The organism is Brevibacillus sp. HD3.3A (assembly GCF_013284375.2).
GTDB classification, from domain to species: domain Bacteria; phylum Bacillota; class Bacilli; order Brevibacillales; family Brevibacillaceae; genus Brevibacillus; species Brevibacillus parabrevis.
The window spans coordinates 412,501-527,843 of record NZ_CP085874.1 but is presented as its reverse complement, the minus strand read 5'-3'; the positions used below and the strand labels follow the sequence as shown (position 1 = coordinate 527,843).

Below are 115,343 nucleotides of genomic sequence, written 5' to 3'. Positions count from 1 at the left end.
TACGGTGCTACATACGCTTCCCCGACTCGCCCCCAGTACGAGCTGATGTTTACAATCACTCTGCCCTCCGGATCGGGTACCATTTTCGGCAAAAAAGCGCGACAGACGTAAAACACGCCGTTTACATTGACATTCATGACTGTCGTAAATTCTTCTGGCGACAGCTCCATCAGCAGGCTATTGCGATTGATCAGGGAGGCGTTGTTGAGGAGAAGATCCGGTACGCCAAGCTTGCTGCACACTTCCTCTGCCCAGCTTTCCACCCGCTTCCCGTCGGAAACGTCGATCGTCGAAAAATGATGCCTTTTTCCAAACTCGCGATTCAAGTTCCACACTTCTGCCATCGAGCGGCCGCATCCCGCGACGACCCAGCCCGCTTCATGAAACCGCTCCACCATCGCCCTGCCCAATCCCCGGGTCGCCCCTGTAATGACCACCAGCTTGCTTGCAGACACAACAATCACCGCCTTTTATAAACTTATTATATATAATAGTATAGTAAAAGGCGAAAAGGAATCCCCTTCCAGCAAATCAAATCCAGAAGAGGTTCCTTCTCTTTACGGCTCAATCAAAATGGCAATTCGGGCAGCTGATACCATTCGCCAGACATCCATTCGCGGGCTTTCCAGCGCAGGACATCCGGCCGCACGAGTGGCATGATTTGTTGGAAAAGCTCCACGCGTTCGATATCGGTCATCGGCACAAAAGCTTCTGCTGCGGCCAAATCCGCCTCCAGCTCGTCCATTTTGCTCACGCCCAAGATCGCTGTTGCGACAGGCAAACTCCATGTATAGCGCAGCGCCTGCTCCGTCCACGGAGCCAGCTTGCCCAGCCCCATCACCTTCATCCCGATGACGGCCACGCCTTTTTCGACTGCTTGCGGCACGAAATCATGGACAAAGCTGTAGATGAAATGATCCAGAGCAGACAAAGCCACGAGCGCACTGTCAAAAGGAAAACGGCGAATCGCTTCTGCCAGCAAGCGCGGGTCGGTATGTCCGCTAATGCTGATTTTGCGGATCAGTCCCTGCTCTTTGGCTTCCAGCAGAGCTTCCAGAGCGCCGCCTTTGGCAAAAATCGCTTCCAGATCGTGCGGCTGCATGATGTTGTGCATGCGCCACTCGTCGACGTAGTCCGTCTGGAGCCGCTTCAAGCTGCCCTCCAAATCTTTCAAAGCCAAATCGCGGGTGCGTCCTCCCGTCTTGGTCGCGATCCACACGCGGTCGCGCAAGCCTTTTAACCCCAAGCCCACCCGGGTCTCCGACTGCCCGTCGCTGTAGCTCGGAGCTGTATCGAAGTAGTTGACGCCCGCTTCTACTGCGCGGCGAATAATCGCGATTGCCTGCTCTTCGCTGCAATCGTGCTCGTCCACGATCCGCTGCGCACCGAATCCGAGCAAGGAAACTTGATGGGGATCTCGTCCAAATGATCGGGTCTGCATGCTGGTGGTTGCTCCTTTCGGATGTAAAACAAGACGCCCGATTCCGAGCGCCTTGTCATGGTCATTGTTGTTTATTTGTATGTCTCGTAAGCTGTGGTCAGCAGGTTGGAGATGGTTTGCAGATCGTTGTTCTCGATCTGATGGCGCTCGATCATCGTCATGATTTTGCCGTCCTTCATGATCGCAAAAGACGGAGACGACGGCGCATAGCCTTCAAAATACTCGCGGGCTTTTGCCGTAGCTTCTTTATCCTGACCTGCGAATACAGTATAGATGTTGTCTGGCTTGGTGGAATGGCCCAAGGAATGAACCACTGCCGGACGAGCGAGTCCTGCTGCGCAGCCGCATACGGAGTTAACGACTACGAGAGTCAAACCTTTTGCATTCGGCAATGTTTGTTCAACTTCCTCTGCCGTGCGCAGCTCTTGAAATCCGTTGCGGGTCAATTCATCGCGCATCGGTTGAATCACTTGGCTCATATACGCTTCATAAGACATCATGGGGCAACCTCTCCTTTGTATCACGTTTCCATTTACGTATTATTATAACCTGATCGAGCCCTCGCGAGAACGCAGAAGTGCTTTCGTTCTACACTTCCATCAAAATGGTGAGGATCATCGGATTGCGTCCGGTCTTTTCATAAATAAACGGCTTGATTACTTCATTGATCTGGGATTTCAGCTCAGACCATTCCTTGATCTTCTTGTCGAGCGCTTCCTGGAGGCGCTGGCGAACCAGAAGCGTCGCTTCCTGAATGAGCGACTCAGAACCGCGCACATAGACAAAACCGCGGCTGACGATGTCTGGTCCCGTGAGAATCTTGAAGTTTTTCATATCGAGGCTGACGACGACGACCATCAGGCCATCTTCCGCCAAATGCTTGCGGTCGCGCAGAACGATGTTGCCTACGTCTCCGATGCCGCTGCCGTCGATCAGCACGATTCCGGCGTGCACCTTGCTGAGCCATGCCTTTTCACGGTTGCAGTTCAGCACTTCCCCGTTGTCCATGAGGAAAATGTTGCTCTCGTCAATTCCTACTTGCTGCGCCAGCTTGGAGTGCGTCTTCAGCATCCGGTATTCACCGTGAATCGGAATGAAGTATTTCGGACGAATGAAGTTGAGCATGAGTTTCAGTTCTTCGCTGCTTCCGTGTCCAGACGCGTGAATGTCAAACACGTGACTGAGCACGACGTTTGCGCCTGCCCGGTACAGCTTGTCTATCGTCCGGCTGACATTGATCGTGTTGCCCGGAATCGGCGAAGCAGAGATGATCACCGTGTCTTCCGGATAGATCGACACAGTGCGGTGCGATCCGGAAGCAATCCGGGTCAGCGCCGCCATCGGCTCGCCTTGACTTCCCGTGCAAATAATCAGCACCTGATTGTCTGCGTAGTTGTCAATGTGCTTGATATCAATCAGCATACCCTCAGGCATCTGGATGTAGCCCAGTTCTTGTCCAATCAGGAACACTTTTTCCATGCTGCGGCCGATGACCGCGACTTTGCGGTTGCACTGTTCAGCGGCATCTACCACTTGTTGCAGACGATGCACGTTGGACGCGAATGTAGCCAGGATGATGCGACCGCGCGCTTTGCGCACCACATCGAGAATCCCCTCGCCAACTGTGCGCTCTGACATGGTGAAGCCGTAGCGCTCACTGTTTGTACTATCGGAAAGCAAAGCCAAAACGTCGCCACTCGCGCCGAGTTTGGCAATTTTGCCGTACTCTGTGGTCTGTCCGACTGGAGTCATATCAAATTTGAAGTCGCCTGTATGGATAACCATGCCTTCAGGCGTGTGGAGCACAACCCCGAGCGAATCCGGGATGCTGTGATTCGTACGGAAGAAAGTCGCTTTCAGTCGATTGAACGGAATTTCCGTATCTTCCGAGATCGGAATCATCTTCACGTCATTTTGCATGCGATGCTCTTCCAGCTTCGCCTTGACCAAGCCCAGGGTCAGACGACCACCGTAGATCGGCACGTTAATTTGTTTGAAAATATAAGGAATCGCTCCGATGTGATCCTCATGTCCGTGCGTTAACAAAAGTGCTTTAATCTTGTGCTGGTTGTCCACCAAATAGGAAATATCGGGGATGACCAAATCGATACCGAACATTTCATTTTCGGGGAACTTCACCCCGCAGTCAATGATGATAATTTCATCCTCATACTCGACGCAATACATATTTTTTCCGATCTCGCCGAGGCCGCCCATTGCGAAAATCTTAACGTCGCTCAAACTCTTTCCTCCTAACTTCATCGTGCATGATTTTGGGAACCCGAACCAAGCATGCCATTCTTATTGTAACACAACGCGAGGCGTTCGTTTCATCCTGTCTTGTTAATTCCACACATTCATCTTCGGTCAATATTAGAAAACTGATACGCGGTATCTCCAACTCGAGCAAAAGCTGGGCATCAAGCGACTGCTCCGGCCGCAAGCCCCCTTTTGCACGTGTAAGGATTTTCTACGAATGACCGCTTTAAAAAGACTTCAGACTACATGGCAAGCCCGTTTTCCAACACGAAAAAGGAGAGCCTCCGCCATGCACTCTTCCATGAACATGTTCCTCACGCGCAGCTTTCTCGCTACACTGGCCGCAAGTTTGCTGCTGTTCTTTTTCCAGTATGCCCCAGCAAATGCCCAGCCGCCATATGCCAAATGGGGCAGATTGGCGATGCAGGAAACGATGCAAAAATATCCGCACGCGCAAATCGTAGACTATTTGCATGTCGGGCGCATAGCAAAAACGCCCACCACGTCAGAGGAGACGTTCAAGCTCTTGCTCCAGCAGAGCAATCGCAGGTGGGCGCTTCTTGTGCATATTGAATTTGAAAACCAAACGGAACGAGTCGTGAACATCACGTACGAAGAAACCGTCTGAGTCTAGTCAGCGAGCTGTTCCATTTCTTTCATCATTTGCTCCATGTCCATGTCCGCCGCCATGCCGTAAGCACGGCGCATGTTGCCGTCACCGTCGACGAGGAACATGCGTGCGGTGTGGGCAAAAGAACCGTCAGGCTGCTTCAGTACCGCGATCCCGAAGTCTTTCGTTACTTTTTCCACCGCCTGGGCATCTCCGCGCAAAAACTTCCAGCCGCTTTGATCAGCCTTGAACTTCGCTGCATACTGCTGCAAAACCTCAGCCGTATCAAAGTCGGGGTCGAAGGTGATCGAGACAAACTCAACCTTGTCGCCGAACAGCTTTTTCTCCTTCAACTGATCCTGAAGCTTGGACATGTTGTACGTCGTTGCCGGGCAAATATCAGGGCAATTGGTAAACATGAACTCGACAAGGCGCACCTTGCCTTTGCCTTGCGAGAACGTATAGGAAGTTCCGTCACTGTTGTCCAACGAAAAGTCCGCGATCGGCTTCATCACCGGAATCGGATCTTTTGCCAAGTATTTGTAGCCGAACACACCTACAATCGCAAGGATAATCAAGCCTGCCAGCACCGTAAACCAATGGCGCTGCAACGCTGACCCTTGTTGCTGTGCTCCTTCACTCACGATTTCCTGCCTCCCCTGCACATCTCATGCGCCATCCCGCTTTGCTTGCAGCGGCGAGCAGCGCACATTTTCTCTGTCTTTCTAGACTTCTTTTTCCCCAGGCCATGCCAGCATTCCGCCTACCATATTGGCAGCGTCAAAGCCAAGCTCACACAAATATTCAGTTGCCCGGTGGCTGCGTGCGCCGCTTCGGCACACCATGATGACCGGAATGTCTTTGTCCAGCTCGTCGGTGCGATGCGGCAAAAAGCCGAGCGGAATCAGCTTGGCCTCTTTGATATGGCCTTCGTTCCACTCCTCCACCTCGCGTACATCAATCACCTGAAGCTGTTCTTTTGCCGCGAGCTTTTCCAGCAGCTCTTGTGGTGTAATTTCCTTCACGCCATGGCTCATCGCGTTTTTTCCTCCTATATGTACAATCGTTTAGTCGTTTTCTGCCATTTCCATCATATCATAGGCCCCAGGCGTTTTCTAACGGCGGGAGCTGCGAAAGCGCCGAGATATAGGGGCAATTTTGTGACAGCAAGGCTCGGTTGCTTGCAAGTTCAGATAATTTACAAAAATGACCATAAAAATATAAAATTACAAGTAAAAAAACATGTCTGCCAGTTCATGAAAAAAGAACGCTGATAATTGATGAAGCTTAGGGGACTGACCCCGTAATGTGAGACAAATCAAAACACCTTCAAGAGAACCTGACCATGTCGTAAGATATGGGGACAACCTTGGAGGTGTTTTTGCGTTGGCAACTAGAGTTAGTTATCCCGTAGAAATTAAAATGAAAGCAATTGAAATGCGTCTTGCAGGTGTCACCAAAAAGCAGATCATGCAGGAACTAAATATTAAAAATAAGACCCAAATTCAACAGTGGATGCGCTGGTATCAGAGCGGAGACATTCATCGTCTTCAACAGCCTGTAGGAAAGCAATATAGTTATGGAAAAGGGCCGATGTACGATTCTGAACTGGAACAAGTCAAAGCAGAGAATCGTTTTCTTAAACAACAACTGGACGTTCTAAAAAAGTTAGAGGAGTGGGAAAGGAGGTGTCACCAGAAGTAATCGTTCCTTGGATGGAGTCCATTCGTGGGCAAGTAAGCGTGAGCCAAGCTTGCGCGTGGCTTGGTATCCCTCGTTCTACCTACTACCGTTGGAAAGCTGCATACGCGAAAAGAAACGAGGATTTAGTTGTGGAAAAGATTCGGCAACTCTGTATTCAACATAAGTTCCGTTATGGGTACAGAAAGATTACAGCACTGATGCGAGCTGAGATGTCAATTAATCATAAACGAATACAACGTATCATGCAGCGTGAACAACTACAATGCCGAGTGAGGATGAAGAAACGAAAGACAACAGGACAACCTTCTTATGTAGCAGATCATCTCCTGCTGCGACAATTTCAAGCAAGTACCCCCATGCAGAAATTAGTGACCGACATTACTTATTTACCTTACGGAAGTAAACTTTTATATTTATCGAGCATCATGGACTTGTACAACGGTGAGATTGTGGCATACAGTATTTCTGACAAACAAGACACATCGCTTGTCCTCGATACGCTATATCAACTGCCAGACCAACCTGGAATGATGCTACATAGCGATCAGGGCAGCGTGTATACGTCTCAGGCGTATCAAGCAGCAGTTAAGGGAAAAGGCATTACCATGAGCATGTCCCGTAAGGGTACGCCCGCTGATAATGCCCCCATCGAGTCGTTTCATTCCACACTAAAGTCTGAAACGTTCTATCTCGATAATTTTATCTGTACGACGACGGCCATCGTTGTGCAGATTATCCAAAGCTACATTCATTACTATAACTCAATTCGCATTCAAACGAAACTAAACAACCAGTCACCGATTCAATTTCGGCAACTGGCTGCTTAAATAGCTAACGTGTTTTGATCCCTGTCCTACGGACGGGGGTCAGTCCCTAGCGTGAGGGGGAGTTATTTCTATGATGTATGTCCTTGGAATTTTGGCTGTTTGCACTCTGGCTGCGGTCCTCTTGTATGCCAAAAAAGGAAAACAATCTCGTAAGGCAACTCATTTGGTTTCAGATGAAGGAAACCCTCATACAAACCATGTAAACAGAGCTTACCAGACAGGCTCTCTGGATCTTATGGGCAACAGCATGAACGGGTAAATCTTTAAAATCCACAAAATCCACCCCGATAACTTAATCATTTGATATTGACAGCGAAGTACGGTTTTTCATACAATTATGACAACAACTGAAAGCTACATTTTCATCAAGAGCGGTGGAGGGACAGGCCCTATGAAACCCGGCAACCAGCAAGCGAGTCTTGCGCGGTGCTAATTCCTGCAGAATCCATAGATTCTGAGAGATGAACGCACACCCGTGCATAGCCGGAGCCTTCTTCTACTCAGGAGAACGCTCCGTTTTTTTATTTCCTTACCCCCATATAAAAAGGAGAGATGATCATGTCTGACCAACAACAATGGAAACCGGAAACGCTCGCCGTACACGGCGGACAGGAGGTAGACCCGGTAACAGGCTCGCGCGCGGTTCCGATCTACCAAACGACTTCCTACGTCTTCCGTGACACGGAGCATGCTGCCAACCTGTTTGCTTTGAAAGAGTTCGGCAACATTTATACGCGCATCATGAATCCGACCCAAGACGCATTTGAAAAGCGCGTCGCTCTGCTCGAAGGCGGCGTAGGTGCGCTGGCAACCTCCTCCGGTCAGGCAGCCATCACCTTCTCGATTTTGAATATTGCGCAAGCGGGCGACGAGATTGTCGCATCCAGCAGCTTGTATGGCGGGACGTACAACCTTTTTGCCCATACGCTGCCACGCCTGGGCATCAAAGTACACTTTGTGGATCAGTCCAATCCGGACAACTTCCGCGCGTTCATCAACGATAATACCAAGGCGCTCTTTTGCGAGACGATCGGCAACCCTCGCATCGACGTGGCCGACTTGCAGGCAATTGCGGACATCGCGCACGAAAACGGCGTGCCGCTGATTGTCGACAATACATTCGCTTCGCCAATCCTGACCCGTCCGTTCGAGCACGGAGCTGACATCGTCGTTCACTCCACGACCAAATTCATCGGCGGACACGGCACGGCGATTGGCGGCATTATCGTAGATTCCGGCAAATTCGACTGGAACAACGGCAAATTCCCTGGTCTGACGACGCCAGACCCAAGCTATCACGGAGTCGTTTATACAGAAGCAGTCGGCCCGCTCGCCTACATCATCAAAGCGCGCGTGCAACTGCAACGCGATATCGGCGCTGCCGTAGCTCCTATCAACTCTTTCCTGTTCCTGCAAGGTCTGGAGACACTCCACCTGCGCATGGAGCGCCACAGCCAAAACGCACTCGCGGTAGCGAAATTCCTCGCCGAGCATCCGGCAGTGGAATGGGTCAGCTACCCAGGTCTTGAAGGCGACGCCAACTACGCACTCGCGCAAAAATATTTGCCAAAAGGCGCTGGCGCCATCCTCACCTTCGGCATCCGCGGCGGCGTGCAAGCAGGCAAAACATTGATCGAATCCGTGAAACTCTTCTCTCATTTGGCAAACGTAGGCGACTCCAAGTCGCTCGTTATCCATCCGGCGAGCACGACACACCAGCAAATGAACGAAGCGGAGCAATTAACGGCAGGAGTAACTCCCGGATTGATCCGTCTGTCTGTCGGAACAGAGGCGATCGAAGACATCATCGGCGATTTGAAGCAAGCTTTGGAAGCAGCTGTTGCCGTGAGCAAGGTATAGGTTTTCCTACAACACCATACCTTTTCATTCAAGCGAAAACGAAAAAACTACTCTCGTCAGGGAAGTGGTTTTTTCGTTTTTTTGTGTCTTTCACTGGATAGTCTCAACTAAATAAGCAGAGAAAAAAGAACAGATGCGAAAATCATTGAACTGTTCATTCGAAATAATTTGAATTAACAGTTCGAATATTTTAGAATTTGATCTATGAAAAAAATGGGAAAAGGGTGATCCGCTTTGAAAATATGGAACATCGGCAGTGCACGCACCACCTACCAGCTCGACTTCGCTTGCTCACCGCTTTTTGAAGCCGCACTCGGAATCGCCGTCGCCACTTACGATCAAATTCACCACACGCTGGAGCATCCGCCTGAGCACTGGAGCAGCATGCTGAGCGCGCTTCCGCAATCCGTCCAGCTTGAGGTTGATTACGCCAAAAGGCACAACACTTGGAAGACGTTGCTGCAACTGCTCCACCACCAGCCTTTTGCCGATCTCGAATCGTTTTTGCGTGTTGTCAGCGAGCTGTCGGCAGAAGAGTTGCGCTACCACGCCCTGCCTTTTTTGGGCCAGGAACGACAGCAAGCACGCGAAAATGCCGCGCAGGGCAGCGCAGCAGACGCCGAGCTTTTGCAGGCAGCATGCCGGGACCACCTCTTTTTTGCAGCGTATATTGCCCATATCACCTCTGTCGACACAAATGAACTGCGCCAGCATCTGCTCACCTTGATGGAAGGCTGGTATCAGACACACATCAAGCCGCAAGAAGCCAGCATCCGGCGTATGCTGGAAAAGGATACGTCGCAAAAGCGCGCGATGCAGGACAAGCTCGATCCGGAAGCACTGGTGGAGTGGGCAACCGGAGCAAGCTATCCCCCTGAGCCTGCGGTCACTCGTGTGCTGCTAATCCCCCAAGCGATTTATCGGCCCTGGACGGTGCAGGCCGATGACGCGGGCACGAAAATTTTTTACTACCCGGTCGCCGATGAAAACATGAGCGAGCACATCGACCCGTACCAGCCGCCGCAGGCTCTGGTGCAAAGCTTCAAGGCGCTCGGAGACGAGCAGCGGCTCCGCATGGTCAAAATGCTGGCGGAAAAAGAGCTGAGCTTGCAGGAATTGACCGACGTCCTGCAAATGGCAAAATCGACGGTTCATCACCATTTGTCCATGCTTCGTGCCGCGCGTCTGGTAGAAGCTTCCGGCTCCCGGTTTCGCCTGCGCAGCCAGTCCGTATCCCAGCTTTCCCTCCTGCTCGATCAGTTTCTGGAAAGGGGATTTTGATGATTCCGCTCTGGAAAAACCGTTCCTACACCTGTATTTTGCTCGGTCAGCTGATCTCCGAGTTTGGCGCATCGCTTTCGACGCTGGCAAACAGCTGGTTGCTCTACCAAATCACCGGCTCCCAGACCGCTGTCGGACAAATGTGGCTACTCTACTTTTTGCCTTCGCTGCTGGTGCAGCTTGTGGCTGGCCCTTATCTTGACCGCTTTGACAAAAAGCGCGTCATGCTCTTTTCCCAGTGGATGCGCTGTGCGGCTTTCGGCTGTGCTTTTTTGGCGATTTCCTATGCGCCTGACGCTCTTTGGCCGCTCTATCTGACATCGCTGATCAACGGTCTTGTTCAACCGCTGTACGTGCCAGCGAGCCAATCGCTGCTCCCGACTCTTGTCAAACAAGAATCGCTGCTGCAAGCCAACTCTTATCTGGACAGTGCCATGCGCATCGCGATGATTGCAGGCCCGCCGCTGGGCGGGATTCTCGTCGCGAGCATCGGCGGCACACATGTGCTGGGCCTGGTCGCCATCGGGTATGCCGTCAGCGGAGTTTTTCTGCTTTTGTGCGAAAAGACTTCGGTCCCTCCTGCCAAAACAGCAGAATCATGGCTTTTCATGTTCAAGGCAGGGCTGTCCGTCTTTCGGGAAAAACCGGTTCTCTTCTATTTGAGCCTGTACTCCGCACTTGTGCAGTTCGCGGTCGGTGTGACTCTGGTGCTCAATCTGCCGTTTGTGGCGGGCGAGCTGCACGGAACGGCTCTGCATGCGGGATTGTTTTTGGCAGGCTATCCGTTAGGCTACCTCATCGGAACTTTTCTGGTGCCCAAGCTGTTTAATCATCTGGAGCCCTCTTTAGTCATGCTCGTCTCCTTGGTGGCAGGCGGGTTGAGCTTTGTCGCTTTAGGCTTCACTCCGTTCATCGAGCTGGCAATCGCCATCGAGCTGTTGGCGGGTGTTACTGCCCCCTTTTTTCAACTGCACAGCACGCGACTCTATCAACTGCACGTCCCAGCCGGGATGATGGGACGCGTATTCTCAGTGCGTCTGCTGATCGTTCGCACTACAATGCCTATAGGGATCTGGCTGGGAGGAACGCTCAGCGACAGCGTCGGCATTCGCCCGCTCTATTTCGCGATCGGTGCGCTGATCGTGGCCGTTTCCATCGGCGGGATTGCTTTGCAAAAATTTGTAAAATATAGGATATTCCATGTATAATGAAATGCGTGGAAATGACATCACCCCATACCCTATCTACATAAAGGAGAAATCTCATGACTCATCCTGCTCTGGATAGCCTGCTTGCCACCGTAAACCGAGTAATCGTGGGAAAAGAAGATCAGGTCCGCCTGCTGGTAACAGCTCTTTTGGCGCGTGGACATGTGTTGCTGGAGGACTTGCCTGGCATGGGCAAAACTGTACTCGCCAAAACTTTGGCCCAAGCGATCGGCGGAACGTACAACCGCCTTCAGTTTACTGCCGATCTGCTCCCGTCCGATGTAGTAGGTTTGCATGTTTTCAATCAGCGCACGAGCGAGTTTGAACTGCGCAAAGGGCCTGTTTTCGCTGACGTGCTGCTCGCTGATGAAATCAATCGCGCGACCCCGCGGACCCAATCCGGCTTGCTGGAATGCATGGAAGAACGCCAGGTAACGATTGAAGGCGTTACATTGGCACTGCCTTCGACCATGCTGGTAATCGCCACCCAGAACCCGATTGAATCAGAAGGCACTTATCCATTGCCAGAGGCTCAGCTGGACCGCTTCCTGTTCCGGTTGTCGCTTGGCTACGGCACACGCGAAGACGCCAAGGAGATTTTGCGCAGATTTCGCAGCAGCTCTCCTCTGGAGACGATTCAGCCCGTAATAACGGTGGAAAAGATTGCTGCCCTGCAAAAAGAAGTCGCCGCTGTCCACGTCAGCCAGGCGGTAGAAGACTATGTCATCGATTTGACCGAAGCTACCCGCAGCCATCGCTCTGTCGACGTCGGCATCAGCCCGCGCGCCATGCTTGCCCTGCTGCGCTCGGCACAGGCTTACGCTTTTGTATCCGGGCGCACTTACGTTTTGCCGGACGATGTCAAAGCCGTGTTCCCGAGCCTCGCTGCCCATCGAATCCGTCTGTCGATGGAAGCCGAGCTGCATGTGACGGAGCAGGAAGTGGTTATGCAAATCATGTCCAGCGTGCCGGCACCTGTTGAGGAAAGCGTGTAAGCCTGATGGATACGAAGCAAACCTTTCATGTGATCGGCTTTCTCCTCCTGCTTTTCGGACTTTTTTCGGGCAGCTGGTTTCTCTGGCTGCTTGGCGGATTTTTCTTTTTCATGCCTGCTGCCCAAGAGTGGTGGGCAAAATCGATAGTCAAATGGGTCAAGCTGGAGTGGACGAGCGACCAGACCCGCGTCATGCCTGGCACACCCGTGAACATCACCATTCGCCTGCACAACCGCTCCTGGCTTCCCCTGCCAGCTACGTGGCTGCGCTTTTCCTTGCCTGAGCATGTCACGGTGGACGGTGGAAACGAAGTCAAAACAAGCAATCAGCGCACCATCGTGCGACTGCGCTTTGATTTGCCCATCCGCCAGAGCGCAGCCAGAACGTTGACGCTGACCCCGCACAAGCGCGGTACGGTCTGGCTGACGGAAATTCAGTCAGAGACGATGCCGCTATTCGCAGACGAAGTAACTTTCTTGCCGATGCCGTTGTCTTTCTCCATGCTGGTTTACCCGTTGCCGCTGCCGCTTCCTCCGCTCGTCCTGGAAGAGACGCAGCCAGACGGCAGCAAGCTTTCGCGCCAGCGTCAGCAAGAGGATGTCACTTTTTTGCGCGGGACACGACCTTACATGCCAGGCGATCGGTTCAAGCATATTCATTGGAAAGCGACTGCGAAGACAGGCACGCTTGAAACAAGGCTTTTCGAACATACTGCCCATCCGAACTGGCGGATCATCGGCCACATTTTGCCGTCCTATGAACCGCTTGCGCAACGGCATAACGATGAAGCCAATGAACGCATCATTTCTTGCCTTGCCGCCTTGTCCATGCTTTGCCGCAAAAAGTCCATCGGCTTCGAGCTGTTCCTGACCGTCAAGCAGCGTGGACGCGAGCATTTTCACCTGCCTGCTGGCAGCGGTAAATCCCATCATTTGCACGTCATGACCCAACTGGCGCAATTGAACCATTACGTGACGACGCCTCTGCCCTCCCTGCTCCGGCGACTGGAAGAAAGCCCGGCAAAAGAAGCGGTGATTCTCGTAACCGCGCGTCCCGATGAGCTGCCTGTCGCCACCATGGAACAGCTGCTTCGCCGCGGTCACAAAATCGCCGTGCTGGATGTCTCGCAGGAACAGGTTGTATTCGTACGGCAAGAGCTGGCACAAGCCAGGAAAAGGAGTGTGATGGCGCGGTGACCTTTTCTCTTCTAAGCCGCTGGACGCTCATTTTCTGGCTGGAGGCGCTGCTGATCGGTGGGGCACTGATGCTGTTGGGCTGGATTACGGCAAGTTTTGGTCAGCTGCTCTTCTTTTGCCTGGCCGCCTCCCTGCTGTTGCTCGCCGGAAGCTGGCTGTACCATCACGGTGGTCGGCACTCTCTTCTCCATCTGCTGCTCTATCCAGTCGTACTGGGGGTTGGCGTACTCAGCTATTACTTGTACGGCTCCTGGCTGATTGCGCTCGCTTTGACAGGCATTTTTTATTGGCGCGTGCAAACGGCAGTAGCCAATGGCCTTGGGCATAGCAGTATGCAACGCCGTTTCGTGCTGGCATTTATGGTCTGCCTGATTCAACTCGTCGTGGCCGCCTTGTACGGAACGATGGTTCATCCGGAAACGTTTACGCCTGCCCCGTACTTCGGCATGCTGGCCCTGGTTACGGGCAGCTACGTGTTGATTTCTCTCGCCGTTTTCCTGCTGCGGGAAGAGTCTCTGCCTGTCCGTCTGCCCGGCTCTTTGGGCGCTAAACTGGCTGCGCAGGTTGTCGGGACGCGGCTGGTGTTGACGGTTGGCTATATAGCGGCTGCCTCTGTCGTGCTCGGCCTTGTGGGATTTGTCTGGTCGTGGGTAAAAGGGCCGCTTGGCGCAGGGCTTTACATGCTCATCGAACCAGTCCTGCTCAAGCTTGCGGATTGGATCGGCGGCTTGTCGCAAGTGCTGAACAAAGACCAGCGTGTCCATAACGCCCTGGATGGTCAAGGTCAAAGCGAAAATCTCCCACTGGACCCGGTTCAGCAAGGTGAACCACTGTTTTCCGTGTTGGAGCCGTATTTGATTGCGCTCGTCATTCTCGCATCGCTCATTCTTTTGGGCTGGTACATGTGGAAGCGCCGCCGTCGCGCCGAACCCACAGCGGCACCCGCAGACAATACGGATTACGCGACAAATTTGTCTGCGCTTCCGCCGACTGTTGACGGTGACGCGGCAGCATGGGATGTCTCCCAATGGTTTAAAAAGCCGATTGGCCCGGAAGACGATCCCACTCGTTACGCCTACTATCAGTTTTTGCAGGCAATGGCGAAGCGCGGGGCCACCGTCCAGCCATATGAGACAACGCAGGAATTTTTCAAGCGATTGCAGTATCACCCGGTTATGACGGCACCAGCGCTGGAGCTGGCCGCCAAAATCACTGGTTTCTACGAACAGTATCGCTATCAGGAGCATTCGCTGTCGCCTGAGGAGCTTGCGGACATGCAGCAAGCTGTCCAGGCGCTGGCTGCCCACGCGGAAAATGACAGCCAGAGCCAGAACCCGAATCAGAGTCAGGCGCAAAACCAGTGACCAAACCAAAGAGCAACCACCCGCCATCGGCGTTCGTGGTTGCTTCTTTTTTTCTCTTGACATCCTCCCCTCTCTCCTCCATAATTTCCTCACTTTTGCCCGCTTCCAAATTGGATTCACCAAATAGTTAATCAAACGAAAAGGAGGGGGAACCATGCAAGATTTGCCGCTCTGGCTGCGCAAACACTTGTCGATTGCCTACGTGCCCGGCTTTGAGTTTTTTCTCAGATTGCACGTCCTGGCAAGACCCGATCACCACACGTCCCGGTTGGGCTGGGCACAGGAAACACTCCAGGCGCTTCCGGCATCGCTCGTCAAGCAACTGCATCAGTTCAGCAGCATGTCCAACCAGTTTCTTGACGCCATGGACTTTCTTGTACCGTGGGAAGAAGGCTATGAGCATTCCGTAGAGGCCAGTCTGGAGCGGGTGCAGGCGCTGGACGCGGCACAGTTTGTCCAATTGATGATGGGGCCTGTCTATCATCCCCGGCAAATACATAAGTGGCTGCAAGGCTACACGGATGACGCATTCGAACAGCTTAAACCGGAGCATCGGGACTTGCTGCGGCATCCGTTGTCCGCCAAGCGCAGCTTTCTGGAATTTTGCTACGCCTATCTGCCGTTTTTTCGCGCAGAAGAAAGGCGCATTGAGCCGTGGCTGGTGCGCGCCGTTCATGAAGGCCAGGAGCAGATTGCCACAGATCCGGTCGGGTTTTTGTCGCAGGTGCATCCCCGGCTGAAAGTACATGAGAAATTTTTGCAATTTCACAAGGCACAAACGTATACATTCGCCTATTCCGAGCTGGCCCGCATCCATTTGCGCGTCTCCACGTTTGTCTCGCCGCATTTGCTGCTTGGCATATACGGGGAGCACATCTCGGTAGGTTATTGCGTCGATGTGCCGGGGAGCGCGGCCACCTCAGCGATTCCGGCAGATTTTACGCTGAAAATGAAAGTGTTCAGCGATCCGACGCGGACGGCTATTCTCAAGTCGCTGCTCGCTCACCCTTATTGCACGCAGCAGCTCGCCGACCTGCACGGCGTCAGCGAACCGGCGATCAACAAGCATCTGAAGCTTTTGGTAGACGCTGGCTTCGTCTGGAGCGAGCGGCGCGGTCGATACGTGTTTTACCGCGGGATTACCTCCCGCCTGGAGCAGTTGGCTGTCGATCTGCACGAGTTCATCGACATGCCGACACCCGCACTGCCCATCTCTCCCCCGCAAAACGAAAGGAGGAATTGACTTGTTTCGAGTCGCCAAAGCAACCTTTGTCCGCAACACGCTTGTCATGCTCCGGGCTTATCCGTGGTCGTTTGTCATCGGTCATATTTTGGCTGGCGTGTACACGGTGCTGTTCGCCTACTTTGCCTATCATTATGTATTTGCCGGGCAGCTGGACAGCCGCTTCCAGCACTTGGCTGGCACAGCCGATTATTTGTCCTATGCGATTTTGGGCGGCGCTTTTTACGCTTTTGCCGTCTCCACCTTGATGAACGTAAGCCGTTCGCTCATTACCGAGCTGCGGGAAGGCACGCTGGAAGCGGTGCTGCTCACCCCGTCTTTGCGCCGAGGGTACTTTTTGGGCAATGTCGCCCAGCAAGTCATGCGCACGGTGTTTGAATTTTCCATCATCGTGCTGATCGGAGCGCTGTTCGGGCTGAATCTCGTTCATACACACCTGTGGAGCGCGATTGCCGTCTGGATTTTGTCTACAGGTGCGTTTTTCTGCCAGGCTCTCGTGCTCGGCTCGCTGATGCTGCGTTTTCGTGATACATACATCACGCAAAACACGCTGTTTGTCATCATGGCGTTCGTCTCTGGCGTCACGTTTCCCACTCCGTACTTGCCGGAATGGCTGCAGCCGCTCGGGGCGATCATGCCGCTGTCGCCTGCGCTGGACGCTTTTCGCCAATGCGTGATTCAGGGCAAGCCGCTGGTCGCTGTTGCTCCCCAACTGCTCCATATGGCCGTTTTGTCGCTTGCGTACCTCGTCATCGGCATGTGGGGCATGCGGCGAATGGAGAAGCGCGTCGTCGAATCGATATTTGCATAAAAGGAGGTCTTTTCCCGTGCTGATTGTGGAAAATGTGCGAAAAGTATATCGCGTGAAGGAAAAAGGAAGCTGGCTTCGCCAACAATGGAAGGAAGTAGAGGCCGTATCGGATGTGTCGTTTCGGATGGTGCCCGGAAAAATCATCGGGCTGTTGGGAATCAACGGAGCGGGGAAAACCACGACGATCAAAATGTGCTCGACCTTGCTCACTCCTACCAGCGGAACGATTACGGTAGACGGGTATGACGCGGTCAAGGAGGATCGGTTCGTAAAAGCCAAAGTCAACATGATCGCAGGCGGCGAGCGGATGCTGTACTGGCGCTTGACCGGGCGGGAAAACTTGCACTATTTCGGCAGCCTGTACGGACTGCACGGCGGAGCGTTGCGCAGCAGAATCGATTCGCTGCTCTTGCAGGTCGGGCTGCTCGATGCCGCTGATACCCCGGTAGAGCGGTATTCCAAAGGCATGAAGCAACGGCTGCAAATCGCTCGCGGCCTGATTAACGATCCGAGCTATTTGTTTCTGGATGAGCCGACACTGGGGCTGGACGCTCCGATCGCCAGGCAATTGCGCAAGCATGTAAAAGAACTGGCTGTCGCGCACGGAAAAGCGATCCTGTTGACCAGTCACTACATTCACGAAGTCGAGGAACTGTGCGACGAGGTGTACATCATCGACAAAGGCAAGCTGGTCGCACATGACACCCCTGCGCAACTGACCCAATCGCTCAACCTGGAGACAGCTTTGCACGTCGTCATCCCGGCGCTTTCCGCTTCCCTTGATCTCGATTTGCAAAAGCTCGCCGTGCGCTACGGCGGCTCACGGGAAATTGCCGAAACAGATGAACACACATGGGAAGTGACCTTGCGCGGGCAAACCGATATGACCACGCCGCTGCTCTCGCTGTTAGCCGCCCATCAGTCGCCCGTCCTGCGCCTACATACCCAGCAGCCGTCCCTGGAGGATGTCATCCTGCACATGGCAGACAGGAGGGGCGCATGAAGCAGCTTACTGCGCTGTTGTGGGCGGAAATCCAGAAGGAGCATCGGCATTCTTTTCACAGCAAAATGGTGTACTTCAGCCTGCTGATCTGGCCCGCCATCATGTTCGTGACCGCGTATTATTCGTTTGCGCCGTTTCGCACAGGAGCCGATTCGCCGCTTGCCCGCTTCCTCTCTGCCGAGCAGCTCCCGCTGTTTTTATTGACCGGGTATCTCGGGTACATTTTTTTCTGGTGCCTGGTGCAATCCGCCTGGCAAATGAGCTTCGAGCGACAGGCCGGGACGATGGAAATGATTTTTATCAGCCCGGTCAATCGGCTGGCTTTCCTGTACGGACGTTCCCTCTCCTCGCTTGTCGAGGGCGTCTGGCTGTTCTTTTGCTTCACCCTGCTGGCGCTGCTGTTCGTCGGCGGGATGCATCCAAGCGGCTGGTGGGCGATCCCGCTCGCGTTTTTCGTCCTGCTTGTCTCAGCCATCGTCTGGGGCGGTTTTTTAAGCGTCCTCTTCCTGTTTTCCCGCGACGCGAGCTTCTTGTATACCGTCCTGGACGAACCGATGCTGATCTTCTCCGGCGTACGCCTTCCGCCGCTGGCTTTTCCGCTCTGGGCCAAAGCGATTTCGTTTTGCTTTCCGCTCACCTACGCTCTCCAGCTTGTGCGCGGCTTGTTGATGGAAGGCGCGCCTCTGTCCGCTTTGGCGCCTGAATTGGCGCTGTTGGCCAGCGTCTTGCTGCTGCTCGTGCTGGTGACGGTCGTGTTGCTGAAAAAGGCGGAAAAGCACATGAAAGAGACGGGCAACATGGTGATGTACTGAGTTTTGCGCACAAAAAAAACCGCTTGATCCGAATGGGAGCAGGCGGTTTTCCGCTATGGCATGACCAAGCGGTACAACAAGCTTCGACCGCCGCGCCATTTTATTCAAATACGAATTAGACAATCATACCAGAAAAATAGTAAAATTTGGACAAGTACACAGATACGGCTCAATCTTGAGGGTGGTCGGCTCATCTCCCCACGTCACAAACGGAAGGGAGGTGGGATCGTGGCAATTACTCACGAAACGCTTTCGCTTATGCTCCAGTTTGGCGGCTTTGTTGTCGGACTGCTGAGCCTAGTCGTAGCAATCGTTGTTGCCTTGTCCAAACGAAATGACCGCCCTTAAGCTTTGACGTGGCTAAGGCGGTCATTTCGTCCGTTTTACAAGTCACTTGAGCCGATCCCCGTAAAGGGGCCGTCTTTGTACCACCGACATGGTGTTACCAGCACCGTGTCGGTTTCTTTTTTATCGTTCCCGGTTGCAGTTATCGATATAACGATAACTTTCTAGCTTCATAATAGCACCCTCTCCCATCCATTGACAACGGGAGAGGGTAAAAATGATGGATTAGTCCACCGTCAGCAGCTTTTCTACGAAGCCGCCGATTTCCAATTTGCGATCGACGAAGTGTACCTCCAGGATCCAGTCGCGCGGATGACCATTGTGATCAGGGTCTCTCATCGGTTTGTTGTTGTCCGGGTGAATGTAGTTGACGATGTCTTCCCCCTGAATTTTCTCGTGCGGAAATTCGCCGATGAGGTGTCCGGCGTGTGGCCCGCCAAACTCCCAGCCGTTCTCTTCAGCGACCTGGCACATGTAGTGAAACAACTCGCTGCTCGTAATATCCGGCTTGGATTCAAAGTAAGCCTTGCCCAAATCCCACGCTTTTTCGATATCGTCGCGCAGCTTGATTTTCATCGGGTCATTGCCGAGTACGTACGTCCGCCCCAGATCAGCTTCCCAGTCCTCAAAAATCGGTCCGAAATCGAGGAAAATAATATCCTCTGGAGTGACAATCAGGTCCGGCGGATTCTCCCTGTATGGATGGAGCGTGTTTTTTCCGGCGCGCACAATTCGCTTGTGCCAATACTTTTTGATCCCGAACATTTGAAAGGCAAGCTCGTAAATCTCTTGATTGATCTGTTTTTCCGACGCCCCGCTGCGAATGATTCCTGTTTCTTCGATTCGGGCAAACAATTGCTCTGCTTTTGTTTCTGCTTCACGCAAAGCCCGGTGTCTTTGCACCAACGCCTGATTCATCTTCCATTCCCCTCCTCATTTTAATACGTCCGAGCAGGCTTGTACGCCACGCTCAGTTCCTGAATTTTGGAAACAATCACACTCTCGACCTGGCTGTCCACCGCGATTTTTTCAGTCGCCAGCGGCACGAGCGGCTCGTACTCGCCAATCAGGACACTGTGCTGCGCCTGTTCGAAAAGCGGCAGATCGTTCATGTCATTGCCAAAGCAAATGAATGGTTCATCCTGCGGGGCAAACCGCTCCAGGGCAGCGAGCTTGTTGACACCCCGGCAGGTGAGATCGAGAATGTCCTCTGCGGAATGGTGGTGCATGGTGACGTCGAGTTCCTTCAGTCTTGCCGCCAGCTCTTTCGTCCGGTCTGCCGATAAAATCAAGATTTTCAAAACGGCATCCAGCTGATCGAAGTCGATGCGGCTAGCTTTGCGCCCACAGTCGATATTGCGCATGACCGGGTGAGCTTCTGTGCAGTTATGAGCGTAATCCCACTTGTCATCAATCAAAAACTGCGCTTGATGATCAGCCAGGATACGAATGATTTCTGTTGCCAACTGGCCGGGAATCGCCGTGTAGCTCTGCAACCGTCCCTGATGATAAGTCATGGCTCCATTCGCCCCGATCAGAAGATGGTTGGCAAACCGCTCATCCAAAACCGGCAGCATATCCCGGCACGGCCTGGCGGAAGCAAACCCTACGGTGTGGCCTTCCTGCTCCAGTTCAAGCAGACAATCCAGAATGCTCTTGGAGATAGGCTGCCCCTTGAAGCAGATCGTCCCATCCAAGTCGAAAATAAACCTCATCTGCTCCCTGTCCCCCCTTTACTCTATCGCTTTCATATGTATCATCATAGAGTGCAAGAGGCCCTCTCTTGAAGGGACAGATTTCACAAAATGACCGGGTCAGATTCGCAAAAAGCAGCTTTTTACCCGAACCAGGCAGCAGCCAACTGCCGGATGCCCGCCTCGATCTCCTGTTCGTTCAAAGCCCCGTACCCGAGCAGAAACGACGGGTATTCCCGGATGTCCTGCACCCAGTACCTCGCTGTCCCGTACACTTTTACCCCGTTTCGCAAAGCGCGCTCCATCCACTCTGCTTCGCTGCCTTTTTCCTTAACGGTCAAAAACGCGTGCAGCCCTGTGTCCTTTCCTTGCACGTCCACGCGATCCCCCATCCAGCGGGAGACAGCTTGAAGAAAAGCTTGCCGCTTGTCTGCGTAGCTTTTGCGCATAGCCTGCACGTGCCTGTGCCAAAAACCGTCGGACAAATACGCGGACAATGTCAGCTGATCCAGTCTGGCGACGGGCTGATCGTATTCCGGCACACGCTGGTAAAAGCGCGACAAAAGATCATAAGGGAGCACCATGTAACTCAGATTGCAGACAGGCAGCAACGCTTTGGACAGCCTGCCGATGTAGACCACTTTTTGCGGAGACAAGCTTTGGATCGCAGGAAGGAAGCTCTCTTCGTACTTGAACTCCCACTCATAGTCATCTTCCACGATATACGCGCTGGTTTGTGCCCATTCGATCAGCTCGGTTCTTTTTTCAAGCGGCATCACAAGCTTGTTGATGAACTGCTGGGACGGGCTGACGTACATGACGGTTGCCTTGCTGCTCAGAAGCTCTGGTATGGAGACGCCGTCCGCGCCTACCGTGATGCCCCGGACTTGATAGCCGCCGTTGACAAACGTGTTTCGCGCGCCGTCATAGCCAGGGTTCTCCACGCCAATGATCTGTTTCTCCCTGTCCAGAAGCTGTACCAAAACGGAAACGAGCTGCTGGGGAGTAGCTCCGACGACAATCTGCTCCGGGGTCGCCATGACTTTGCGCGTCTCGTGCAACAGCTTTGCCAGTTCTTTTCGCAGCTCGAACTCGCCCTGGTCCTGACCCTCTACCATGTAGCGCTGCTGGTGGTCGGCAATCACCCGGTTGCGCAGCTTGCTCCACTGCTGAAACGGGAAAGCTCCCAATTCGATATTGCCGTAGCGAAAATCCGTATGAATGTTCAAAGGGGCTGCTTCTGTCGTGCTTGGAGTGTGCCTGGTCGCAGGGGCTTCCGCCTTGTAGACGACCTGATATCCCTTTTTCGGCATGCTGCTGACATAGCCCTCGGACATCAATAACTGGTACGCGACTTCTACCGTATTTTTGCTGACGCCAAGCGACTGCGCGCAACTGCGAATGGAAGGGAGAAATTCCCCGTGCCGGACTTGTCCGTTCACGATTTCGTCTCTTAGATGGTGATACATTTGCGTAAAAAGCGGTTCTTTATCGGTAAACCGGATCGTCGAAAATTCTCGCAAAAACTACCGTCTCCTTTCGGCCGTACTTTGTGCATTAGTCTATCACAGAAGCTGACTCTTCTCGACGCAGGATCGTTTTGTGTGAGGGCGTCTGCTTTTTTGAGCCTGTCTTTTCCGCACCTGTCAGGTATGTGAAGCTGCGCCGTTGCAGGGATGATCTTTTGGCATGCAAAAAAGCAACCTCTCTGTCTGCGAATCACGAATCGCGAATCGGCAGCAAGAAAGGTTGCTTTGTTTTTAGGAGTGATTAAAATGCACGCGCGTATTGCTTTGGCGCGTCAAGCTCGTCGGCGGACAGCTCGCGGATGGCGTGAAGCGCCCAGTACGGATCGCGCAGCATGCCGCGTCCGACAGCTACCAAATCCGTGTCGCCATTGCCGATCGACGCTTCTGCCAGCCTCGGATCGTCGAGGTTGCCGACTGCAATCACCGGAACATCCAATGCCTGCTTGATCGCGCGGGCAAGTGGCACCTGATATCCTGGATGGATTCCCGGACGTCCGCCTGAACCGATCGGACCTTCGCCGCCACTCGACAAATGGAAAATGTCCACGCCCGCTTCTTTATATCTACGGGACAGCTCTGTGCTGTACTCCAGGCCATAACCGCCATCTACGTATTCTACCGCGGAAATCCGCATGATCAGCGGCATGTCTTCCGGGATCACTTCTTTGATCGCCTTGATGATTTCTACGCCGAACAGCGCTTTGTCCCGTCCGTATTCATCGTCCCGCAAATTCGTCAACGGCGAGTGGAACTGATGGATCAAGTATCCGTGCGCACCGTGGATTTCAATCGTGTCCACTCCCGCTTCCACTGCGCGTCTCGCTGCCTCCTGGAACTTGACGACCATCGCTTTGACTTCTTCTGTCGTCAGTGCCCGTGGCGTTTTGTAGCGAGAGCCAGGGAAAGGAACCGCAGATGCCGAGACAGGTACTTCAGCGTCTTCCGCTTTGCGGCCAGCGTGAGCAATCTGGATGCCGATTTTCGCGCCGTACTTGTGTACCTCGGAGATAATGCGCTTGTATGCCGGAATCTGCTCATCGGACCACAGGCCGAGGTCGAAGTTGGAAATGCGGCCATCCGGTTCCACGTCTGTCATCTCTACGATGATCAAGCCTGTACCTCCTACTGCGCGAGACACGTAATGGACAAAATGCCAGTCGGTCGGCGTTCCGTCTTGCGCTTCCACGGAGTATTGGCACATAGGCGGCATCACTACGCGATTTTTCAAAGTGAGTCCTTTGAATTGAAACGGGGTAGACAACAGAGCCATTGATTCCACTCCTTACTTTTTTTCATTATCATGCCAAAAGTTAGCGACCTCTGCAATCCCCCTGCTGCACTTTCGGGTGGTGGAGTTGCAGATTAAGCGGAAAAGCTGGGTTGGGGGAGTGCTTGGGAGCTGGTGGTGGTCAGCGGGAGTTTCAAGGAAAAATGCCAAATACGAAAAGCTTGCTTGGGTTGACCTTCGTAGTCTGCTTCATCGGTACTTTAGGTGTGGCGAGGAAAGAGGCTGGTGAGTTCGACGTCAGTTTCAAAAAAAAACATGAAAACAGATTAAGGCTTTTCTTGAAGAAGATTGCTGTATGCGACTCTTTCATGCAAAAAGCTCGTTGCTGCCTGCATTAGATTTTCCGCCCCTGATCAACTTTCAAAAATCACTCCCCGACCAAAGCCTAACGTTGGCCGAGGAAACAGGAGAAACAAGCAGCAGGGCTTTCGGACTCCTACCCAGCCGGAGGCGAAAAAGGAAAACGGCCTTTAAGCGGCAACGTGAATCCACTTCTCCGAACAAACTGCTTTTGACGCGGTTTTCCTTTTTCACCGCAGGCGGCTAGTTTAAGCTCCCCGCAAAAGGCCAGGTGCCCTGCTGCGGTTTCTCCTGTTTCCTCCCTCCACTACAGCTTCGCTCAACACCCACCTGGATTTTTCAGCAAAAAAAGCCATCCGCAACAACGGATAGCTTTTGTAAAAGGCAACGTCTATTATTCCGGCATCGAGCCGATGTAATTCGATTGCGGGCGAATGATGCGGTTTTTCGCAGCCTGCTCCAAAATATGAGCGCTCCAGCCAACTACGCGGCTCACGGCAAAAGTCGGAGTGAACAAGTTCTCATCCAACCCAACCGCGCGCATGACCGCAGCGGCGAAGAACTCCACGTTTGTGTTCAGCTTGCGGCCCGGTTTGTACTCGTCCAGCAGTTGCAAACCGACCTTTTCCACATGTGTTGCCAAGTCGAACCACGGATCGTCCGCCGACAGCTCGGAAGCCACCACACGCAAAGCCGTTGCACGCGGGTCGATCGTTTTGTAGACGCGATGACCGAAGCCCATCAGGCGGCCGCCGCTTTCCAGCTTGCTGCGCAGCCACGGCTCCGCATTTTCCTTCGTGCCAATCGCTTCGATCATCTCCGTTACTTCCGACGGAGCGCCGCCGTGCAGAGGACCTTTTAAAGCCCCGATGGCTGCCACAATCGAAGAAATCAGGTCAGACTCGGTTGAACCGACGACACGGCCAGCAAAAGTAGAAGCGTTCATGCCATGCTCCTGCGTCAAAATCAGGTACGCATCCAGCGCACGAACATGAGCCGAGTTCGGCTTCTCGCCTTTTAGCATGTACAAATAGTTCGCCGTGTGATCCAGTTCCGGGTTAGGGGAGATCGGCTCGCGGCCTTCCAGACAGGCGAAGCGATACGCCACGATTGTAGGCATTTTCGCAGCCAGCGCAATCACCTCGTCAATCGTTGGCGGGAAGCCTTGGGAGGAGCTGCCCAGCGCGGAAACGCCTGTGCGCAGCACACTCATCATATCGACATCTGCCGGGATCAGCTTCAAAATTCCTTTGACATGCTCCGGCAGTTCGCGGTTTGCTTTCAATTTATTCTTTAATTCCGTCAGCTCCTGCTCGCTTGGCAAATGGCCGAACCAGAGCAAGTGCGCTACTTCTTCAAACGTGTGGTGAATAGCCAGATCGCGCGCCCAATAGCCGCGGTATACGAGCAATCCGTTGATTCCATCTACCAGGCTCAGGTCTGTCTCCGCTACGGCGATTCCTTCCAGACCGATTGCCAAAGGATGTTGTTTTGTCATGATCGCCACTCCTTTTTCTTCTCTTTTCCCTTCAGTATATCGATTATTAATATGGAAGGGAAATAAAAGAAAAACCCGCTATCAATCACATTTTATAATCATTTGGCCCTTTGCTCCCCCCTACTGCCTTCCCCCTTGCACAACCGAAGGCATCGGCGGATAGAGCGCCTGCAAAATCTCCATGAAATGCTTGGCTGGCTCGCTAATTCCCACTTTCGGCACGAGCAGGTAAGAAGCCACCTTTGGCAGCACAAGCCCCGGCGTCGGCAGCTCGATAAAGCGATTTTCAAACAAATCCCGACTGACAGCCGACCGGGGCAAAAAAGACACGCCAAGCCCGTCTTCAATGAAGCGTTTGGTGATGTCCACCTGCGATACCGCCATCGTGCGCAAAGCAAGTCCTCTCTGGCGCAAAAGCAGCAGCAAATCGTCCCAGTAGCCCGGGTGATTGTGGGTCAGCAAACGGTTCGCCTGCACTTCCTGCTCCCAATCAGGCAAAGGAGCATCCATGTCGCCTCCGCTATGCGGTACAGCGAACACCACCGGATCTTCATACAGCAAGTACGTATCCAGCTGAAACTCGCCTGGCACCATCCGGGTCAGTCCCAAATCAGCCTGTCCACTCTGCACGAGCGGGCCGATCTCCACCGATTCGGCAATTTTGATCGAAATGTCTACATCCGGATATTGCTTGGTGAAACGGTGGAGCAGATGGGAGAAGCGGGCGCGGGCAATAATCGGCGAGACAGCCAGATGAAGCTTCTCCCGGTATCCTTGCCGCCACGCCTGCAAATCTTCCATGCTGTGGTGCCACTGTTCCAAAAGACCTTTTGCATGCGGCAGATAGCGCTTGCCCGCTGCCGTCAGCCTGACGCGTTTCCCAACCCGTTCAAACAGCTTGATCCCCAATTCCTTCTCCAGTTGTCGAATATGCTGGCTGACCGTTGGCTGGGCGATAAACAGCGCCTCAGCTGTCTGATGAAAATTTTCTGTTGTAGCCGCTACCAAAAACGTCTGCAGCACGCGAAAGTCCACACAATCTCCTCCTATCCATCCCCTTGTCTCTGTAGCCCGAAAAGCCGTCTGCCTTACCTGTTGTCGATTAGACAAGCTGTCCAGGGTGAAAAATTGGAACAAACACTTATATTTTTGGGTCTTTCTTCCTCATTTTTGAAAAAATTTACTGGAAATCACTTTCATCCTTCCCCCTTATGGTACAATACAAAATCGAGTGCGAAAAACCATTTACGGTTCGTACGCAAAAAAAAGAGAGAGTGTTACAAAGGGGAGGAACTCATGGAAACCACTACAAACGTGAACCCGCCACGCAAAAGCTCCAAAAAACCGCTGCTGATTGCGGGAGCAGCTGCTGTCGTTATTTTGGGCGGGCTCGGAACGGCCTACGCCAAATTCGACTTGTTCAAAAGCGCAAAAACGATCTACCTGCAATCGGAAGCGGAGAGCATGATGAAGTTCTCGTCCAACGTTTCCAAGGCTTATGGGGAATACGAAGAGTACATGAAGCCATATCTGGAAAAACCTGTGCACTCCACAACCGAACTGTCTGATATTGCGATAGATGCTACAATCCCAGACCCGCAAGCACAAAAAATTCTCGATCTGCTGAAGAGCGCGAAAGTCGTCATGCAAAGCAACATCGACGAGCAAAAGCACCAGCAGCAAGGAAATCTCGAAGTTCATCTGAAAGACAAGAAGCTGGCTACGATTGAGTACTTCATGAACGACTCGCAGTTTGGCTTCCGTCTGCCTGATTTTTACTCGAAATACGGCTACATGGACTTGAAAGACCGCGATGCCCTCAAGCAAAAATACGGTCAAGAGATGCCTAAGCGTTTCCTCACCTATCGCGAACTGATGGAAGCAGTCCGCTTCAACCAGGATGAAGTGAAAAGCGTGCTGACTCCGTATGCTTTGCTGTACGCAGATTCGATCAAGGACACGCAAGTAGCAATCAACAAGGATGCTTCCTTCTCAGAAGAAGGCTTCAAGGAAAGCGCTCGTGAAATCACTGTGACTTTTACCGAAGAAGAGGCAAAAGCGCTCGCAACCAAGCTGGCAGAAAAAGCGAAAGCGGACACGAAGCTGTTTGATCTGATCTACACCCGCTACCACAACGTCGCTACCTTGATGGCTGACAGCGGTTATGTGGTAGATGAAGTTTCCAAAGAAGAGTTCAAGAAAGACTACGATCAAGGCTTCGATGACTTGCTGAAAGACATTAGCGACAGCTCTACAGCGAGCAAGGAACAAGTGAAAATGGTCGTGCTCGTAGACGGCGATCACCAAATCTTGTCCCGCAAACTGATGTTTACTGGGGAAGACAACAAACAGGAAAACTTGTTCTTCTCAAGCACCGCTTACCAAAAAGGCGCGGACAGCTACTATCGCTTCGCCATCCACAACCCGGAAGATCCGAAAAACGGCGAAGTATCCTACACGTACAAAGCGACTGAGCAAAGCGGCAAAACAAACGGCAAGCTGAATCTCCTGGTAAAAGAGAACGAGCAGCCAGCGCTTGATCTGTCGACAACATTTGAAACCGTCAAAGAAGGCAAAAAAGTAGACGGCAAGTACGATTTCGCAGTCGTTCTGGCAGACGAATACTCCGAGCCGATCGCTCTGAGCGGGAACGTCACTGTATCCGAGACATCTACAGATGCCGGTCGCGATTCCGACGCCAGCGTGAAAATCAACTTTGACCAGGCGACTCCAGACATGCCAAAAGGTATCAGCCTGAAAATGAAGTCCAAGCAAGAATTTGGCAAAGCGCTAGAAATTCCAGCCATGACAGCTGACAATGCCCTCAACCTGGCAACCATGACCGATGAGCAAATGATGGAAGTCCAACAAGAGGCAGGAGCCGCAGCAGAAAAATTCATGGCGGAAAACGCCGAGCTGGTCCAACAATTCATGATGCCATAAGCATCGCAACTGCGAGAATAAAAAGAACCTTGTCCACTGTGAAGTGCGGCAAGGTTCTTTTTCTTACATATATCCCATGTAGATGATGTAGACGATCGCCGCATAAAAGACGAGACGATCTACGGTTCCATAAAGCGCGCGCGACAGGCGCACACCTACCCAGCCCATTCGCAGCGGCCAAAACAGCTGAATACGCCCCACCAGCATGTCGCTGATCAGGTGCGAAAGCAATCCCCACAAGGCCGCCCAGCCCTCCGGGGAATCGCCCCAAAAAGCAGCCGGAAGCAACAAAATGACCCACGAATGCGTCAGCGTCCGGTGCCCAAGCCCTTTTTGCAGCATTTTGGACACAGGGCCCAGGAAATGCCCCAGCTTGCTTCTCGCCTGATCGATATCTGGCACCAGCGCCATCGTGGCACCAATTACGCTCCCCTTCCAGGAAGGGTACGCCCAGTATCCCGCGATTGCGCCAAGGAGCATATGTGTCTTCCACGTCATTTCTTTTTTCACACCGACTTTCTCAAGATGATCTTCCTCGTGCATGTGGAGTTGGCGTGAACCATTATGCTTCCAACAACGTCATGAAGCTGTCGGGATCAAGCTCCTCTCCCTCGATCACGATCGCTGTCATCCCAGACTCTGTTCCCGATTCGTGACCCTCGCCCGCCTGCCAAAAAGCCGCCTGGCCCGCCTGAATCGGAATCCGCTCGTCATCCTCTCCCCGCACCCAGCCCTCTCCGTTGACCACGAGAAAGAGCTGCGGGCAAACAGCCGGATGATAGCCTACTACCCCGCCGGCTTTTACATGAATACAGCCGATGGACACAGCATCTTTCGTACGCAAAATGCGAGAAAACACCGCGCCGACAGAATCAAAACGCTCGATCTCTCTCCCAGCCTGTTCGTCAAATCGGAATCGTCTCATCGTCTCTCCCCCATTTTTCGCACTGAACTCCTATCTTATCGCAATCGCCACATTCGTGACAGACTCTGTTTTCGGCGCTCTCCTTCATTTTGGTGTGGCGATATGCGCCTGTTTGAACCAGATGTCCTTGTAATTGGCTTGGCCCAGCGCATTTAACGAGACTCCGGCAAGTGCCGAGTGGTAAACCGAATGCTGCCTTGTATGGTACAAAAACAGCAGAGCGCACTGCTCGGCCAGCAGCATCTCGATACGCCGCAGCCTCCTTTGCTGCCCTTCCTCGCCCTGTCCCTCCGCCAAAAGCTCCAGTTCACGATCAATCCGCTCGCGCAAGGCCGGATTCCACAAGTTCCGGGCAAAGCTGATGTCCGAGCGAAAAAACTCGACCATCCCCAAAATCCACTGCTCATCAAAAACCTCTCCCGCCAAAACGAGATCGGCTTGAAGCAATACCTCCGGCTTTTTCAACGTTTCAATCGGCACAATCGTCACATCGACGTGGACACCATACTCTATCAGCTGTTGCTGCACCCACTCGACGTTGTTTTCATTGCCCGCGCCTTCGTATGTATACAGCTTCAAGCGCTCTCCCCTATAACCGCTGTCCTTTACGGCAGCCTGTTTTTCCTCGCGGCTTCCCGCTGCCAGAGCGGGTTCGATCCCCGGAACTTCCGGAAAAAAGCTGTAGGCCCGCCCGTAGCGGTTTCCTTTCAGTTCGGCAATCATCTGCTTGCGCGAGAGGATGCTATCCACAGCCTGACGAAAAGCGCGGTTTTGCTGCGGGCCTTGCCGATTCAGGTTAAACGCAAGGTAAGTAGCCCCTCGCTCCACTTGCTTCAACTCCTGCCAGCTGCCCAGCGGCTTCGGCATGCTCCAGGCTGTCTGGAAATGGACTTCTTTTTCCGTAGCAAAAAATTTCTCGCTGCGCTTGTCAAATTGCGGCACTACCCAGATTTCCACCCGATCCAAGTGTGCTCGTCCCTGAAAATAAGCGGGAAATGCCTCCAGAACAAACTGTTGCTCATCATTCGTCACCAGCCGAAAAGGCCCGCTTCCGACTGGCAAGCGACTGAACTCCTCGCCTTTTTGCTGCACCATGTCCACCGGAACGATGGACAGACGATCCGAAGCGAGACAGGCAGGCAGCAGCCGATTGGGCCGTCTTAGCCGGATGTGCAAAACGTTGGCGCCAAGAGCCGCCATTCGCTCCACATCTTCAAGCATCCAGCGATACGGCGATCCCGTCTGAGGATCAGCCACCCGCTCCAATGTCCGAACTACATCCTGCGCGGTCAACTCCCGCCCGTGATGAAACAAGACTCCTTTTCGCAAATAAAAGGTCCACTCCGTCCCTGCCGCATTCGTCTCCCAATGATGAGCCAAACGCGGCTTGTAGGCATGTTCCTTAGCATCGTAGCTGATCAGCGTATCGAAAATTTGCCTGACCATGTGCGACTCTGTGCGTCTGTTCACAAAAGCCGGGTCAAGACGGGGAATCGTTCTGTAAAAAGACATGCGCAGCGTGTCCAATGTCCGCTCTTCGACAATTTGACTGTGAAAGCCGAATTGCCCGGAGAGCCAGTCAAAAAAGCGTTCCCTGCCCCCGGCAGGAAGACGGGACTCTTGCAGCAACTGCATAGCCCGCTCCAGATCGCCTTGCTCAATCTGGGCTTTGGCGAGCGGCATGACAATCTGCTCGACACTGCGCAAAAAGACAAGCTGCGAGCCGATTCCCCGCCCTCTGCCCGGCGTCCATTCGATCCAGCCTTGTTCGACCAGCTGCTTGATGATTTTTTTGACGTTGCGTTCCGTACAGCACAAAATCTCCGCCAGCTCGTGAAGCGTAATCGCTTGCGCTTCGCCCTCCTGCCTGTTGGCAAAATGTTGGCGCAAGCGCAAGTAATGATACACAATCTGCAAAGTTGCCTCACTTCTTTCTGTAAAAAGGGGAACTGCCTCTGCTACTACTCTACCCTTTTTCTTCCCCTTTTTCCAACTACAATGGAGAACGAAAAGGGGGTTTTGATTTTCATGCCGATCTGGCGCAATCGACCGTTTCTCATCTTGTTTTGCACGTCCACACTGCTTGCTTGCGGCAGCAAAGTATACGAACTGGCCCTGCCGCTCATTTTGTACGACATGACGCAGTCAGCCATAGCGATGACCACGATGAAAAGCATCGAGTTTTTGCCCAACCTGCTGCTCGCCATGTTCATTGGCGTATGGGTCGACCGCTTTTCGAAAAAGCGCTGGTCGCAATGGATGGTCTTCGGGCAAATGGTGCTGCTGTTTTCACTGTACGCCTTGTCCGCGGCTGGGCACGCCCAGGTCATTCACTACTACATCGCCGGATTTTTTCTGATGGCGTTCAACTACGGCTTTCAAAATGCAAGGGTGAGCATGATCAAGCAAGTCGTGCCTACGCCGCTGCTCACCGCGGCAAATGCCCGTTTTTCGTTCATGAGCACGTTCATTGAAATTATGGGCCCGGCGATTACCGGATTTATTTTGCTGCTGTCCAGTCTGTACTCAGGGCTTCTGATCACAGGCGTAGCCTATATGCTCGCTTTCATCGCGATCTCGTTCCTGGAAAAAGCCGATCCACCTGCTGCGCAAAAAGCCGGGTTCTGGCAGGAGCTAAAAGCTGGCTGGGCCGAGCTGTTGAGCAATAAACCGCTTTGGCATATCACGCTGCTCGTCATTTTTCTCAACGCGACTTCCGGCATGTACGACGCCATGATCATTTTCTTTGCCAAAGATCATTTGCGTCTCGATACTTCTACATTGGGGCTGGTCTTGTCTGTCGCCGGGCTTGGCGGCTTGATCGGCAGCTCCATCGTCGCTCCGCTGCGGCGGCGCTTTCCGCTCGGGAAAATGATGGGCGTAACGATTTTGTCACTCGGCTTCTCCTCTCTGCTCATGGTCTTCGCCAACAGTACGTGGCTGCTCTGCCTGTCCCTGTTTCTCACCGGGCTGATCGCTACGATTGAAAATGTCTGTATCTGGACGTTTCGCCAGGAGACTACGCCCGCCCATCTGATCGGGCGGATTAGCGGCATTACCGGCTCGATTTTCAAGCTGGGAATCGTCTTCTCTATCTTCGGCTCCGGCTTCATGACGGTATCGATCGGCCCGTGGGCAGTCTTTCTTGTCGCTGCTCTCGGCAACATGCTGATCTTTCTCGTCTACCGCAAGCTGTCCTTGTGGCGGCTGGCCTGATCCGGCAATCACCGCACTCTCGCTTTATGTGGCAAAGAAAAAGCCACTTGCAGTTTTTTCGTGCCTGCAAGTGGCTTTGCATCTTCGCGCATGGTGTTTCGCTGCACGACAGCATTCCATTTGGTATCCTAGCCTTTATGCTTTGAAGCGGCTGATCATCTTCTCCAAATCCTCCGCCAAATTGGCGAGAGAAGCAGCCGAGGAATGAATTTCCTGCATGGAGGCAAGCTGCTGTTCTGTCGCCGCAGATACGTCCAAAGTCCGGCTGACAGCGGTGTGCGTGACGGAAGCGACCAGCTCCATCGACGCTGCGACTTTTCCCGTGCTCTCTGTCAAGGTACGCGAGGCTTCCGAAACGCTCTCCACGTCTTTTGCCACACTGACAACCGCATCGCGGATGTGCGAAAAGACTTCGCCCGCCGTCGCGACACCTTCCATCCCCGCTGCCACCTCGTCCGAGCCTTTTTGCATCGACGTTACTGCATCAAGTGTCTCTGCGCGTATGGCGCTAACCAGCTGGGTGATTTCCTGTGCGGACGCGGACGCCTGCTCAGCCAGCTTTCTCACCTCATCTGCGACTACCGCAAAGCCTCTGCCTTGCTCACCCGCCCGGGCCGCTTCGATGGCCGCATTGAGCGCGAGCAAATTGGTTTGACCTGCGATTTGCGTGATCACCTCGACAATTTGCCCAATCTGCTCCGAGCGGCTGCCCAGCCCGCTGACCGCATGAGCCAGTTGCTGCATCGTTTCACCGACGCCGTTCATCTGTTCTACCGCAAGCTGAATCGTCCGGGTTCCTCCCGTCGCCAGCTCCGAGGCGTTCAGTGCCGCAGCCGAGACATTTTGCGCACGCGCAGCGATTTGTCTGATGCCTGCGGTCATCTCCTGCACTTCCTTGTCGCCCTCTTCCACTTGATGCGCCTGCACATCTGCGCCTGTAGCCATTTCCTGGATCGTTTCCGCGATTTGCTCGGTTGCCTTGCTAGTCTGCTCCGAGCTGGCCGTCAACTGCTCTGCCGCAGCCGCTACTTGCTGGGCGTGCCCGCGAATCTGGGAAATGAGCGTGCGCAGATTGGCCAGCATCCGGTTAAAGGACGCAGCCAACTCGCCGATCTCGTCTTTGGAGGACACCGTCAGCTCCTTCGTCAGATCGCCTTCCCCATCTGCTATGGCAGCCAACTGCTCGTTAACGCGATTGAGCGGACGAATGATCGCCCGAATCAACAGTCCGCCAATGACGACAGCTACAAGAACTCCTGCGACACTAAAAGCAATCTGGATGTTGACGGACACGACTTCCCGTTCACGCAGCGACTGATCGTCGGCTTCTTTTTCCCGGCGAACATCCTCCATGAGCGTGCTTACCGTCGAATCAAGCTTCTTTCGCGCTTGCCGCTCCAATCCAAAATGATAGACCATCGATTCTTCCCGTCTGCCTTCGTCCAAAGCTGCCACGGCCTTGTCGCTTGCGGCCAAGTACCCTTGATAAAGTTTCTTCGCTTCTTGCAGCGTTGCTTTTTGCTGCTCCGTAATATCCTCGTACTCGTCCAGCTTTTGAAACAGCGCTTCGATTTTGCCTGCTTTCTCCTTCAACTCCTTGCGATACTCTTCATCGCCCGTGAGCACATAGCCGCGCTCGTCATTGTTTCGACCTGTGAGGGTAAACTGCATCTCGCGCAAATCGGTCAGGAACTCTCCGTCGTCGAGCATCTCCTCATAGGCAGATTTCAGTTGTTGCATATGAATGTACATATATGAGCCTGAGCTGAACATAACGGCCAAAATCAGGCTGAAAGCTAGAATGAATTTGGTTCTGATTTTCAAAAGAGTGCCTCCTCTTGTCGAAATGAATGTGATCATGTCGAAAATACTCGGATACCACCCTTTTTCTTTCCCTGTCCTTTTCCTCTTTAAACCAGGCTAAAAAAATATACGCATGTTTAGGGGCAAACGAAAAAGGCATCCTCGAAAACTAAGTTCCGAAGATGCCTCTGCGTCTATGTTTTACAAGCTTTTACAGCTTTTCAATGACTTTATCGATGATCCCATACTCAAGCGCTTCGGCGGCGGACATGAAGTAGTCGCGGTCGGCATCCTTTTCGATCTGCTCAACCGACTTGCCTGTACGCTGGGCAATGATCGAGTAAAGCAGATTCCGATGCTTCATGATCCGCTCGGCAGCGATTTTAATATCGCTCGCCTGTCCCTGCGTGCCGCCCCATGGCTGGTGAATCATGACCTCTGCATTCGGCAGGGCGTAGCGTTTGCCGGGCGCTCCTGCCACCAGCAGCATCGCTCCCATCGAAGCAGCCATACCTGTGCAGATGGTGGATACGTCGGGCGCCACGAATTGCATGGTGTCGATGATCGCCATTCCCGCTGTCACCGAGCCGCCGGGGGAGTTGATGTACAAATGAATGTCTTTTTTCGGGTCCTCTGCCGCAAGAAACAGCAACTGGGCCACAATTGCATTTGCTACCTGATCATCAATGGCGCTGCCGAGAAAAATAATGCGATCTTTCAGCAGACGGGAGTAAATATCGTACGAACGCTCGCCATAACTCGTCTGCTCAACGACTACCGGAATCAAATTCATGCCAAACCCTCCTTTATATCCTTTAGGCTTTTAGGCTGCCATGCTCATGCGCACGGACTGTGGCGGTACAGCCGCAGCCTTGCTTTTGCCAAACCCGGATGACACCTGAGTGATTACAGCAGGCTGGTCGCTCGAACCGATCGTCCACTCTGTCACTGCTGCTTCCCGTTCCACGTTGTTGCCGTTTGCCGGAAGCATGATGACGTTGTCTGCCTTCGGTTCGACCCGTCTTTCCCACACAACGACTGGTCTTGCTTTTACAGGCGCTGAAGCCTCTGCCTTCATGACGGCTCGCCTCCTTCTTTGGGATACACCGCGAGAATGACCTGATACGTCTCCTGTGCACTTGTCTTCGTCTGATACTTTTTGACGAGCTGATTGACGAGCTGCACGTATTCCTCGACAAAAGCTGCCCGCTGCTCCTCGCTGGCGAGGCGAATGCTCGTATCGAGCGTGGCACTCGGAATTTCTTTTTCCTGATCCGAGCGTTCCAGCAAAGCGAGGGCATCCCGCTTGATCCGCTCAGCCGTCTGGATCAAGTGCGACAAAGCTCCCTGATCCTTCATCTGCTGCACGGTGTCGTTAGCCCAGTTCAGCCCTTCGGAGAGCACGTACGTGCGAGCTATCGCCAAATACAGCACTTCAACCAGATTGCGGACCTGCCGACTCCCTACGCGCCTGACCAGCCCGACCTTTTCCAAAGCTTTCAGGTGATAATTCACCCGCTGTGGAATCTCGTTGATTCCCCGCGCTACTTCCGCCGCTGAAGCAGGCTCCGCCAATCGGCTCAAAATCTCGGCCCTGAGCGGATTCAACAACGCCATCGCCTGCTCGGGCGTTTCGACGATATACGTTTCCAGCTGTTCGTGCGCCACAACAACACCTCATGACATTAATCATTTACGTAAAAATAGTTTATTACGTGACAACTCGTTTGTCAAATGCTGGCCAAGCCCGAATTTGCTCGCAGACGAAAAAGCAGCTCCGCCCGTCAGCGAAGCTGCTTCCTTTTTTCGATCACACCTTACCTCACAGGTCACAGGTGTGCAACGATCTCCCCGTCATTCGGCACAAGGACGCGTTTTTGCAGTTTGTGCTCGCCCAAAAACTCGCGAAGCTCGCTGCGCGACAACAGGCAGTGATTCCACGTCTCCATGTGGGCTACCAGCACGTGACTATCCGGTGCGGCTGCCGCCACAGATGCTATGTCCTCTTTTGTCATCGTGATCGGATCGCCCGCCAAAAACCTTGCCGCCCCGGCGAACACGACGATGGCATCTGGCGAGAACCGTTGAATCGTCTGCCCTACCTCGTCGCACCAGATCGTATCTCCTGCCATGTACAAGGTCGGTTCGCCAGGGGCTTGCAGGACAAAACCGGAAACTGGCCCCATCGCTTTTCCGATCTCGCCTGTCCCGTGCTGCCCGGCTGTCCGATTCAGGCGAATCCCTTGCCAATCATGTTCGTCCTTGATGGCGGTAACCTGTGAAAATCCTTGTTGCAGCAGCATTTCCTCGTCTGGCTGCTGGCAGAACACAGGTAAATTCCGTGGCAACAGGCTCATCGCTTTTTCGTCCAAATGATCGCGATGCGTATGGGTAATCACAATCGCGTCAACTCCTGCCAGCACTTCTTCCACAGAAAAAGGCAGGTCGACCAAAGGATTTGCCCGCTGATTCGGCGTATTCGGTACAGCAGGCAGCTCCCCGGCATCGCTGAACATCGGGTCGATCAAAAACGTGCGGCCGCCGTAAGCCACTTTCAATGTGGCGTGTCTAACAAGTTGAATGTGCATCTCTTCACTGTCCTCCAGTCCCGATCGTATAATAGAAATGAGCTTGCTTTTATTGTAAAAAACAAACGCCTCTTCCCGCGAAACAAATACAGCGCCCCACTTTCACCGTGAAAGGAGATTTCCATGCCAGACCAAACCGACCTCGCCATTTTGGCCTTGCTGCGCCAAAACAGCCGCCTTTTGTGGAAAGACATCGGCGAACAGGTGCATTTGAGCGGACAAGCCGTCGGCAACCGCATTCGCCGCATGGAGGAACAGGGTATTATTACCGGCTACACTACACTCGTGGATGAAACAAAGCTGGCTCCGTCCCTCACTGCCATGGTCACCATGTTCATGAAGACGACCGATCATACGAGCTTTACTCGCTTCGTCGCCTCCCGCAGCGAAGTTCTCGAAGCGCATCGCATCAGCGGAGAAGGCTGTTATACGATGAAAATCAACGTCCCTGACCAGTCCGCCCTCAACCGCTTTTTGGATGATCTCCTGCCCTTCGGCAACTATCGCGTCAACCTGTCTATCGGCAAAATCAAATAATCGGATCATTGGCAATGGAATCAATCCCCCTGCTTTTTAGGGTTGCTGGAATATGTGAACAGGAGTAGAATGATGGATACGAAAGGAGGAGGATCGCCGTGGAAGATATGCTGCTGCTGTTTTCACTGGATGATTTCTTCGCCTTGCTCGCCCTCCTTGTGGGTTGCTTCACGTCCGGCTTTTGCCTGAGACGTTGTGACCACCCGCAATTGCAGGCGTTTCGTTGGAGCACGAGCGACAGCTATCAACCCTCCATCAATCCTTGCTCGGTTGAAACTTATCCGATGGCAGCAAGGCAACCGCTGCGCTTCCGCATCATTCGGCGGATTCAGCACGCGAATGGCGACAAGGATACATACATCTCCCTTTTTTTGGATCGCACGGCTTGAACCACATCCAAAAGGAGGTAGATCTTATGATCGCCAAATATATCGGAGAAGTTTTGTTGTTCGTCGTCGGTTTGCCTATCTTCGCTTACCAAACCGGAGAAAGCTTGCACGCTTTGGCAGACGCATTCGCACAAATGTCCGATTTCGTTAACTGGAAATAAACGTGTCCGCTAGTGGGCAACGATACAAAAAGACCTGGCCGTCCTGCGACAGTCAGGTCTTTTTCTGCGGAAAAAACCTCGGCGTATTTCGTAAACGCAGATGTGCCCGCATGCAGCAGCATCTTGTCCTTCAAAAAAAAGGAGCGCTTGGTCATGACCACTTGTGTTACTTGGTATGAATGCGGTCGCCTCGCGTTGTCGGCTGGGAAATGACCAGAAATTCCACGTCTGCGCTACTCTCGTTTTTCATCTGATGCTTGGCCCCCGGAGGTACTTCTACCCCTTCCTGGACGCCAATCTCATACCGAACGCCTTCTACTTCAAGTACGGCCTGTCCACAGAGCACGAAAAAAAATTGCCGGGAACGCTCATGATAATGGCGCACCTCCGCCGTATTGGCTGGCATTCGCTCAAAAATGACGCTCAAATCCTGGCCTTTGACCAGATGCCAACCGTCGCAATTGTCGCCCCACATGTAATGCTCGGCATTGTGCTTGCTCACTTTTAGCGTATCGTTTGCCTGTTCCGCCACTGACTTTCCCCCTGTTTTTTACTTTCCATGATGACATGCCCGCAGTCTTGCTGCCACTGTTTCTTTACTTTTTCTCCCCGTTATGTTAAAATGTAATTGTATCGCAAATGAATATTCGTTTCGTTTATGGAGGAGCCTGTCATCATAGGGTTCTTTTTGTCTTTTTTTAGCTGACAAAAAGAAAAACCCCTTGATTACGGGCTCTTTTTGTTTTTTTTCAAAAAGATAAAGGGGGAAACCACATGCTTATTTTTCAGCTGGCTGTCATCTTGATCGCCTCCAAAATCGCCGGTGACATCAGTGTGCGCCTGGGACAGCCGTCCGTTTTGGGGAAGTTGCTCATCGGTATCGTTCTCGGCCCTACTGTTCTCGGGCTTGTCACTGACACGGAAATTTTGAAAGAAATCAGCCAGATCGGGGTCATTCTGCTCATGTTCATCGCGGGTTTGGAAACCGATATAGACGAGTTCAAGCGCACCGCCAAATCCTCCACCAGTGTAGGTGTGGCGGGCATCATCGCCCCTTTGGCTCTCGGGTATGTAGCCGGAATCACGATGGGACTATCCTCGATCGAATCGGTCTTTTTGGGACTCTTGCTCTCCGCGACCAGCGTGAGTATTTCCGTCCAAACGCTGAAAGAACTGGGCAAGCTAAAATCACGGGAAGGCGCGACCATCATGGGTGCTGCTGTGATTGACGACGTTCTTGTCATTTTGGCCCTCGCCTTTTTGATGAGCTTTGCGGGCGGCGACGTCAACCTGGGAATGGTCGTTTTGAAAAAGGTCGCGTTTTTCGCCGCCGTCATTCTCCTGTCGTGGAAAGTGGTTCCATGGGTTCTGCGTAAATTCGCGCCTTTGCAAGTAACCGAATCCGTCATTTCCGCTGCCCTGATTATTTGTTTCCTGTTTGCCTACTTTGCCGAGTATACAGGTGTGGCCGCGATCATCGGCTCCTATATCGCTGGTGTGGCAATCAGCCTGACCACGTACAAGCAAGAAGTCACGCACAAGGTGGAAACGATCAGCTACGCGGTATTCGTTCCGGTCTTTTTCACCTCGATCGGGGTAACTGCGCAGTTTTCCGGTATTGTGGAAAATCTGTGGCTGATCGTCATCCTGAGTGTCATCGCCATTGTCTCCAAGCTCGTTGGCGGTGCCCTTGGCGCAAAAATGACCGGGTTCCCCTGGAAAAATTCAATGGCAATCGGAGCGGCCATGGTATCGCGGGGCGAAGTGGCGCTGATTATCGCCGCCATCGGGTTGGAAAACAATCTGCTGACAGACGATATGTTTGCCGTCTTGATCGTCGTTGTTCTTTTGACGACGATTGTTACCCCGCCGATGATGAAGTGGTTTTTTGCCGACAAGGACGGACAGGAAGAAAAGCTGTTGATGAAAAAGAATGCGTAACCACAAAAAACAGGCTGCTCCGCGTCACGCGACGCCGGGGCAGCTTTTTTCATCGGCAGACGTTTCTTTAACGAGTCGTTTCGGCTTATCATGAAGAAAAAAGGAGGGTGTCCCGCATGAAAGTCGTCATCGCTCCCGATTCTTTCAAAGGAAGTCTCACGGCCAAGCAAGCAGGTGAAGCGATTCGCGCAGGGGTACAACGCGCCTGCCCCCAAGCCGAAGTTGTCGTCTCGCCCATGGCAGACGGCGGCGAAGGAACCATGCAGTGCCTCGTTGATGCCACCAATGGCAAAGTTTTGACTGCGCAGGCCATGGACCCGCTCGGACGCACGATTGCAGCCCAGTTCGGCATTCTTGGCGACGGCGTGACCTGCGTCATCGAGCTTGCCTCAGCATCTGGTCTGTATCTCATCGCCAAAGACGAACGCAATCCGCTGCTCACTACTACATACGGCTTCGGCCAGCTGATTTTGGCGGGACTCGATCACGGGTGCCGACGCTTTATTCTCGGACTCGGCGGCAGCGCGACTAACGATGGCGGTGCCGGAATGCTGCAAGCGTTGGGCTACAGGCTGCTCGATGCAAACAATCAGCCGCTTGCTTTTGGCGGCGGCGAGCTTTCGCGGCTGTCGCATATCGACGACAGCGACAAAGACAAACGGCTTGATGCGTGCCAATTTGTCATCGCCTGCGATGTCGACAATCCGTTTGTCGGCCCTAACGGTGCTTCCCGCGTATTTGGCCCGCAAAAAGGCGCCACCCCGCAAATGGTTCTCGCACTGGACGAGCATTTGCGGCATTTTGCCGACGTGATCAAACAAACGACTGGCACCGCCATTCACGACTTGCCCGGGACAGGAGCGGCAGGCGGCGTGGCAGGGGCGCTTTTGGCTTTTCTCGGCGGCAAGCTGCAATCCGGCATTCAGATCGTCATGGAAACGACCCGGCTCGCTCTCGCCATGGACGGAGCCGATCTCGTCATCAGCGGAGAAGGCCAGGTCGATTTTCAAACAGCGCAAGGCAAGACACCATGCGGCGTAGCACAGCTCGCACAGCAATGCGGCATTCCTGTCATCGTGCTGGCAGGCTCTGTCGGGGAAGGCATAGAAGCTTTGTACGAAAAAGGCGTTACCGCTGTCATCGGGATCACCAACAAGCCGATGACGCTGGATGAAGCCATGCAGAATGGCGCTTCCCTGTTGGAACAAGCCGCTGAGCAAGTCATGCGCGTCTACGCCTTGGGCAAAAACGGCTGAAACCGTCCGGCCCGTGGCTGGTTCACACTGTTTGCAACTTCCTTCCATCCTTCAACAAAAAAGCCCTCCCTCGCCTGCGAAGGATCGGTCCGGAACTGACCTGATTTTCGCAGCATGAGAAAGGGCTTTTTTTCATGAAATGGGATGTGGCCGCTTGCGGTCAACAAAACGGTCATGACCGCTTTGTTTACTTCGTCTCCCGGTGCAGCGTATGGCGTTTCAGGCGAGGCGAATATTTTTTCAGCTCCAGCCGCTCTGGATGCGTTCTTTTGTTTTTGGTCGTGATGTAGTTCCGATCTCCTGTTTCCGTACACTGCAAAGTAATGTTTACGCGCATGTGACGCTCCTCCTTTTTCCTTTTACATCGACATCTCTACGACGGTGCTGGCTGTAGGCAACGGATCAGGGAGCATACCCCAGTCCGACTCGTATTCCTCGTCCGTCAAGAGACAGGCATCGAGTTGCTCTGTCACCGCTGTCTGATCCAGCCCAATGCCGATGAACACCACCTCTGTCATCCTGTCGCCGTGATTCGGGTCCCAATTGTGCTGCCAATCCGTCTCTTCTGCAAGCACCGCCTGCTGTTCCTCTGGCGGCAGCGCTGCCGTCCAGTACCCGGCTGTTCCCACTTCAATGGACGGCCCTGCCTGACTGAGCGTCATCGCCAGATCATTTCGCGTTGCCAGCCAGAAAAAACCTTTGGCTCGCACGACCTCTTCCGGCCATTGCGCAAGCCATTCGCCAAATCGTTCCGGGTGAAAAGGTCGGCGCGCGCGGTAGACAAATGAAGAAATCCCGTACTCGTCAGTCTCCGGGGTGTGCTCCTCTTTTTGCAGCTCCGCAATCCAGCCCGCCGATTGGCTGGCAGCTTCGAAATCAAACAAGCCTGTATTCAAAATCTCGTGTGGATCGACCTGACCGCGTACGGAGCGAATCAAGCGCGCCTTTGGCTGCAATTTTCTCAGCACAGCTTCCAACTGCTCCAAATCCTCGGGAGCTACGCGATCGCACTTGTTCAAGATCAGCACGTCGCAAAACTCAATCTGATCCACCAGCAAATCGACCACTTCTCGCGTATCGTCCTCGCCCACAGCCTGATCCCTGTCCAACAAGCTTTCCCCCGAGGAAAAGTCATGCCAGAAACGGTAGGCATCCACCACTGTCACCATCGTGTCCAACCGGGTCAACAGCGACAAATTAATCCCGTTCTCCTCATCAACATATGTGAACGTTTGCGCGACCGGAACAGGCTCGCCGATCCCTGTCGATTCGATCAGTATGTAGTCATACCGTCCTTCGAGCGCCAACCGCTCCACTTCTGTCAGCAAATCTTCCCGCAAAGTGCAGCAAATGCAGCCGTTCGACATCTCCACGACCTTTTCATCTACGCGGGAAATGCCTCCCCCTTGCGCTACCAAAGCTCCATCCATATTCACTTCGCTAAGGTCGTTGACAATGATGGCGACGCGCAATCCGTCCCGGTTGTTCAAAACGTGATTGAGCAATGTCGTCTTCCCTGCTCCCAAGTAGCCGCTCAACACTGTTACCGGGATTCTTGTATCGTTCATCAGTTGCTCTCCTTTGTCTGTTTGTTTAACAAAACGTAATCATTACGATTTATGAATCATACTAAACCAACTGAAGTCGTCATGTCAACACAAAACGAAATAATTACGATTTAACGAACTCACCACGGTCCAAAACACGTCCTCTTTCTGTTCCTTTATTTGGTATAATCGAACTATGTCGCAGTCGAAAGTAGGAGCAAATGTGACTTTATACGGGTTTTACACGGATGAGTCAGGAAACAACGGCTTCAACGATATGAAAAACCAGCCGGTACTCTGCTATGCAGGCGTACTTGTTCCGATCCATCACCAAATCCACTTGCACCGTGAAGTGCAGAAAATAAAAGACAACCTGGAAAAAGATATAAAAGCAGCCATCCACGGGATACCCGCCGAGCAATTTCCGCACATCGATTTCTTCAAAAAGTTCGAGATACACGGAAAAGCGTTTATTGATGGCGAAAATTTTTACTATAATTTGTCAGATGCACAACGCTTCCGGGTCGTTGATGAATTGCTGTCTCTGGTGAAAGCTGCCGAGGTAAAAGTGGTGGCGGCCCTTGTCAACAAGCCGCTTTATCAGGCCAAGGCAAAAGAGACGAATCATAACCGGATGCACCTTCATGCGTATACGGAACTCGTGAAGTGCCTCTCAAACGAGATGAGTCATTCCGATTCTTACGCCTTCATCATCTGTGACGACGGCAAGCCTAGCGAACTCAACCATTTTCGTGACGCCTTGCGAAACCCGGCAAATCGCCGGGTGTACCCGGACCTTCAAATCAAATTGTCGCATGATACAAACGCAAACCTGATCCAGCTTGCCGACATGATCAACTTCATCACTTCCGTTTATTTTCGGGCGATCTACGGCTTTCCTCCGCGCAAACGGCACCAGGAGACCCTCTTCGCTCTTTACACCAGGCACCTGAAATCCAAGATCATCACATGGGAGTATAAATAAAAAGAGGAGAACGCACCCAACGTGCGAACTCCTCTTTTCGGTCGTACACAACGTGCGACCTGTTCCTACCCTATCCACAATCCGGCGCTTTTATGCCCAAAACAAATTAAGACACTCTGTTCATAGATCAAAAACTGAGCTACGCACAGAATGCCTTAATTTCATGTGGATTTAGTCGTACACAACGTGCGAGCAAATCCCTCGATTTCTATTGTATGCCTGGTTCCTTTTTTTGTCAAGGCTCATGAACAAGCAAGGAGAAGAGGATTTGCTCTTCTCCTTGCGCCAGTCGCTTTAGCGCAGTCTTTTCATCGCAACAGCTTCTCCATGCACGCCCATTACCGGCTGGTATACAGTGCGATTGTTCAACTGATCCTGCTCCACAACCGGACGAGGACGGTTCTCTTTCCAGGTGATCTGACTGTACACATTGCCTGCAGCCGTAGGCATGGTAACCAAAATGTCCTTCACCTGATCCTGATTGCCATCCGCGATCGCCAATTTTGGCAGCAATCCTTGATCGCGTTTGCCCACGGGGATGATCGTCTGTTGATGATCTTTTCCTTCCCGCACGACCAGCCGCAAATTTTTCGCTGTCTGGTTCATGGAGAAGCCCATTTTGTCTCCGATCAAAAGAATCTGGTCTTTTACCCCATCGCCCGTTACATCGGCATACTTGGTATCCAGTACATATGTACTGTCGCCCCGCATGCTAAAACCGCTATTAATCGAGACTTCCTGCGATGGCAAGTTGTCTTCGTCCGCTTTTTCCACCGTCAGTGACAGCAGTTGCGGCTTGTTGTCAACGACATTCCACACGCTGGTCGCCACTGCAACATAATCCTCGTTGTTGAATCCCCACATAATCTGTTTGCCCATCCAGCGCAGGTTGCCTTTGGCGTCGCGGAAAGGCACGAGTTCAACCAGCTTTTGCGTAAACCCGTCCATCGTCCTCAACAGCTTTCCGTCCGCTTGATAAATCCCTTTGTCCATATACTTCGTCTTGTTCGCGGACAAATCAATTGTCGTGACCGCTTTTGTGCGCAAGTTGGTCACCTTCGCCTGAAATCCAGCGGTAAACTGAACGGAAAACGGGATATCTTGCCCAGGCTGGAGCAGGACTACCGGAGCATATGCCTGCGTCTGGAAAGTGCTCGCATGAACCGGATCGGCTCCCACTCCTGATGCGATGAGAATCGCGCCGCTACATGCGATCGCTGCCATTGCCTTTTGCCATCGTTTCATAATTGTTCTCCTCCTCTGTAAATGGGCATGCTATTTCTTGCCAGATTATTACACCCGTGTATTTCCTTCCCTCTATACATCTCTAACGAGGGGGACAGGGTAAATGTTGCTAGTAAATAATTCCTAAGTTTTCTTGCTCGTTTTTACCGATTTGCAACAACTTTACAGAAGCGGCAAGCTACAATAGAGTCAAATGTGAAGCAGCTACAGAAAGGAACAATCACAATGAAAAAGGCTTGGCTCTTGTCTGCGGCATTCTGCGCTGCCTTGTTGAGCGGTTGCGGCCTGACAGATACTCCAAATGAATTGATGCGCGCCCCTTCGGCTGACGGCGACCAGAAATCGATCAATCAGGCCGTCATGCAATTTTTGCCTGCCGGTTCTCAACTGGCGGTCCCGCTGCACCCTGCGGAAGCAAGCGCTGTCTCCCTGCAAGACTTGAACGGAGACGGGGCTCCCGAGGTTGTCGCGTTTTACAAGTCAGATAAAACCGACTACGAGATCGGCGTGCTGGTGCTGACCCAAAAGCAGGGAAACTGGCAAAAGCTGACTTCTTTTACCGGGATCGGCAATGAGCTGGACTACGTTTCGTTCAACGACCTGACTGGCGACCATATCCCGGAGATGCTGATAGGACTGGGCGGCGGTGACGGCTTGAACAAAGAACTGTCCGTCTTTTCGATCGCCGATGACAAGACCCGGGAACTGATGAAGCAGTCGTATTCGGTAATGGCGGTTGGCGACCTGAACGGAGATCAACAACCCGAGCTTGCCCTGGTCATGCACGATCACACCAACTTCACCTCCAAAGCAGAGCTGTTCGGCGCAAAAGACGGGAAAATTACCAAACTGACTGAGATCGCGCTCGACGGCTACGTAAACGGATACGAACAGGCGATTATCGGCAAAGCATCGCCTACGCGCAATGCGCTGTTTATCGAATCGGGTGTCGGCGCACATTCCTCTGCCACCGACCTGCTGCTCTGGGAAAATGGCGAGCTGCGCAATCCGCTGGCTAAAGTAGAGGGAGAAATGGATTTGACCTTCAAGGCTTATTCTTTGTACAGTGAGGATATTAACGGGGATGGAATTATTGAGGTCGGCACGATGATTCAGCCGCTTGGGACGGAAGATATGGCGATGGCCGAAATTCCTTGGATCTCCTCCTACTTTCAATGGGATGGAAAAACGGGGCTGAAACACGTGGAGGATCACTACCAGAACTTTGCCCAGGGCATCGATCTGAAAATTCCCGATAAATGGCGGGACAAATACTCACTCGCGACCCTCCCCAGCTCCAATTCGTTCACGATGCGCTTTTTCTACTACGGAGAAAACGGGAAAAATAAAGCCGAGCTTTTGACTCTCCAAAGCGTTCCGCAAACCGAGTGGAGCAAATTCGAGAACGGACTCAAGCAGAAGCAAGTTCCTTACGTCCTGCTGAAAGAAGAGGGCAAGCAAGTTTTGATCGCGATTCTGCCGCAAGCAGCACCTAACCTCGGCAAGTCTGCCATGCAGGAGTACCGTGCCATGCAGCTCACTGCCGACGAAATACGCCAGCTCTACAAGCCTTTATCCATTCCGTGATAAAGGCCAGCGCTGTTTACCCGTCCATCGTCCATGGATAGCTGAAAAAGTCGAAATCAGATCAAGGGGATTTGCCTTATGAAGGTTTTATTGCTGGAAGATGAAAAATCGATCCGCGATTTTGTGCGCATCAATCTGAAACGCGAAGGCTGGGAAGTCATCGAGGCAACCACCGGAGAAGAAGCACTGGAGATCGCAGACGCCAATACCGATATCGAGATTGCCATTCTCGACGTCATGCTGCCTGGCATCGACGGCTTTGAAGTATGCGGGCATCTGCGCAAAAAATATCCGCGGCTGGGCATCATCATGCTCACCGCCAAAAGTCAGGAGCTGGACAAAGTAATGGGGCTGGAGTTCGGCGCCGACGACTATGTGTCCAAGCCGTTCAGTCCCGCAGAGCTGTTGGCTCGCGTCAAGGCGCTGCACCGCAGGCTCGCTCCTGTTCCCGCAGCTGTTGAAGACAAAAACGTCATTGATATTGCCCCGTTCACCTTGCTGCTCGATGAGCGGAAGCTGACGAAAAAGGACCAGGAAATTGTCCTGACCCCGAAAGAGTTCGCGATTATCAAGCTGTTGGCCGAGAACGCGAACAAAGCAATCAGCCGCGATGAGATTTTGACCAACGTCTGGGGCCAGTTTTTCGTCGGCGACTTGAAGATCGTCGACGTGAACATGCGGAGAATCCGGCAAAAAATTGAGGATGATCCTGCTCACCCGACTTTCCTGGAAACGGTTTGGGGATACGGGTACCTGTGGCGAAAGGATGCTCCTCATGAAAGGAATTAAAAGCAGGCTTGTCCTCTACTTCGGCATGATCCTGCTTTTGATTGTGTTGTTGCTGGAAGGCCTGTTTTATTGGGCTGTCCACACTTACTACTTCGGGACAGCGACCGAAGCATTGGAAACACGCAGCACGACATTCACCAATTTTATCAACAAATACGCTACCGGCTACCGCCTAAAGGATAAAGCTCGTTATATTTTGGAGAACATATCCAGTCAAGAGTATGCCAAAATCGAGGTTCTCGACCTGAATGGCAAAGTCATCCTCAACTCTTACGGGTTCCAGACAGGAGAGCTGATCCAGACTTCCGACGTCACAGATGCCATTCGCGGGCAAAAAGGACTGTTTGTCGGCAGAAGCCCGCAATCCCGCGAGCGGGTAATTGCCATCTCCAATCCGCTCACGTTTGCTTCTGAATACGTCGGGGTGCTGCGCTACACGATCTCCGCCGAGCCTTTATATCAGGCGGTTAATCGCATTGCCCTCTACGGACTGAGTGTTGGGGCGGGCGTAGTTTTGCTGGCTTTTGCTCTCAGCCTGCTCATGGCAAAACGAATCGTCGACCCGATCGAAGAGCTGACCAACGCCGCGAAGCAAATGGCCGAGGGCAATTTCACCGCTCGCGCCCCCAAACGCTACGATGACGAGGTAGGAACGCTCGCCGATACATTCAACTACATGGCAGCGGAGATCGGCAAAAACGAGAAGCTGAAAAACGACTTTATCTCCTCCGTCTCCCACGAGCTGCGCACGCCGCTCACTTCGATAAAGGGCTGGGGGGAAACGCTCATTTCTGGCGGCTTGGAGGAGCCGGAGGAAACGATGCTCGGCCTTGAAGTCATCTCCAAGGAAACGGATCGGCTCATCGGCCTGGTAGAAGAACTGCTCGACTTTTCCAAGTTTCAGTCCGGCGAGATGAAGCTTTCCCGCGAACGGATGGACTTGCGCGAGATTTTGGACGATATGCATGTGCAATTCGCCATCCGCTCTCAGGAGAAGCAAATCGATTTTCAACTCGACCTGCCCGCTTCTCCGCTGATCGTCATGGGCGATCCAAACAGGTTGAAGCAAGTGTTTGTCAATCTGCTGGACAACGCCTTCAAATTCACGCCAAAAGGCGGCACGATATGCGTAGCGGCAACGGCCTCGGAAGACAGGCTGACGGTCACCGTAACGGATAGCGGAGAGGGCATCCATCCGAACGATTTGCCGCATGTCACGGAAAAGTTTTTCAAAGGCACCTCCAAGCTGTCTGGAAGCGGCCTGGGGCTTGCGATCTGCAAGGAGATCATTCAACTCCACACAGGTCGATTCCTGGTCAGCAGCGAGCAAGGGCGCGGCACTTCCATCATGGTTGATTTGCCTCTGGCCCCTCCCCTTGCCGGACTTGCCGGAAGCGCGTCGACGGTGGAACGAACGGAGTGAAAACGGCAATCACTTACTTCCTCGACGTACACACCCGGCACAGAGGTTTTGCCTCGCCGATCGGTTTTGATTCCACCTGCAACTGCACTCTCGCTCCCAAAAGTTGTCCGAACAGCGCAGCCTGCTTGAATGCGAAGGTTGCGCAGCAAAAAGCTGTCCGATATCGCCAGGTACATGCATCGCTAATAAAACACGTGTTTATACCATACAAAAAGGCAGCGCTGTCCCATGACTTTTTCCTGTCCGGGACAGCCGCTGCCTTTTTCCTTGCTTGCCTTGGCACATGCACATGCGCTGCCTGTTCCGCTCGTTCCCTGTGCCATTTTCCTTGGTGTTTACAGTTACACGCTACACTCGCACCAGCTCCGGTTTTTTGCCTTGCAACGGATTCGTCTGCTCCACCGCGTAGCCCACATTCAGCACCAGCCCTTCTTGCAGAGCTGGACCAATGATTTGCAAGCCTACCGGCATTCCGTTCTTCAGCCCACACGGAACCGTCAAAGCGGGCAGTCCGGTGAGATTGCTCGGCCCGGTAAAGCGAATGATCTGATTGATCAAGTCGACCTGCTCACCATTCAAGTCAGCGAACGCCTCTCCGATATTAGGCGCAATAATCGGCAAAGTCGGGGCGATGATCACATTCACCTTTTCAAAAGCCTTGCGGAAGTCGCGCTTGATTTGGCGGCGAAGCTGCTGCGCCTGCAAGTATTCGACCGCAGACGGAAGCTCTCCCAGCTCAAACAACAGGCGGATATCGCTGCCAAAGTCGTCCGGCCGCTTCAGCAAATTGCGATGATGGATGGTAGCGGCCTCTGACAAAATCGTAATCATCTCTGCGTACTCCGCGTAGGCAAGTGCCGGAATCTCGACCACCTCCACTCTGGCGCCTTGATCTGCGAGTGCCTGGATCGCCTTCCTCACCAGCCGCTCCACTTCCGTATCCACCTGCTTGAAGAAATAGTCCTCGTTCACCCCGATCACCAGCTTGCTCACATCGCCAGTCAGCTCAGCCATGTATGTAGCAACAGGCGCATTTACAGATGTCGGATCGTTTGGATCGTAGCCTGCAATGATTTCCAGCAAGCCTGCCGCATCCTTCACTGTTTTCGTCATCGGGCCGATATGGTCAAGCGACCAGGAGAGCGGAAAGCAGCCGTATTTGCTTACCCTGCCGTGCGTCGGCTTCAACCCGACAATCCCGCAAGCAGAAGACGGAATGCGAATGGAGCCAGCCGTATCCGTGCCAAGCGAAGCGACGCACATATCCGCTGCCACTGCTGCTCCCGAGCCGCCGCTTGAACCGCCTGGGATTTTATCCGGGTTCCACGGGTTCCGGCACGCGCCGTAATGCGGATTGTTGTTCGTAATCCCCCACGCGTATTCATGCATGTTCAGCTTTCCGGTAAAGACAGCCCCGGCTTCCCGCAGCTTGGCAATAATCGTCGCATCGTAATCCGGAACAAAATGCTGATGAATTTTCGATGCCATCGTCGTCACTTCATTTTGAAAGTACAAGTTGTCCTTGATCCCCATTGGAATCCCGTGATACATCCCGCGATACCCGCCGGAAGCAATCTCCGCATCTGCTTTTGCGGCCGCTTTCTCAGCCGCTTCTCTCGTAATGGACAAATACGCATTGATCGTCGGATTCAACGCTTCGGCGTGATCCAAAACAGCCCTCGTCAGTTCCAGCGAGGAGACATCCCGCTTTTCCAGCAGGCCAGCCAGCTCTTCTGCCGACTTGCCGATCAACTCTTTACTCAAAATGGTCACCCCCCGGGATATTTCGCAATGCGATATCGTGATCATCCAGCAAAGCCGCTTCTGTCTCTTGCTTCAAACTGACGATCCCCCGCCATCTCATCTCCAGTTCATCGAGATGCTCCTTGGGCACCCTCACGCCTTTTGTTTCCAGACTATCGAGAATGAACAATTTCAAAGCCATTCCCCTCCTTCCTTTTGCGCTTTTCTTATCGCAACTCTTATGCCAATCAAAAACAGAGGCAGGACAAGCATTTGCCGCGAAGAATCTGTTTCATTAACAGACTTCCACGCGTAATTTTCTGATTTTTCTATACAAAACTCGCGGCAAACACGCTCTTTCTCATTTTGAGACTGGTTTTCGCAAATCAAGACATGAAACGAGGGGATATTGTGCGCATCCAAATCGGCTTGCTTTTTTCCTTGACGGGAACTACCTCGCTCACCGAAAAAGGGCAATGCGATGCTGCCAGGTTCGCCATCGAGGAATACAATCGCGCTTCCTGCCAAGTCGAAGCTGTCATAGCGGATATTGGCTCCGATCCGCGAAAAGGGGCACAAGCAGCGGAAAAGCTGGCCCGGCAAGGAGTTCGCATCTTCGTAGGCTGCTACACGTCGACCTGCCGCCAAGCCATCCTCCCTGTGCTGGAAGCATACCATTGCCTGCTTGTTTATCCGACGTTATACGAGGGGAAGGAGTGCCACCCAAACGTCATCTACACCGGGGAGCTGCCGAACCAGCAAATTCATACGCTGCTGGACTATATGACCAGCCATTACGGCAAGCGCGTCTACTGCATCGGCACTGATTACTACTATCCGCGCGAAACGCATCGGCAGGTGCATTCCTTTTTGGCGCAACGCAATGGCATGGTTGTAAAAGAGCATTACGTGCCGTTCGGACACCAGCATTTTCACGATGTCTTGTCCGATATCGCCGAAGAACAGCCGGATGCCGTCTTTTCCACGCTGGTCGGGAAAAGCATCGCGCCCTTTTACCGGGATTTTCACCGCATGGCGGCTCCGCGAAAAAAGATTCCCATTTTCAGTCCGATCACAAAAGAGACGGAACTGGCTGCAATCGGCACGCCATACCGCGCGGGTCATTACAGCTCCGCCAGCTATTTTCAGTCGCTGCCTGGCGAGGACAACAAAGCGTTCATCGCTACTTTCCAGCGGTTTCTCGGGGAAAAGCGCCCGATTTCCTCTGTCATGTACAACACGTACCTGGGAACCAAGCTCATCCTGGAAAGCTTGCTGGACACAAAAAGCATTAGCCACCGGGACATTGTGAAGCAGATCAAGGGCCGCACATTCCCGACCGTATGCGGCCCGATGGCGCTGGACACCTCTGATCGCCATCTGTCCAGACCCGTCAAAATCGGCAAATCGCTCCCCAACGGACAATTCGAGATCGTGTGGGATTCCAAGCGCAGCATCTCGCCTGCTCCCTTCCTGACAGATACGAAGCTTCCTGGCGCTTTGCCTGAAACGGTCTTGAACGGTTGGAGCCGAATCAGCGACGAAGCGCTTATCGTGGCCACCACGGACGGCTTGATCGTCTACATGAGCGAGCAGGCATCTGCTTTGACGCAGCTCTCCCCTGGTCAAACGGTGGCAAAAAACAACTGGGCTGACCTCTCTTCCCGCTATGAGGTGACATGCTCCGAGCAAGCGCCTTATCTTTTTTACTTGTTGAAAGCGAAAGCAAGCGCAACACCCACCGTTCAGCTTGCCAGTCCTGCCGCTTCCTTTGGCCGCGTGCGAACATCCCATCCCGGCTACCAAGCGGAGCTGAATGTCGCTCGTCTGGCGGCGGAATCGCAAGCCAATGTGCTTATTTTGGGCGAAACGGGAACAGGCAAGGAAGTTTTGGCCGAAGCGATTCACCGGGAAAGCGAGCGCCGCCACGGTCCTTTTCTTGCGATAAACGCTGCCTCGCTGCCGCGGGATTTGATCGCCAGCGAGCTGTTCGGGTTTGTCGACGGGGCATTTACAGGAGCAAAAAAGGGCGGGGCGATCGGCAAATTTGAGGCGGCCAACAACGGAACGATTTTTCTCGACGAAATTGGCGACATGCCGCTTGACTTGCAGGCTGTCCTGCTTCGCGTCATCGAATCGAGAAAGATCGTCCGCCTTGGCGATACAAAGGAACGAGCCATAAACGTCCGCATCATCGCCGCCACCAACCGCAATCTGCTGCAAGCCGTGGCGAATGGCGATACGTTCCGGGCCGATTTGTTTTACCGTTTGAACGTGCTGTCCATCACCATTCCGCCGCTGCGCGAGCGCAGCGAAGATATCCGGCAGCTCGCCCAGCAATTCCTGCACGACTTGTGTGCCCTTTACGGCAACGGGCCACATCTCATCGAAAAGGCAGCCTGGAATGCCCTCTTAGGCTACCAGTGGCCGGGAAATGTACGCGAGCTGCGCAATGTCGTGGAACGGGCTTTTTTGTTAGCCAAAAGAGCAGGCGAACCGATTCGCCCGGAACACTTGCCCAGCCAGATTCGCGAAGATGTTCCCCTCCCGTCCGCTTCTCCTTTTTCCTTGAAAAAGCTGGAGCAAAAAGTGATCGAAGAAGCCCTGCAAAAATCGCCCAACGTGGAAGCGGCCGCGCAAATGCTCGGTATCGCCCGCAGCACCTTGTATCGAAAAATAAAAGAAAGCACAAAAAAACTGCCGGAAAATCCGGCAGCCTGGGAACGCTAAAGTAAACATTTAGAAGCTGTTCGTGATCACGAGTTCATCCAATCCGAAGCGGGCAGTTGGGTACGCCTGCACACTCGCTGTTCCGATGGTGAGCATCAAGGTCGGCAAATAACGCGATGGGATGTTCAGCTCTTTGATCAGCGCATCGCGGTTGTATCCGCCCATTGGGCATGTGTCATAGCCTTTTGCTTTTGCTGCCAGCATGAGCTGCATAGCGGCATAGGAAGAGTTGCGGATGGCCTCGTCACGGGCGATCTCAGGGTTGTTTTTGTAAGCCCCTTCGATTTGTCCGATCAAGGTGTCGCGTACTTCCTGGGTGACATAGCCTTTTTCCAGCGCGGCGTCATAAATCGTATAGGCGGACTTGTTTGCTTCCAAATCGCCCAGGATGATGATGGTCGCGTAAGCATCCACAACCTGCTGCTGACCGTAAGCGATTGGCAGCAGCTTTTCCTTGATCGCCGGGTCGGTTACGACGAGAAAACGCCAATGTTGCAAATTCCAGGAAGACGGAGCGCTGGCTGCGAGACGCAAAATTTCATTCAGCTCTCCTTGGGGAATCGTTGCATTCGGATCGTATTTGCGTACGCTGTGGCGTGCTTCCATCACCTGTTCAGCGGTCATTTTCAATTCTGTGTTCATACTCATTCTCCTCTCAGTATTGAAATACCCTTGTTGAAGTATATAACTTACTTTAATATAGTTACAAACATTATTCAATCATTTTTTCTTACGCTTTACCGCTTTTCATCCCCTATTGTTTGGAGGCGCTTCGTTTGAAATACACGGATAACATTGTCATCGTCACTGGCGGCGGTCAAGGCATCGGTTTGGCTGTCGCCTCCATGTACGCAGCTCACGGCGCTCACGCCGTCATCGCGGAGCAAAATCCCGCAGCAGGCGAAGCCGCTGTCGAAAAAATAAACGCTGCCCGAGATACTCCCGGAACGGCTTTATTTGTCCAAACAGACGTAAGCTCGCCCGAGCAGATCGAGCAACTGATGCAAACAGTCGACTCCCGCTGGGGGCGTCTCGATGTGCTGATCAACAACGCTGGCCTGTCCGTCTGGGAATCGCCTTACGACTTGGCTGTCGACGCATGGGATCGCATCTTGAACACCAACCTGCGCAGCGTCTTTCTCGCTTCGCGGGAAGCAGCCAAAATCATGCGTCGCAACGGCGGCGGCGCCATCGTCAACCTCGCTTCTACAAGAGCGCATATGTCCGAGCCGCACTCCGAGGCATACGCCGCTTCCAAAGGGGGCATTCTCGCACTCACCCACGCTTTGGGCGTGTCGCTTGGACCTGACGGAATACGCGTGAACGCCATATCACCGGGCTGGATCGAAAATGGCGATTACTCCGCCCTGCGCCCGCAGGATCATGCGCAGCACCCGGCGGGACGGGTCGGCACTCCCGACGATATCGCCCGTGCCTGCCTCTTCTTGACGAGCAAGGACAACGACTTCATTACCGGCACAGAGCTTGTCATCGATGGAGGCATGACGCGCAAAATGATTTACGAGCCATAAAGCTAAACCAATGCCCCTCCTCCTGAATACTTTGTGGGTAACAAGAGATAAAGGAGGAGTTCGATGTCTTTTGAAGAGGAAGACCTCAGGCTGCTTGCCCTCTGGCTGTTGGCGATCGGTTATTTGATTCTCGCCTTCACTGAGTTCGCCGCCCTTGGATATTGGTAAATAAGCAAAAAAGAGCCGCCCCCCTGCACGGGAAGCGGCTCTTTGTCTTTGCCTTTGTATCACTACCAGGTTCGGAACGGAGGCGAGCCTGGCGCCTGATGCTGGATTTGCTCCATAATCGGGTAACCGTAGGCCAGAATGATCAGGAATGCAACCAGTCCGACCCATACAGGCCAACGCTCCAAAATGCGGGGAACTTCTTGCTTCGTTTCGGTTTCGGCAATCGGATATTCCGTATTGCCTTTTGGCGCGTAGAACGTCAAGTACAGCAAAATGAGGATCAGCAGAACCGCCGACACAAACAGCAGTCCTCCACCAAAAGCCATGACGCGTTGGTAGTCCATCCAGCCGAGAGCGGTCGGATGATCCATGTACGTCGTATAGTCTGTGCGGCGCGGCGCTCCTTGCAGCCCCATCGTATGCATCGCAAGCGACATCAGGAACATCCCGACAGCCCAGAATACCGTCTGCACCATACCTATCCGGTTGGCTATTTTGGTCAGTTTGCGTCCGGTCAAGGCAGGGATCAGCCAGAAGCTGACTCCGAAGAACGTGAGGGCAACTGCCGCCCCGACCGTGATGTGAAAGTGTCCCGTTACCCAAATCGTATTGTGAATAACCGCGTTGATCTGGTTACTTGCGTTAATGATTCCGCCCGCTCCCCCAGGAATGAAGAACAGCATTCCGACAAATGGAGCGAAGAAGCGAACGTCAGTCCAAGGCAATTTTTTGAGCCAGCCGAACAGGCCGCTTCCGCCTTTTTTGCGTCCCGTCGTCTCGAAGACAGCGAACATCGAGAAGGCGGTCATCAGCGATGGAATAACGACAATCAAGGTCAATACAACGTGAATCATTTTCCAGCCTGCGGAAATTCCCGGCTCCATCAACTGGTGGTGGAAGCCGACCGGAATCGAGAACAGCAACAGACAGATGAACGCAAGACGGCTTAACGAATCACTGAACACATGTCCGCCGATAATTCGCGGGATGCATACATACCAAGCCATGTAAGCAGGCATCAGCCAGAAGTACACAAGCGGGTGGCCGAAAAACCAGAACAGCGTACGGCTGAGCATGATATTGATCGTCGGCACGAGTCCGAGTGACCACGGAATGAGTTGGAACAGTACCTCTACAGCTACCGGGAGAGTAGCGATAATCCACATGACGTATGTGGTAACTCCCATGAACACGAACAGCGGAGACATTTTACCCGGATTTTCTTTTTTCCATTTGCGATAGCTGGCAAAAACCCCGAAGCCAGCCAGCCAGCTGCCCACGACGAGCAGGGCCGAACCGATGTAAAAGTATGGAGAAGCTTTTAACGGTGCGTAAAACGTGTACAAGACCGAAGCTTCGTTCATCACGATCGTGACGACCGCCATCAGCGTTCCCGTCACCATGAGAATCCAGCCTGCCCAACCAAATTTCAGCGCTGCTCCGTGCAAGGAGCCGCCTGTCGTTCGGGCAACACCTGAGAAAATAAAGCCGACGATAAAGAACGTGGTAAAAATGAGTGCCATCAATACGCCATGAGCCGTTAAAATTTGATAGTAGTTCGTCCAGCTTGGCAGTTCAATAATACCGCCGCGAACCATCCCTTGGAGCATACCTGCCAATGCTGCCAGCCCAAAAGCCGCATACGCCACCCAGACATAAGCCAGACTCAGTGTGGCTGCAGAACGCTGTATCGGAGTGTGAGGAATTGCTTCATCCAATTTTCTTGCGATGACCATTAAGGTTCACCTACCTTTATTTCACAATAATTGTGGTTGCCATCACCTGATGGCCTGCGCCACAGTATTCGTTGCAAAGGATCAGGTATTCACCTGGCTTGTCAAACGTATGGGTAGCTGAGCTGATGTGCCCTGGCAAAACCATGAAGTTGATGTTTGTTTCCGGAATCTGGAAGCCGTGAACAACGTCCGGACTTGTTACATGAAAATTGATGGTGGAGCCCGCCGGAACCTCCATCTTTGTCGGTGAGAAACCAAAGGCAAACGCCGTCATGTAAGCGTCGTACTCCTTGTCTCCCACTTGCTTCAAGCCTGGTTTATCAAAGGGAGGAGTCTCCATCACTTTTTCCGGATCGATCATTTCCATATTGCTTGGCGGAGCCATCCCCATCGCAAACGCGTTGACACACAACAACACGATAAACAGCGCCAATCCGCCTGCACCAAGCATCAGCCATATTTTTTCATAACGGTGCAAATGCATACGTATCCTCCTTCTCTTCCTCTATTACGCCCGTTCCAGGAAAAGCCCGAATACACCTAGCCAGCCAACGAGAATGATGCCTCCCACAATTAGCACAGCAGCAAACGTTCCTTTGAGCTCTTCTTTCTCTGGTTGTGTCTTTTTTTCTTTTGACTTTTTGTTTTGCTCCAATTTGTCGATTTGCGTCTCCATCGCACTTTTCTCCTTTCTGTGTGCCGCGCAGGCGCATCACATCTATCACGCCTTCATTCTACCCTTGGGACCAGTTGGAAGTAATTCGGGGAAATCCCCTAAAATGGTCCGGGAAAATCCCCATTCTGACTCATTTACGACACAATTCCGACATAATATCCGCCACATTTTCGACAAAAAAGCCGACTGCTGCAAGAGCAATCGGCTTTGGGGCACGTTTAGCGATATTTGACTGTAATGATTTTTCCCGTAGTGGCGTCAATAAAGCGGTAGCTGTTCTTCTCTTTTGTCTGGTAGATCAACTGCGGTTCAGGCGCCCGCTGTCCTTCGTATTGGTCCCAGTAATAGTTCAGTTCCAGCTCTACTTCCTGCTGATACGCTTCTTTGGCTTCTTGCTCGCTCACGATCTTGCCCGCGTCTGGCAAAACGATGCCCGGCTGGATCGGATGAAGGTTCAGCCCTGCGATCGCCCCCGTCTCCTTGTTTATCTCCACTCCATAAAATTCGTCTGACACAGGAATCCCGTTGCGTTTGCCCTGGAAGTGGAACGAATACTCCTGAGGTTCGTCCTGTTTATGCAGCTTGCTCTTGTCTACCCAATCGGGGATTTCCGCTTCATCCGTTCGCACGAAAAGCGTCAGCTCGGCAAGCGATGGATCAACATACGGTTCCAATGCTGCAATCGCCTTTTTCTTTGCTTCCTCAATGCTGATTGTCTTCCCCTGTTTCCGCCCGTCCGGCAAATGCAGATTGAAACCGATCAGGCGGTCACTCACAGCGTCAGTCGTAATCGAAATGCTGTCAAAGGACGAGGCACTCTTGCCGGAAAAGTTCAACCAATGATACGATTCGATTTGCTGAAGTCCATCCGTCAAGTTTTCCTTATGATCATCGTATTCAAAGTCAGCACCTGCGACATCAATGCCAAACTGCTCCTTCAGCCATTGCTCGCCCTCTGCTTTGGATGCGATTTTGACAGACTTCCCTTCGCCTTTCACTCGCACGCTTTGTTGCTCCGGTATTTTGTCCTCTCCCACTACCTTGCCTGTCACGGCGTCAATTCCGAATGGCTCGTTAGCCTGATAAATCAGCATCGGCTTTTTCTCGGACGGTCTTCCCGGCCCGGCATACGCTGTCGGTTGTTCAGCAACGTACTCCAGCTGCATTTTCAACTGCTCCTGATACAGCTGCTTCGCTTTTTCCGGCGAGATCGCTTTTTCTGGGGCGGGCCACTTGGTCTCGTCAGGCTGAATTTGGCGGTAAGCGTCGTAGCGAACAATATGTCCGGCATGGTCAACAGATACAACGAGAGAGTAGTCGTTCAGCGGAATCTCATTGATCAGGGTTTGGTAATAGACGCTCGACCTCGCCCACTCGATCATTTTGCCTGTTTCTCCGCTCCCCCTTCCGGCCTTCCCTCTGCCCATTGCCTGCGACTGTTTCAGAGAACTGGTTTCTTTTCCGAGCCATTTGTGCAGAAATTCGTCCGCTTTTTCGCGTGCCAGCTTTTCGTCCGGATAATTGGCTGACGCCCAGTCCGGATTGCGAATATCCAGGAAAAGCAGTCGCCCTGTCTGCGCATCCAGTTCAATCGAGGCAGTCGCATATTCGGTGCGATTTTTTTCTGCCCCTGTCTCTGGCCTGTTTGTCAGCATCACGTTCCAGACCGGATTCGGGTAGTCGCGGAAGTTGTTTTCTTTCAAAAACTTCTCTTCCAGGCGAAGTGTCTTTAATTCCGGCATCTGCTCGAACAGCTTGTCCAACGAGCTTTGCACTTCTTTTGAAATTTCACTCTTTTTCGCCTGTTGTTCTTTTGCTATATTGGCTGCTTCTGCCCGCGAAGTTTCCGTCCACATTGGCGTTGCAGCCAGCAAGCATGCCGCCACAATCGTCATGACCGACTGATTGATTCTTTTCATCTCGCGCCTCCAAAGTAACTGGATTATTTTTACACATAAGTAATGACGAGACGAACGGGCACATGGTTACATAATATTCCATTCCTGTCCAAAATCTTCGGAATAAAAAAACACGCCCTCAAACAGCTGCAAGGACGTGATGAAAGCATTCGGTCTGGTTTACTCAAAGTCGAGCCAGCCTTTTTTGATCGCATACCGCACCAGATCAGGCCGCGTGCGCAAGTGCAGCTTTTCCATGATATGCGCCTTGTGCGACTCGACCGTCTTCACGGAAACGGTGAGCTGCTCCGCGATTTCTTTGTTGCTGAAACCTTTGGCGATCAGCACGAGCACTTCTTTTTCGCGCTCGGTCAAAATCTCGTACTTCGCCTGTTCCTCGCCGTTTTTGACCATCTGCAAAAATTCCTCAATCAGCGATTTCGTGGCCGATGGATACAAATAAGCCATACCGCTGTTGACGGAACGAATGGCAGCGATCAGATCGAGGTCAGGGGCGCTTTTCAAAATATATCCGGCAGCTCCAGCCTGCAGGACACGAAACAAATACTCCTCGTCGTCGTGCATCGTCAAAACGAGTACCTGTATGTCCGGTGCTGCTTCCTTCAATCTCGCTGTTGCCGTCAAGCCGTTCTCCCCTGGCGGCATGCTCAAATCCATCAACACCACGTTCGGGCGGATTTCCAGCGCTTTTTCGCAAGCTTCCTTGCCGTCAGCTGCATAGCCGACAACATCCATGTCCTCCTGGGCATTGATCAGCATTCCCAGCCCGGACCGTACAATCGCGTGATCGTCAGCGATCAGCACGCGAATGGTCATCCAAAATCCCCTCCTTTGGCAACGGAACGCGGACAATGACTGTCGTTCCTTCTTGCGGTGCCGAACGAATATCGACGGTACCGCCAAGCAGTTGCGCCCGTTCCTTCATCCCGAACACGCCAAGTCCTTTGCCGACACTCAACGTCTTCTCCACTTCAAAACCGATGCCGTCGTCCACGATGGTCACGACGACTTCTTTTTCCCGATTTTCGAACATGATCGCCAGCTGGCTTGCCTGCGCGTACTTGGCGGTGTTGGTCATGGCTTCTTGAACGATCCGGTACAACGCGGTTTCCATCGCGGCCGAATACCTCCGCTTCTCGCCTTGTACGTGCAATTCGACTTGTATGTGAAAAGTCTTTTCCACTCGTTTCATCAAAGAGCGCAACGCGGGCAAAAGTCCGAGATCATCGAGAGCAGATGGACGCAGCTCCAAAGCCATGCGCTTGACTTCCTCCATCGCCTTGGATGTCATGTTCACCAGCTCTGTAACGTGCTGCATGACCTGTTCTCCGGGATTTCCCTGCCTGACCACGTTCAGTCCGACCAAAATGCTGTAAAGCGCCTGCCCTACGCCGTCGTGCAGCTCGCGAGCAATGCGCTTCCGCTCTTCTTCCTGCGCCTGAATCGCAAAATGAGTCAGCTTGTGCTGATAACGCTCTTTTTCCACACGCTGTTGAGCTGACATGTCACGCAAGATCATCACCAGCTTGCCACTTGAGTCGTCGGGCAGTCGGGCTGAGCTGGCTGCCACAGGATGTTCGTGTCCGTCTTTTGTACGGAGCCGCATTTCAAAAGACGGCATTTGCACCCGCTTGAAAAAGCAATCGGTGCAACTCGTCTCCTCCGTACAGGTTGCCATGCCCAAGCAAAGCTCGCAAATGTGCTTTTCCCGGACCAATTCTTCTTCTGTCCAGCCTGACATTTGTGCCAGCGCTGCGTTGGCCTTGACAATCCGTCCCTCATGGTCGATCACCAGGATGGCGTCACTGACGTTGGCAAAGATGGACTGCATCAGGGAAAAAGCTTCATTGGATGTTCCCAGATCTTCTTTCCACGTACTCATGCGCTCCTCCTTTGAGACAATCATCTACATGCTATTGTAGAGTTTACATGACCAGTTGTGTATCAGGGAATTCCCTTAACCTGCCCCGTTCCGCGCAAAGTCGGCATTGACAAAATATGACACTGGAATAGACCTTGAGACCCTTGACCGATTCACCTGCATGCCGTACGTCGTCAGCGACATGCGTCAAAAAAACCGGGACAGCAGCTGCCATCCCGGATTCTCTCTTACTCTACTACGATTTTTTCGGCTACACCGATTGGCGGCAAGCTGCGCGTCAGTTTAGGACCGTAGAACGCGATTACGTTCATGTCTGCCTTCAATTCTTCCGGCTTGAGCGCCTTGTTGTCCTTGGCGCTTACGATTACGGTTTTGTCGTTGATGATCAGCGCCACTTTTTCCGGAGAAGTAGTGGTCAAGCCGTTTCCTTCTACCACCATTTTGTACGTGCCTTGCTGGTCAGGCGCAATGCTCGCTACTTTGCCTGCTGTTCCCATTACTTCCGCAGATTCCAGGCTTTTCTTCACCATGATGGTCAGCGCACCTGTTTGCGGCGGCATGCTCATCGCCATGTATTTGTGGTGAGTCGCTTCCACTTCCATGCCCAGCTTCAAGTCTTCTGGCTTCAATACTTTGCCCGCAGCGTCGGTGATTTTGGTCTCTTCGCTGATGTGCAGGATGATGCCTGTCTCATATCCGTCCAGCGCAATAGAGATATTTCCTTTTTCCGATTTGTTGATGGTAGAAATCGTACCTGTACGCACTGGCGCTTTTTCTGCTTCTTCGTCCACAACGGTCACCGCACTGTCTGTCACATTAACTTCGGCTTGCAGGATTTCATCCACAAACGCGACTGGCACATACGTGCTGCCGTTCAGCACGCGCGGCTCGGCTCCGAGCGTTTTGTACATTTTCGCGTATGGATAGCGATCCTCGCCCGCTTTTGCGTAGCTAGAGATAGCGCCTTTTTGCACTTCTGCCGCTTTCAGATTGTCGTTCCAGCTTACTTTGAAGCCGAGGGATTCAGCCACCGGGCGAAGCGGAACCAATACCGTTTGTTGACCTTTATCAAAAATCGCTGCTTGCGTAATCGCGCTTCCGTTTACATTCACCGACAGTTCTTTAACTGGTTCGGAGGTAGCCGATACGATATTCGTGCCCAATACGGCGAGTGCCGCCAGAGTCATCATTCCTGTACGAATTGTTTTCATGTTGTATTCCTCCAATGTTTGTTTTTTCTCTTGTGTTGTGTTTCTATTCATTGGACGGAGCCATTTCGCAAACGTTTCAACAAATTTTTATGGATAGAAAAAAAGAAGGCAGCTTCGTCGCTGCCCTCTTCTTGTAACCAGTTATGGCTGACTGATGATTTGCGTATTTTTCGGCATCGGCACATCCGGCTTCCCGGAAGGATTGTTGTACAAATAACTCGGCACCTTGCCGACAATGAGCGCTTCGCTGATCGGAATCTGCGTCGTCACGGTCTGCTGTTTGGTGGCAAACGGAATGACGACACGCAAATCTACTTCTACGTAAATGTAGACCGTGACGAGCACCATGTTGATGCCTGCCTGCTTCAATCCTGTTTCCAGCCGGGTTTTTACCGCGCCAATCGGGACAAACGAAACGGGGATGTCCGGGCCCAAGTGCTCCAGAAAAACGTTCTTGGTAGCCAGCCCGAGCGGAATCGTCGTCTGGACGTTCTCTTGCTCGAACTCTTTCAAGCGATTCTGGATGCGGGCCGTCGTCTCCCCCACGATTCGGGAGTATTCGCGGAAATTGAAATTGACCGCCTTGATACTGCCTGCCTCGTCCTTTTCCATCATCACGATTTCGTTAAAATCGACTCCTTGCTGTGTCAACCGCTTCGTGACTGCATCCGTAATCGCCAGCTTTGCCACCTGATCGGCTTTGGCTTGCGCAATCAGGATCAAGGTTGGCTCCACCCTTCTTTCCACGACCACGAACAAGATCGCCAATCCGACGATGATCACCAAAAACGTAGCGAAAATTTTTCTGCCGCGCCTTTTCCAGCCTCCTTTTCGAAAACGCACGCTTTCTTCCACTCCCTCGTTTCGCCGTACGAAACTATATCAATGCTCAATCAGGACGTACCGTACGCATGGAAGAACGCTTTTGCTTGCCGCGACGCGGTCGGCCGCTTGCGAGCACGCCGCCGATGCCTGCCACAAAAGTAGGTACGCCGGATGTGACGAGAATCAGCGCCCAATCGCGGATGGACAAGTCTGTCGTCTTGAAGATGGGCTGAAGCGTGTCGATGTAGACGACACCGAGCACCAGTACCAACGACGAGATGACTGCCCAGACGAGGTATTTGTTTTCAAACACATTGCGATGAAACACGCTGTACTGGCTGCGGCAGTCGAAAACGTGGATCAGCTGCGCCATCACCAAAGTGACGAAAGCGACCGTCTGGGCGTGGACCAGATCGTTTGGATTCTCGCGCAGCGTCAGCCAGAAAGCGAGCAGCGTCATGGCGCCGATCAAAAAGCCGCGGCTGATGATTTTCCAGCCCAAGCCTCTGCCGAAAATGTTTTCCGCCTTGTTGCGCGGGTGCTGGTACATCGTGTCTGCCTCTGCCTGATCGACTCCGAGAGCCATAGCCGGCAACCCGTCCGTGACCAGATTGACCCACAAAATCTGAATCGGCACCAGCGGCAACGGCAAGCCGAGCAGCATGGCAAAAAACATGACGAGAATCTCGCCCACGTTGGAAGCGAGCAAATAGCGGATGAATTTGCGGATGTTGTCGTAGATGTTGCGCCCTTCCTCGACTGCGGCCACAATCGTCGCGAAGTTGTCGTCGCGCAGCACCAGGTCTGCCGCTTCTTTTGTCACGTCTGTTCCGGTAATGCCCATGGCGATCCCGATGTCAGATGTCTTGATCGCCGGAGCATCGTTCACGCCGTCACCCGTCATCGCCACCACATGCCCTTTGCTTTGCAGGGCGCGTACGATGCGCAGCTTGTGTTCGGGAGAAACCCGCGCGTACACCGTCACCCGTTCGGCGTGATCCGCCAGGACAGCATCAGACATCGCATCCAGCTCCCGGCCTTCCAGCACCTCGCCATAGCCGCGCATCAGCCCGATCTGGCGAGCGATCGCTTCGGCCGTCACCTTGTGGTCGCCCGTAATCATGACCGTCTTGATGCCCGCCTGGTGGCACAGATTGATCGCAGAGCGAACCTCTTCCCGCGGCGGATCGATCATCCCGACAAGCCCGACGAAAACGAGATTGTTTTCAATCGCCGTGATCGGTTGTCCGGGACGGTAGCCTTGCAATGTTTTGTAGGCAAAGCCGAGAACCCGCAGTGCTTTGCCCGCCATCACCTCTGTCTGCTCCAATACCCGGTGGCGAAGCGAGGCTGTAAGCGGCTGTAGCTCGCCTCCCCACAAAATGTGCGTGGATCTCGCCAGCACAGCCTCGGCAGCGCCTTTGGTCAGCAGCGAGTGCGCTCCGTCTGCGCCTTTTTCCACCACAGACATCATTTTGCGATCGGAATCAAACGGCAGCTCCTCGACGCGCATCGACTGGCTTTTCTGAGTGCTGCGCTCTGCGGCATTTCCGTTTGCTTTGGCAGCGAGCACCTTCAGCGCTCCCTCTGTCGGGTCGCCCACTACTTGCCAATGCCGCGTCGCTTTGCCCATCCCAAGCAAACTGCGTGTGCTCTGCTCTTCACAAATCAGTTGGGCATTGTTGCACCGCTCGGCGATACGGATGATTTGCGTGAGCGCTCCATCGCGGGCAGGAGACACCATTTTGCCCTGATGATGAAAAGCTCCTTCCGGCACATAGCCGCTTCCGCTCACTTCGTACGTAGCATCGCTGTGCCAGACATGGGTAACGGTCATTTTGTTCTGGGTCAGCGTGCCTGTCTTGTCAGAGCAGATGACGGAAGCGCAGCCAAGCGTCTCTACCGATGGCAGCTTGCGCACGATGGCGTTGCGTCTGATCATTCGCTGTACGCCGAGCGCCAGCGCCACCGTCACAATCGCCGGCAAGCCTTCCGGGATGGCTGCTACCGCAAGACTCACCCCTGCGAGAAACATCGTGAACAGTTCGTGTCCGTGCCACACACCAGCTACGATGACGACTATCGTCAAGAGCAGGGCGACAACCACGAGAATTTTGCCCATTTGCTCCAAACGCACTTGCAGCGGCGTCTCCGCTTCTTCGGCGGTATTCATCAAGTGGGCGATTTTCCCGATTTCAGTGGTCATCCCGGTTGCCACGACGATTCCGCTCCCGGTCCCCCCTGTCACCATCGTGCCCATGAAAGCGAGATTTTTCTGATCTCCCAGCGGCACGGTGGAAGCTTGCGCCGTATCGAGCGTTTTCACATTTTTTCCTACAGGGACAGATTCACCCGTCAGCGCCGACTCTTCTACCTCCAGCCGATTGGCAGTAAGCAGTCGCAAATCGGCTGGAACCCGATCGCCCGCTTCAAGCTGAACCAGATCGCCCGGCACCAGGCGAGAAGCAGGAATCATGGAAATGTGCCCCTCCCGGATGACGCGCGCCATCGGGGATGCCAGCTCCTTGAGAGCTTGCAGGGACCGCTCCGCCTTTGCCTCCTGAATGAACCCGAGTATTCCGTTAATGATGATGATCGCGATAATCGTAATCGCATCCAGATACTCTCCGAGGAAGTAAGAAATCAGCGTGGCGATGAACAGGATGAGTACCATAAAATCTTTGAACTGGTCGAGAAAGACCGAGTAGAGAGGCTTGCGTTTGTTTTCAGCCAACTGGTTGGCACCTTGCTTGGCCAGTCTCCGCTCTGCCTCCTGCTGAGTCAATCCCTGCGCCGCATCGCTATGAAGGGCTTCGGTCACGTCGGCCGCCGCCAGCGTGTACCATTTTCGAATTGGCTGTGTATCCACCTACATCTCCTCCATCCACTTCTCACTCCTTCTCATGTGTATGCAGACGAGCCAGAAAATAAAACAACCCGTCCTTTTCTGATATTATCCCCTTTAAGTAGACAGTAAAAAGAAAGACCATTACTGTTTATTTGGAGGGGATATTCTTTATGGGGAAAATGACATACTCGCTTGAATTTAAGACACAAGTAGTGGAATGGTTTGAACAAGGAGCTACGTATAAACAAATTCAAGAAACCTACGGTTTGGATTTACGGATGTTCCGTAGATGGGTTAGAAAATACAGAGATCACGGTGTACAAGGATTGGTAGACCAAAGAGGCAAAGCCGGAGGGATGAGCATGGGAAGGCCTCGTAAAAACCCCATGGCTTCAGATGAAAGAATTAGGCGTCTTGAAGCGGAGGTAGAATTCTTAAAAAAGCTCTTAGAAGCCAGAAAGGGGGAAAGAAGAAGGATCAGGGAAAAACAGTAATTTTTCGGATTATTGCTGAGATGGCGGATCGTTATCCAGTTCTGTTACTATGCAAAATTGCTCAAGTATCAAAAAGTGGTTATTATAAGTGGCTGCACTTACAGAAGAACCCGACGAGAAAATACGCGGAAGACCAAGAGTTAAAAAAGCTGATTTTGCATTGTCATCAAGGGGTCAATGGAATATACGGATATCCTCGAATTAAGATGTGGCTATACCGGGTCCATGGCATTCGAATTAATCATAAGCGTGTGTACCGACTGATGAAAGAGTTGGGGATCCAATCACGTATTCGCAGGAAACGAAAGTATTATGGACGCAAAGAGCCAATCGTGATAACAGAAAACAAGTTGAACCGTGAGTTTGCTGCGTCACGACCTACTGAAAAATGGGCTACAGATATTACCTATATCATTTTTAACGGGAGACGGCTGTATCTGTCTGTCATTTACGACCTTTTCAATAATGAGGTAATTGCCTATAAAGTCAGCAAACAGAATGATTTATCCCTCGTCTTAGATACTGTGAAGGCAGCGACACAAAAAAGAGACGTGAATGGCGTCCTGCTACATAGCGATCAGGGAAGCCAGTACACGTCCAGAGCATATCAGAATCTATTACAAGCGTATAACATAACTCCAAGTATGTCGAGAAAAGGAAACTGCCTGGACAACGCTTGTATCGAAAGCTTTTTCAGCCACCTCAAAACAGAATGTATATATTTGGATTCCTTCGGAACCGAAGAAGAGGTGAATAAAGCAATCGAACGTTACATTCATTTTTACAATCACGAACGGATTCAAGCTCGTTTACGCAGTCTCAGCCCAGTTCAATACCGAGCTGAGGCTGCGTAAAGCAAGGGCTTGTTTTGAACTGTCCACTTGACGGGGATAAGACCATTCCGTGGACGGGTCTTCATGTGGAGAGATATTATTTCAAGCTTTTGACCAACCCGATGCAAATGAGCAAAATCGGCGGAAGCCATGTCAGTCGTGTAAGCCATCTGGCTTTTCCTGCGCGTCGTCCCATCGCCAGCCCGACGACAAGCAGCAGTCCGCTCATGATGGCGATACAGAGCGCGACGACGAGTGGAGAGTATCCTAAAAACGTAAGACTGATTCCCGCGCCAAATGCATCCAGCGAGAGCGCCAGCCCAAGCATGACCGCCTCCCAGCCCATGATGTGCCCCGAACGGTCCGCATCTGCTTTGGAGGGGTCTTTCAAAATTTGAATCATCACGCCGAAAATCCGAAATTGGGTCAAGACTGTGCGATCCAGTTCTACCTGATTTGCCGCTTGTGGTACAACGGACACTTCACCCGCAGCTGTCGATCCCCCGGCCTGAGCTGTCAGCAAACATGGCTGGGCTTGCTCTGGTCCCTTCTCCCCTTCTTGCCTGGAAAAGAAAAGTCGCCAAAGAGTAAACAACCCCATCAGGATTAGCACTGCCGCACCAATATGTTTGCCAATCTCAGGCGTCAGCCAATTGGTCAGGGAAGACCCTACAAGCATGACACCATACACAACGGCAAAGGAACATCCTGAAATGACGACCAGCGACAAAAAGGGCATTTTCATGTTGCGCAAGCCATACGTCAATCCTACGCTGACACTGTCCATGCTGATGGCCAGGGAAACGAGCAGGAGTGCGAGCCATCCGCTCATATGTGGTCACCTCTTTCCCATTGCCTATTAGGTATACGCGAGAAAGAGGAGTGTTGTGCCAACAAACAGGCAGGGCATGTTTGCACCAGTCAGTCCCTTCTTGGCTTTTTTATCCCGGCCAAAAGACTTGTTGCCAAATAAAAGAAAAGCTGCTATCCTTCAATTAAACAATGTTTAAAACGTCGTTTAAGACGTTGTTCTGAACTTCCCCACCAGAAGGAGGTTGTCCGGCCAAAAATGGATAAAAACAGTGACACGAAAGCAAAAATTTTGCAGACTACCCTGGAGTTGATCAAGTCGGAAGGATTCGAGAGCGTCACGGTGCGCAAAATCGCAGCAGATTCGGGAACGAATGTCGCACTGGTCAACTATTATTTCGGGTCCAAGGATCGCCTGATCAACGAAGCTCTCAGCAGTTTTCTCGGCAGCTTTCAAGACACCTTTGATGTGCTCGACGATTTGACAGTCGCCCCAAAAGCGCGGCTCAGACAATTTTTGACCAGCTACGTCTCTGTCATTTCGCAATACCCCGAGCTGGTTGCGCGGATTTTCGCCATCGGCGGGGCCATTTTTACCTCGCAATACCAATACGGACAGTTTTTGCGCAGCATCGGGTTCGTCAAGGTGCGCTCTGTGCTCCAGGAACTGACCGGGGAAGCCGATCAGGAGCTTTTGCAAATGATGATCATGCAATTGTTTGGAGCGATTTTCCTTCCGGCTCTGCTGAAATCGACGCTGTCGACAGGCGCTGGCATCGAGGTCGGCTCCGTCGAACAGCAAATGGACTTGTTGTTTGCACGCTATTTTCATGAAAATGCAAAATAGGAGTGAAAGAGTATGAACTTTCTGCGCTCGTATTGGCAAGATCTCGGACTACTCGTGGCAGCAATCGTGGGAGTTTATTTGCTGGCGGGGTGGGCGGACATCCCGGAGATTGAGCAAATTCTTTGGTTGAGCTTCATCGCGATCCTCGTGCACCAGTTTGAAGAATATCGTTGGCCTGGCTATTTTCCCGGACTGTTCAACGGACTGATTTTTCCCAGCAAGCATCCGGAGCGCTATCCGCTGAATCGACAGTCGGCCATGGTGATCAACCTCGTCATCGCCTATCTTTTCTATCTCGTTCCTGTCTTTTTCCCCACCGTCGTATGGCTGGCGCTCGGGCCGATTTTCATGGGATTTTTCCAGTTTGTCTGGCACGGCATTTTTGCGAATCGGAAAGCTGGTACCTTGTACAATCCGGGCTTGTTCGCCGTCATCGTCTTCCATATTCCGGTCGGCGGCTGGTACATCCAGCACATCGTCGCCAACAACATGGCTACGGTACTGGACTGGATCGTCGGAACGCTGTACTTTGCCGTCGCTGTGTACATTTTGATCGTCAAAGGCAACATGTGGCTGAAAGACGAGAAGTCTCCCTACGCCTTTTCCCGTCAGCAGCTTGGACCTTATTCTTAGAAATCATGACTGGCGAAAAAGGAGTCGATCGGCCACGGTCGCTCCTTTTTTCCAGGCAAGACGATCATGAACGTTTGGCACAACAAAAGCCGCCGCCCGCTGTCTTTCAGCAAGCGACGGCTCTTTTTCCTGTATGGGAATAGGTACGTTTTTACAGTTCGTCGTCAAAACCGCCAAAGTCAAAATCTGCTTCTTCCTCTTCGCTGCCATGCTCCTCTTGTGCATCGTCGGAAGCCATTTCCTCGTCTGGCGACATCAGCTCGCCAAGCAGCATGCCCCCGAGAAGCCCGGCTGCCATGCCTCCGATCATGCCGCCCATGCCGCTGCCGCGATGGCCGTGGTGACCGTAATGGCCCTGTTGGTAGGCAGACAGCTGCACGTACGGGATGGCTTGCGGGTTGTTGGCGTAATCGCGAATCTTCGCCAGCAAATAGCGGGACAACTCTTCCTCTTGCCCAGCGGCAAGCAATTCGTTTGACACCACGATTTCTGCCTTGTACTCTTTTTCGCGGCGCAGGAAGCCACTAGCCAGATCAAGCTCCACAAGCATGCGCAGTTCGTCAGGAGTCGAGAAGAAGATCACTTCCAGTTCTTTGAGCGGGATTCCGAGATCGCCAGCCGGGAAAAAGGCGAACTCCTGCCCGTACGGCGTCAGCTTGCCAGAATCGGCTTTTTGCCGCAGATTTGCGCGATCAAAAGCACGCAACACGCGCTCCACCCGTTCTGGCGGCAAAATTTCCAGACGGTCAAAATCAGTCGGATCGAGCGCCATTTCTACATCCAGCTTGGTTTGCAATGCAAATTGAACGGCTGGAGTAGACATAGCCAGTCCATCCGGCATGTCAAAGGAAAAAGGGATCTCTTGCACAAACGGCTTCGGCTGTACCGTAAACTGGCGGCTGATCGGATAAACCTGCACTTGTCTGGTTACTTCTTGCCCACGCACATTCACTCTCATGAGCAGGACAGCGCTCAGCTCGGAAATGCGCTGCTCTACGTTGCCGCCCTCAATCCGCACGACGCCTGTCACCTTTTCCCCCAGTCGGAATCCAGGTGCGTCTAGTTGCAAATCAACAGTTGCTGCTCCTACACCGAATTTTGCCATCAGCTTTTTGAACATCGGCTTCTCCTCCAAATATAAGCAATTACTTATATTTATAGTGTAGCAGAAAAAGTTCTCTTTCGTTATCGTATTCCAAATTTTCCATACAGACAGCAATATGATACAATCTTTTTATGAATAAATTTACTTAAAAGGGGGTTGTTTCCATTTGAAAATGATACTTACAGCGCTTTTGTTCCTGTTTAGTTTAACTGCATGTTCTTCTAACAATCCAGAAGAAGAACTAAAAGCGCAGTCACAGAAACTAATACTTGAATATAGTAAAATCCTTTACGAGGTTAAAAAAGAGGACTATGTCAAAACACCTGGCGACTTTACCGCCTATATACCAGTCATTCAGGATAAAGCCAAGCCTTATTTAACTAAGAAGGAAGAACCGGAAAGCTTGCTCAAGTTGAACATCGGTTTTGTCGCTGCTTACTTAGCATATAATGATATTTTTTTAACTGTAGAAAACGTAAAAGTTACCGATTTCGAGAGGGATGAGGCTTCAGGAGCGATTAATATTAGTTATACCATTTTATTAAAAGATTCATTGAAAAGTGAAACCAAACACCAAGCAGGCCGAGTAACCTTAGTGCCCGACGATAAAACTTTTAAGATTGATTACTATTGGGATGATGTCAGAACCAATCAATTTAAAAGCTGAGCTGGGTAAAGAAAACATACGGTTACGAAAAAGAGAAGCACTACTGATCGATCAGAGTGCTTCTCTTTTCATTGATTTGCTTGTGTGATTAAGGAATGAAATCAAATCCTGGAAGGGTTCTTTTGGATGTATTGTTGATGTCAGACGGGTCAACATGGATCGTAATAATCCCGCTCTGTCCGGCACCGTTCATATAATGATTTGTTAAATAATCCAAAATAGGCTCGCCGAGCTGTGGAGCACCGCTACACGCAAATAAATCGCCACATCTACACTTGTAATAACTCCAATGTGAATTGATGGTATTTCCAGTGTATTTGTTCTTGATGATAGCCCTCGACACCATGTACATCTTATGAACCCCATACAAAGTACAATCTCCTGTCGCCATAAGTAATTCCTCCTTAATTGTAGTAGAGACAATAGATTTTTTGTCTCGTCATATAACAAGGAGAAATTAAGGGCAACATTTACAACCATCTTCACAAAAAAATCTACTCATTATGTTCTTTAGAGAATAAATGACTTTAATAGCTGGCGGTTCTGAAGTTTTAATTCCAACGCCATGTTATCCAGGTTCTTTATCCAGAAATGTCGTTGCGTGCCCCCGTAGCGCGAGTAGCCAATGCGCGAGCGAGCAATTGCACCAAGTTGGCGGCGTATTTCCCTTCCGTATCCCTGAGAGCGGAAAACTCCGTCACTTCCAGTCCCGTGACGCGCCGATCGCTGACTACAGTCGCAAGCAGCATCTCCGCTTCCTCCAGGGAAAGCCCGATCTCGCTTGGCGAATAGGCCGCAGCCATCGCTTCCTTGTCCATCACATCCACGTCAAAATGAACGAGTATGCGGGCATCTGGCGGAATCTCCTGCATGATCCGGGTGATGGATTCGTGTACGCCTGCCCTTTTGAGCTGCTCCAGCGACGTGATCTCCACTCCGTACGTTTCCGCAGGCGGTTGCTGACAGCCCGCCAACCGGATTCGCTCTGCACGCCAACCGCTGCGTTCAATCCATTGCCCCTGGTCTTGCAGCAAAAACCACAGTCCCATCCCTGCCGCTCCAATGCAGCGCGAAGCAGAAGGCACTACCGCGTCCAAATGCCCGTCGATGACCAACAAGTACGCCTTTTCTTGGTGACGCGCCTGGTGGGCCAAAGCCGTCCCGACGATCAGGCTACAGTCGCCGCCAAGCATCAGGACGATCTCGTCGTCGCTTGCAAACCACGCCTGCGCTTCTTTCCCAAGCACGTCCCACAGCATGCGCGGCGCAGGCCAATTGCGAACAGGCGGAATATTGTGACGAGGCAAATAATCAGGTAGCCTCAAATCGCCGCTATCCGCCACTGTCAAGCCAACTTGCTGCAATTGCTCGATGAGCCCCGCTTTTCTCAGTGCGTCCGGGGCCAGCTCCGTTCCAGACACATACGCTCCCGTGAAATGCGGGATACCAGCCACTTTTACGTTAATAGACAGCTCCTCCAGTACCTCATTTATTGGAAATCACCATCAGTATAGCACCTCGATTGGACGAACTGCATTAGTTCGTTGACAGAAGGTTTCAGCCAGCCATCAGGCATGACAGCAGGCTCGCCGCGCAACAATTGGCAGGCAAACGTGTTCGGATGGGCGCCCGGACTCAAAAAATACACTTGCCCTCGCGGATTCGGTACGGCATCCATCGCTTCTACACATTTGCTGACGTACGTTTGCAAAGCTTCCCGATACACTGGCGCAGTAAGGGCCGAACCGCACCAGACGTCGATTCCGGTCAAAGCCTTGGCGTGTTGGGCATCCAGGCTTTTGGCGAGAGAGCACACCACAAACAAAAGCTTGCCAGGCGCCAGCTTGTAACGCTTTTCATACTGTTTGGCAAACCGGGCAATCGTCGCATTCCACGACGGAGTATCGTAGCTGCCCAAGTCGGGAATGCATTTGATCGCCGCGACCGTCTGTTCCCGCGCTTGCAAAAACAGCAGGCCGTCCATCACTTGAAAAGAAATCCCTGCAATCCGCTCTGCCAGAAACGCCCCCATCCGCTCGTGCATGACGCGGGAGATTCGCTGGGACGATTTGCGCTTCAGCTTTTGCCTCACCCGGATTTCTTCTTCCTCGACGTAAATTCGTATCAGTTCTAAAAACAGCAATGCTTCTGTACTCGGCTCCGGCTGGCTCTTCTGGTCCTGTCCGGCGCACTCATTGATCAGGCACTCCAAACGGCTGTAGGCGTCTGCCAGGCTTTTCGCCCATTGCCCTGCTTTTTCTGTGCCCATTGTGATCCTCCCTTTACCTCATATCCGGCGTCTGATCGGCTACAACGAGGACGTCCATGTGCCGAGCCTCGCGCAGCAATCGCTGGACGACCGAGCCTTCGCGTATTTCCTTCCACCTCGTCCGCGCCGATTGTCCGATAATGACCTGTGTCGTGCCTTTTTCGTTCATCTGCTTGATCAACTGGGTAAAAACTTTGCGCCTTCCCGCTGCTTCGTATTGTTCAAAGCGACCTCCCAGCCGCTTGGTCAACGCGCGCAGCTTTGCCAGTTGCGCCTCTTCCTCTTCGGTAAGCGGCTCGTGATCTTTGACGTACGCCACATGCCAAACGGCCTTGAGCCGATAGGCAAGACGAAAGCCTCTGCGAATCAGCCGCTCACTGTCGGAACGCAAATTGACGCAAACAAAAATGACCTCCTGTTGTCGCCACGGCCCCCTGAGCGTCCGCCGCTCCCACGCCTCCAGCCGCTCGTCAACGTCGTCTGCCACTTCGCGCAAAGCCAATTCCCGCAGCGCTATCAAATTGCCCGTCCGGAAAAAATTCGCCAGAGACTGCTCCACCTTTTCCAGCGCGTAAATGTTTCCCTCGCGCATTCGTTGCCGCAGCGCTTTCGGGGAAATATCAATCAGCTCAACCTCGTCCGCCTGATGCAAAATATGGTCGGGCACTGTTTCCCGCACACGTACTCCCGTAATTTGTTCGACGCTGTCATTCAGACTTTCCAGATGCTGAATATTCATCGTGGAAATCACGGAAATACCTGCCGCAAGCAGCTTCTCCACATCTTGATACCTTTTTTCGCGCTCGCTCCCGGGCACATTCGTATGCGCCAGCTCGTCGACCAGGACGACCTCGGGATTGCGCCGAATGATTTCGTCCGTGTCCATCTCCGTCAAGGTCACGTTTTTGTACGGGATGCGCTTGCGCGGAATCAGGGGCAGTCCGCCGACCTGCTCGATCGTTTCTTTACGCCCGTGCGTTTCCAGCAGGCCGATCACTACATCGATGCCATTTTCGGCCAGCTCGTTTCCTTCCCGCAGCATCGTGTAAGTTTTGCCCACGCCAGGCGCTGCCCCGACGTATACCTTTAACGCTCCGCGCCTGATTTTTCCGATCTCCTGCTCCATTTCTTCCTGCGACAGGCGGCGATACGGATTGATCGTTTCCGTAGTGTGGCGCTTGGCTGGCATCACTCGCTCCCCGTCGCGCTCTGAGCGGTCGGCGACAATTAAAATATCGATATTTTTCGTTTTCCGGAGAATTTTATGGACGATCGAACCGTGCCAAATTTCTTCCCAGCGGGTTCGCTTCGACTGCCCCATGACGATCCGGGTTACATTGCGCGCCATCGCGTAGGCGACCAGCTCGCTTGCCACGTCCTTTTCCCGCTGCAAAGGCGTTTCCTCAAACGTACCGCCTACCTTGTCAACCAGCTTTGCAATCGCTCTGCGAAAAGTCGCTTCTTCTTTGCTCAGCTTTTTGGAGGCCGGACGAAAGCAGACGACCAACAGCTCTCCGCCGAGCCGCTTGGCAACCTGTTGTCCGCGCCGCACCAGGATGGAGCCGTTCCAATGATACTGGGCCGATACCAAAATGCGCTCGGTTGCCCCGGATGCTCCCACCATGCCGTGCTTCTCGCGGTACTCCTCCAAATCTTCGTTCACGCCTGTGGCTACGAACCGCAGCGCCAGCTCGCGCAGCACATGCAGATTGTCTCTGCGCAGCAAGGGATGGTTGCTGCGCATCGAAGCAGCACCATCCTCTTCCTGCAACCGTTTCAGGATCGCTTCCGGCGTCACGTCCAGTAGCTTTACCTCGTCGGCAAGAGCCAGCGTCTCTTCCGGCACGCACTGATCGATGTGCACCTGTGCGCGGGTCAGTCGTTCCGCCATCTCTTTCATTCCCGCCAATTCGTAAATGTTGACGGTCCCAATCACGCTGATATTGTGGTCGAGCAAATAACGAACGTCATCGAGCCGGGTCGGGCGTGGCGCATCCGGACGGTTCCGGTGAGCCAGCCCGTCCACCAGCACGACTTCGGGATCTCGCTCCAAAATTTTGCCGACATCCAGATCATGCTTCGCCTCGCCTTGCGCATGCCAGAGAAGGGAAGGGATTTCCTCCAGACCTTCCCGCTTGGGAGCAAGCTTCGGCGATGCGGCCGCACCGGAAGCGGCGATAACCACGTCGATTCCTTTTTTTCGGAGACTCTGCCCTTCCATCAGCAAATGATACGTTTTCCCTGAGCCGCTCACTGCCCCCAGAATGATTTTCAGCCTGCCCCGGTGCATTCTGGAGATGGACTGCAAGATTTCTTCCGGGGTCTTTCGGCGAAACTGCTCGACCATCTCGCAGCCCTCCTGTTTATTTCAGCCGATCCAAAGCCAGATTCAGCTTCAGTACGTTGACTCGCGGTTCTCCAAATACTCCCATGCTTCTTCCTTCCGTGTTTTCCGCAACCAAAGCCTGAACTTTTGCCGGATCGAGATTGCGCGCCTTCGCAACGCGCTGCACCTGAATGGCTGCCGCTTTTGGCGAGATGTGCGGATCAAGGCCCGAACCGGAGTTGGTCAGCAAATCGGCCGGGATATCTGCTTGCGCGACGCCCGGGTTGGCAGCCAGGAAAGCAGCGATGTCTTTTTGCACGCGCTCGGTCAGTGCCGGGTTGGATGGCGCGTAGTTGTTCGAGCCAGAGCCTGCTGCATTGTTGTCGATAGACGAGATGCGGCCCCAGAAGTACTGCGGATCGGTGAACGTTTGCCCGATCAGCTCGGAGCCGACTACTTTGCCGTTCGCATCGGCAATCAGACTGCCGCTCGCCTGCGCCGGCATGACGACCTGCGCCACCCCTGTCATCGCAAGCGGGTAAATCAGTCCGCATATGAGCAGTAAAACGACAGACAATCGGAGGTTTTTCAAAATCATGGATATTCACCTTTGCTTTCCTGTTTCGATTGTGGCGGTTTCGCCTATACGAGATTCAATCCGACCAGCACCAGGTCAATCAGCTTGATGCCGACAAAAGGCACCAGAATGCCGCCCAAACCATAGATCACCAGATTGCGGCTGAGCAGCTTGGTCGCGCTCATCGGCGAGTATTTTACGCCTTTCATCGCCAGCGGAATCAAGATCGGAATGATGATCGCGTTGAAGATCAGCGCGGACAAAATGGCGCTCTGCGGCGTAGCCAAGCCCATGATATTGAGGGCGTTCATTTGCGGGATCGCCAGCATGAACATCGCCGGAATGATCGCAAAATACTTCGCCACGTCGTTTGCGATACTGAAAGTCGTCAGTGCGCCGCGCGTCATCAAAAGCTGCTTGCCGATCGCCACTACCTCAATAATTTTCGTCGGGTCGGAATCGAGGTCGACCATGTTGGCCGCTTCCTTCGCCGCAACCGTCCCGCTGTTCATCGCCAGACCGACATCCGCCTGGGCGAGCGCTGGCGCATCATTCGTGCCATCGCCTGTCATCGCGACCAGTTTGCCCGCTGCCTGTTCTTTGCGGATCAAGGCAATCTTGTCCTCCGGCTTCGCTTCCGCCACAAAATCGTCTACCCCTGCCTCGCGGGCAATCGTCGCTGCTGTGAGCGGATTATCCCCCGTGCACATCACCGTGCGAATCCCCATGCGTCGCAGTTCTTCAAAGCGCTCTCTCATCCCCGGCTTGACGGTATCCTTCAAATAAATCAGCCCGAGAACGACATTTCCCTCCACCACTGCCAGCGGCGTTCCGCCTGCGGTTGCGATCCGGTTTGCCTTTTCGTCGAGGTCTGCCGGGATACGGCCTCCCAATTCCTTGACGTACGTTTTGATCGCGTCTACTGCACCTTTGCGAATTTGCGTGCCGTTTGCCAAATTCGTGCCGCTCATGCGCGTCTCGGCTCTAAATTCCACGCCCTCTGCGCCCGGCAGTTCCAGCTCGCTTGCTGCAAGACCTTGCTTTTTCGCCAGTTCCACAATCGAGCGGCCTTCCGGTGTTTCATCGAGTATGGAGCTTTGTGCTGCCGCCCTGTTCAAAGCGTCTGCCTTGCTGTTGCCCACTGGCACAAATTCCGCTGCCATGCGGTTTCCGTGGGTGATCGTGCCCGTTTTGTCCAAAATAATCGTGTTGATGTCGCCCGAAGCTTCCACCGCTTTCCCCGACATCGCAATGACGTTGAACTGCGTAACCCGGTCCATCCCGGCAATCCCGATGGCGGAAAGCAAACCGCCAATCGTCGTCGGAATCAGGCAGACGAGCAAAGCCACGAGCGTAGCAATCGGAATGGCGGCATTGACGTAGCTTGCGATCGGCTGCAAAGTCGTGCAGACGATCAGGAAAATCAACGTCAAGCTGACCAGCAACGTATTGAGCGCAATTTCGTTCGGAGTTTTTTGCCGTTTGGCACCTTCGACTAATGAAATCATCCGGTCGAGGAACGACTCGCCAGGATCAGTCGTCACACGGACGCGAATCCGGTCGCTCACTACACGCGTACCGCCTGTAACGGAGCTGAAATCGCCACCCGCTTCTTTAATGACAGGCGCGGATTCACCCGTAATCGCCGACTCATCCACGGAGGCGACACCTTCGACAATCTCTCCGTCACTCGGAATCAGCTCGCCCGCTTCGACGATGACTAGATCGCCTTTGCGCAGTTCCGTCGAGCTGACCATTTGGATCGAGCCATCTTTGGCGAGCTTTCTCGCTTTTGTATCCTGTTTCGTTTTTTTCAGACTCTCAGCCTGTGCTTTTCCGCGCCCTTCTGCCAATGCCTCGGCGAAGTTGGCGAACAGAATGGTCACAAACAGAATCAGGCTGACGATCCCGTTGTATCCGCGATCAGAGGCTCCCCCGAACAGATCGGGCAAGATCGTCAAAAGCAGGGTCACGACAAATCCGACTTCGACCACAAACATGACCGGGTTTTTGATCATGACCCGCGGGTCCAGTTTTTTCAGCGCCTCGACAAAGGCACGCTGGTACAAATCTTTTGGAAACGCAACCGTGCGCGTTCTGCTCATTGGAAATATCTCCTTTGCCTTTTGAATTATCGGATGGTCAACCACTCGGCTACCGGGCCAAGTGCCAGTACCGGCAAGAACGTCAGCGCACCCACGATCACGACCGTCGCGATCAAAATGACCAGAAACACACCATTGTCTGTGCGAAGCGTACCCATCGTTTCAGGTACAGGCGTTTTCGCGAGCAACGAACCGGCTACCGCCAGCATCGCGATGATCGACACGTATCGGCCAAACAGCATGACCAGCCCAGTCGAAATGTTCCAGAAAGGCGTATTGTCGCCCAGTCCTTCAAAGCCAGAGCCGTTGTTGGCTGCCGAGGACGTAAATTCGTACAAAACTTGCGAAATGCCGTGGAAGCCCGGATTGGAGATTCCGGCTGTGCCCATTTCCGAGGCCAGCGCAATCGCGGTCGGAGCCAAAATGATCAGCGGGTGGGCGAGAATCGCAATCGCGATCAGCTTCATCTCTTTCCCTTCGATTTTTCGTCCGAGAAACTCGGGCGTCCGTCCGACCATCAAGCCCGCGATAAATACAGCCAAAATCGCATACATCAAAATGTTTACCGTACCGACGCCATCTCCGCCGAATACGCAGTTCAGCATCATTTCCCCGAGCGGCACCAGTCCGCCCAGCGGCGTCAGCGTGTCGTGCATGTTGTTGACCGTTCCGGTCGTCGCCGCAGTCGTCACCGCTGTAAACAGGGCGCTCTGCGCAATGCCGAAACGCACTTCTTTTCCTTCCATGCTGCCCACGGCCTGTGACAAACCTGCACGTTCAAGCGCCGGGTTGCCATTGATCTCGCTTCCGTAGGCAATCCCGAGGAACACGAGAAACATCAAACCCATGGCGCCAAAAATGATCCAGCCTTGCTTGCGGCTCTTCGTCATGAAACCGAAGGCAAAAGGCAGAGACGCCGGAATGAGGAACATCGACAAAATCTCCAGCACGTTCGTCAAAGGAGTCGGATTCTCAAACGGATGCGCAGAGTTGACCCCAAAGAACCCGCCGCCGTTCGTTCCCAAATGCTTGATCGACACAAGCGAAGCTACCGGACCGCGTGCGATTTGCTGTTCAGCCCCGCTCAATGTAGTCGCCGTCGCTGTCGGTTCCATCGTCTGCGGCACGCCTTGCGCCACCAGAAGAAGCGTCACGACTACTGCCAAGGGAAGCAGCACACGCGTATGCGCCCGCACCAGGTCGACATAGTAGTTTCCGATGCTGCGCTGTCCGGTCAATCCGCGCATGAATGCCATGACGACCGCAATCCCCGTAGCAGGTGTCGTAAACATCAGGTAGATAATCACCATCATCTGCGACAGATAGGACAAACCGCTTTCTCCGCTGTAATGCTGGAGATTGGTATTCGTCAAAAAGCTTACCGCCGTATTGAACGACAGCAACGGGTCCATCGCCGCCACACCGCTCGGATTCCCCGGCAGCATCCCTTGCAAGCGCAAGAGCAGATAAGCAATCGCAACCATCGTGATATTGCTGACCAAAACCGCCGTCGCGTACTGCTTCCAGGTCATGTCTGCGACGCGAATGCCGGACCATTTGTAAATGACTTTTTCCACCCCGCCAAAAGCGCGGTCCAATCGCGTATTTTCCAGGGAAAAGGCCCGCGCCAGATAGCGTCCCGTCGGAATCGCCAACAAGAGCAGCACCACCAAAACCACCGATATTTGTATAAAGTCCACGGACAATTCCTCCTACTTCCTCTATGAAATGAATCGCTCGACCAATCCTTAATACTTTTCCGGATAGATCAGTGCGTGGCCCAGGTAGATCGCCAGTCCGGCCACAATCAACAGCAGCAAGATCATTTTTCTTTTCCTCCCTGTTCTTTTACTACCGCATCACAAAACTTGATCAGGGCAAAAAATGTAACAAACGAGATTGCCAAGAGCAGTATGGCAACTAAGTCCATGAAAAGTCCCTCCTTTTTCCGCTTGCAGTTTGCCGTTTTTGTCGCGCCAGCTTCCTTCAGGCGCCCACCTCCATCTACCTTGAACAAAGTCGTGCCGGTTCGCCTCTTTCGCTCACTTCCTGGTACAAGCTTTCTCCCCTGAAAAAACCTGCCATGGAAGCAAAAAAATAGACCAATGCTTACTCATTCCCCGAAAAGATCGCCACAATGGACCAGCAAAGCTCAACAGACAGGGCAAGCCCCGCCCGCACTTTAGCGGTATGAAAGACGATCACTTCTTCGGAGAAAAAGTACTCATTGGTCTACCGAACGCCCAGCCGACTTGAATGTGCCTTCTTTGCGTTTTGTCTCCCGTTTCCTTTTTCCGAAAAACGTGTATTCATTTTTTGGGCAAAACGAAAAGACCTGCATCTTTCGTTTCGAGCAAGCTTCTTTGCTCATCCAAAAGGACAACAAAAAAAGCCTCCTCAAACAGGCGGTCTTTAGACCTCCCTCGCTTTAGCCGACGAAGTTAGCTGACGGGTAGGATGGCGAAAGAGTTACTCATCCCTTCCACGAATCGTGGAATTAACCCCTACAAAATTGGGTCCTCCGTTCCCGAGTGCCTCGGGATTTGGCCAGATTTGCAATTGTTGGTTACGAGTCTCATTATACGTCTGGCATAATCGGTTGTTAATGTCTTGTTTCTCGCTTTTTAGCACGATTTGTGCAGTCTTTATCGATGTAAGCGATTTAATCCTGTCAGGACTCAGCCGCGCAAGATATTTCGTCGATTATCTCGCGTTTTCTCGCAACGCATGGACCGCGTTCGGAAATGCCCTGTCCGATTTTTTGCAGCCATTGCTTTATTTCTTCTGCCGACAAAGGCTTGCTGTAAAGGTATCCTTGCATTTCATCACACTTCTGTTCACGCAAAAAAGCAAACTGAAGCTCGTTTTCCACCCCTTCAGCCAAAACGCTGAGGTGCAGATTATGGGCCATGGCAATGATCGACTGGGCAATCACGGCATCGTCCTTTTCCGTAATAGCACTTACGAAGGAGCGATCAATTTTCAGACGATCTATGGGAAAATCGCGCAAGTAGCTAAGCGAAGAGTATCCGGTGCCAAAGTCGTCAATCGACAGCTTCATCCCCAATCGCTTTAACTCATGCAGAACACCGATCACCGCATCCGGATTTTTCATGACGGCGCTTTCTGTAATCTCTAGCTCCAGAAGCTCGGGCTGCATGTCCGTCTCCTGAAGAACTTGCTGAATCATCTGTACCAGATTCTCTTGTTGAAACTGACGGGCAGACAAGTTGACGGCAACTCGCAACGGGTCATATCCTGCCTGCTCCCAGAGCTTGGCTTGGTTACAGGCTGTTCGCAGCGCCCACTCGCCAATCGGTACAATACAAAGCTTTGTGAAGTTCCTGTTCCATCGCAAGACATTCTGATGCATGATTGCTCATCGTAAAGGAGTACACAATGTATCGATTTCGTCCCTTCTCTTTTGCACTGTACATCGCTGCATCCGCATGCTTCATCAGCGTCTGCGCATCTTCCCCATCTCTCGGAAAAATGCTGATCCCGATGCTTGTCGTAACCATGCACTCGCGACATTCGACATGGAGCGGCTTTTGCAAGGAAATGAAGTCACCCGTCTCTACCAGAACAAGATCCCCTCTTCGCAGTTCCTCCGCAGACACCACATGGATGCCCCCGTCTGCCTTCAGCCGTTTCGCCTCAGTATCTCTTTTGGCCCGGCGCAACGTATCTGCCTGCGCTTTTCCCCGCCCTTCTGCTAGTGCTTCGGCAAAATTGGCAAACAGGACGGTAAACAGCAAAACCAAAAATACGCCTGTGTTCCAGCCTATCTGATTCTCTGTTCCGAAATAATGGGGGAAAAGGATCATGAGCAGGATTAGCACAGTTCCCATCTCAACCACAAACAGTACAGGATTCGATTTCATAACCAGCGGGTTTAGCTTGCGTACGCTCTCCAACAAAGCTGTTCCGATTATTTTATTGTGGAATGTCGAATGCTCTTCTACTTGTTTCACGGCCATTCACCTTTCTATCCTATGAAATTCACAATTGTTCTACATGACATAAGGCGTGAACCAAATACAAAAAAATCCCCACGGCAAAAATCGTTACGATTACCACAAAATCATCCCTCCTCAGGCGTGTTGACAGCCCAAAGTCGGCTGAGTAATATAAGGCACAATGATAAATAATGGGAGGTATGGCGTTTGGCCATCTCTAACAAAAAAAAGCTGGAAGCTGAAATCAGCGAAACTTTCATCAAATTTCAACGCGACTTGATCGGACGTGGCCCTCAAGAAGCAAAAACCTACATCGTCGGCGACATGGTCCTCGTTCGCTTCAAGGGAGTGCTCACCGTTGAAGAAAAACATCTCTCCAGCCACGATAAAGGCCGTCGCATTGTAAAAGAAATGCGCGAGGTGCTTCGTGAGATGTATAGCGAGGAATCAGAAGAAATCGTAGAAAAGCTGACCGGCTGCAAAGTGCTGTCCAGTCATAGCGACATCAGCACCAAGATGGGGGAGCGAATCGAGGTTTACGTGTTGGACAAGGACCTCGAAAAAATGCTGGGCTGATTCCTCAACTGAATACCTGTGCATCGAAAAGGCGGCTCCGCCTGCTTACTGACGGAGCCTTTTTCCAATCAACCGCTGAGTTGTTCTGCCAGCCATCGATATCCCTTGTACCCTGGCTTGCTGATGATGACATAATGGGCACCTAACCCTTTGTATAAACTCGCATTTTGCTGCTCCTGTGTCAGAACGAAAATGCGGCAAGTGCCCAACTGCCGAAACAAAGTAATGAAATCACGCCCTTCTGGCCATTCGTCCACAAACAGATAGACAGACTGATAGACTAACAACTCCTCTTGATGAAGATAGCTTTCATCGAAAGAAATGGGCGACAACTTTTCTGTGCAGGAGTGACGCTCTCCCCTGATCAGCGAATAGGCAACAGGACTTTTCCGGAAGAACAGAGAGTCACTGCCTCCTCTGATCGTCTGCACAAAAGACGTGAATGCCTCTCCCACCCCAATGACCAGACAATTTTTCATGCCAGCCCCTCCTCTTCCCGTTTATTTGAGCTCCTCAATCGACTGGATGTTCATATAGCCTGGAACCACCAACCCGATTTTGGTTCCGTCCAGATTGGGGCCAAGGTCTTCCAACTGATCCCCGAACTTTTTGAGATAGCTCGCATCGGTAGAGGGAAGCCAGGCTGCTACCATCCCGTCCACATCGCCCATGGCTACGCCTGCCCACATCGGTCCAGCCTGGACCTGACTCAATTCCACCTCATATCCGAGCTTTGTCTCCAGCACTTCCTTCACTATGTGCGAACTGGCAATTTCCGAGTCCCATGCCACGTAAGCGATGGTCAGCTTTTCTTTTTGAACCGGAGCAAGCCCCTCTACCCACTTCCCGACCTTGTCTTCGTTGTTTTTCACCCACTCCGCAGCCGCTTCCTCTGGTTTTTTCCCGTCCAAAATATGTACCATCACAGCTTCCATGTCCGCAGGCTTCCATTGGAACGCGTCCAGAAACCGATAGGCGGCAGGGTGATCCTGCTTCAATCCTTTTCGAACGATGGTATGAATCTGTTCAGCTCCGCCAAAGCCGTTTTTCGGGTCCTGCAAATATTTCAGATCCAGTTTTTTGAACATCCAATGCGGCGTCCAACCCGTGATGATAATTGGTTGCTTCTGTTCGTAGGCACGCGTCAGCGCGGCAGTCATCGCCGCATCCGATCCTTCTACAAGCTGCCAGTTGTCCAGGCCGTACAGCTTCATGACTTCCTCAGTCTTCACCATCGAGCCGGCACCAGCGTCAATTCCAATGATTTTATATCCCACTGCTTCCCCAATCGCGTTCTTCGGCACCTGGACGGGATTCGGATTGTGCCCAATCGTCGCCCCTGTCGGTGTAGAGCCTTGCTGAGAGCAGCCTGCCAGCATAATAGCCGCAGCCACCACCCATGTCAGTGCATTTTTTCGCGTGAACTTGTTCATAACGCTTTTCTCTCCTTTTGTTTGGCATGCTGGGAAATGCGGTCCAGAACGATAGCAATAATCACGATCGATAACCCCGCTTCAAAACCTTTGCCGATATCCACCTGGGATACAGCCCGATAAACATCGGCTCCCAATCCTTTTGCTCCGATCATGGCGGCGATAACCACCATCGAAAGCGCAAGCATGATGCACTGGTTGACTCCCGCCATGATGGTCGTCTTCGCCAAAGGCAGTTGCACCTTCATCAACTTTTGCCATCTCGATGAGCCGAAAGCATCCGCTGCTTCTGCAAGCTCCGGCGGAACCTGACGTATGCCGAGATTCGTAAATCGGACGATCGGCGGCAGCGCAAAGATAACGGAAGCAATGACCCCTGGTACTTCGCCCAGTCCAAAAAAGAAAATGGCCGGGATCAAGTAAACGAATGCTGGCATCGTCTGCATCAAATCTAGCAACGGCATGACCAGCTTCGTGAAAGTATCGCTTCGCGCGCAGGCAATACCCGCAGGAATCCCTACAGTGATGGACAACAGGGCAGAAGCAATAACCAAGCCGAGCGTTTCGACCGTTTCATCCCAGTACCCCAGATTGGCAATGAGAAACAGCCCAAGCAATGTGAAAAACATCGAAGATCGCCCGCCAAATACCCAGGCCAGCGCCCCGAACAGCAAAATGAGAATAACAGACGGTATCGCAGCCAAAACCTCGGTAAAGTACGTGACCATTCCCGAAATGATGATCGCGATCGGATCGAACAAAATGCCTTTGTGCTGACCGAGCGCCTCAACGATTCGTTCCACCCATTCACCGATCGGCAACTTAGGCACGGAATCCATGAGGCATCACCTCTGCTCCCTGCTGCGGATTGACCTTGCCGACAAGCCCGCCGAGCACCGCTCCCTTGACAATGACGCCCAACAGACGCCGCTCCTCACCCACGACAGCAATCGGAACGTGCAAATCTGCCATCAGAGGAAACAGGCTGTTCAGACGGGCATCTGGCCCCACGCTGGGGATATCTTTTTTCATCATGGTTTCAAGCGACTCGCCCGTATTGATCGCAAGCGAAACGTCATAGGCGGTAACAAGCCCAAGCAATGTCCGCTTTTTGTCTACGATGTACAGACTGGATACCCCGTTGTCCATCATGAGCTGGAGGGCCACCCTCGCACCTTTGTCAGGAGTAATCGCTTCTGCCCTTTTCATCACGTGTTTTGCCACCAGCACTTTGGACAAGTCTGCATCCTCAACGAATTTTTTCACGAATTCATCCGCAGGATCGGTCATGATTTCTTCGGGACGCCCGACCTGGATGAAGCGACCGTCTTTCATCAGGGCGATCCGGTCACCGAGCCGCAATGCCTCATGCAGATCGTGAGTAATGAACAAAATAGTCTTTTTCATCGTTAGCTGAAGCTCTAGCAGCTCATCCTGCATGTCTTTTCGAATCAGCGGATCAAGGGCACTGAACGCTTCATCCATCAGCAAAATGTCGGGATTGTTGGCGAGCGCCCGGGCCAGGCCGACCCTCTGCCTCATTCCGCCGCTCAATTGATCAGGGAAGGCATTTTCCCACTCGGAAAGCCCGACGAGCGCAAGCGCTTCGCGTGCTTTTTCTTGCCTCAATCCATGCGGTACTTGCTGAATCTCCAAACCGAATTCGATGTTTTCCCGTACCGTTCGCTGTGGGAAGAGCGCGAAATTTTGAAAAACCATGCCGAGCTTTCTCCTGCGTACCTCGCGCAAATGAGCCGGCTTCATACCAATGAGTTCTTCGCCATCGATCTGAACGCTCCCAGTGGTTGGCTCAATCAGGCGGTTGCAAAGTCGGATCAAGGTAGATTTGCCGCTGCCTGACAGCCCCATAATGACGAAAATTTCGCCCTCTGCTACCGAGAAGCTGATCTGGTTCACACCGATCGATTGCCCTGTCTCTTTAAAAATTTGCTCCTTTGTCCATCCTTGCTCCAACAGCTTTAACGCTGCCTGCGGCTGCTTGCCAAACACTTTCGTCAATTGCCTGACTGTCATTTTGGGCATGAGCCTTTCCTCCCTTTCTTGTTTTCCCAAATGAAAAAACCTGCGAAGTTCCGCTTCCAACCGGACGAACCACCTGCAGACGCTGCCGCTTGTGTACGCTCGATTTTTGCAGAATAACGCAGGCTTACCTAATACCTGGCGCCCCTGTGCAAAAGGCTCCCTGTACGCTGTCTTCCTGATTTCGCTGTTCGTTTTTTGGTTTCATGCACCGGGTTTATGCCGAAATTCATTTGCCGCCCGCCATCCTCGCACATCGACATGCACGCGTATGACAAAAGCCACACATGAAAATCGCCATAAAAAATAGACCTATTTCATCCTTTTTCTCAAGAACAAAGGTCCCAAAGAAAAAGTCTGAAATGGCCTATAAACGCGCCCGAAGAGGACCGCTCCTCTTTTTTCGCATCATTGCCCAGACTTCATCGCTTCATGAACCTTCCCTGCTTTGGCCGACGAGGTTAGCTGACGGGTAGGATGGCAGAGAAGACTTATCTCATCCCTCCTGATTGCTCAGGATTAACCCCAAAAGATTGGTTCCCCCGCTTCCGGGTTGCCCCGGAACTAGGCCGTATGAAATGTTTGAATCAGATTCGGTAATGTGATTTGATTATACGCCTGCTGCCAATTATTGTGAATGCTCGCTTCGGCCTGCTTGCCTCATGCTTGATCGTTCTTTATTTATATCCTGACATTAGCTATCGGTTGCTCACCAATGAAAGCTATTTCGCCTGCTTTCCAGCTTACACGCAAATGCTCACCAGTACAGAATCATCGTAAGCAAACCGCTCGCTAATATCGGTGACCACTTCCCATTCCTCTTCCCCGACGCGAATCGAGTAAATCAGCTCCCGGCCCTGAAACTGGACGTGAGCGACCTTGCCCATGATCCCGTCCGAGCCTTGATGCCAGACGGACAGCTTCAACTGGTCCGGGCGAACAGGCAATACTTGCTGATCGAAAAAAGCGGAAAAATCACGCGAAACGGTGATCGGCAACGATGACGCTCCCTGTTTTTCCAGCAAAAAGGTGTTCGCGGCAGCCCAGTTCCCTTTTAAAAAGTTGGCTCTGCCGACAAACTTGGCGACAAACGGCGACTCCGGGGCGTAGTAAATGTCGTGCGGAGTGCCTGCCTGCTCAACTCTGCCGCCCTTCATCACGACAATGCGATCAGCCATGGCCAGTGCCTCGGATTGATCGTGCGTCACATAGACAATCGACGTACCCAGTTCGCGGTGAATGAACTGGATTTCTTTTCGCATCTGCATGCGCAGCTCGGCGTCCAGACTGCTCAACGGTTCGTCCATCAGCAACAAGGTCGGATTGAACACGATGGCGCGCGCCAGCGCCACACGCTGCTTTTGCCCACCGGAAAGCTGACTGGGGAACCGCTCCTCCATACCGCCCAGACCGACCATCTCCAGCATCTGGGCTACCCGCGCTTTCGGGTTTTGCTTGTACGCTTCCGGCACCTGCTGTTGATGCTGCAAAGGAAACGCCACGTTTTCGTAGACCGTCAAATGCGGCCAAAGCGCGAACGACTGAAACACCATGCCAATCCGCCGTTCTTCCGGCGGCTTGCGCTTGGCCGCGCTGGCTACACACTCGTTGTTGATCCAGATTTCTCCGCTTGTCGGGGATTCGAACCCGGCAAGGAGCCGCAGCAGCGTCGTTTTGCCGCAGCCGCTCGGACCGAGCAAAGCGACAAACTCGCCTTGGCCGATCTGCAAATCGAGATGGTGGAGCGCCGTCACATTCCCGAATTTTTTCGATACCCCTATTACCCGCGCACTGTTCATTGTTCGATCCTCCGTTGCCAGTATCGTTTCCACAGACTGCCCGCCGCGAGCACCAGCAGGATGGCTCCTACGATCAAGGTCGAGAGGGCCGTGCTGTACGTTGTCGATCCCGCCTGCTCAAAGCTGAAAATGACGACACCGATCGTTTCCGAGCCGGATGACCACAAGAGCGACGAAATCGTCAGCTCTGTAAAAGCGGTGAGAAAGACCAGAAACAAACCTGTTGCCATGCCCGGCGCGTAGAGCGGGAGCAAAATGCGCCGCCATCTCGTCCAGAAGCGCCCGCCGTTGATCCGTGCTGCCTCCTCCACTTCTTTGCCCACTTGCATGATCGAAACCGTACTGCTTTTGACTTGCAAAATGAGAAAACGCGTCACGTAAGCGATCATGATCAGCCAAACCGTTCCGTATATGCCTGGCTGCCAGCCGGGAATCGGTTCAATCCAGGTCAAAATCATCGCAAGTCCGAGCACCATGCCCGGAAGCGCATACGGCAGCGCTACAGCCCCTTCCATCGCTTTGCCAAGCGCAGACGGCTTATGAATGCGCCAGTAGGCGAACAGCGTGCCCGCGATGACGCACAAGACACCCGTCATGCTGGCAAGCATCAAGCTGTTGCCGATGGCTCCCTTCGTACCTGCGTGGTCGAACATTACGAAGGCAAAATGCTTCCACGTCAAATTTTCCGGGACAAACGGCAAGCCGTAAGCTTTGACAAAAGCGGTTGCGGCCATCGACAAAAGCGGAAGCAGGCTCGTCACAAGCAAAAACCCGCCCACCAAAACCTCCGCCGTCAAACGGTGCTTGCCCAAAGACCGCCGGATGGACTTGTCCTCGGCACTGGTCTGGTCTACCCGGCTTTTCCGCAGCAAAACCCACTGCATCCCTGTCCCTGCCAGCGCAATGACGCCGAGCAAAACAGACAGGACAGCCGCCCTGGCAAAAGCGCTCGGCCCAAATCCGATCACTTCCTCGTAGATCAGTGTACTGAGTACAGAGATATTTTCCGGGATACCCAAAAATGCCGGAATCCCGAAGTTGTCCAGCCCGGAGATAAACGCCAGCAGTCCGCCTCCCGCAATGCCTGGCAAGGCGAGCGGAAGCGTCACTTTGGCAAACACAGCCCGCGCGCTTGCTCCCGAAGAATGCGCCGCCCACTCCAACTCTTTCGGAATCCGGTACAGCACAGACAGCGTCAACATGTACACCAGCGGATAATGAGTCAGCCCCATCACGACGATGATCCCATCCAGCCCGTACACGTTCCACAGCTCGACCGGACTGCCCATCACCCAGCTCGCAGCCCTGTTCAGCACACCCTGCGGCCCTGCCAACTGCGTCCAGGCCAGCGTCATTACATAGGACGGGATGAGCAGCGGCAAAAGGGCAAACGCGTGAATCGCACCTTTCCAGCGTATATCGGTATACGCGCACAGCCAGGCAAGCGCCACGCCGACGACTACCGAGATGACGGTGGAAATACCCGCTGCCAGCACAGTATGACCGACTGCATCCCACGTCCGGGCATTGACCAGCACCTCCTGAAAGTAGTGCAAGCCAAGCCCTGCTTCTGTCTGGATACTAAGCACAATCAGCTTCCACAACGGATAGACAAAAAAGAAGGCGACCGGCACCAGCACGAACCAGGTAGCCGCCTTATCCATGGACAGGGAGGCGGCGAACTTGCGCCGCTCCCCCATCTGTCTCTCGCTCACTACCGTCTGCCAGTTACTTGCCACCCATCATCTCTCCAAATTTCTTTTTGTCGGCTTCCCTGGAAGCTTCCAGTTCGTCAATATTGGCGGAAAGCGCCTTGATTTGATCTTGTGCGTACAGTCCTTCCGGTGCTGCTACTCCTTTGCGGATCGGTGTATAGCCCAGGCCGCTGGCGAGCTTTTGCCCTTCTTCGGAGAGGACGAAATCGACAAACGCTTTGGCAGCCTCCTGGCTTTTGGTCGCTTTCATGATGCCGATCGGCTCCGTGATGACAGGCACGCCTTCTTTTGGATACACGATCTCGACGGGCGAACCGTCTTTTTTGGCGCGGGCAACCAGATAGTCGACGACCATGCCGTAATCTTTTTCGCCGCCCGCTACACTTTTGAGCACGGCGCCATTTCCTTTAATGACGGTCATTTGATTCGTTTTCAGCCCGCTGATGTAATCCCAGCCCAAATCAGGCTGGCGCGTAAACACCCCGACATTGTAAGCCGCTGCGCCTGAGTAGAGCGGGCTTGGCATAATCGCTTTGTTCGCCGCTTCCGGACTCGTCAGCACTTTCCAGCTGTCCGGGAGAGCTTTGACCTTGCTCGTGTTGACCGCAAGCACAGTCGCCATGACTTTCGTTCCGGTGTACGCGCCGTCCGCGTCTTTCCACTCCGCCGGAATGTCCGCCGCTTCAGGCGAAGTGTACGGCATGAGCAAATCTTGTTTTTTCAGGCTGACAAAAGTCGGCGCATCCGCGACCAACAGCACGTCAGCTTTTACTTGGCCTGCCTGTGCTTCGGCCTGCAAGCGGCTGATGACTTCCTCCGTTCCCGAGCGGAACAGATCTACTTTCACGTCAGGATACTTCTTGGAAAAAGCGTCGATCAAAGCAGCTGCATCCGCATCCGGCTGGGACGTGTAAAAGCTCAAGGTTCCCGCTACTTTCGGGGCAGCAGGCTCCGTTGTGGCAGCCGGAGTCGACTGCGGCGCTGGCTGGGATGGGGTCGACGAAGAAGGCTGGGAACCGCAGGCAGCAAGTCCGAAGACCGATACGGCCGCGAACAAAGAAAGAGTCCATTTTTGCAACAGAACACGTTTCATTTTTTATTCCTCCTGATCATTAAGTAGGCTTATGAGTTAAGAGCTTTGCTTCGCACCTTGAAACCATTTTCCGATCTTCGTCTTCATGGCCGTGTTCGTCATGTTCAATTGCAGGGGCGTAATCGTGATGAACCCGTCGCGCAGCTTGTAGTAATCCGATTCCTCATCCTCAAAGTTCAGTTCGCTCAAATGATCGGATAGCCAGTAGCACAGGTAGCCTTGCGGGTCGTTCAGTCCGACGTACTGATAGCGCAGCACGTCCATTGCCAATGGCGTCACCGCTACGCCTTTTACCATTTCTTTGGACAAGTACGGCAAGTTGATATTCAGTACCGCTTCCGGGCTGAGCTTGTGCCTGAACAGCGTTTCAAACACTTCGTAGGCCAACGGCTCCACGATCGAAAAGTTCGGGTTCGGCTTCAGCGTGGCGAGCGAGATCGCGACAGAAGGAATCTGGTACATCGCCCCCTCGATCGCAGCCGAGATCGTGCCCGAGTAAAACACGTCCCGCCCGAGATTCGGCCCGCGGTTGATCCCGGAAACAATCACGTCCGGCTTTTCTTTGAGAATCACCTCAATCGCCATTTTGACGCAGTCGGCGGGAGTGCCGTTGACAGCCCACGCTTCCAAGGAAGTATCGAAAAAGTTGACTTTGTTTGCTTTTACTGGTGATTTCAGTGTGATCGCATGGCTGATCGCACTGCGTTCCTGATCCGGGCAGACAATGGATACATTGCCGAACGGCTGCAGGGCTTGCGCCAGACACAGCACGCCGCTGGAGAAAATTCCATCATCATTCACTACGAGAATGTTCAAAATGATACAAACCTCCTATCCAAATGAGACACTGTGGCCTTGTTGCAAAAAGAGCAGGTTTTGCTTGAGTTGGGACAAATTCCGCGCATCGTCGAAGCCTTCTACAACCAGCGGCTTCTCTTCCGCAAGCAAGAGCGGCCAAATCGTCGGCAGGTCAATGTCCCCTGTTCCGAGTGGCACGTGCAGCTTGGTTGCTGTCGCATCGCTCACATGGATTTTGTCGACTCCCTCCAGTTCTCCGAGAAACTGCGGCAGAGAACAGGTCAGGGGCACATGGGCGATATCCAAGGTCGCTGCCGTCGGATAGTTCAGCGCTGCACGCAGCCTGTTCAAATCCCCCGGCGTCACGATCAGTTCTTTTGGCAACGGCTCGATATGCTCGATGGACAGCACTCTTCCCAGACGCACAGCCTCTTGCGCCAGCTCGTTCAGGCTCTCGATGAGCACCGCTTCGTGCCATTCCCGGTTTTTGTGGGTCAAAGTCACTCGTCCCGGATGGATCGTCACGCTTTTCGCTCCGATCTCCCCCGCGAGAGCCAACGACCGCTTGATTTCCTCCACCGATTGTTTGCGAATGCCGCTATTCAGCGAGCACAAGTTCAAATCCCAGCTAGCCGCATGCAAAGTCAGCTTCATGCCGACGCGTTTGGCGGCCTGCTGAATTTCCCGCGGGTTGCTTTTGTGGAACCAGACGTGCTCGGCCCAGACCTCCATCCCGGCAAATCCGTACTGCCTGGCAATCAAAATCGCCGCTTCTACCGGGTAGGACCACATCAATGTCGATGAAACATACAGCATGTCCACCACTCCTTTACCTCTGCCGGGATCGGCACACTGCCAACCGGGTAAGGGTTGCGCGAGCCGTGCCCGTGAAAGTCGCTGCCTCCCGAGCGGATCAGGTGATTCACCTTGGCTTGCCGCTCCCAAAATGCCATCTGTTGCGCGGAATGCTTCGAATAGTACACCTCGATGCCATCGATGCCGTAGGCAAGCAACGCATCCAGCTTCACTTCAAACGAGTAAATACCCGGATGGGCCAAAATCGCAATGCCGCCTACTTCATGAGTAAGCTCAATCGCTTCGCGTGCCGAGAAGGAAGGACGGGGCACATAGGCCGGGCAGCCTTTTCGCAAATACGTCTCGAACGCCGCTTGCGGAGTGGAGCAAAAGCCGCGTGCTGCCAAAACTTCTGCCACATCTGTGCGCACCAGCACGTCGCCTTTTGCCCGGGCTGTGCATTCTTCCATGGTGATCGCCATACCTAAACGATTGCAGCGTTCGACGATTTCGGCGATCCACTCGATCCGCTCCCGTTGGCGCCTGTCCATGACGTGCAGGAGCCGGGCATCCGATATATCGAGGCCGTAACCCAAAATATGCAACTCGTCTTCTGGGCCGTCCGTGTTCCATTCGATTCCCGGTATGAGCTTCAGACCGAGACGTTCGGCCTCATCGCGAGCCAGCAGATATCCATCGACGGTATCATGGTCTGTAATGGCTAGGTGAGTCACTCCCCGCTCGCTTGCCTCGGCAAGCAGCTCTGCGGGAGTGAGCTTCCCGTCAGAAGCGGTGGTGTGCATATGCAAGTCCATCATCTGACCACTCCTCCTGTTCTTTTCCGACTTGTTTGATTTCGTTTGATTTCATTGTAGCTGTCGTTTTTGAAGGGCGTATAAAGCAGGCGACAAGGTTTGATAAAGGCCAGACGCCTGTCCATGCGCCTTTTCGGTCGATCCCCTGCCGGATTGTTGAGGAGGTGTTAACGATTTACAAAGTCTTTACAAAAGCGAAAAGTTCGTGGACAAACGGCGCTGGTGGAGAGGAAAACGAAAAACCCCCACCCGAACTAATGTTCAGGCAGGGGCTTTGTGTTCAAAGAGACAGTCGCTATTTAAACGACATCGTATCCTTGTTCTTCGATTGCTTCCTTGATGGCATCCAGCGTCAGCGTGCTTTCGTTGAAGGAAACCTCTACTGTTTTGGCCGCCAGATTGACTTTGCCTTCTGCTCCCAGCTCTTTCAACGTTTTTTCCACGGTATTCACGCAATGGTTGCAAGACATGCCTTCTACATTCAATGTTACGTTTTTCATTCTCAATCTCTCCTTTGAGTGTATGTGTATAAATGATGCGGACAAAGCCGCTTGTTGCTGTTTGTAAACGACAGATGGCAGATGGCAGCTTACAGCTTCACTCGCTGCAAGCGCAGGGCGTTGAGCACGACGGAGACGGAGCTGAAAGCCATCGCGGCTCCGGCTAACCATGGAGCGAGGAAGCCCAAGGCTGCAAACGGAATACCGAGCGTGTTGTAGGCAAAAGCCCAGAACAGGTTTTGCTTGATGTTGCGAATGGTTCGCTTGCTCATTTCGATGGCGTCAGCGACACTGGTCAGCTCGCCGCGCATCAAGGTAATGTCGGCCGCTTCCATCGCCACATCTGTTCCCGTGCCGATCGCCATGCCGATATCAGCGGTAGCCAGTGCCGGAGCATCGTTGATTCCGTCGCCGACCATAGCCACTTTCTTGCCCTCTGCCTGAAGCTTTTTCACCTCGGCAGCCTTGCCTTCGGGCAGGACTTCGGCGATGACGTGCTCAATTCCTGCCTCGCGAGCAATCGCTTCGGCGGTTTGACGGTTGTCGCCCGTCATCATGATGACCGTCAGCCCCATCGCTTTCAGGCGTTCGATTGCTTGCTTCGAAGTCGGCTTGATCGTATCCGCTACGGCAATCAACCCGGCAAGCTTGCCGTCGATGACCGCGAGCATCGCCGTTTTACCCGCTTGTTCCAGCGAAAGCATCGTGTCTGAAACAGCCTGATACGATATGTGGTGCTGTTCGAGCAGACGGCGGGTCCCGACCAGCACTTCTCTGCTGTCGACGGTTGCCCGAATCCCGAAGCCGGGAATCGCTTCAAACACGCTGGTTTGCCCAAGCGCTATGCCTTTTTCCGCGATCCCGCGAACGATCGCCTGGGCAAGTGGATGCTCGGAGTTTTTCTCGGCCGCGCCTACAAGCGCAAGCAGTTCTGGCTCGGCAAAATCAAGCGAAATCACGTCTGTCAGCTCTGGCTCTCCTTTGGTTACGGTTCCGGTCTTGTCGAGGACAATCGTATCCAAATGGTGCGCCGTCTCCAGATGCTCTCCCCCTTTGAACAAAATGCCCAGTTCCGCTGCGCGGCCAGAGCCAGCCATAATCGAGGTTGGAGTCGCCAGGCCAAGTGCGCACGGGCAAGCGATTACCAGCACGGCGATAGCCTTTTCCAGCGCCTCGGCAAAGTTGCCGGGAATGACGGCGAAATACCAGATGAGAAAAGTCACCACCGCAATTCCGACGACAATCGGAACGAAAATCCCGGAAATGCTGTCTGCGAGTCGTTGGATCGGCGCTTTTGTCCCTTGCGCTTCCTCCACGACTTTGATGATTTGCGCCAGCGCCGTTTCCTTCCCGACTTTGGTCGCTTTTACCTTCAGAAAACCGTTTTTGTTCAAGGTGGCTCCGATGACGGCATCTCCAGCCGCTTTATCTACCGGGATGCTTTCCCCCGTCAGCATGGATTCATCGACCGCAGACTGCCCCTCCAGCACGATGCCATCCACTGGCACCTTGTCGCCTGGCTTCACGTTCACGATATCTCCAGGCCGCACTTCTTCAACAGGGATCGTAATTTCCACACCGTCGCGGACGACTACGGCTGTTTTCGCTTGCAAGCCCATCAGCTTGCGGATTGCTTCCGAAGAGCGTCCCTTCGCCTTGGCTTCAAACAATTTGCCCAGCAAAATCAAGGTAATCAGCACAGCGCTCGTTTCAAAGTAAAGCTCCAGCATGTGGGCGTGTGACCCGATGGACGAGATCGCCACGTACAGACTGTAAAAATAGGCAGCCGAGGTGCCGAGCGCGACCAGCACATCCATGTTCGCGCTCTTGTTGCGAAGCGCTTTGTAGGCCCCTGCGTAAAACTGCGCCCCGATGATGAACTGCACAGGAGTCGCCAAGGCCAGTTGTACCCACGGGTTCATCAGGAAGTCCGGCAACCAGATGAACGAAGTGAAGGAAAAGTGGCTGACCATCGACCAGAGCAGCGGCAGCGACAGCACGAGGGAAATCCAGAACTTTTGCGTTTGCCGCTTGATCTCGGCCATGCGGCGGTCAACCTGCTCCTCTTCTTTGCCCTCTTCCTTGCGCGTTGCCTGGTATCCCAGCTTTTCTACCTGCCGCACAAGATCAGACACGCCCACCTGAGCAGAATCGTATTCGACCGTAGCTGTTTCCATCGCCAGGTTCACGTTTGCCTTCAACACGCCAGGCATTTTGTTCAGACCCTTTTCGATTCGGGTTGAACACGCCGCACAAGTCATGCCTGTAATATTCAGCTCGACTTTGTCGGCGACGACGCCGTAGCCAAGCGCCTCGATCTTCGAGCGTATATCGTCGAGACTCGTTTTGGCCGGATCGAAGACGACTGTCGATTTTTCCAAAGCCAAATTCACATTGGCTGTTTCTACACCATCCAGCTTCTTCAAGCCTTTTTCAATGCGCAGCGCGCAGGCTGCACATGTCATCCCTGAAATCGGAACTGTAGCTTCTGCCGTTTTGGCACTCATACCAATTCCCCCAAATACCCTTAGAGGGTATATTTCATTGTATAGTTCCCCTTACGTTCATTTCTTATCACACTCTCAATATACAATACCCCCACAGGGTATATCAAGTGATTTTTTTTAAATTTTTCTCCTCTGCTTCTTTGGCTTTTCTCGACGCACAAAAAAAGCCCCCGATTTTCATCATCGGGAGCCTGGAATGACTGCTTATTTTCCTGCGTTCACTTCTTTTTGGTAGGCAGCAGCTACTTTTGCCGCTACTTCCGCATTGTGTCTTACGAGAGCGATATTCGTTTGCAAGCTTTTGCCTGCTGTCAGTTGTTTCACTTTGTCGAGCAGGAACGGTGTTACTTTTTTGCCTGCGATGTTGTTTTCCTTCGCTTCTTTGAGCGCCTGCAAAATTACGCCTTCGATTTGCTTGTGGTCAAGCGCGTCTGCTTCCGGTACCGGGTTGGCGATGATCAAGCCGCCAGTCAGACCGAGCTTCCATTTGGTGTTCATCAAAGTGCCGACTTCTTCTGGCGTATCCAGACGGAAGTCTACGCCAAATCCGCTTTCGCGAGCGAAGAAGGACGGGAACTCGGCAGTGCGGTAGCCGACCACCGGCACGCCTTGCGTCTCCAAGTATTCCAGCGTGCGTCCGATATCCAGGATCGATTTTGCGCCAGCGCATACAACCGCAACGCTTGTTTGCGCCAGCTCAGTCAAGTCAGCAGATACGTCCCACGTAATTTCGCCATCGCGGTGTACCCCGCCGATACCGCCAGTCGCAAACATGCGGATGCCAGCCAGATCGGCTGCGATCATGGTTGCCGCTACTGTCGTCGCACCGATTTTGCCGCTTGCGAGGATGTAAGGGAAGTCGCGGCGGCTCACTTTTTCCACCGATTTGTTGGTCGCGAACTCTTCCAGCTCGCTCTCGGTCAAACCGATTTTGATTTTGCCGTCCATGATTCCGATTGTCGCTGGCACTGCGCCATTGTCGCGGATGATTTGCTCTACTTCTTTTGCCATTTCGATGTTTTGCGGGTATGGCATCCCGTGGGAGATAATCGTAGTCTCCAGGGCAACTACTGGCAAGTTGTTCTCCAGCGCGTGGCGTACTTCCTCAGTAAAGGTCAGGTATTGTTTCATCTTTTATCGCTCCTTTTCGTATTGTCCAACGGTCAATTGCAGTTGTTCCGCTTTGAGCAAGGGAGAAACGGACTGCTCTGTCTGCAAAGTCAGAGCAGATGCTGCCAAACCGAGACGGCAAGCAGCCTGGAACGACTCCCCGTTCACGATGCCGTACAACAGGCCGGACGCAAACGCATCGCCTGCCCCTGTTACATCAACTACCTCAGTCGGATACGGCGCCATCTGCTCCGATACGTCCTCCGACTGATAAAAAATTCCTGCTTCGCCCATGGTGACGATGACGTGCTTGACGCCTCTCTCCCTGATTTTCTTGCACGCTTCGGCGCAATCCTCGATAGAGTTGATCGTCATGCCGGAAAGCAGCTCCGCTTCCTCCCGATTGGGCAGGATCGCTTCGACTCCGTCCAATTGCTGTGGGAGCTTTTTCGCTTTTGCAGAAGAGACCGGGTCAACAAAGAGTCGGATGTTTTCCTCCCGGCAACGGCTAATGATGTAGGCCAAGCAATCCTCCGGTATGTTCGTATCGATAAAAATCGCGTGGGCTGCTGCAATGTGCGACCATTTCTCGGCAAACATCTCCGGTGTGAGCGCGTCGTAAATATCCATGTTCGCCAAAGAAACGACCATTTCCCCATCGATATCGAGCAATGCGGTATACGTGCCTGTGCGCTGCGTAGGCAAGCGCCACACCTGGCTGATATCTACTCCGTGCTTTTTCGTCTCCTGCACGATCCACTCGCCTTCCTTATCTTCACCGATGCTGGTGAACAAGGATGTATTGCATCCCAGTCGTCCAAGATTCTCCGCGATATTGCGGGCAACCCCGCCACACGATTCCATGATCGTAACCGGATTGGAGGAATGCAGACGCACGGCTTGCTTTCCACGCGCTTTTCGGTCGAGGTTCGCTCCACCGATGCAAGCGATCATGCCTTCGTCCCGCAATACGTACGCTCTGCCTTTAATCTCGCCGCGCTTGGTCAACTGAGCGATATACCCCGCTACAGCCGACCGCGAAATCCCGATCAAGTCAGCCAGCTCTTGCTGGGAAATGAACGGATTTTGCCGGATGTGATGAAGGATCAACATATCTTTCTCCACGGTCATCCTCCTTTCTTCTGATTAGCATTCACAGCTTCGTTTACAAACAAAAGTCTATCACAAAAACATTTGTTTTGCAAAGGATGATTTTATCCCCCTCTATTTGACAAACGGATGCGACTTCATGTAAAGTTATCTTAAATTCAAGATATCGAAAATTCGTTGGAAAGGAGGGTTTTTCATGGATCGCAATGATTCCCTCGATCTTTTTGTCGTATTATCGAGATCATATAACTGGGTCACTGCCCACTCCAATCGGCACATCCGCCTGCACGGACTGAATCCTACCGAGTTTGGCGTCCTGGAAGTTCTCTATCATAAGGGCCCGCAGCCATTGCAGCAAATTGGCGAAAAGATCCTGATCTCCAGTGGAAATATCACCTACGTTGTGGACAAGCTAGAAAAGAAGCAACTGTTGATTCGCAAACCCTGTTCGGCCGACCGCCGGGTCATTTACGCCGAGCTGACGGAAAAAGGCCATGCGTTTCTGGCAGACATTTTTCCTTCTCATCAAGAGGCGATTGAAAAAGCGGTCGCGGGACTTACCCCCGAAGAACAACAGCAAGCGATTGCTTTGTTAAAAAAGTTGGGACGTGCTGCTCAGGAGAATTATTAGACTGGGCAGCACCCACCGAGGGTAAAAAAGGTGTTGACAAAACCTTCAACACGTAATAATCTTAAAATCAAGATTTACACATTAAAAGTTATCTGCTTACAAAAAGAAAGGGGAATATTTTTCTCATGAGCAAAGTACTTTTCATTAAAGCAAATGATCGCCCAGTTGAGCAGGCAGTAAGCGTAAAGCTGTACGAGGCTTTCGTAAAATCTTATAAAGAAACGCATCCAAACGACGAGATCGCCGAGCTGGACCTGTTCGCAGAAAACCTTCCTTACTACGGAAACGACCTGCTCACTGCCATGTTCAAAGCTGGACGCGGCATGGAGCTGACTGCTGAAGAACAAAAAGGCGCTGAACTGGTGAGCAAATATTTGAACCAATTCACTGATGCAGAAAAAGTAGTTATCGCATTCCCTATGTGGAATTTCACCGTTCCTGCTGTTCTGCACACCTACGTTGATTACCTGTCGCAAGCAGGCAAAACGTTCAAATATACAGCGGAAGGCCCTGTTGGACTGATGGGCGACAAAAAAGTAGCTCTCCTGAGCGCACGCGGCGGCGTATACTCCGAAGGCCCAATGGCTGAAATCGAGCTGGCTAACCGCTACGTTCGCACGGTGCTTGGCTTCTGGGGCATCAGCAATGTGACAGAAGTGATCGTAGAAGGTCACAACCAATTCCCGGACAAAGCAGAAGCAATCGTAGCAGCAGGCATCGAAAAAGCAGCAAAACTGGCGGAATCCTTCTAAGGCCCGCCAGCCTTTCTTGTCCTAATATCTCAAATTTGAAATACTATAATTTAAAATAATTAAGGAGAGATGAAAAATGATGGATCTTGGATTGTTGATTATTCGCTTGGTGATTGGGTTGTCGTTTGCAGGTCACGGTGCGCAAAAGCTGTTTGGCTGGTTCGGTGGCTACGGTTTGAAAGGCACAGGCGGCTGGCTGGAGTCCATCGGGGTCAAACCTGGTGTTGCCATGGCCCTGCTTGCCGGATTGGCTGAACTGGTCGGCGGCTTGCTGTTTGCAGCAGGTGTCGGTACATGGGTCGGCGCTCTCCTCATTGTCTTCACAATGTTGGTTGCGATTGTGAAGGTTCACGGTCAAAATGGATATTGGGTAACGCAAAACGGCTACGAGTACAACCTGACTTTGATCGCTGTCGCTATCGGTGTCGCTTTGATCGGTCCAGGAGCATACGTTTTGTTTTAAGCAACACTCGCTAAGCCCGTAAGCCAGCATTCCACCAAGGGAGGACACAGCAGATGGAAATCCGCGTCTATACACAGAATGAACAAGCAAAAGGACACTTTGGCGACGGTGAAATCGTAGAAAACAAACCGATTGGCTTCCCCCACGAAGGTTCCGTCGTAAAACGGGTTGGCCCGCTTTTTTACTGGGCATGGGCAAAATCACTGCAAACGTTTGAAATTCCTCTTCACCCGCATTCCGGCTTTGAAATTTTGTCCTATGTTTTGAAAGGTACAGTGGGTCATCGGGATACGCTGGGCAATTTGCAGCAAGTGACAACAGGCGGCGCTCAGATCATGCAAACAGGATCAGGAGCTTACCACGCCGAAGAATTGGGCAAAGATACGGAAATGTTCCAAATCTGGTTTGAGCCGCACCTGGCAAAAACTACAAAGACTCCGCCGACTTACAACCAGTATGATCACGAAGAGTTTCCAAGCGAAACGACGGATGGCGTATCGGTGAAAAGCATCATTGGTTCTCAAGCTCCCATTTCGCTCGTGACCGACTCTTCAATGAAAGACATTGCCATTCCGGCAGGCAAAGCTTTTTCGCTGGAGCTTCCGGCTGGCTACGCTCACGCTGTCGTCGTCGTGGAAGGCAGCGGGAACATTTTGGGTAGTGAACAGTCAGCAACTGCGAACACAGGCGACTTTGTCGTCGTTTCAACCGAAGCAGCGGAAACCATCACCTATCAGGCAAAAGACGATGCTCCCCTGCGCTTGGTGCTGATCCAGGTGCCGCTCGAAGTCGACTATCCGCTTTACCGCAAATAATTTCTTGTATCCAAACTGCAAACAAAAACCGCCCTTATGCATGAATATAGCCATAGCTTCACAAAGACCGTCACCTGCTCGTGGCGGTCTTTATTTTTTGTACATGAACGAAAGCGGCCCCGCCTGGCCTGGCTACAGCGGAGCCTTTTTTGCTGGGAAAACGCTCAAAAAATCTTCTCTTCCTCCAGCATCATTTTTTGTTCAAAAGGAGCCGTCAACACAATCAGCGTATAAGAGTAACCGAAATCTCCGGTGCGTTCCGAAAAAGCTACCAACTCCTCCGTAGAACGGGTGACGACCTTCAGCATGTAGTTGTACTCCCCGCTGATCCGGTACATGTCGGTCACTTCAGGCGCCTGCTTGCAAAAGTCGATAAAAGCGGCGCACTGCTTGGTGCGGAACATGACAAAAGCAGTCGTGTGCTTGCCCAGCTTCTCCTGCGAGATCGCCGCGTGATAGCCGGTGATCACGCCTTGTTCTTCCAGACGGCGCACCCTCTCCTTGACCGCTGGCTGCGTCATCCCGATGATTCGCCCCATCTCCGCCAACGGTATCCGCGAATTTTCATGCAACAGGCTAATGATTTTGTAATCGACCTGATCCACTTTTATCACCCTTTCGATTTCATAAGCGCTAACCTGCAAATAACTTGCTTCTATATAGAAATACAAGAGAAACACCTTGGTTCATGCATGTAAATTATAAAAATTGTTTCGTAAAATGTCACTACCGAGATGCTCACTGACCAGCGCGCGGTCAGGCGGCATGAAAAGCTTGTTTTTCCAAGGAGTGAAGCCGCTTTGTCCAGACGTACACTGATTTTGTTGCTGGCACTGGGAGAATTTATGGTGGGCACCGCCGAATCGATCGTAACAGGCATCATCGGCATGATCGCAAATGATACCCACGTCTCCGTCTCCCTGGCTGGCCAGCTTGTTACAGCCTTTTCCCTGGCTTTTGCTTTCGGTTCACCGATTTTGATTGCGCTCACGGCAAAAATGGAGCGCAAAAAGCTCATCCTCTGGGCGCTTTTTGTGTTCATCCTGACGAATTTGCTCGCTTTCGTCAGCCCTGGGTTCTCCCTGCTGTTGTTCTCGCGTATTTTGCTCGGGCTTTGCGGCGGCATTTACACGGTGGTTGCTCTCGCGCAAGCCGCCAATATGGCCTCCCCCGAGAAAAAGGGCAGCTCCATTGCCATCATTCTCATGGGCTTTAGCCTCTCGCTTGTGCTCGGCGTTCCGGCTGGCACGATGCTCGGCGAACTGTGGGGCTGGCGGTCTGTATTCGCCCTGATCGGCGTCCTGACCATCATTCCGTTCGCAGCCATTCTTGCCTTTTTGCCAAAAGAACAAGGCGAGGCAGCCATCCCCTTGCGCCAGCAGCTGGCAGCGTTACGCAACCGCCGCGTGATTCACGCCCTGCTCCTCTCTTTGTTCTTCGTCACAGGGTACTCGACGGTTTACACGTACATCACCCCGCTCTTGCAGAGCACGACCGCCATGTCTACCGCCTGGGTAAGCGCTACGCTGTTCATGGCTGGTCTCGCCAGTGTCGCGGGTTCGCGAATCGGCGGTGTCGCCACTGACAAATGGGGCGTCCGTCGCACCTTGTACATCAGCCTGGTAGTGCATGCGCTCGTCCTGTTGTTTTTGCCCTTGTCCACCATGCTGTTCGCAGGCGCGATTGTGGCAGTCATGTTCTGGGTGGCTGCGGTTCAGACGACTGTCCCTGCCCAGCAGTATTACCTGATTACTTTGTCTCCGCACTCGTCCCAAGTCGCGCTCAGCATCAACACCTCGGTTTTTCAACTGGGGCTGGCACTTGGCGCAGGGCTGGGCGGATTGATCGTCAACCATGCGGCGATTGTGCATGTGAGCTGGGTTGGCGGCTTGCTCGTGCTCGCAGGGCTGGGCTTTGCCGTCGCATCCTTTTCTCAGCCAAAAGAAAGCGGAACAGTAACAATCGCTTCCGCCAAAAGGTAAAGCAAGCACAGACACAAGCAAACCCGTCCAGGCATCGACGCCCGGGCGGGTTTGTTTTTTACCGCTGTTATTCTCCTACAACTCTTAAACTATACGAGAGCCGGCTCATGCGCAAGCATCGTGCCTTCCTGCGCGTACCGCACATGCCAGGAGAACGCTTTTTCCAATACGTGCGGAGTATGCCCGCCGCGTGTGAGCGCTTCTTCATAATACGCTCTCAATTGATCCCGATAGAGCGGATGGGCGCAGTTCTCGATGATTTTCAAGGCGCGCTCTCTTGGAGCCAGGCCGCGCAAATCAGCCAGTCCTTGTTCCGTGACGATAATATCGACATCGTGCTCGGTGTGATCCACATGAGACGCAAACGGAACGATGCTGGAAATTTTCCCGCCTTTGGCAATCGACTTGGTGACGAAAATGCCAAGACGAGAGTTGCGGGCGAAGTCGCCGGAGCCGCCGATGCCGTTCATCATTTTGCTGCCGGATACATTCGTGGAATTGACGTTGCCGTAAATATCCACCTCAATCGCCGTGTTGATCGCAATCAGTCCGAGACGGCGGATGATTTCCGGATGGTTAGTAATTTCCTGCGGACGCAGCAACAGCTTGTCGCGGTATTGGGCAAAATGACGCGTGACGTGCTCCATTTTTTCGGCAGTCAGCGTGATCGAACAGCCGGAAGCAAACGAGATTTTTCCCGCATCGATCAAGTCAAATACCGCATCCTGCAATACTTCCGAATAAACAGTCAGGTCGGTGAACTCCGAGTCCAAAAAGCCGTTGAACACCGCGTTGGCTACAGACCCGATGCCCGATTGCAGCGGCGCGAGATTTTTCGGCAAACGGGAAGCTTTCACTTCCTCGCGCAAAAACGCAATCAGATGGGCGGCGATCTGAGCTGTCTCCTCATCCGGCTCCACAATCGTCGATGGCGAGTCGAGCTGGTTCGTCAACACGATGCCTTTGATTTTATCCATATCGACCACAATTCCCGCTGTGCCGATTCGCTGATCGACTGCTGTAAGCGGGATCGGCTCGCGCTCTCCCTGTTTCCCTGGTGTGTAGATGTCGTGAATGCCTTCCAGTTCAGCAGACTGAGCCAGATTCAGCTCAACGATGACATGCTTCGCATAATCGACGAAGATGTTCGAATTGCCGACGGATGTGGCCGGAATGATCATACCATCCTCCGTAATTGCAACCGCTTCCACAATCGCGTAATCAATGGCGGCCATTGCTCCCTGACGAATCAGCTCTGCCGTGTGGGACAGATGCTGGTCGACAAACATCATGCTGCCGTCATTGATTTTTTTGCGCATCACGGGATCGGCCTGAAAAGGCAAGCGTTTGCTGACGATTCCCGCTTCCGCCATCACGGCATCCACATCGGAACCGAGCGATGCGCCTGTATATACGTTCACTCCAAAAGGTTTGTTTTCTCTTTTGACCAGCTCGGCCAATGCGAGCGGCACGACTTTGGCATCCCCTGCACGAGTGAAGCCACTTAACCCGATCGTCATGCCATCCTCGATCCAACTCGCTGCTTCCTCAGCTGTCACGATTTTATCTGCCATTCGTTTATCGCGTAAGCGCTCCCACATCATTGTGACCCCCTATGCCATCTTTTCTTGCTCCTACACTAGCACAAGGAATCTGAGCGGGCACTCAATTTTCAACAAAGCAGAATATTTGAGCAGATAATTAGAAAAAAAGACAGCGAACCATTCTCAGCGAAACGACGTTGTTCCTTGTTAAAAGCCGAGCAGTTGCCGGAACGCACTGGCATACGTCTGACTCACGGGCACTCTCGTCTTCTGCTTGTCCTTCATCTCCAGCAAAAACGTCGAGTGAAAATGCGGATGGATGAAGCCAATCGCCTCCATGTTCACAAAATACGAGCGATGGCAACGCACGAACCGCTCCGGCGGAAGCATGTATTCCAGCTCGGACATGCTGTACTTGTTCGCGTACGATCCAGTGGCCGCATGCAACAGCGTCTTGCCTTCATTCGAGCTGATATACACAATCTCATGCAACGGAATCGGCAGCCAGCCATCTTCCCCTTTTCCAATCAAAAACGACAGCCGCGGCTGCGGATTGGCAAGCGGAACGCTTTGCAAAGGGTAGATGGCGGTGATACAGCCCATGACCTCTCCACTTTTGAACAACGGAAGCGACAAACCGTAGTACGGCACTCCAAAAATCCGGCTTTCTACCTGATGCCCTACTTTGCCTCTTTCCATCAATGCCTTGTGAGTCGCTGAGCCAACCGGAACCTGATCGCCCGGTGCAATTTTCAAGTCTATGTTTGAGCTAGGCTGATAATACAAATATTGCGTTCCATCCGATATGGCAATGGACACTTCTTCTGGCACAGCTTGACCGATCATTTGCAGCATCTCTGGAACAAATGTGTTCTCCATGCTGAATCCCCCTGCTCCTCTTCTCGCTTTTTCCTTCTCCTTCTATTAAACCACACTTCCCGCCTGGCAGATCAATCCTTGTCTTTCCTTTGCAGACAAGGGAATCCATCCATCGCCGGACAGCCGTTGTGCTATCATTAGTAGCAACAGTTTTCCCAGAAAAGGCGGTGCACCATGGATCACACCATTGTCTTGATTGCAAAAGGAACCGATACGCTCGCTTTTTTGCTGAAAGAGCTGCGGGCGTACTTCGAACCGTATTGCAAGGTCATCGGTTATGCCAGCCACGAGCCAATCCCGGACCTCTCCGGGGTATCACACGTCTTCATCACGACAAGGGCACCCGAGTTGTATACGATCGCCCGTCAGGCTGTACCCGAGACGGTGCCGATTACCGTCCTCAACCGTTTCTTTGAATTGCGCAAAATCAAGGCGCTCATGCAAATTCCGCCCGGAACGACCGTACCTGTCATGAACAACTCGCCCGTCACCGCGCAAGAAGTCATTCAAAACTTGCGGGAAGCCAACATCGATCACTTGCACTACGTTCCGTTCCACCCCGGCTGTACGTTCGAAGAGGCGGAATTTCAGTATGCGATCATCATGAGCATTCCCGACGTTCCGCTGCCGCCTCATGTGGAAATCATCGACCTCGGCTTCCGCAAAATCAGCATCCACGATCTGATCGATACTGGGCGCAAGGTAGGGGTTCCGATTGAATGGGAGCGGCAATATCTCTCCGCTTTTATCGCCGAAATGTCCGAGTTGGCCAAAATGCTCGGAACTTCCTATGCGGAGGTGCAGAAGCTGAACAGTCAGCTGCAATCTACGTTTCAAGCTGTAAAAGACCCGGTCATCGCCTGCAATGAAGCTGGCTTGATCACGTTTATTAACGATGCGGCCGTCGAACTGTTCTGTCCACTCGAAACAGCGATCATCGGCAAACCGTATACCACGCTGAAAGAGTCAAGCCAGCTCGCCCCCTTTTTCAAGCAGGAGGGCCAGGAAGACACGCTCATTGCCATCGAGCAGAGACAATTCATTGTCCGCAGCCACAGCATTCGCAGAGGCCACGAGCAGCTTGGCTTCGTCTGCACGTTAAAAGACGTGACCGAGATTCAGCGCCTGCGCACGCAGCTCACTTTGCGCGGGCACACGGCTACTTATTCTTTTGCGGATATAAAAGGAGACAGCCAACCGCTGCTACACGCCATCGAGCTAAGCAAAAAAATGGCGAAAAACAACCAGACGATCTTGCTGACGGGGGAAAACGGCACGGGAAAAGAGTTGTTTGCCCACGCCATTCACCAGCATTCCTTGCAAAAAAACGGCCCTTTTGTCGCCATCAACTGCGCGTCGCTGCCGGAAAACTTGCTGGAAAGCGAGCTGTTCGGCTACGATGATGGAGCTTTTACGGGGGCGCGAAAAGGCGGCAAGCCAGGTCTGTTCGAACAGGCAGATGGCGGGACGATTTTCCTCGACGAGGTTGGCGATATCTCCCCAGCGATCCAGGTCAAGCTGCTTCGCGTCCTTCAGGAAAAGCAAGTGATTCGCGTCGGCGGCACAGGCATTTTGTCCGTAGACTGCCGGGTGATCGCGGCAACCAACCGCAATCTGGAGGATGCCGTCAAAGAAGGGGCGTTTCGCGAAGACTTGTTTTACCGCCTCGCCGTCTTGCCAATCGAGATTCCGGCGTTGCGGGAACGGATCAGTGACATCCCGCTGCTGATTGACGATCACCTCAAGCAGCAAGGCATTCGCAAAAGCTGGTCGCCGGAAGTGATGGAGCTTTTGCTTGCCCATGATTGGAGGGGAAATATTCGGGAGCTGAAAAACGTGGTGGACTACGCCATTACGGTAAGCGAGCATCCTGTCATTGGCGTATCCGATCTCCCCAAGAGGCTGACCGAGCGTATTTTTCAAAAGCAATCACTGGCTGCCGTCGTGCCGCTTGACGATGAACGAAATCTCGATATTTTAATCGCCCTGTATCAATATTACCTCTCCAACAAACCAGTAGGGCGCTACCAACTGGCGCATTCCCCCGCTCTGCAAGCGAACGGCTGGACGGAAAGCGCGCTGCGCAACCGCTTGAAACAGCTGGAGCAGCTAGGCTTGGTGCGCTCTGGAACAACACGTCAAGGAACCTTGATAACGCGAGACGGCATCGAGGTGCTGAGGAAGCATGGGAAAATCTAGGGAAAGATTTTTGAATATTAGGATGTATTAGGTCGAATAAATCCTAATAAACATTCCTAAAGAGTGCGTTTTCTATTGGAGGAGCACCTTCTTCGTCCGATGAAAACGCCTTTTTTCGTGAATTTTCGACACTTGGCATGCCACTTGCTTATAAAAAGCCAAAAAAAGCGAGGTGACCTCATGGCTACACAACATCCTTCTCCTCAAGCAACGCCAGCCAAGAAACGTTTTTCGGTCCCACACACTTATGCCATTCTCTTTATCATCATTATTTTGGCAGCGCTTGCTTCTTACGTGCTCCCTACTGGCGAGTTCGAACGCGTCAAGGACGCAGCCTCGGGTAAAACGATTGTCGTGAACGGCAGCTACCACCCTGTCGAAAGCAGTCCTGTCGGATTTTTTGACATGTTCAAAGCGATTCCGGAGGGCATGCAAAAAGGCTCGCAAATCATCTTCTACATCTTCATCGTCAGCGGCGTTTTCGGAATCATCCGTCAAACGGGCGCGATTGAGGCGGGCATCAACAAAGGCGTCCGCTATCTGGAGGGCAGGGAAAAGCTCCTGATCCCCGCTTCCATGTTCCTCTTCTCCATCGGGGGCTTCACGATGGGGATGGCGGAAGAAAGCATCATTTTCGTCCCGATCGGGATTGCGCTCGCCCGGGCAATGGGCTTCGATGCGGTAACGGGTACGGCCATGATCACGATGGGCGCGGCTGCCGGGTTCATGGGCGGTATGCTCAACCCGTTCACGGTAGGGGTAGCACAATCTCTGGCGCAACTGCCGCTCTTCTCCGGCTTGACTTTCCGCGCCGTAGTTTACGTTTTCGTCCTCGGCTTTGCCATCTGGTACGTCATGCGCTATGCCTACCGTGTCAAAGCTGACCCGACCCAAAGCGTGATTTACTCGATCGAAAAACAGGAAAGCACCGATCAGGTCGCTGTCGAGATTCCAGACCTCAACGGACGCCACAAGCTTGTCTTTTTGGTGATGGTCTGTGGGCTGTCCTTCAACGTCTACGGCGTGTTCGAGTACGAATGGTTCCTGACTGAACTGACGGCTTCGTTTTTAATCATGGGTCTGGTTGCCGGGCTTGTCGGCGGCCTGAATGTAGACAAGCTGTTTGACTCCTTTGTCGCTGGCGCCAAAGCCGTTACCTTCGGCGCCCTGATCGTCGGCTTTGCCCGGGCGATCACCGTCGTGCTGGAAGAAGGAAAAATTATCGATACGATGATTTACGCCCTGACTTCCGCCATCGGCCATTTGCCGGATGCGATCAACGTACTGGCTATGTTCCTGATTCAAGCGGTGCTCAACCTGTTCATTTCGTCCGGAAGCGGCCAGGCTGCGACAACGATGCCGATCATGGTGCCGATTGCAGACCTGCTTGGCATTCAGCGCCAGATCGCCGTTCTTGCGTTCCAGTACGGTGATGCGGTGACCAACTCGATCATCCCGACTTCTTCGGCACTGATGGGCTACTTGGCTGTCGCAGGCATCCCGTACGAGAAATGGGTCAAATTCATCTGGAAGCTGCTGTTGGGCTGGGCACTCATCGCCGCTGTCGCTCTGATCGTTGCTGTCACCATCGGCGTTTCCTAGACACGATTTTTGCCAATTGACTGGCTGGGCCATGACGTGGCGCAGCCCCGGTCGTAAACCTATGGAGGAACCATGCGCACAACTATCGAACAATTGCAGCCCGCCATTTTTTCTCTGTATGAGCACTTGCACCAACATCCTGAGGTTAGCTGGCAGGAAGTCGAGACGACCGCTTATATCGCCCGCTTTTTGCAAGAGCACCATTGCCGGGTCACTACTTTTGACGATGTGACAGGCGTAGTAGCTGAGTGGGGAAACTTGACCCCGGGCGGATTGACGGTCGGCGTGCGGGCTGACATGGACGCTCTCTGGCAAGAAGTAAACGGCGTCTTCCAGGCCAACCACTCTTGCGGGCACGATGCCCACATGACGATGGTGCTGGGAGTGCTCATGGTCTTGCAGGCGCAAAATATTCAGCTTCCCGGACGTCTCAAGCTGATTTTCCAGCCGGCTGAGGAAAGCGGAAACGGCGCTCTGGCTATGGTCAAAAAGCAAGTTGTCGACGATATCGACTACTTGTACGGCGTCCACCTCCGGCCGATTCAGGAGATTGGGCAAGGTACGGCTGCCTCGGCGATTATGCACGGCGCGGCAGGCACCATTTTTGGACAAATCAAGGGAGACGATGCCCACGGAGCGCGTCCGCATCTCGGGGTCAATGCCATCGAGGTCGCAGCCGCCATCGTCGAGCAGCTCAAAGGCATTCATCTCGATCCGCTCATCCCGTATTCCGTGAAAATGACGCAGCTTTCTGCGGGCAGCAAGAGCAGCAATATCATTCCCGGCTCCGCCCAGTTCCATCTGGATTTGCGCGCGCAGACGAACCCTGTCATCGACGCGCTCTTTTCCCGAGTCGAACACATTTTGCAACATGTAGCCCGGCTTTATGAGGTAGACTTGTCTTATGACATCACCGAGCGGGTGTACGCGGCCGAAGTCCATGAGGAAGCTCGGCAAATCATGGCTGATGCGATTGTCCAGACGCTTGGCGCAGACAAGCTGGAAGCGCCGATCCAGACGCCGGGCGCGGAAGACTTCCACTACTACACCAAAGAACGGCCTCATCTACGCGCAACCATGCTGGGGCTGGGCTGCGGCCTGGCACCCGGATTGCACCATCCGCAAATGACTTTTGCAAAAGAATCGCTGCTGGATGGCATCGAAATTTTGGCCCGAACGGTACTCACCACGTTTGAGCGGCATGCAGGCAAGTAATCTCGCCTGCAACCCGCCTTCGCTCATCCGAATACATGTCTGAGGAGAGATGGTCATGAAAATCGAACGCGTCGATCTGCAAAGAATCAAAATTCCCCTGACTGCCCCGTTTGTCACCAGCATGGGGCTGGAAACTCACAAGGAATGTATTCTCGTCCGCGCCTACAGCGGCAATCACGTAGGCTTTGGCGAGAGCGTCGCGATGGATGTTCCGGTTTACAACGAAGAAGATGTCGACACCGTCTGGTACATGCTTGAAAAGTACCTGATTCCCCAACTGTTTACCCGCGACATCGAGCATCCTGATCAAGTTTCGGAAATCTTCTCCTGGATGCGCCGCAACCAGATGGCCAAATCCGCTCTGGAAGGCGCTGTCTGGGACTTGTACGCCAAAATGAACGGGCTGTCCCTCTCCCAGGCGCTTGGCGGCACACGCACGACAATCGATGTCGGCGTCAGCATCGGAATCGAGCCAACCATCGAAAAATTGCTGGAACGAGTCGACGGCTTTATCCGCGACGGGTACAAAAAAATCAAGGTGAAAATCAAGCCGGGCTTTGACGTAGAGCCGATGCGCGCCATCCGTCACACCTTTGGCCCTGACGTCCCGCTGATGGCTGATGCCAACTCGGCTTACACGCTCGCAGACATCGACATGTTGAAACAGCTCGACGAGTTTGGCCTGATCATGATTGAGCAGCCTTTGGGACACGACGACATCATCGACCATGCGACATTGCAACGCGAGCTGAAAACGCCTATTTGCCTCGACGAGTCGATCCACACCGTCGAGGATGCCCGCAAAGCGATTGAACTCGGCAGCTGCCGCATCATCAACATCAAGATCGGACGCGTCGGCGGCCTGACAGATGCGAAGAAGCTCCATGACTTGTGTGCGGCAAAAGGCGTTCCGGTCTGGTGCGGCGGCATGCAGGAAGTCGGGATTGGCCGCGCCCACAACATCGCCATCGCTTCGCTGTCCAACTTCACCATCCCGGGCGACACGTCGCCATCTCACCGCTACTTTACAGAGGATGTCGTTACGCCGATGATCGATTTTGCTTCGCCGGGCGTTCTCTCCGTCCCTACCGGAGCAGGCATAGGTTTCACGATTAATGAAGCCGCCATTCTCCGGTCGCTGGTGGAGCATAAGAGCTACTACGCGAATCAAGAGTCCACGACGACCGTCATTCCGGGCTGGTAATGCATTGATGAAAATGAAAACAGGGACGCCACAGCGGCTTCCCTGTTTTTTCGTTATCGAGCGCTTTTAGTCCATAATCGTCAACAGCTTGCACAGGTTGCGCTCGGCGCCTGCCCTGTCTTCTGCCGGCAATTTTTTCAGCAAGTCCAGCGCAGCGTACGGCAGCTTTAGCGCGTGAGGGTCGCTATACGTCTTCTCCCAATACGCCGGCGCGAAAATCTCGGCAAAAGCTGGCTCTTTTACTTCATCCTCCAGCACAAACTCCGGTCGCTGACGGTCGAGATAGGTTTGAATCCGATGATTGGCGATTCCCGCCTTGACCATCTCTCCGTAGCCGAAACGCTCCAACTCAGTCAAAGCCTGGGCATGCGTCACGCTGTGGACGACCTCGCCTGCAAAGTGATAGCGCTGCCCATCAATCACCCGCCCAGGGATGACTGTATGTAGCTCGTCAAACGTCCTGACCGCCATCTCGTCGGTCGTGTCGTATGGCGCCACTTCCGAAGCCACGTCCTCCGTCCTGATCGCAAAATAGTTGGCGATGCCCCAATAGCGGGTTGGTCTGTCTTCTTTTGTCCTTTTCAGCAATTCAACCAGCCCGCTGACAATGCTCGGACGGATCAGATCGGGACGTTCCTTGAGCGCTTTCAATGCCAGCACGCCCAATGCCAAACCATGTCCGGAGGTGCGCAGCTGCTGCGTATTTTGCTTGAGTCTGTAAATGACGCTGTCCAGCAAGGCGGGATCAGCTTCTTCTTCCTGGTCCAACGGGGCGAACCATTCCGGCTTCAATTTCCGGAAAGCTTCACAGGTTCGCTCAATCCCCTCTATTACGTGACGAGGCAAATCATGCTCCTGATTCATGTAGTAGCCTGCCAGCAATGCCGCACCGTAATGACCCTCGAACCATCCTTCTTGCGCCGCGCGCGCCATTCCCACCAAGCCTAGCTCCAAATACGAATCGAGTAACCGCATGTAACATCCTCCTTTTACCAATTGGATCTTGCATTTATAATATAACATATATTTTAGTTTGTTAAGTGTAAAAATAAAAATGACTCCATCTCGCGGAGTCATTTGCTTCTCATCATTATTGTTCATCCAGACGGAAATCGACTTCGTCAGTCGCTGGACGGTAGTCCACGATCAGTCCTTTTCCGTTCATATACCACAACTCGTCTTGTTCCATATAAAAAGTAATGCCATCTATTACGGTAGACAGTCCGATTTCGTTCGGCAGTTCTTTGGCGATCCCCATGGAAAAGGAATCCTGAACCGTGCTTACCCCTCCATATCGGACAAAAAAGCGAATGCTGTCGCCCTCTTGGCAGCCCCACTCTTCTTTAAACCACGCTACAGCTGCTTCCGTTACCGTCATCTTCATCAAACGCCACTCCTCTCTTCCCTTGTAGTTTACCTTACTTTCTAAATATGTAAAGCAAAAAAGTATACTATCAGCACTTTATCCTTGTCTGCAAAAGAAAAACCGATTCCCTTGAAGTGGAAATCGGTTCTGCCTCTGTTCCTCTGTTTACTTTACTGGAAGTGTAACCAAAAAGCTGGTTCCTATGCCTTCCTCGCTGCTCACGTGAATTTTGCCATGGTGGGCGTCCACAATCCATTTGGCGATGGACAGGCCCAATCCCGTGCCTTCTGTGGAGCGGGAGCGCATTTTGTCCACGCGGAAGAAACGGTCGAACAAATACGGAATGTTTTCTTTGGAAATGCCGATTCCGCTGTCTTTTACCAGGATGGCGACGCGGTTCCCGTCTTTTTTGCAAGAAACGTAAATGCTGCCGCCTTTGTTTGTGTACTTGAGGGCGTTGTCCAGCAAAATGACCAGCAACTGATGCAGACGCTCTTCATCTCCGGCAATTTCCAGCGGCCCTTCGATGTTCGTCTCCAGGCTGATTTCTTTTACGATCGCAAGCTGGGTAAACACCTGTGTGCATTTTTGCACGACCTCGTCCAGACGGATGCGTTTGCTCATGATTTGCAGCTCGTTGGAATCGCTGCGAGCCAAGGTCAGCAAATCAGCCACCAGCTTGCTCAGCCGCTTCGCCTCCTGCATGCCAATCATGATTTTCTCGCTTTCCTGCTCTATCGTATGGTCCGGGTGGCGAAACAGGCGCTCCAGATTGACCATGATCGCGGTCAACGGAGTGCGCAGCTCATGCGAGGCATCGGCGATGAACTGCTGCTGCTTTTCCCACGAAACCTGGATCGGAATAAGCGCGCGCCTTGCCAAAAACCAGCCCGCCACGATGGCAATGACGACGCTGACAGCACCACCGATCACGACGACGTACAACAAGCTGCTCAGCATGTTTTGCTCAGGTGCGAGATTGTAGATCAATTGAAACTGATAGGCGATTTGCACTCGATCGCCCACGACGACTTTTTTGGGCACAGTTACTGTCTGTACCCGATACATCTGGCCTCTGATGGATACCGTCTCAGTCCCGTCTGGTTTGTCGATGTGCAGAAACTCGGGGAAATCCTCCGGCTCCAGCCGATCTCCAAAGGCTGTTCCCATCACTTGACCAAAGCTGTCCCAGACGAGCAACGTGTACCTGCGCTCCAGGTCGATATACTTTTTTCGCTCCATCCGGTTGTACGGAAAAGATTCATCGTCCATTCGCTGCAAGCGAGGCAAGGGATCTACGGTAAGACGCTGACTCACTTTTTCCAGTTCGCGGTCTACTTGCGAGTAAAGCCGATACTTCATCGTGTAGTAAACAGCGCCTCCTAGCAGGTTGAGCAGCAGAAATACCACGATGACATTCAGTGTCACCAGGCGAATCCGCGTTTTTCGAAACATTAACGTTCTTCCTTTTTCAAAATATAGCCCACGTTGCGGATCGTGCGGATAAAGCTTTCGTACGCTCCCAGCTTTTTGCGCAAATAGTGGACGTACAAATCAACTACCCCGTAATTCGCTTCTGAGTCAATTCCCCATACACGGTCAAAAATTTGCTGACGCGTCAAGATTTGCTCCCGATTTTGCAGAAAATACTTGAGCAGTTCGTACTCCTTGGTCGTCAGCTTCATCGGCTCATCATCCACGAAACCGTCGTATTCATTTACTTTTAAAGAAATGGGACCGTATGTCATTTCGCCTTCCGTACCCGTCTTCCCATTGCGGCGCAGCAAAGCTCTCGCTCTCGCTGTCAGCTCTTCCGCAGCAAACGGCTTGACCAGATAATCGTCAGCTCCTGCATCCAGTCCTTCCACTCTTGCCTTGACGCTGTCCTTTGCTGTCAGGAAC

111 protein-coding genes and 3 riboswitches (2 of these 114 only partly in view) are annotated in these 115,343 nt (G+C 52.8%); of the genes, 42 read left to right on the top strand and 69 right to left on the bottom strand.

Annotation, left to right across the window (positions count from 1 at the left end):
* From HP435_RS02830 to rnjA, 4 genes are all read right to left on the bottom strand, one after another.
* Positions 1-455, bottom strand: the 5' portion of a protein-coding gene (locus tag HP435_RS02830; protein WP_173599867.1) for an SDR family oxidoreductase. Its footprint begins 247 nt before the window's first position; the window shows 455 of its 702 coding nt (coding positions 1-455); the start codon lies at positions 453-455; its stop codon lies beyond the left edge, outside the window.
* A gap of 113 nt (positions 456-568) precedes the next feature.
* Complete coding sequence (locus tag HP435_RS02825) at positions 569-1,441, bottom strand: aldo/keto reductase (protein ID WP_173597990.1); 873 nt, start codon at positions 1,439-1,441, stop codon at positions 569-571.
* Between the two features lie 71 nt (positions 1,442-1,512).
* Complete coding sequence (locus HP435_RS02820; protein ID WP_122966605.1) at positions 1,513-1,941, bottom strand: BrxA/BrxB family bacilliredoxin; 429 nt, start codon at positions 1,939-1,941, stop codon at positions 1,513-1,515.
* An 88-nt stretch (positions 1,942-2,029) separates the two neighbouring features.
* Positions 2,030-3,703 carry a ribonuclease J1 gene (gene rnjA / locus HP435_RS02815; protein ID WP_167470390.1) on the bottom strand — a complete coding sequence of 558 codons (1,674 nt, stop codon included), beginning with the start codon at positions 3,701-3,703 and terminating at the stop codon, positions 2,030-2,032.
* Positions 3,704-3,989: 286 nt separating this feature from the next.
* Here rnjA and HP435_RS02810 point away from each other — a divergent pair, with 286 nt between their 5' ends.
* Positions 3,990-4,328: a YqzG/YhdC family protein gene (locus HP435_RS02810; RefSeq protein WP_173597989.1), complete on the top strand. Its 339-nt coding sequence runs from the start codon at positions 3,990-3,992 to the stop codon at positions 4,326-4,328.
* Between the two features lie 2 nt (positions 4,329-4,330).
* Here the strand turns inward: HP435_RS02810 and HP435_RS02805 are convergent, their stop codons facing one another.
* Positions 4,331-4,954 carry an SCO family protein gene (locus HP435_RS02805; protein WP_063229424.1) on the bottom strand — a complete coding sequence of 208 codons (624 nt, stop codon included), beginning with the start codon at positions 4,952-4,954 and terminating at the stop codon, positions 4,331-4,333.
* A gap of 81 nt (positions 4,955-5,035) precedes the next feature.
* On the bottom strand, positions 5,036-5,347 hold the full coding sequence (locus tag HP435_RS02800; RefSeq protein ID WP_063229423.1) for a rhodanese-like domain-containing protein: 312 nt from the start codon (positions 5,345-5,347) through the stop codon (positions 5,036-5,038).
* Between the two features lie 349 nt (positions 5,348-5,696).
* Between HP435_RS02800 and HP435_RS02795 the strand changes: the two genes are divergently transcribed.
* From HP435_RS02795 to HP435_RS02740, 12 genes are all read left to right on the top strand, one after another.
* A protein-coding gene (locus HP435_RS02795; protein ID WP_122966905.1) for an IS3 family transposase occupies positions 5,697-6,841 on the top strand; the annotation gives its coding sequence in 2 pieces (ribosomal slippage) (positions 5,697-5,970 and positions 5,970-6,841; 1,146 coding nt in all).
* A 359-nt stretch (positions 6,842-7,200) separates the two neighbouring features.
* A riboswitch (SAM riboswitch) is annotated at positions 7,201-7,309 on the top strand.
* Positions 7,310-7,399: 90 nt separating this feature from the next.
* The gene (locus tag HP435_RS02790; protein ID WP_173597988.1) at positions 7,400-8,701 is read left to right on the top strand and encodes a homocysteine synthase; all 1,302 of its coding nucleotides are present in this window, start codon (positions 7,400-7,402) and stop codon (positions 8,699-8,701) included.
* A gap of 234 nt (positions 8,702-8,935) precedes the next feature.
* On the top strand, positions 8,936-9,982 hold the full coding sequence (locus HP435_RS02785) for an ArsR/SmtB family transcription factor (RefSeq protein ID WP_173599915.1): 1,047 nt from the start codon (positions 8,936-8,938) through the stop codon (positions 9,980-9,982).
* On the top strand, positions 9,982-11,190 hold the full coding sequence (locus HP435_RS02780) for an MFS transporter (RefSeq protein WP_173599916.1): 1,209 nt from the start codon (positions 9,982-9,984) through the stop codon (positions 11,188-11,190). The genes HP435_RS02785 and HP435_RS02780 overlap by 1 nt, the downstream gene beginning before the upstream one ends.
* 56 nt (positions 11,191-11,246) lie before the next feature.
* A complete protein-coding gene (locus HP435_RS02775) occupies positions 11,247-12,185 on the top strand; it encodes an AAA family ATPase (RefSeq protein ID WP_122966612.1) in 939 nt (312 codons plus the stop codon).
* Positions 12,186-12,190: 5 nt separating this feature from the next.
* Positions 12,191-13,381, top strand: a complete 1,191-nt coding sequence (locus tag HP435_RS02770) for a DUF58 domain-containing protein (RefSeq protein WP_173599917.1) — start codon at positions 12,191-12,193, stop codon at positions 13,379-13,381.
* Entirely contained in the window at positions 13,378-14,745 is a 1,368-nt protein-coding gene (locus HP435_RS02765; protein ID WP_173599918.1) for a DUF4129 domain-containing protein, read from the top strand. Before HP435_RS02770 ends, HP435_RS02765 begins: the two co-directional genes overlap by 4 nt.
* Before the next feature lie 154 nt (positions 14,746-14,899).
* Positions 14,900-15,988: an ArsR/SmtB family transcription factor gene (locus HP435_RS02760; RefSeq protein WP_173599919.1), complete on the top strand. Its 1,089-nt coding sequence runs from the start codon at positions 14,900-14,902 to the stop codon at positions 15,986-15,988.
* A gap of 1 nt (position 15,989) precedes the next feature.
* On the top strand, positions 15,990-16,799 hold the full coding sequence (locus HP435_RS02755) for an ABC transporter permease (RefSeq protein WP_122966616.1): 810 nt from the start codon (positions 15,990-15,992) through the stop codon (positions 16,797-16,799).
* Positions 16,800-16,815: 16 nt separating this feature from the next.
* Positions 16,816-17,802 carry an ABC transporter ATP-binding protein gene (locus HP435_RS02750; RefSeq protein ID WP_063229413.1) on the top strand — a complete coding sequence of 329 codons (987 nt, stop codon included), beginning with the start codon at positions 16,816-16,818 and terminating at the stop codon, positions 17,800-17,802.
* Positions 17,799-18,614 carry an ABC transporter permease gene (locus HP435_RS02745; protein ID WP_122966618.1) on the top strand — a complete coding sequence of 272 codons (816 nt, stop codon included), beginning with the start codon at positions 17,799-17,801 and terminating at the stop codon, positions 18,612-18,614. Before HP435_RS02750 ends, HP435_RS02745 begins: the two co-directional genes overlap by 4 nt.
* A gap of 228 nt (positions 18,615-18,842) precedes the next feature.
* Positions 18,843-18,962 (top strand): putative holin-like toxin, encoded by a 120-nt coding sequence (locus HP435_RS02740; protein ID WP_208715247.1) that lies wholly within the window; start codon positions 18,843-18,845, stop codon positions 18,960-18,962.
* A gap of 222 nt (positions 18,963-19,184) precedes the next feature.
* Here the strand turns inward: HP435_RS02740 and HP435_RS02735 are convergent, their stop codons facing one another.
* From HP435_RS02735 to HP435_RS02720, 4 genes are all read right to left on the bottom strand, one after another.
* Positions 19,185-19,877: a M24 family metallopeptidase gene (locus HP435_RS02735; protein WP_122966620.1), complete on the bottom strand. Its 693-nt coding sequence runs from the start codon at positions 19,875-19,877 to the stop codon at positions 19,185-19,187.
* Positions 19,878-19,897: 20 nt separating this feature from the next.
* Entirely contained in the window at positions 19,898-20,674 is a 777-nt protein-coding gene (locus HP435_RS02730) for an HAD-IIB family hydrolase (protein WP_173599920.1), read from the bottom strand.
* Between the two features lie 122 nt (positions 20,675-20,796).
* Positions 20,797-22,176: a MocR-like pyridoxine biosynthesis transcription factor PdxR gene (locus tag HP435_RS02725; RefSeq protein ID WP_173599921.1), complete on the bottom strand. Its 1,380-nt coding sequence runs from the start codon at positions 22,174-22,176 to the stop codon at positions 20,797-20,799.
* 247 nt (positions 22,177-22,423) lie between these two features.
* The gene (locus tag HP435_RS02720) at positions 22,424-23,452 is read right to left on the bottom strand and encodes an NADH:flavin oxidoreductase/NADH oxidase (RefSeq protein ID WP_063229408.1); all 1,029 of its coding nucleotides are present in this window, start codon (positions 23,450-23,452) and stop codon (positions 22,424-22,426) included.
* Between the two features lie 122 nt (positions 23,453-23,574).
* On the opposite strand from HP435_RS02720, the gene HP435_RS02715 reads away from it, so the two are divergent.
* Positions 23,575-23,808: a hypothetical protein gene (locus tag HP435_RS02715; protein ID WP_173599922.1), complete on the top strand. Its 234-nt coding sequence runs from the start codon at positions 23,575-23,577 to the stop codon at positions 23,806-23,808.
* 356 nt (positions 23,809-24,164) lie between these two features.
* On the opposite strand, the gene HP435_RS02710 is transcribed toward HP435_RS02715, so the two are convergent.
* Both HP435_RS02710 and HP435_RS02705 read right to left on the bottom strand, forming a co-directional pair.
* The gene (locus HP435_RS02710; protein ID WP_173597977.1) at positions 24,165-25,268 is read right to left on the bottom strand and encodes a citrate synthase/methylcitrate synthase; all 1,104 of its coding nucleotides are present in this window, start codon (positions 25,266-25,268) and stop codon (positions 24,165-24,167) included.
* A gap of 120 nt (positions 25,269-25,388) precedes the next feature.
* The gene (locus tag HP435_RS02705; protein WP_122966624.1) at positions 25,389-26,303 is read right to left on the bottom strand and encodes a LysR family transcriptional regulator; all 915 of its coding nucleotides are present in this window, start codon (positions 26,301-26,303) and stop codon (positions 25,389-25,391) included.
* Positions 26,304-26,564: 261 nt separating this feature from the next.
* Here HP435_RS02705 and HP435_RS02700 point away from each other — a divergent pair, with 261 nt between their 5' ends.
* Positions 26,565-28,211 carry a DUF6583 family protein gene (locus tag HP435_RS02700; RefSeq protein ID WP_122966625.1) on the top strand — a complete coding sequence of 549 codons (1,647 nt, stop codon included), beginning with the start codon at positions 26,565-26,567 and terminating at the stop codon, positions 28,209-28,211.
* A 63-nt stretch (positions 28,212-28,274) separates the two neighbouring features.
* Here the strand turns inward: HP435_RS02700 and HP435_RS02695 are convergent, their stop codons facing one another.
* From HP435_RS02695 to HP435_RS02685, 3 genes are all read right to left on the bottom strand, one after another.
* On the bottom strand, positions 28,275-28,721 hold the full coding sequence (locus HP435_RS02695; protein WP_229049798.1) for a metal-dependent hydrolase: 447 nt from the start codon (positions 28,719-28,721) through the stop codon (positions 28,275-28,277).
* 52 nt (positions 28,722-28,773) lie between these two features.
* A complete protein-coding gene (locus tag HP435_RS02690; protein WP_122966626.1) occupies positions 28,774-29,136 on the bottom strand; it encodes a cupin domain-containing protein in 363 nt (120 codons plus the stop codon).
* 84 nt (positions 29,137-29,220) lie between these two features.
* Positions 29,221-31,044, bottom strand: coding sequence for an SgrR family transcriptional regulator (locus HP435_RS02685; RefSeq protein WP_229049929.1), 1,824 nt, complete (start codon positions 31,042-31,044; stop codon positions 29,221-29,223).
* A 120-nt stretch (positions 31,045-31,164) separates the two neighbouring features.
* Here HP435_RS02685 and HP435_RS02680 point away from each other — a divergent pair, with 120 nt between their 5' ends.
* Positions 31,165-32,352 (top strand): MFS transporter, encoded by a 1,188-nt coding sequence (locus HP435_RS02680; RefSeq protein WP_229049797.1) that lies wholly within the window; start codon positions 31,165-31,167, stop codon positions 32,350-32,352.
* Positions 32,353-32,487: 135 nt separating this feature from the next.
* Here the strand turns inward: HP435_RS02680 and HP435_RS02675 are convergent, their stop codons facing one another.
* The 5 genes from HP435_RS02675 to HP435_RS02655 all read right to left on the bottom strand — a co-directional run bounded on the left by HP435_RS02675 (position 32,488) and on the right by HP435_RS02655 (position 36,743).
* On the bottom strand, positions 32,488-34,176 hold the full coding sequence (locus tag HP435_RS02675) for a methyl-accepting chemotaxis protein (protein ID WP_122966629.1): 1,689 nt from the start codon (positions 34,174-34,176) through the stop codon (positions 32,488-32,490).
* A gap of 190 nt (positions 34,177-34,366) precedes the next feature.
* The gene (gene clpP / locus HP435_RS02670) at positions 34,367-34,948 is read right to left on the bottom strand and encodes an ATP-dependent Clp endopeptidase proteolytic subunit ClpP (RefSeq protein ID WP_122966630.1); all 582 of its coding nucleotides are present in this window, start codon (positions 34,946-34,948) and stop codon (positions 34,367-34,369) included.
* Positions 34,949-34,978: 30 nt separating this feature from the next.
* The gene (locus tag HP435_RS02665) at positions 34,979-35,233 is read right to left on the bottom strand and encodes a hypothetical protein (RefSeq protein ID WP_122966631.1); all 255 of its coding nucleotides are present in this window, start codon (positions 35,231-35,233) and stop codon (positions 34,979-34,981) included.
* Entirely contained in the window at positions 35,230-35,823 is a 594-nt protein-coding gene (locus HP435_RS02660; RefSeq protein ID WP_122966632.1) for a winged helix-turn-helix domain-containing protein, read from the bottom strand. Before HP435_RS02660 ends, HP435_RS02665 begins: the two co-directional genes overlap by 4 nt.
* 161 nt (positions 35,824-35,984) lie before the next feature.
* The gene (locus tag HP435_RS02655) at positions 35,985-36,743 is read right to left on the bottom strand and encodes an MBL fold metallo-hydrolase (RefSeq protein WP_122966633.1); all 759 of its coding nucleotides are present in this window, start codon (positions 36,741-36,743) and stop codon (positions 35,985-35,987) included.
* A 123-nt stretch (positions 36,744-36,866) separates the two neighbouring features.
* On the opposite strand from HP435_RS02655, the gene HP435_RS02650 reads away from it, so the two are divergent.
* The 3 genes from HP435_RS02650 (at position 36,867) to HP435_RS29035 (ending at position 37,830) form a co-directional block, all read left to right on the top strand.
* Entirely contained in the window at positions 36,867-37,280 is a 414-nt protein-coding gene (locus HP435_RS02650; protein WP_122966634.1) for an Lrp/AsnC family transcriptional regulator, read from the top strand.
* A gap of 107 nt (positions 37,281-37,387) precedes the next feature.
* A complete protein-coding gene (locus HP435_RS02645) occupies positions 37,388-37,669 on the top strand; it encodes a hypothetical protein (RefSeq protein ID WP_217365824.1) in 282 nt (93 codons plus the stop codon).
* Between the two features lie 26 nt (positions 37,670-37,695).
* Entirely contained in the window at positions 37,696-37,830 is a 135-nt protein-coding gene (locus HP435_RS29035; RefSeq protein ID WP_255679197.1) for a hypothetical protein, read from the top strand.
* Between the two features lie 166 nt (positions 37,831-37,996).
* On the opposite strand, the gene HP435_RS02640 is transcribed toward HP435_RS29035, so the two are convergent.
* Positions 37,997-38,305, bottom strand: a complete 309-nt coding sequence (locus HP435_RS02640; RefSeq protein WP_063229484.1) for a cupin domain-containing protein — start codon at positions 38,303-38,305, stop codon at positions 37,997-37,999.
* 299 nt (positions 38,306-38,604) lie between these two features.
* Between HP435_RS02640 and HP435_RS02635 the strand changes: the two genes are divergently transcribed.
* Together HP435_RS02635 and HP435_RS02630 are read left to right on the top strand one after the other, a co-directional pair.
* A complete protein-coding gene (locus HP435_RS02635; protein WP_173599923.1) occupies positions 38,605-39,771 on the top strand; it encodes a cation:proton antiporter in 1,167 nt (388 codons plus the stop codon).
* Positions 39,772-39,887: 116 nt separating this feature from the next.
* The gene (locus HP435_RS02630) at positions 39,888-41,027 is read left to right on the top strand and encodes a glycerate kinase (RefSeq protein ID WP_173597971.1); all 1,140 of its coding nucleotides are present in this window, start codon (positions 39,888-39,890) and stop codon (positions 41,025-41,027) included.
* 187 nt (positions 41,028-41,214) lie between these two features.
* Here HP435_RS02630 and rpmG read toward each other — a convergent pair whose 3' ends face one another.
* Positions 41,215-41,364, bottom strand: coding sequence for a 50S ribosomal protein L33 (gene rpmG, locus HP435_RS02625; RefSeq protein ID WP_063229390.1), 150 nt, complete (start codon positions 41,362-41,364; stop codon positions 41,215-41,217).
* A 22-nt stretch (positions 41,365-41,386) separates the two neighbouring features.
* The gene (locus tag HP435_RS02620) at positions 41,387-42,595 is read right to left on the bottom strand and encodes a GTP-binding protein (protein ID WP_173599924.1); all 1,209 of its coding nucleotides are present in this window, start codon (positions 42,593-42,595) and stop codon (positions 41,387-41,389) included.
* 202 nt (positions 42,596-42,797) lie between these two features.
* On the opposite strand from HP435_RS02620, the gene HP435_RS02615 reads away from it, so the two are divergent.
* On the top strand, positions 42,798-43,559 hold the full coding sequence (locus HP435_RS02615; RefSeq protein WP_122966639.1) for a DUF3800 domain-containing protein: 762 nt from the start codon (positions 42,798-42,800) through the stop codon (positions 43,557-43,559).
* Between the two features lie 294 nt (positions 43,560-43,853).
* On the opposite strand, the gene HP435_RS02610 is transcribed toward HP435_RS02615, so the two are convergent.
* Positions 43,854-44,804, bottom strand: a complete 951-nt coding sequence (locus tag HP435_RS02610) for a hypothetical protein (RefSeq protein ID WP_173599925.1) — start codon at positions 44,802-44,804, stop codon at positions 43,854-43,856.
* Between the two features lie 225 nt (positions 44,805-45,029).
* On the opposite strand from HP435_RS02610, the gene HP435_RS02605 reads away from it, so the two are divergent.
* The 3 genes from HP435_RS02605 to HP435_RS02595 all read left to right on the top strand — a co-directional run bounded on the left by HP435_RS02605 (position 45,030) and on the right by HP435_RS02595 (position 48,603).
* Positions 45,030-46,391 (top strand): VCBS repeat-containing protein, encoded by a 1,362-nt coding sequence (locus HP435_RS02605; RefSeq protein ID WP_173599926.1) that lies wholly within the window; start codon positions 45,030-45,032, stop codon positions 46,389-46,391.
* A 78-nt stretch (positions 46,392-46,469) separates the two neighbouring features.
* Positions 46,470-47,180: a response regulator transcription factor gene (locus HP435_RS02600; RefSeq protein ID WP_173599927.1), complete on the top strand. Its 711-nt coding sequence runs from the start codon at positions 46,470-46,472 to the stop codon at positions 47,178-47,180.
* Positions 47,167-48,603 carry an ATP-binding protein gene (locus tag HP435_RS02595; RefSeq protein ID WP_122966643.1) on the top strand — a complete coding sequence of 479 codons (1,437 nt, stop codon included), beginning with the start codon at positions 47,167-47,169 and terminating at the stop codon, positions 48,601-48,603. The genes HP435_RS02600 and HP435_RS02595 overlap by 14 nt, the downstream gene beginning before the upstream one ends.
* Before the next feature lie 348 nt (positions 48,604-48,951).
* Here the strand turns inward: HP435_RS02595 and HP435_RS02590 are convergent, their stop codons facing one another.
* Positions 48,952-50,367 (bottom strand): amidase, encoded by a 1,416-nt coding sequence (locus HP435_RS02590; RefSeq protein WP_173599928.1) that lies wholly within the window; start codon positions 50,365-50,367, stop codon positions 48,952-48,954.
* Positions 50,360-50,548 carry a hypothetical protein gene (locus HP435_RS02585; protein WP_173599929.1) on the bottom strand — a complete coding sequence of 63 codons (189 nt, stop codon included), beginning with the start codon at positions 50,546-50,548 and terminating at the stop codon, positions 50,360-50,362. The genes HP435_RS02590 and HP435_RS02585 overlap by 8 nt, the downstream gene beginning before the upstream one ends.
* A gap of 209 nt (positions 50,549-50,757) precedes the next feature.
* Between HP435_RS02585 and HP435_RS02580 the strand changes: the two genes are divergently transcribed.
* The gene (locus HP435_RS02580) at positions 50,758-53,076 is read left to right on the top strand and encodes a transporter substrate-binding protein (RefSeq protein ID WP_173599930.1); all 2,319 of its coding nucleotides are present in this window, start codon (positions 50,758-50,760) and stop codon (positions 53,074-53,076) included.
* A gap of 9 nt (positions 53,077-53,085) precedes the next feature.
* On the opposite strand, the gene HP435_RS02575 is transcribed toward HP435_RS02580, so the two are convergent.
* A complete protein-coding gene (locus HP435_RS02575; RefSeq protein WP_173597965.1) occupies positions 53,086-53,718 on the bottom strand; it encodes a nitroreductase family protein in 633 nt (210 codons plus the stop codon).
* 134 nt (positions 53,719-53,852) lie between these two features.
* On the opposite strand from HP435_RS02575, the gene HP435_RS02570 reads away from it, so the two are divergent.
* Positions 53,853-54,608: a glucose 1-dehydrogenase gene (locus HP435_RS02570; RefSeq protein ID WP_173599931.1), complete on the top strand. Its 756-nt coding sequence runs from the start codon at positions 53,853-53,855 to the stop codon at positions 54,606-54,608.
* A gap of 230 nt (positions 54,609-54,838) precedes the next feature.
* Here HP435_RS02570 and HP435_RS02565 read toward each other — a convergent pair whose 3' ends face one another.
* From HP435_RS02565 to HP435_RS02525, 9 genes are all read right to left on the bottom strand, one after another.
* Positions 54,839-56,512 carry a b(o/a)3-type cytochrome-c oxidase subunit 1 gene (locus HP435_RS02565; protein WP_173599932.1) on the bottom strand — a complete coding sequence of 558 codons (1,674 nt, stop codon included), beginning with the start codon at positions 56,510-56,512 and terminating at the stop codon, positions 54,839-54,841.
* 16 nt (positions 56,513-56,528) lie between these two features.
* On the bottom strand, positions 56,529-56,996 hold the full coding sequence (locus HP435_RS02560; protein WP_063229376.1) for a cytochrome c oxidase subunit II: 468 nt from the start codon (positions 56,994-56,996) through the stop codon (positions 56,529-56,531).
* A 24-nt stretch (positions 56,997-57,020) separates the two neighbouring features.
* The gene (locus HP435_RS02555) at positions 57,021-57,188 is read right to left on the bottom strand and encodes a cytochrome c oxidase subunit 2A (RefSeq protein WP_122966651.1); all 168 of its coding nucleotides are present in this window, start codon (positions 57,186-57,188) and stop codon (positions 57,021-57,023) included.
* Positions 57,189-57,406: 218 nt separating this feature from the next.
* Positions 57,407-59,107 carry a YcdB/YcdC domain-containing protein gene (locus HP435_RS02550; RefSeq protein WP_173599933.1) on the bottom strand — a complete coding sequence of 567 codons (1,701 nt, stop codon included), beginning with the start codon at positions 59,105-59,107 and terminating at the stop codon, positions 57,407-57,409.
* A 159-nt stretch (positions 59,108-59,266) separates the two neighbouring features.
* Positions 59,267-59,923, bottom strand: a complete 657-nt coding sequence (locus tag HP435_RS02545; RefSeq protein WP_063229374.1) for a response regulator — start codon at positions 59,921-59,923, stop codon at positions 59,267-59,269.
* On the bottom strand, positions 59,898-60,989 hold the full coding sequence (locus HP435_RS02540) for a PAS domain-containing sensor histidine kinase (protein ID WP_122966653.1): 1,092 nt from the start codon (positions 60,987-60,989) through the stop codon (positions 59,898-59,900). The genes HP435_RS02545 and HP435_RS02540 overlap by 26 nt, the downstream gene beginning before the upstream one ends.
* A 227-nt stretch (positions 60,990-61,216) precedes the next feature.
* Positions 61,217-62,200, bottom strand: a complete 984-nt coding sequence (locus HP435_RS02535; RefSeq protein WP_173599934.1) for a copper amine oxidase N-terminal domain-containing protein — start codon at positions 62,198-62,200, stop codon at positions 61,217-61,219.
* A gap of 141 nt (positions 62,201-62,341) precedes the next feature.
* On the bottom strand, positions 62,342-63,043 hold the full coding sequence (gene yunB / locus HP435_RS02530; RefSeq protein WP_122966655.1) for a sporulation protein YunB: 702 nt from the start codon (positions 63,041-63,043) through the stop codon (positions 62,342-62,344).
* 46 nt (positions 63,044-63,089) lie between these two features.
* Positions 63,090-65,894 carry a calcium-translocating P-type ATPase, SERCA-type gene (locus HP435_RS02525; RefSeq protein ID WP_173599935.1) on the bottom strand — a complete coding sequence of 935 codons (2,805 nt, stop codon included), beginning with the start codon at positions 65,892-65,894 and terminating at the stop codon, positions 63,090-63,092.
* A 149-nt stretch (positions 65,895-66,043) separates the two neighbouring features.
* Here HP435_RS02525 and HP435_RS02520 point away from each other — a divergent pair, with 149 nt between their 5' ends.
* On the top strand, positions 66,044-66,367 hold the full coding sequence (locus tag HP435_RS02520; protein WP_173600266.1) for a helix-turn-helix domain-containing protein: 324 nt from the start codon (positions 66,044-66,046) through the stop codon (positions 66,365-66,367).
* Positions 66,304-67,221 carry an IS3 family transposase gene (locus HP435_RS02515; RefSeq protein WP_173600267.1) on the top strand — a complete coding sequence of 306 codons (918 nt, stop codon included), beginning with the start codon at positions 66,304-66,306 and terminating at the stop codon, positions 67,219-67,221. The genes HP435_RS02520 and HP435_RS02515 overlap by 64 nt, the downstream gene beginning before the upstream one ends.
* Before the next feature lie 76 nt (positions 67,222-67,297).
* Here HP435_RS02515 and HP435_RS02510 read toward each other — a convergent pair whose 3' ends face one another.
* A complete protein-coding gene (locus tag HP435_RS02510; RefSeq protein WP_122966657.1) occupies positions 67,298-68,032 on the bottom strand; it encodes an MntP/YtaF family protein in 735 nt (244 codons plus the stop codon).
* Positions 68,033-68,269: 237 nt separating this feature from the next.
* Here HP435_RS02510 and HP435_RS02505 point away from each other — a divergent pair, with 237 nt between their 5' ends.
* Together HP435_RS02505 and HP435_RS02500 are read left to right on the top strand one after the other, a co-directional pair.
* Positions 68,270-68,857: a TetR/AcrR family transcriptional regulator gene (locus tag HP435_RS02505; protein ID WP_173597961.1), complete on the top strand. Its 588-nt coding sequence runs from the start codon at positions 68,270-68,272 to the stop codon at positions 68,855-68,857.
* Positions 68,858-68,869: 12 nt separating this feature from the next.
* On the top strand, positions 68,870-69,490 hold the full coding sequence (locus tag HP435_RS02500; protein WP_173599974.1) for an HXXEE domain-containing protein: 621 nt from the start codon (positions 68,870-68,872) through the stop codon (positions 69,488-69,490).
* Positions 69,491-69,641: 151 nt separating this feature from the next.
* On the opposite strand, the gene HP435_RS02495 is transcribed toward HP435_RS02500, so the two are convergent.
* The gene (locus tag HP435_RS02495; protein WP_173599973.1) at positions 69,642-70,610 is read right to left on the bottom strand and encodes a sporulation protein; all 969 of its coding nucleotides are present in this window, start codon (positions 70,608-70,610) and stop codon (positions 69,642-69,644) included.
* A 151-nt stretch (positions 70,611-70,761) separates the two neighbouring features.
* On the opposite strand from HP435_RS02495, the gene HP435_RS02490 reads away from it, so the two are divergent.
* Positions 70,762-71,262, top strand: a complete 501-nt coding sequence (locus tag HP435_RS02490) for a putative periplasmic lipoprotein (protein WP_173599972.1) — start codon at positions 70,762-70,764, stop codon at positions 71,260-71,262.
* Positions 71,263-71,350: 88 nt separating this feature from the next.
* On the opposite strand, the gene HP435_RS02485 is transcribed toward HP435_RS02490, so the two are convergent.
* The 10 genes from HP435_RS02485 to HP435_RS02445 all read right to left on the bottom strand — a co-directional run bounded on the left by HP435_RS02485 (position 71,351) and on the right by HP435_RS02445 (position 82,513).
* Positions 71,351-71,653 (bottom strand): hypothetical protein, encoded by a 303-nt coding sequence (locus HP435_RS02485; protein WP_122966662.1) that lies wholly within the window; start codon positions 71,651-71,653, stop codon positions 71,351-71,353.
* 190 nt (positions 71,654-71,843) lie between these two features.
* The gene (locus HP435_RS02480) at positions 71,844-72,716 is read right to left on the bottom strand and encodes an arginase family protein (RefSeq protein WP_173599971.1); all 873 of its coding nucleotides are present in this window, start codon (positions 72,714-72,716) and stop codon (positions 71,844-71,846) included.
* A 35-nt stretch (positions 72,717-72,751) separates the two neighbouring features.
* On the bottom strand, positions 72,752-73,531 hold the full coding sequence (locus tag HP435_RS02475; protein WP_173597957.1) for a hypothetical protein: 780 nt from the start codon (positions 73,529-73,531) through the stop codon (positions 72,752-72,754).
* A 13-nt stretch (positions 73,532-73,544) separates the two neighbouring features.
* On the bottom strand, positions 73,545-75,878 hold the full coding sequence (locus HP435_RS02470) for a universal stress protein (protein ID WP_173599970.1): 2,334 nt from the start codon (positions 75,876-75,878) through the stop codon (positions 73,545-73,547).
* A gap of 16 nt (positions 75,879-75,894) precedes the next feature.
* Positions 75,895-76,455, bottom strand: coding sequence for a potassium-transporting ATPase subunit KdpC (gene kdpC, locus HP435_RS02465; protein ID WP_173597955.1), 561 nt, complete (start codon positions 76,453-76,455; stop codon positions 75,895-75,897).
* 44 nt (positions 76,456-76,499) lie between these two features.
* A complete protein-coding gene (gene kdpB / locus HP435_RS02460) occupies positions 76,500-78,539 on the bottom strand; it encodes a potassium-transporting ATPase subunit KdpB (protein ID WP_173597954.1) in 2,040 nt (679 codons plus the stop codon).
* 26 nt (positions 78,540-78,565) lie between these two features.
* Positions 78,566-80,239: a potassium-transporting ATPase subunit KdpA gene (gene kdpA, locus HP435_RS02455; protein ID WP_173597953.1), complete on the bottom strand. Its 1,674-nt coding sequence runs from the start codon at positions 80,237-80,239 to the stop codon at positions 78,566-78,568.
* Between the two features lie 48 nt (positions 80,240-80,287).
* On the bottom strand, positions 80,288-80,365 hold the full coding sequence (locus tag HP435_RS29220) for a potassium-transporting ATPase subunit F (RefSeq protein WP_083955723.1): 78 nt from the start codon (positions 80,363-80,365) through the stop codon (positions 80,288-80,290).
* A gap of 589 nt (positions 80,366-80,954) precedes the next feature.
* Positions 80,955-81,098, bottom strand: a riboswitch (cyclic di-AMP (ydaO/yuaA leader).
* 112 nt (positions 81,099-81,210) lie between these two features.
* A complete protein-coding gene (locus tag HP435_RS02450; RefSeq protein WP_173597952.1) occupies positions 81,211-81,912 on the bottom strand; it encodes a putative bifunctional diguanylate cyclase/phosphodiesterase in 702 nt (233 codons plus the stop codon).
* Positions 81,824-82,513, bottom strand: coding sequence for a diguanylate cyclase domain-containing protein (locus tag HP435_RS02445; protein ID WP_173597951.1), 690 nt, complete (start codon positions 82,511-82,513; stop codon positions 81,824-81,826). Before HP435_RS02445 ends, HP435_RS02450 begins: the two co-directional genes overlap by 89 nt.
* 192 nt (positions 82,514-82,705) lie before the next feature.
* On the opposite strand from HP435_RS02445, the gene HP435_RS02440 reads away from it, so the two are divergent.
* Positions 82,706-83,074, top strand: coding sequence for a Na-translocating system protein MpsC family protein (locus HP435_RS02440; RefSeq protein ID WP_063229353.1), 369 nt, complete (start codon positions 82,706-82,708; stop codon positions 83,072-83,074).
* A gap of 68 nt (positions 83,075-83,142) precedes the next feature.
* Here HP435_RS02440 and HP435_RS02435 read toward each other — a convergent pair whose 3' ends face one another.
* The 14 genes from HP435_RS02435 to HP435_RS02370 form a co-directional block, all read right to left on the bottom strand.
* Complete coding sequence (locus HP435_RS02435; protein ID WP_122966671.1) at positions 83,143-83,553, bottom strand: hypothetical protein; 411 nt, start codon at positions 83,551-83,553, stop codon at positions 83,143-83,145.
* 21 nt (positions 83,554-83,574) lie between these two features.
* Positions 83,575-84,507 carry a glycine betaine ABC transporter substrate-binding protein gene (locus HP435_RS02430; RefSeq protein WP_122966672.1) on the bottom strand — a complete coding sequence of 311 codons (933 nt, stop codon included), beginning with the start codon at positions 84,505-84,507 and terminating at the stop codon, positions 83,575-83,577.
* Entirely contained in the window at positions 84,504-85,346 is an 843-nt protein-coding gene (locus HP435_RS02425; protein ID WP_122966673.1) for an ABC transporter permease, read from the bottom strand. The genes HP435_RS02430 and HP435_RS02425 overlap by 4 nt, the downstream gene beginning before the upstream one ends.
* Positions 85,330-86,550 (bottom strand): quaternary amine ABC transporter ATP-binding protein, encoded by a 1,221-nt coding sequence (locus tag HP435_RS02420; RefSeq protein ID WP_122966700.1) that lies wholly within the window; start codon positions 86,548-86,550, stop codon positions 85,330-85,332. The genes HP435_RS02425 and HP435_RS02420 overlap by 17 nt, the downstream gene beginning before the upstream one ends.
* Positions 86,551-86,981: 431 nt before the next feature.
* Positions 86,982-87,128, bottom strand: a riboswitch (cyclic di-AMP (ydaO/yuaA leader).
* A 162-nt stretch (positions 87,129-87,290) separates the two neighbouring features.
* Entirely contained in the window at positions 87,291-88,346 is a 1,056-nt protein-coding gene (locus tag HP435_RS02415; protein ID WP_122966674.1) for an ABC transporter ATP-binding protein, read from the bottom strand.
* On the bottom strand, positions 88,343-90,046 hold the full coding sequence (locus HP435_RS02410; RefSeq protein ID WP_173599975.1) for an ABC transporter permease: 1,704 nt from the start codon (positions 90,044-90,046) through the stop codon (positions 88,343-88,345). The genes HP435_RS02415 and HP435_RS02410 overlap by 4 nt, the downstream gene beginning before the upstream one ends.
* 28 nt (positions 90,047-90,074) lie before the next feature.
* On the bottom strand, positions 90,075-91,154 hold the full coding sequence (locus tag HP435_RS02405; protein WP_173599969.1) for an ABC transporter substrate-binding protein: 1,080 nt from the start codon (positions 91,152-91,154) through the stop codon (positions 90,075-90,077).
* A gap of 36 nt (positions 91,155-91,190) precedes the next feature.
* Positions 91,191-91,970, bottom strand: a complete 780-nt coding sequence (gene surE, locus HP435_RS02400; RefSeq protein WP_122966676.1) for a 5'/3'-nucleotidase SurE — start codon at positions 91,968-91,970, stop codon at positions 91,191-91,193.
* Between the two features lie 15 nt (positions 91,971-91,985).
* Positions 91,986-92,768: a sugar phosphate isomerase/epimerase family protein gene (locus HP435_RS02395; protein ID WP_122966677.1), complete on the bottom strand. Its 783-nt coding sequence runs from the start codon at positions 92,766-92,768 to the stop codon at positions 91,986-91,988.
* On the bottom strand, positions 92,744-93,565 hold the full coding sequence (locus HP435_RS02390; protein ID WP_122966678.1) for a PHP domain-containing protein: 822 nt from the start codon (positions 93,563-93,565) through the stop codon (positions 92,744-92,746). The genes HP435_RS02395 and HP435_RS02390 overlap by 25 nt, the downstream gene beginning before the upstream one ends.
* 296 nt (positions 93,566-93,861) lie before the next feature.
* Complete coding sequence (locus HP435_RS02385; protein ID WP_063229343.1) at positions 93,862-94,062, bottom strand: copper ion binding protein; 201 nt, start codon at positions 94,060-94,062, stop codon at positions 93,862-93,864.
* 89 nt (positions 94,063-94,151) lie between these two features.
* Entirely contained in the window at positions 94,152-96,569 is a 2,418-nt protein-coding gene (locus HP435_RS02380; protein WP_173599968.1) for a heavy metal translocating P-type ATPase, read from the bottom strand.
* A 204-nt stretch (positions 96,570-96,773) separates the two neighbouring features.
* Positions 96,774-97,700, bottom strand: a complete 927-nt coding sequence (locus HP435_RS02375) for a pseudouridine-5'-phosphate glycosidase (RefSeq protein WP_122966680.1) — start codon at positions 97,698-97,700, stop codon at positions 96,774-96,776.
* 3 nt (positions 97,701-97,703) lie between these two features.
* Positions 97,704-98,804 (bottom strand): carbohydrate kinase, encoded by a 1,101-nt coding sequence (locus HP435_RS02370; RefSeq protein ID WP_173599967.1) that lies wholly within the window; start codon positions 98,802-98,804, stop codon positions 97,704-97,706.
* 181 nt (positions 98,805-98,985) lie between these two features.
* Here HP435_RS02370 and HP435_RS02365 point away from each other — a divergent pair, with 181 nt between their 5' ends.
* From HP435_RS02365 to HP435_RS02350, 4 genes are all read left to right on the top strand, one after another.
* Positions 98,986-99,420 carry a MarR family winged helix-turn-helix transcriptional regulator gene (locus tag HP435_RS02365; protein ID WP_122966682.1) on the top strand — a complete coding sequence of 145 codons (435 nt, stop codon included), beginning with the start codon at positions 98,986-98,988 and terminating at the stop codon, positions 99,418-99,420.
* A gap of 125 nt (positions 99,421-99,545) precedes the next feature.
* Positions 99,546-100,172 (top strand): FMN-dependent NADH-azoreductase, encoded by a 627-nt coding sequence (locus HP435_RS02360; RefSeq protein WP_122966683.1) that lies wholly within the window; start codon positions 99,546-99,548, stop codon positions 100,170-100,172.
* Between the two features lie 76 nt (positions 100,173-100,248).
* Positions 100,249-100,635, top strand: a complete 387-nt coding sequence (locus HP435_RS02355) for a DoxX family protein (RefSeq protein WP_122966684.1) — start codon at positions 100,249-100,251, stop codon at positions 100,633-100,635.
* 53 nt (positions 100,636-100,688) lie between these two features.
* Entirely contained in the window at positions 100,689-101,450 is a 762-nt protein-coding gene (locus HP435_RS02350) for a pirin family protein (RefSeq protein WP_173599966.1), read from the top strand.
* Positions 101,451-101,614: 164 nt separating this feature from the next.
* Here HP435_RS02350 and HP435_RS02345 read toward each other — a convergent pair whose 3' ends face one another.
* On the bottom strand, positions 101,615-102,055 hold the full coding sequence (locus HP435_RS02345) for an Lrp/AsnC family transcriptional regulator (RefSeq protein ID WP_167470392.1): 441 nt from the start codon (positions 102,053-102,055) through the stop codon (positions 101,615-101,617).
* 195 nt (positions 102,056-102,250) lie between these two features.
* On the opposite strand from HP435_RS02345, the gene HP435_RS02340 reads away from it, so the two are divergent.
* On the top strand, positions 102,251-103,432 hold the full coding sequence (locus HP435_RS02340) for an MFS transporter (protein ID WP_173599965.1): 1,182 nt from the start codon (positions 102,251-102,253) through the stop codon (positions 103,430-103,432).
* 89 nt (positions 103,433-103,521) lie between these two features.
* On the opposite strand, the gene HP435_RS02335 is transcribed toward HP435_RS02340, so the two are convergent.
* The gene (locus tag HP435_RS02335) at positions 103,522-105,033 is read right to left on the bottom strand and encodes a succinyl-CoA:acetate CoA-transferase ScpC (RefSeq protein ID WP_122966687.1); all 1,512 of its coding nucleotides are present in this window, start codon (positions 105,031-105,033) and stop codon (positions 103,522-103,524) included.
* A gap of 150 nt (positions 105,034-105,183) precedes the next feature.
* The gene (locus HP435_RS02330) at positions 105,184-105,855 is read right to left on the bottom strand and encodes a LytTR family DNA-binding domain-containing protein (RefSeq protein ID WP_122966688.1); all 672 of its coding nucleotides are present in this window, start codon (positions 105,853-105,855) and stop codon (positions 105,184-105,186) included.
* A gap of 174 nt (positions 105,856-106,029) precedes the next feature.
* Here HP435_RS02330 and HP435_RS02325 point away from each other — a divergent pair, with 174 nt between their 5' ends.
* The 4 genes from HP435_RS02325 (at position 106,030) to menC (ending at position 112,075) form a co-directional block, all read left to right on the top strand.
* Positions 106,030-108,054 carry a sigma-54 interaction domain-containing protein gene (locus tag HP435_RS02325; RefSeq protein WP_122966689.1) on the top strand — a complete coding sequence of 675 codons (2,025 nt, stop codon included), beginning with the start codon at positions 106,030-106,032 and terminating at the stop codon, positions 108,052-108,054.
* Positions 108,055-108,234: 180 nt separating this feature from the next.
* Positions 108,235-109,656, top strand: a complete 1,422-nt coding sequence (locus tag HP435_RS02320; protein WP_122966703.1) for a YfcC family protein — start codon at positions 108,235-108,237, stop codon at positions 109,654-109,656.
* 72 nt (positions 109,657-109,728) lie between these two features.
* On the top strand, positions 109,729-110,871 hold the full coding sequence (locus tag HP435_RS02315; protein WP_122966690.1) for a M20 peptidase aminoacylase family protein: 1,143 nt from the start codon (positions 109,729-109,731) through the stop codon (positions 110,869-110,871).
* A gap of 55 nt (positions 110,872-110,926) precedes the next feature.
* Positions 110,927-112,075, top strand: a complete 1,149-nt coding sequence (gene menC, locus HP435_RS02310) for an o-succinylbenzoate synthase (protein ID WP_173597945.1) — start codon at positions 110,927-110,929, stop codon at positions 112,073-112,075.
* Positions 112,076-112,141: 66 nt separating this feature from the next.
* On the opposite strand, the gene HP435_RS02305 is transcribed toward menC, so the two are convergent.
* The 4 genes from HP435_RS02305 to HP435_RS02290 all read right to left on the bottom strand — a co-directional run.
* Positions 112,142-113,050: a hypothetical protein gene (locus HP435_RS02305; RefSeq protein WP_173599964.1), complete on the bottom strand. Its 909-nt coding sequence runs from the start codon at positions 113,048-113,050 to the stop codon at positions 112,142-112,144.
* A gap of 115 nt (positions 113,051-113,165) precedes the next feature.
* Complete coding sequence (locus HP435_RS02300) at positions 113,166-113,459, bottom strand: HesB/YadR/YfhF family protein (protein WP_173597943.1); 294 nt, start codon at positions 113,457-113,459, stop codon at positions 113,166-113,168.
* A 147-nt stretch (positions 113,460-113,606) separates the two neighbouring features.
* Complete coding sequence (locus tag HP435_RS02295) at positions 113,607-114,896, bottom strand: sensor histidine kinase (RefSeq protein WP_122966694.1); 1,290 nt, start codon at positions 114,894-114,896, stop codon at positions 113,607-113,609.
* On the bottom strand, positions 114,896-115,343 hold the 3' portion of the coding sequence (locus HP435_RS02290) for a response regulator transcription factor (RefSeq protein ID WP_122966695.1). 227 nt of this gene lie beyond the right edge of the window; 448 of the gene's 675 nt are visible here — the last part of the coding sequence; its start codon lies off the right edge, out of view; its stop codon occupies positions 114,896-114,898. The genes HP435_RS02295 and HP435_RS02290 overlap by 1 nt, the downstream gene beginning before the upstream one ends.

Bases quoted from the DNA above. Each gene is read 5' to 3' on its own strand.
- HP435_RS02295 (WP_122966694.1), bottom strand. From the start codon at position 114,896: ATGTTTCGAAAAACGCGGATTCGCCTGGTGACACTGAATGTCATCGTG.
- HP435_RS02365 (WP_122966682.1), top strand. From the start codon at position 98,986: ATGGATCGCAATGATTCCCTCGATCTTTTTGTCGTATTATCGAGATCA.
- HP435_RS02510 (WP_122966657.1), bottom strand. From the start codon at position 68,032: ATGAGCGGATGGCTCGCACTCCTGCTCGTTTCCCTGGCCATCAGCATG.
- HP435_RS02630 (WP_173597971.1), top strand. From the start codon at position 39,888: ATGAAAGTCGTCATCGCTCCCGATTCTTTCAAAGGAAGTCTCACGGCC.
- HP435_RS02335 (WP_122966687.1), bottom strand. From the start codon at position 105,033: ATGTGGGAGCGCTTACGCGATAAACGAATGGCAGATAAAATCGTGACA.
- HP435_RS02535 (WP_173599934.1), bottom strand. From the start codon at position 62,200: ATGAAAACAATTCGTACAGGAATGATGACTCTGGCGGCACTCGCCGTA.
- HP435_RS02555 (WP_122966651.1), bottom strand. From the start codon at position 57,188: ATGGAGACGCAAATCGACAAATTGGAGCAAAACAAAAAGTCAAAAGAA.
- HP435_RS02610 (WP_173599925.1), bottom strand. From the start codon at position 44,804: ATGAAACGATGGCAAAAGGCAATGGCAGCGATCGCATGTAGCGGCGCG.
- rnjA (WP_167470390.1), bottom strand. From the start codon at position 3,703: ATGAAGTTAGGAGGAAAGAGTTTGAGCGACGTTAAGATTTTCGCAATG.
- HP435_RS02700 (WP_122966625.1), top strand. From the start codon at position 26,565: ATGGAAACCACTACAAACGTGAACCCGCCACGCAAAAGCTCCAAAAAA.
- HP435_RS02505 (WP_173597961.1), top strand. From the start codon at position 68,270: ATGGATAAAAACAGTGACACGAAAGCAAAAATTTTGCAGACTACCCTG.
- HP435_RS02565 (WP_173599932.1), bottom strand. From the start codon at position 56,512: ATGGTCATCGCAAGAAAATTGGATGAAGCAATTCCTCACACTCCGATA.
- HP435_RS02545 (WP_063229374.1), bottom strand. From the start codon at position 59,923: ATGACCATTCGCGTGCTGATCGCTGACGATCACGCGATTGTACGGTCC.
- HP435_RS02575 (WP_173597965.1), bottom strand. From the start codon at position 53,718: ATGAACACAGAATTGAAAATGACCGCTGAACAGGTGATGGAAGCACGC.
- HP435_RS02550 (WP_173599933.1), bottom strand. From the start codon at position 59,107: ATGAAAAGAATCAATCAGTCGGTCATGACGATTGTGGCGGCATGCTTG.
- HP435_RS02540 (WP_122966653.1), bottom strand. From the start codon at position 60,989: ATGAGTACGTGGAAAGAAGATCTGGGAACATCCAATGAAGCTTTTTCC.
- HP435_RS02470 (WP_173599970.1), bottom strand. From the start codon at position 75,878: ATGGTCGAGCAGTTTCGCCGAAAGACCCCGGAAGAAATCTTGCAGTCC.
- HP435_RS02720 (WP_063229408.1), bottom strand. From the start codon at position 23,452: ATGGCTCTGTTGTCTACCCCGTTTCAATTCAAAGGACTCACTTTGAAA.
- HP435_RS02315 (WP_122966690.1), top strand. From the start codon at position 109,729: ATGCGCACAACTATCGAACAATTGCAGCCCGCCATTTTTTCTCTGTAT.
- HP435_RS02665 (WP_122966631.1), bottom strand. From the start codon at position 35,233: ATGAAGGCAGAGGCTTCAGCGCCTGTAAAAGCAAGACCAGTCGTTGTG.
- HP435_RS02520 (WP_173600266.1), top strand. From the start codon at position 66,044: ATGGGGAAAATGACATACTCGCTTGAATTTAAGACACAAGTAGTGGAA.
- HP435_RS02355 (WP_122966684.1), top strand. From the start codon at position 100,249: ATGATGGATCTTGGATTGTTGATTATTCGCTTGGTGATTGGGTTGTCG.
- HP435_RS02360 (WP_122966683.1), top strand. From the start codon at position 99,546: ATGAGCAAAGTACTTTTCATTAAAGCAAATGATCGCCCAGTTGAGCAG.
- HP435_RS02820 (WP_122966605.1), bottom strand. From the start codon at position 1,941: ATGATGTCTTATGAAGCGTATATGAGCCAAGTGATTCAACCGATGCGC.
- HP435_RS02770 (WP_173599917.1), top strand. From the start codon at position 12,191: ATGGATACGAAGCAAACCTTTCATGTGATCGGCTTTCTCCTCCTGCTT.
- HP435_RS02775 (WP_122966612.1), top strand. From the start codon at position 11,247: ATGACTCATCCTGCTCTGGATAGCCTGCTTGCCACCGTAAACCGAGTA.
- HP435_RS02495 (WP_173599973.1), bottom strand. From the start codon at position 70,610: ATGTTCAAAAAGCTGATGGCAAAATTCGGTGTAGGAGCAGCAACTGTT.
- HP435_RS02710 (WP_173597977.1), bottom strand. From the start codon at position 25,268: ATGACAAAACAACATCCTTTGGCAATCGGTCTGGAAGGAATCGCCGTA.
- HP435_RS02800 (WP_063229423.1), bottom strand. From the start codon at position 5,347: ATGAGCCATGGCGTGAAGGAAATTACACCACAAGAGCTGCTGGAAAAG.
- HP435_RS02415 (WP_122966674.1), bottom strand. From the start codon at position 88,346: ATGAACAGTGCGCGGGTAATAGGGGTATCGAAAAAATTCGGGAATGTG.
- HP435_RS02745 (WP_122966618.1), top strand. From the start codon at position 17,799: ATGAAGCAGCTTACTGCGCTGTTGTGGGCGGAAATCCAGAAGGAGCAT.
- HP435_RS02380 (WP_173599968.1), bottom strand. From the start codon at position 96,569: ATGAGTGCCAAAACGGCAGAAGCTACAGTTCCGATTTCAGGGATGACA.
- HP435_RS02640 (WP_063229484.1), bottom strand. From the start codon at position 38,305: ATGTGGGGCGACAATTGCGACGGTTGGCATCTGGTCAAAGGCCAGGAT.
- HP435_RS02485 (WP_122966662.1), bottom strand. From the start codon at position 71,653: ATGGCGACAGGAGATTGTACTTTGTATGGGGTTCATAAGATGTACATG.
- kdpC (WP_173597955.1), bottom strand. From the start codon at position 76,455: ATGATTTTGAAAAACCTCCGATTGTCTGTCGTTTTACTGCTCATATGC.
- HP435_RS02500 (WP_173599974.1), top strand. From the start codon at position 68,870: ATGAACTTTCTGCGCTCGTATTGGCAAGATCTCGGACTACTCGTGGCA.
- menC (WP_173597945.1), top strand. From the start codon at position 110,927: ATGAAAATCGAACGCGTCGATCTGCAAAGAATCAAAATTCCCCTGACT.
- HP435_RS02385 (WP_063229343.1), bottom strand. From the start codon at position 94,062: ATGAAAAACGTAACATTGAATGTAGAAGGCATGTCTTGCAACCATTGC.
- HP435_RS02325 (WP_122966689.1), top strand. From the start codon at position 106,030: ATGGATCACACCATTGTCTTGATTGCAAAAGGAACCGATACGCTCGCT.
- HP435_RS29035 (WP_255679197.1), top strand. From the start codon at position 37,696: ATGATCGCCAAATATATCGGAGAAGTTTTGTTGTTCGTCGTCGGTTTG.
- rpmG (WP_063229390.1), bottom strand. From the start codon at position 41,364: ATGCGCGTAAACATTACTTTGCAGTGTACGGAAACAGGAGATCGGAAC.
- HP435_RS02600 (WP_173599927.1), top strand. From the start codon at position 46,470: ATGAAGGTTTTATTGCTGGAAGATGAAAAATCGATCCGCGATTTTGTG.
- HP435_RS02645 (WP_217365824.1), top strand. From the start codon at position 37,388: ATGCTGCTGCTGTTTTCACTGGATGATTTCTTCGCCTTGCTCGCCCTC.
- HP435_RS02560 (WP_063229376.1), bottom strand. From the start codon at position 56,996: ATGCATTTGCACCGTTATGAAAAAATATGGCTGATGCTTGGTGCAGGC.
- HP435_RS02350 (WP_173599966.1), top strand. From the start codon at position 100,689: ATGGAAATCCGCGTCTATACACAGAATGAACAAGCAAAAGGACACTTT.
- HP435_RS02585 (WP_173599929.1), bottom strand. From the start codon at position 50,548: ATGGCTTTGAAATTGTTCATTCTCGATAGTCTGGAAACAAAAGGCGTG.
- HP435_RS02680 (WP_229049797.1), top strand. From the start codon at position 31,165: ATGCCGATCTGGCGCAATCGACCGTTTCTCATCTTGTTTTGCACGTCC.
- HP435_RS02410 (WP_173599975.1), bottom strand. From the start codon at position 90,046: ATGGGGGAGCGGCGCAAGTTCGCCGCCTCCCTGTCCATGGATAAGGCG.
- HP435_RS02655 (WP_122966633.1), bottom strand. From the start codon at position 36,743: ATGCACATTCAACTTGTTAGACACGCCACATTGAAAGTGGCTTACGGC.
- HP435_RS02425 (WP_122966673.1), bottom strand. From the start codon at position 85,346: ATGGATTCCGTGCCTAAGTTGCCGATCGGTGAATGGGTGGAACGAATC.
- HP435_RS02635 (WP_173599923.1), top strand. From the start codon at position 38,605: ATGCTTATTTTTCAGCTGGCTGTCATCTTGATCGCCTCCAAAATCGCC.
- HP435_RS29220 (WP_083955723.1), bottom strand. From the start codon at position 80,365: ATGATCTTGCTGCTGTTGATTGTGGCCGGACTGGCGATCTACCTGGGC.
- HP435_RS02420 (WP_122966700.1), bottom strand. From the start codon at position 86,550: ATGCCCAAAATGACAGTCAGGCAATTGACGAAAGTGTTTGGCAAGCAG.
- HP435_RS02405 (WP_173599969.1), bottom strand. From the start codon at position 91,154: ATGAAACGTGTTCTGTTGCAAAAATGGACTCTTTCTTTGTTCGCGGCC.
- HP435_RS02305 (WP_173599964.1), bottom strand. From the start codon at position 113,050: ATGCGGTTACTCGATTCGTATTTGGAGCTAGGCTTGGTGGGAATGGCG.
- HP435_RS02780 (WP_173599916.1), top strand. From the start codon at position 9,982: ATGATTCCGCTCTGGAAAAACCGTTCCTACACCTGTATTTTGCTCGGT.
- HP435_RS02595 (WP_122966643.1), top strand. From the start codon at position 47,167: ATGAAAGGAATTAAAAGCAGGCTTGTCCTCTACTTCGGCATGATCCTG.
- HP435_RS02620 (WP_173599924.1), bottom strand. From the start codon at position 42,595: ATGAACGATACAAGAATCCCGGTAACAGTGTTGAGCGGCTACTTGGGA.
- HP435_RS02650 (WP_122966634.1), top strand. From the start codon at position 36,867: ATGCCAGACCAAACCGACCTCGCCATTTTGGCCTTGCTGCGCCAAAAC.
- clpP (WP_122966630.1), bottom strand. From the start codon at position 34,948: ATGAATTTGATTCCGGTAGTCGTTGAGCAGACGAGTTATGGCGAGCGT.
- HP435_RS02690 (WP_122966626.1), bottom strand. From the start codon at position 29,136: ATGAGACGATTCCGATTTGACGAACAGGCTGGGAGAGAGATCGAGCGT.
- HP435_RS02790 (WP_173597988.1), top strand. From the start codon at position 7,400: ATGTCTGACCAACAACAATGGAAACCGGAAACGCTCGCCGTACACGGC.
- HP435_RS02825 (WP_173597990.1), bottom strand. From the start codon at position 1,441: ATGCAGACCCGATCATTTGGACGAGATCCCCATCAAGTTTCCTTGCTC.
- HP435_RS02430 (WP_122966672.1), bottom strand. From the start codon at position 84,507: ATGAACAAGTTCACGCGAAAAAATGCACTGACATGGGTGGTGGCTGCG.
- HP435_RS02300 (WP_173597943.1), bottom strand. From the start codon at position 113,459: ATGAAGATGACGGTAACGGAAGCAGCTGTAGCGTGGTTTAAAGAAGAG.
- kdpB (WP_173597954.1), bottom strand. From the start codon at position 78,539: ATGAGCAGAACGCGCACGGTTGCGTTTCCAAAAGATTTGTACCAGCGT.
- HP435_RS02475 (WP_173597957.1), bottom strand. From the start codon at position 73,531: ATGGGCACAGAAAAAGCAGGGCAATGGGCGAAAAGCCTGGCAGACGCC.
- HP435_RS02450 (WP_173597952.1), bottom strand. From the start codon at position 81,912: ATGCATCAGAATGTCTTGCGATGGAACAGGAACTTCACAAAGCTTTGT.
- HP435_RS02330 (WP_122966688.1), bottom strand. From the start codon at position 105,855: ATGGAGAACACATTTGTTCCAGAGATGCTGCAAATGATCGGTCAAGCT.
- HP435_RS02810 (WP_173597989.1), top strand. From the start codon at position 3,990: ATGCACTCTTCCATGAACATGTTCCTCACGCGCAGCTTTCTCGCTACA.
- HP435_RS02375 (WP_122966680.1), bottom strand. From the start codon at position 97,700: ATGAAACAATACCTGACCTTTACTGAGGAAGTACGCCACGCGCTGGAG.
- HP435_RS02395 (WP_122966677.1), bottom strand. From the start codon at position 92,768: ATGCTGTATGTTTCATCGACATTGATGTGGTCCTACCCGGTAGAAGCG.
- HP435_RS02390 (WP_122966678.1), bottom strand. From the start codon at position 93,565: ATGATGGACTTGCATATGCACACCACCGCTTCTGACGGGAAGCTCACT.
- HP435_RS02435 (WP_122966671.1), bottom strand. From the start codon at position 83,553: ATGAAAAATTGTCTGGTCATTGGGGTGGGAGAGGCATTCACGTCTTTT.
- HP435_RS02760 (WP_173599919.1), top strand. From the start codon at position 14,900: ATGCAAGATTTGCCGCTCTGGCTGCGCAAACACTTGTCGATTGCCTAC.
- HP435_RS02730 (WP_173599920.1), bottom strand. From the start codon at position 20,674: ATGAGGTTTATTTTCGACTTGGATGGGACGATCTGCTTCAAGGGGCAG.
- HP435_RS02605 (WP_173599926.1), top strand. From the start codon at position 45,030: ATGAAAAAGGCTTGGCTCTTGTCTGCGGCATTCTGCGCTGCCTTGTTG.
- HP435_RS02320 (WP_122966703.1), top strand. From the start codon at position 108,235: ATGGCTACACAACATCCTTCTCCTCAAGCAACGCCAGCCAAGAAACGT.
- HP435_RS02735 (WP_122966620.1), bottom strand. From the start codon at position 19,877: ATGAATCAGGCGTTGGTGCAAAGACACCGGGCTTTGCGTGAAGCAGAA.